The sequence below is a fragment of the Blastopirellula marina DSM 3645 genome (assembly GCF_000153105.1).
In the GTDB taxonomy this organism is placed as follows: domain Bacteria; phylum Planctomycetota; class Planctomycetia; order Pirellulales; family Pirellulaceae; genus Blastopirellula; species Blastopirellula marina.
In genome coordinates this window covers 2,266,791-2,382,133 of sequence record NZ_CH672376.1, presented here as the reverse complement: position 1 = coordinate 2,382,133, position 115,343 = coordinate 2,266,791, and the positions used below count along the sequence as shown (strand labels likewise).

Below are 115,343 nucleotides of genomic sequence, written 5' to 3'. Positions count from 1 at the left end.
TGACCGACCCGTTGGCCGCGACCATTCTGACTTCGGAAGAAGTCGATGCGATCGTCACCTTTGACGTCGACGGCAAAGAACTGAAAGGCAAGATTGAAGATCACCACCACCACTAAGACAGCGTGATCCGCAGCAAAAACAAAAACGGCCCCCTCGCGGGCCGTTTTCTTTTTGCCGTCGCTTGGCCAGCATGCATGAGTCGCAATTCACCCGACAATTCGACCGAAAACCCGTTTCAATCGCCGGCCGCTGCGCCCGCCGATTATGCGGTTCGCGGCCCCGGCGTCTGTCCGTACTGCGGAGCAGCCGATTTTGTTCGCCCTTACTTCACGCACTGGGGCGGCTACATCGGTCCCTGGCTGTTAACGCATGCGGTCTGTCGGCGTTGTGATCGCGGCTTCAACGTCCGCCGCGGAACGAGCAATCTGATCAATATCATTCTCTACCAAATCGCCAGCATCCTGCTGGTCGGCTTAGCGACGGCCGCGGCGGCCTGGTACTTTCTCCCAGGCTGGAGAAACTGGCTATAGCCCCCAATCTCGGTCGCTAGCAAACCCTTCCCCTGCTAGCATGCAGTCAAACTGATCTAGCGTTTTCTGCGCTTTCGTTCTACAAGTTAGCGCTACAAAACATCGCTCCCTTTTGGGGGCTGTAGCTACTTTGATCTTTGGTTTGATGTGACAAACGCTCCCGAAACGCCGAATCAATCGGATCCAACCACGCGCTGGTTTTGGATCTTCGCCGTGGGGCACTTGCTCCTCTGGACCGCCGTTCCCTTTTTCACGCAGGCGAACGGCCCGCTCGACAATGTCGAAATGCTCAATTGGGGACATGAGTGGCAGTGGGGTTATCCCAAGCATCCTCCGTTGCCGGCTTGGGCGGCCGAAGCGGCGACGTACCTTCCCGGCGGGCCGGTCTGGTCGACTTATTTGCTGAGCCAAGTCTGCATTGTCGGCTGCTTCTGGGCGGCGTGGAGATTGGGACGCGAGACCCTTTCGCCGAGCTTGGCGATCGCGGCGGTCGTCGTTCTGGAAGGAAGCGTCTACTACAACTGCACGACGCCGGAGTTTAACAACAACATCATGGCCAAGGTTTGCTGGGCCATGTTTATCCTCTTTGCGTACTATGGAATCGCCCGAAATCGCATCGTCGATTGGGGCGCCGCCGGCGTTTTTCTCGCGGCGGCGATTCTATCCAAGTATGACGCAGCGCTCCTGTTAGCGGCGATGCTGCTGTTTTCGTTCCTGCATCCGCGAGCCCGCGCTTGCTGGCGAACTCCTGGGCCCTATGTTCTGACCGGCGTATCGCTGCTCCTCGCGGCGCCGCATCTGTGGTGGTTGGTGACCAACGATTTCACGACGCTGCGCTACATCACTTCGCGATCCTCGAAGTCTCCTACTTGGCTATCGCATTTGGAGCATCCATTCGAATTTCTGGGAGCCCAACTTGGCGCTATCGCCGTTACCTTGATTCTGGCGACGATTTTGCTTGGTTGGCGATGGCGAATTAAATCCGTCGATTCGGCGACGCAATTTACGCGCACGTATCTCGCTTGCATGGTGCTTGGCCCGCTCGGACTGGCGCTCGCTTACTCGTTGATTACCGGAGCGCACCTGCGCAGCATGTGGGGCGCGTCGATGTTCACGTTTCTCGGCGTGCTGTTATTCGCTTGGCTCGAGGTTCGCTCTGATCCTGCTTTGATTCGCCGGACGATTTACGCATCGGCGATCGCCGGATTCATCTTCGCCGCTGGCTTAGGCATGCGAAACCTAGTCGGCGACGGCTTGGTCACCGCCCCTTTGCGCGTCGACTATCCCGGTGAGCAGCTCGCGTCCCAGGTCGAAGAAATTTGGAATGATCGCAGTGAGCAGCCGCTCGAAAACCTGGGAGGCGATTGGTGGCTCGCCGCGAATATCAACGTCTATCATCCTGCTCGTCCCTCGATTTCGGCCGAACAAGATCACGATCTGCCGGCCTGGACCGAACAAGACGCTTGGCGAACCGAAGGGGGGATCATCGTCTGGGAAACCGCGACCGCCGATGAAGACTACGAGACGCAAATCAAAGCAATTTATCCCCATGCCGAGATCTTGCAGCCGCTGGAATTCGCTTGGACCAAGAATCAACAGCGACCGCCGCTGCGAGTCGGTATGGCCGTCGTTCAACCGCTAACGCCGATTCGCACCGCCGAATTGCCGACGCCTGCTCAACACGAACACTAGACCTCCCTCGGGAGCCGCTACGCGTGCCGAAATCCCTGTTTGTCATCCCGTGCTACAACGAAGCGGATCGCATCGATCTCGCGGCGTTCGACGCATTCGCCGCCGCCAACCAAGAGATTCACTTTCTGTTGGTGAACGACGGCAGCACCGATGCGACCAGCGAAATCTTGCACCAGTTCGCCAAGCGGCGGCCCCAACAGTTCGCCGCCGTCGACCTGCCGCGAAACCAGGGGAAAGCCGAAGCGGTGCGAATCGGGATGTTGCAGGCCATCGACCAGGGCGCCGAATTCATCGGTTTTCTCGACGCCGACCTGGCGACGCCGCTCAAGGAATGCGGTCGCCTGCAAACGGCGCTGACAGAGAATCCGCACATTCAAATGGCGATCGGCGTACGCTTGCCGTTAGCCGGTCACGTGATTCAGCGCAAACCGTTTCGACGGTTGATTGGTCGCGGCTTCGCGAGGGTCGCTTCGGCGCTGCTCGGCATGTCAATCACCGACACGCAATGCGGCGCGAAATTGATCCGCAACAGCCGACTGGCGCGGTTTCTGTTCGCGACCCCGTTTCTGTCACGCTGGATCTTTGATGTTGAGGTCTTTGCTCGTCTGCGAATCGCGAGTGATTCGACCACCGCGCGCCAGGCGATCTACGAATTGCCGCTTGAGTCATGGCGAGAAATACCCGGCTCTAAATTAAAGCCGCGCCACTTTCTGTTGGCGATCGGCGATCTGGCGCTGATCTATCGCGAATATTTCCTGTCGTCGCGCTGGAAACTTCGCTTTCAACAACCAAGCGAAGCCGAGCAGCCCGTTGCCGACGATCTCTTCGCGATCCCGAAAACATCGCCCACGTCGCAACTTACCGGCCCTTCGCGCCAAGAAGATCAAGCCGCCGCTTAACGCGACTTGATCTTGGGCCAGATTGGTCTTCGCCTAGCGACCGCCCGAAGCGATCCAGGCTTTCGCGATCTCGGCCGGAGGCTTTCCGTAAGCGCCGGCGAAGGCTTGATCGAACGGCATCTCCTTTCGCAGCGCCATCATCAGCGCGTCAAACTGAGCGCTCCGTCCCATCAGCGTTTTCAGAAACGCAAAGCTGACGGCGCCATTTTTGTCCGGCGCCAAACGCATGTAAACAAAGTCGTCCGCTTTTTTCATCGCTCCCACCGCCGACGGCAGTTCGTTGGTCCAAGCGACGACGCGAGGATCTTTGCCGGCGACCCGGGAAGCGACAACGCGCCCGACGCCGTCCGAGAACCAATCAGGCGTATTGAGACTAGCGACATAGTTGCTGGCGATGACCTGCGCGAACATCGCATCCAGGTCGTACGCGTCGTTCACCGGCAACTGCACCACGCCGTAGGCGTCGGTCACGTCGTACCAATAATGTCCCTGCCAAGTGGGAGGAACGTCCCGACGCTCCACCATCTTGCTGAATTCGTTGTAGTCGTATTTTGCTTTGACCAGAAACAGCGTGACGCGACCTTTGACCAACGGCGTGTCGGCGGGAGCCTTCAACATGCGGCGGACGTCGTCAGCCGCTTTCTCGGCCTGATCGGCGAACTCGTCATTCGCTTCCTGCCCCAAAGTCCCCATGACGTAGACGTCTTTGCGATCGGAAGTCGTCATCGCGACGCCGGGCAGCCCAAGCTGCTTTTTCGCCAGGCTGGTCGCTTCGCGAGCTTTTGCAAGTTCGTCATGCGTCGCATTCTTGGCGAACGAATAGGCCGCGACGCGCTGCATCGACGAGTCCGGTGCGTCCCCGTCAAACTTGGCGCCTTCCGCGATCCAAGTTTCAAAGTTCTTGATCTGCTGATCGGTGAGCGGAGGACCATTGCGCGGCATGCGATCTGGCGCCGGCGCTTTGAAGAGTTGAATCATCAAGCTTTCGTTCGGCTTGCCAGGCGTGACCGGAGCGCCGCTGTCGCCGCCGCGCAGCAGCCTTTGAAAGCTGGCCAGACTAAAGTTGCCGGGAGGGTTGCGCTGATCGTGACAGCTGACGCAACGCGCGACTAACACCGGCGCGATATCGCGGCCAAAGCTAACCTTCTCGTTGCCGCTGGCGCTAGACACTTCCAATCGCGTCATCGGCGTCGGAGCGGCGCCGGGAGCGAGCGTCGACAAATTCGCTTTCGGATCGGCGCCGTCAAACTTGGCGCCCTCTTTGATCCAGACCTTCAATGCGGCAAGTTCATTGGGGGCCACCTTTTGGCCGCCGCGGGGCATGTCGCCCGATTCAATCACTTCGACCAGGCGGCCTCCATCCTGTCCGGGGAAGATCACGACCCCTTCGGCCGGTCCTTTGATTAAGACGTCATAGCTGGAAGAGCTAAATCCGCCGCGGGCCTGATTCACGTGACAATTGCCGCACCGCGCGACCAGGATCGGCGCGATATGTTTGGTAAAGCTGAGATTCGCCGCCGGAAACATCGTCGGCAACGCACTGGGCGTAGGCGCCGGAGCCCCCGGTGCAGGCGTCATCATCGTCGGCTCGGCGACCGCCGCGTTGCGCATTCGCGGTAGCGTCACTCCTTCCAACTCGAGAAACGCATGAGCTGGCGCGAGCGAGCCGAAGAGTTGATCGACCGATTCTTGCAGTTCCGGATCGACGCCTTCGAGTCGCTGCAAACGCTCGATGATCAGCTTGACCGTCTGCGTTGATTCAGCAACTTTGCCCTGCTTGAGATAGTTCGAAGCCTTGCGGACCTCGACTTTCAGATCGCGAACTTCGCCCCGCTGCTCATCGGTCGGCGCCGCATCGGCCCCCCCAGCGGGAAGCAGCAACGTCAACAGGGCGGCACAGGCCGCGAATCTCGCCAACAGGTGAAAGGCTCTCATCTTGGCCCCTTATGCAGCAGTCTTGACTAGTCGAATGGATAGGACGCCTCGCTATGGGAGCGGACTTCTCCGAAGCGAACCTAGGCTCCTGTTGTACTCAGAAATCGCCCACTTTGTACCTAGATATTACGGTATAGGCGATCGCAATTCGCAAAAACCGGCCGCATCAGCTCGAATGATGGCGTCGTACAACCTTTTTCGCCGCTTGCGCCGCGAGCGATTCGCGACGCGTCGGTCGATAGCCATACTCGATGGCGAACCACTCTGCGTAACGCTCACGGTCGACATAGCTGGTATTGCGGTTGTCGAGCAGGTGCCCCAGTTCGTGAATCAGGACGTTGTTCAGGTAGAAATCGCGAATTGCGTCCTTCGTCCAATTCAGCCGCCATTCCGATTCGCCCTCTTCTTCCCAGGTTGCGCCGTACATCTTGGCTTCCACCACCTGAGCAGGGCGGGGCGGGGTGAAGAAATACTCGACCAGCGCCTCATCCATCGGATACAAATAGAGCGCCGATCCCCACTGCATGCCGTAGCAAGGGAAGCTTAACTTCTTACGAGTCAAGCGACTTAGCTGAACGACTTCTAGCGGTTGAATCATCCACGCCGGCAGTTGAGCGAGTCGCTCACGAATATCTTGTTCGGTCACGACGTGCACGAAACCTTCGCCGGGATCTTGCGTCACGACGCGATATCCAGCGCCGGTATCGCCTTGCGGCTCGTGCCAATCTTCCGGCGGAGAGAAGAATCCCGTCTCGTTGGAACGCCCCACTTCGCCGCGTCCGCGCTTACCAAGTTGACCGACGGTACGAAAGTCGCGCGGGATCGCGACACGCTTCGCCTTCGCTCGAATCATCTTGTGGTTGGATCGCGCCATGCGTCTGACTTTTCAATCTAAAAACGTCCGCAGAGAACTCGACGAACGAAAATGGGTTCGCGTGGCGTGCTCGATCTTGGATGGATCGCGGCGACGCCGACTTGGTCGTTAGCGTCCCTGCGGTTCGACTCACCTATGGTACGTGGACAGCGACCACGATTTCAAGCAATATGCGCAAGTCACTGCCACACAACACCTTGCATCGAACAGGACAGCAAGAATCGCCGGCCCGAAGAATGCGAATCGTCCGAAGACGAGTCGCCAAAACCACCCACAAGAGCTATGCAACGCCCTTCTCGGGGAGGCAGCTCGGCACGCAGGGAGCTTCAAGACTGGAGGCCTCGAAACCAGATTTGCGCGTCTCTTGCGGCTTCGTCTCGTCTTGGCTCTTTTTCGCCACCATCACAAGCAGTACGCCGATCAGTAAGAACAAGAGCCCGATCGCAATCCAAATAAATGCCGGGATGCCTGCAAAGTTGAAGCTGACGCCCCCTTTGCTTTGACCGGTATGACGGGTTTTCTTTTTCTCCCGTTCCGCTTCTTTCTGCTGCATGCGAAGCTGCAGCGCTTCGCGAGAAATCAAAGTTCGACTACCGGTGTTATCGCCGGCGGAAGTCAATGGATCCGTAAAGGCAATATCCAACACGCCACTAGCGCCGGGATCGGACATCGACGAAATCAAATCGTCGTCCAAAGGGCGAGCGACCGGCAAGGCCTTACTTCTACCGGCGCCGGAAAGTCCTGCATCGGTCTCAATCCGCTGCCCACGAACCGTCTCTGAGTTCAAAATTCCGGAGTTGCTCTCACCCCCGTCCTCTAACAATTCAGCGACCCGCGGCATCGAAGGAGGCGTAATAACGCTCGATTTTCCTTCTTCTCTCCGAACCTGGCGAAGCTCCATTTCTTCGGCGACGGCGGTCAACTCTTCTTCGCCGCCGGCGCTGCGCTGTTGAAGCCAGTTGCGAAGGACTTCGCCCACTTCTTTGGCTGACTGATACCGCTGCTCCGGCTTTTTCATCATCAGCTTTTCGCAGATCTTCGCCAGCGAAGCAGGACAATTCGGCCGCACCTTCCGAATTTTTTCGGGTGCGATCGTTTGATGCTTCGCGATCCGCTGGGCCAGACTGCCTTCGGGGAACGGAGGGTGCCCGGCCAGCAGGAAATAGAGCGAACAGCCAAGACTATAAAGATCGGCGCGTCCGTCCACTTTGTGGCTGTTAACCGCTTGCTCAGGAGACAGGTAGTCCGCCGTTCCCAGCACGCTCTCTTGATTGGCCAGCGTTAGCGAGGTCGCATCATCGCGCGTGAAGCGGGCCAACCCCATGTCGAGCACTTTGACCACGCCGCTGGTGTCAAGCAGCAAGTTCGCCGGTTTAATATCACGATGGATCAGCCCCCTCTGATGGGCGTGCTCTAGCGCTTCAGCCGCTTGGGCGACATATTCCGCCGCCGTTTCGATTTCGAGCGGGCCCTTTTCTCGGACCAAAATCTGCAAATCGCAGCCTGGAACATACTCCATCACGATGTAATGGGTGTCCCCTTCGTTGTCGACATCGAAGGCGCGCACGATGTTCGGATGGTCCAGTTGAGCGGCCGCTTGAGCTTCTAAATGGAAGCGTCCGAGGTAGGAAGAGTCCTTCACCCGGTTGCGCGGCAGCACTTTGATCGCGACCTTCCGCTGCATCACGGTATGTTCGCCCAGGTAGACGCTGCTCATGCCGCCGGTCCCTAAATGACCGAGCAGCTTATATTTGGAAAGGAAAAATCCCTTGTATTTGCCCTGCAGGATCTTTTCGCGATGCCAAGTGGTGATGTAGTTCTTGGCGACAAAGAAATCGGCGACTTTCTCGACATCTTCCGGCAGCGCACCACCGTTCTCGGCGCGCAATTCGGCCACGGCGCTTTCAAATTGCGTAGGGTGAATCAGCTGCGATCGCCCAGCAAGTTCAATAAATCTTTCGGAAGTGACGTTACTCATTGAGAGCCCAAATTAACCGTGACCGGACGCTGCTTGTACTAGCAGAACGCCTGTTGCTTGCCGTACGCAGTATAAATAAATGCGTTTCGGCTTAACATGAGCAAAATCGGTTGGTTGTTTGCCTATCCGCAGTTTCGTGTTCAAATTGGGGAGTAAAAGAAGGTTAACCTTCGCAACTTATCGAAATCTTAACACACCTTCACTCTGTGAAGCGAATCATGACTTCTCACCACACTCGATTGTATACACGTCCTGGTTGTCATTTGTGCGAAGACGCCGAACAAATTTTGATCCGACATGGCATCGCTCCCGAGCTGGTCAACATTGATGACTCTCCAGAACTCACCCAAAAGTACGGGTGCTGTATCCCCGTTGTCGAAATCGACGGCAAGGTCCGGTTTCGCGGACGAGTCCACGAAATGCTGCTTCGTCGACTACTAGCGGCGGTCGAAGCGTAAGCGATGGAAGTTCTCGGAATGTTCGCCAAGCACTGGCGCACCGGCGAAGTAAAAACCCGCCTTGGCGCTACAATCGGATTGCCTGCCGCAGCCGCGGTGCATTATCAGTTTGTGCGCACGGCGGTAACACGATTTCAATCGCTTGGCGACCGCCGCGTTCTCGCCTATGCCCCCGCTGACGCAGAACAATCGTTTGCGGCCATGGTCGGCGACGCTTGGCGGTTGCAGTCGCAGTCGTCCGGTTCGTTGGGAAACCGAATCTCCCACTTTTTTACGACCGCGATCACCGACGGAGCGACAAAGGCCCTGTTAATCGGGTCCGATAGTCCCAATCTGCCGACCGGTTACCTGCAGCATGCGTTCCGCCAACTGGAAGAATGTGACGTGGTGCTGACCCCCGCCGAAGATGGCGGATATTGCGCCATCGGGTTGAATTCTCCCTGTGCGGAGCTGTTTACCGATATCTCTTGGAGCACCTCCGACGTCCTCTCTCAGACATTGGCTCGCTGTCACGCGCTGGGTCTGCGACCTCTGCAGACGCCAACTTGGTACGATGTCGATACCTGGGATGACTTGCAACGCCTGCAAGCCGATTTGGCGCATGACGACGCCGATCGCGATTTGCGACAACTGCGCTCCGAACTTTCTACGATACTCGCCGATTGTCCACCGCTGTGAATTCCGACTCTCCCCGTACCCACGCGACCTCTCTCAGCGCCGATTGCCTGATCATCGGGGGAGGAGTCATCGGACTCTCGCTCGCCTACGAACTGGCGACGCACGGTATGTCGGTGACGTTGCTCGAAAAAGCTGCGGTCGGCAAAGCCGCATCTTGGGCAGGCGCCGGATTATTGCCTCCGGCGACGGTGGGCCAAGCGGTCGAACCGCAAGAGCAGCTACGAGCTCTCAGTCATCAACTGCACGCCGAGTGGTCGATCCGTCTGCGGGAGGAGACCGGCGTCGACAACCAGCTTGAACGATGCGGAGGCTACTATATTGCGCGAAAAGCTGGAGAAGCGGCCGCGCTGGCGACCACGATGAGCCAATGGACCGAAGAAGGGATCGCCGTCGAGCGAATTTCCTCGGACGAACTACATCGCCGCTTGCCGCTGTTAGCGTCTGATGTCCTAGCGCGCGGCGCCTATCATGTTCCGGACGAAGCGATCCTGCGAAACCCCCGGCACCTGCAAGCGCTTCATCAGGCATGTCGGCAGCGCGGGGTCGTGTTCCAAGAGACGACCGCAGCGATCGAGTTTCAGCTCGAGCAAGATCGCGTCGCTGCGTTGGTCACCGATCATGGCCTCCTATCCGCCGATCAGTACTGCATCGCCGCTGGAGCATGGTCGCAACGCTTAACCGATTCGCTATTGGCGAAGGTCGGATTTTCGCACGCGGCGAAAACGCCCGAGATCGAGCCGATCCGCGGACAGATGTTGCTGCTCAACGGAAGCGCCCGGTTTTTACCGACGCCGATCAACGAAGGTCCCCGCTATTTGGTTCCGCGGCGGGATGGGCTGGTTCTGGTCGGGTCGACGGTCGAAGCCGCTGGATTCGATTGCTCTACGACCGAGGAGATCGCCCGCGACCTACGCGACTTCGCCTGCGCGTTGGTTCCGCGATTACAAGACGCCGTGGTCCAGCAAACCTGGGCGGGTCTGCGGCCGGCGAGTATTGATGGGATACCTTATATAGGCGCAATGCCGGGAGTCGCAAACGCCTATGTCGCCGCAGGCCATTATCGCAGCGGCTTGCATCTATCCCCGGCGACCGCCGTGCTGCTAGGTCGCCTGATTCGCGGCGTCGATGTCGATTTTGATTTGTCGCCGTTTCGCGTGGATCGCAGCTGATTCGCTCAGCGCGTCGCCACCGGGGCGCGGCGAACTCTTTTGGTCTCGCGCACGATGGTCTGCGCCGCGTCTTGCAAGTCAAACTGCTTGTCGACATTTCCCTCTTGAAATGCGACGCGGTTCATTCCGTAAATGTCGGAACTCGCTTCATTTTGCCCCAAGACGTACCCGCCGGCTGCCCGAATCGCTTTGCATCCGTCCGATCCGTCCCGTCCCATACCGGTCATAACCAACCCCAGACAAGCGTCGCCAAAGGCTTTGGCCGCCGAGCGCATCATGACATCGACCGACGGGCGATGCCCACTGACCGGGTCGCCATCGAAGACCTCTAGTCGCATTTGGTCGCGAGTTTGGCGGCGAATCTCAAGATGTTTCCCCCCCGGAGCGATATAAGCGCACCCCGGCGTCAGCGTATCTCCCGTCGCCGCTTCTTTCACTTCCACTTGTGAAATCGAATTCAGCCGTTTCGCGAACGCTTTGGTGAATTGCTCCGGCATGTGCTGAACGATGACGATCGGCGGTAATCCGGCCGGCAATGATTCAAATAAGGAAGTCAGCGCTGGAGGTCCGCCGGTCGAAATTCCGATGGCGATACCGCGATACGAACATTCGATCGGCGCGACTGGTTTATTTCGCGCCGGCGAACTGGCCGACTTGGCAGGTACGCTGGCGGCGCTGCGACGTTGTCTCCGGGTTTCGGCACGCGTGCGGCGAATTTCCAACACCTTGGCGAAATCAGTGCCAGCCACGGTGCGAATCTTTCGAACCAGGTCGTCCCGCATGACCGATTCAGCCTGGGCCAAACCTGTCGGTTTGGCGATGTAGTCAAACGCGCCCCGTTCCAGCGCATCGAGCGTAATGTCTCCACCCAACTGGGTCATGGCGCTGACCATGATTACCGGAATCGGTTTCAAAGCTAACAGACGATCCAACGTTTCAAGGCCGTCCATTCCCGGCATCTGCACATCTAAGGTAATGATATCCGGCTGAAGTTGCTTCATCATCTCCAGGGCCTGATAACCGTCTTTGGCCACGCCGCAAACTTCAATCCCCACCGCATCCGCCAATTGATCGGCGATTAGCGTTCGCATGAGCGCCGAATCATCTACGATCAAAACGCGTGAAATTTTTGTTGCCATTTTTCGCTCGATTCAATGCGTTCCACCAGTCGCGTCGTGCGCGAACATTCTGGCGAACCTGCCCCATTTCCGAGAGTTAACAATAAAAAATAGGCCGAAAAATTCGTCACTCTACCGGTATTCACCGCAGTTGCAGATATCCGCAAAAAACAAGCCGACATTCCCGCTGGAATTTGTGTCTCCACCGGCAGGATGTTCCCAATAATCCCCCTAACCAGTACGCTGGGGGCATCGCGTTACTTATTCCGATCACCCTGTTCCGATTGCTGCCTGCATGTCTGTCGATGCTCCGGCGAAAATAACGATCCTTGGCGCAGGACCGATTGGTCTCGAAGCCGCCCTCTACGCTCGTTTTCTCGGCTACGATGTCGCAATTTATGAGCAAGGGCGCCCAGCCGAATCGATTCGCCGCTGGGGAAGCGTACGGATGTTCAGCCCGTTCGGCATGAACAGTTCGCCGTTGGGCCGCAGCGCCTTATCGGCCCAGTCGGCGGACGATCTGAAATTGCCTGCCGAAGACGAACTGTTGACCGGCCAGGATTATGTCGATCGCTATTTGCAGCCGTTGGCCGAATCGGACCTGTTGGCCGACTCTCTCCATTGCGGCTGGACCGCGATCGCGGCCGGTCGCGCGGGACTCTCGAAGTCGGACATGGTCGACGAAGAATCGCGACGTGAAGCCGACTTTGTGGTGGTGCTGCGCGATCAAGATGGACGCGAACAACTCGATCGCAGCGATGTGCTGATCGACTGCACAGGACTGTTTGGTCAACCCGGCTGGATCGGCAGCGGCGGAGTGCCGGCGCTCGGCGAATCTTCGGCTCGTGCGCATATTGAGTTCGGCCTCCCCGATATCCTGGGGGGCGAACGGGACAAGTACGCCGGCCAACAGACGTTGGTCATCGGTTCTGGCTATTCGGCGGCAACCAACATCTGCGCACTGGAACAACTGGCGCGAGAAGCGCTGAACACGCAGACAACTTGGATTACTCGGAAAGAAAATCGCGCCGATACGACCGGTCCGCTGCAACGATTTGCCGATGATCCGCTGTCGGCCCGCGATCAACTAGCGGTGCGAGCGAACGAATTTGCCGCTAATAGCGAGCCCCACGTCGCTCATTGGCCCGCTTCGACCGTCTCCGCGATCCACTACGACGCGCACAGCGATCGCTTTCAAGTCACGTTGGCAGGAAATCACCAAGGGACGCATGAGTTTGATCGGGTGATCGCCAACGTCGGCTTTCTCCCCAACGTCGAACTGACCCGCTCGCTGCAGATGCATTATTGCTATGCGACCGAAGGTCCGCTGAAACTGGCCGCCAAGCTGCTCGAAAACAGCTCGGGCGACTGCCTCGCCCAGCCGACCGGCGACGCCGAACTGCTAATCAACCCCGAGCCCGATTTTTATCTGCTTGGTGCAAAAAGTTACGGACGCAACTCACAGTTTCTGCTAAAAAACGGCCTCGATCAGATTCGTCAGCTATTCACCATCATTGGGGATCGCGAGAATCTGGATCTCTATCGCCAGTTTTTACCCGCCAATCAAAAATAGAGATCGCGTGCCTGCAGGCGTCCTTCCGCAAGTTGTTCCGTCTCACCTCGACGCGCTCTGGTTTCAAGTCACCGGGCTGCGCTGCAATTTAGCGTGCCATCACTGCTTTGTCAGTTGCCATCCGAAGAACAATACGTTCGGGTTTCTCTCGCTGGCCGATGTGGAGAGCCGTTTGGAAGAAGCGGCCGCCCTGGGCGTAAAAGAGTTCTACTTCACCGGCGGCGAACCTTTTCTCCATCCCCAAATCGTACCGATCCTGATCGCGGCGCTCGCGTATGGCCCCGTCACCGTGCTGACCAACGGCACGGTGCTAAAAGCAGACTGGCTACAACAACTCCGCGACGCAGAAGAGCAGGGGATCTACTCGCTGGAATTTCGCGTATCGATCGACGGCTTCTCTCCGGAGACCAATGATCCCATCCGCGGCGAGGGAACGTTCGTCCGCGCGATGCGCGGCGTCCAACTGCTGGTGGAACATCACTTTTTGCCGATCATCACCGCGGTTCGCACTTGGAGTGACGCCGACGAACCGCACATCGTCGCCGAATTCATGCAGGCGTTAAAGGAAATCGGCTACGCCCGACCGCGAATCAAACTGTTGCCTACGCTGCAGATTGGCGCCGAAGAATCGCGATCGTGCGGCTACGCTGACCATGATCGGATCACGCCCGAAATGTGGGCGGGGTTCGATGCGACTCAACTAGTTTGCGAACACAGTCGCGTCGTCTCGGATCGCGGCGTCCACGTTTGCCCTATCTTGATCGAGTCTCCCGATTCGCTGTTGGGACAAACGCTCGCGCAGTCGCTCGCGCCATTTGAGGTTTCACACGGCGCCTGTTTCACTTGCTATCAATTTGGTTCGATCTGCGCCAATCCATCCTCGGCGTCCGGAAAAGATCGCTAACGCCATGACGACGCGCATCGCCTGCTTTGGCGGAATCTACAACAATTATCTCGCGCTGGAAGCCGCGATCGCCGACGCTCAGCGACGCGGCGTGGACCAAATGTTTTGCCTGGGAGATCTGGGCGCATTCGGCCCCCATCCCGATCGCGTTTTTCCTCTCCTCCATCAGCACGACATCCAAGTCGTACGCGGAAATTACGACGATTCGATCGGCCGCGGACTCAACGATTGTCAGTGCGGGTACGCCGATCCGCGTGATAACTACTTCGCCCAGATCAGCTACGACTACACGTTGCAAAACACTGCTAGCGACAACCGCGCGTACTTGCGCACTTTGCCTGCCGAGATCCGGTTGGAGATCGAGGGACGCCGTCTTTTGCTGTGCCATGGCAGCCCGCGAAGAACCAACGAGTTCTTATGGAAATCGACAACTTCGACTTCGTTTTTGAATTGGCTCGCTGATCAACATCAGGCCGATCTGATCTTGGCGACGCATACCGGAATTCATTGGGGACGCGAGTTATCGAACCGCCGAGCGTTTGTGAACGTAGGAGTTTTGGGGCGCCCTGCCAACGATGGTCGCAAGGAAGTCTGGTACACGATTATTTCCATCGATCTGCATTCCGGCATAAGCTGGCAGTTTGTGCCGCTTGAGTATGATTTTCGCCGTTTAAGCAGCGAGATGACGGCCCAGCAGCTCCCGCCTGAGTTTATCGAGACGATCCAAACCGGGTGGTGGACCACCTGCTTGGAAATCCTTCCGGCGAAAGAACGCCGCAAAGGCCGTTACTAAATTTTCAGGCGGAAGGATCGAATGCCGCGCGGGAACCGAAAAACCGGCTCCCCACGCCGCCCGTTGGCGTTATATTAAAGACATTGTTCATACAATCCAATGCATTTGGGAACGCTACGCTATGTCGATCCGAATCTTCGCCTGTCTGCTGTTACTGCTGGCAAGTCTGCCCGCTGTCGCCGCCGAACCGGAAAAATCGACAGAGTCGAACCCAGCTGTCGTCGCGACCGCGACGGCTAAATCTGCAGAAACCGATCGCACCATTCGCCGAGCGATTCGCCAGCTGGATAGCGATACGTTCGCCGAACGTCGCGAAGCGGCCGAGCAATTGCGTGACGCAGGTCCCGCGGCGATTGCGTCGCTGGAAGAAGCCTGTCGCGACGGCGCCGGCGAACGGGTCGCGCAGTCGATCGAGATTCTCCAATCTTTCGCCGCGAGCGAAGACCGCGAAGTGAGCGCCGCCGCGCTCCACGCGTTAAAAAATATCGCCGACGGAGAAAACGCGACCGCCGCCAAGCTGGCTGCGACAGCAGTTCATTCGATCCGTACGACTCCAGGGATGCGACCGGCGCCGGAAGCAGGCGGGGATCGTATCGCCGGATTTAATCCCTTTGACAACGCGATGCTGCAAGGAATGCGAGGACGCGAACGGAACTTCAGCATGTCGACCGTCCGCAACAACGGACGCGAACAGATCAAGATCACCGACGGCGAGCGTCGCGTCGAAATTGACAAAGATCCGAGTGGACCGCTCCGCGTTGAGTGGAGAGAAGGAAACGACGCGCCGCAAGTCGCCGAAGCGGACGATCTGGACCAGTTGCGCAAGGATCATCCCCAAGCGGCCGAAATCTATGACCAGTACCAAGCTCAGATCGCCGGCGCGCAAGGCATGCTGGGCGAACGATTTTTCGCTCCGCTGCGTCTGGACGGACTCCCGATTCCGCAGCCGATGCGTCAGATGGACGAACAATGGGCGCGGATGCGGGCCGAACATCAGCAGATGATGGAAGAGATGCGTGCGCAACACCAACAGCGAATGCGAAACATGCGTCAGATCGCTCCCGCACGTCCCGCTAATCCGCCGACGCAACTGCGCCGGCTTCAAGAAGACGCTCGGCAATTGCAGCAGCGAATTCAAGCCGGCGACGTTGATGACGCGACGATCGAAGAGATTTCGCGTCTGCAAGAGCTGCTGAAAGAACTGCAGCGCCAAGCGAACCAATAGTCGAACGTCGGGCGGCATTGGACGACTAGGGCAGGATTGAATGGTCGCCTTCCACGGCGTCATTCGCATCCGATATCAATAGCATCTGCATCCCGCGCCGCTCTGGCAAGATGCGCACCGAGGAGGGCCACGGAATGGACCGTGATAATTGGACGGCGATGACTTCGGCCGTCGCATGATCGCCAGGCGCTATCACTAGGATCGTCTGCGGTTTCTCTAACAGGTCTAGTTGCCATCGCTGGAGAACTCCCATGTTTGAATATGTGAGCGGGATGACCTGCTGAAAGCGATGCTTCGGCTGATAAATAGCGTTGATCGGCAAGCGGCTGTAGTCGGCCAGTGTCCCTTCGTTTTGCGTCAAACCATCCGACTCGATCAAGCGCGACGCGATCAGCAACGTCGTCTCTGGCGAAAGCTGCAGTTGGTTTACTGCCGCGACGGCGCCGCGCCAATCTTGCTGGCGTTGCAGAGACCAGTGCTCTGGCAAATGGAAGTAGAAGATCGAAATCGCTAGCGCCGCGGCTATGACCGCTCGAGCGCCGATCTGATCGATCCGCCCTACATTCAATCCGCACCAGGCGAACAATGTCGCCTGACTTCCCATCAGATAACGTCGCAAAAACAACGGCGTAATGTGCCAGTGAGTCAGCGACCAGGCGATGATGACCGGCGCCATTGTCGCGAAGATCGACCAGACAAAAATCGCCGTCGTGGCGCTGCGGCGCGTGCGGGATTCGCGATTCGGAAACAGTTGATTCAGTCCCCAGCCGATCCCCCAGGGCAACAGCCCGAAAGGAATAATCGGCAAGAGCTCGATGATCCTGAAGGGCGAATCGCTATGAATAAAGGCCGCCCAACTATGACGTCGTCCATAGACCAGCGCCAGTTGTGGAATCAGCGGTAACAGCGCCAGCGCCAATCCGCCGAACATCAGCAACATCCGCTTAACGGCGGCGTGTCCCCAAGCGGCCAGGATCACCGGCGGCAGACAAGCGGCGACAAACAGCCCCGCGGTGATATGCAGATGAATGGTCACTGCAGCCAGCAACGTCCAGACGCAAGCGTCGCGCAGAGTAAAGTCGCCCCACAAGCGAATTGTCGTCGCCAAGAGCGCCACGCAACCAAGTTGAACCGCCGCATAGGGTCGCACTTCGGTCGCGTAGAAGATCATATCTCGATCGAGTGCGATTAGCAGAGCTGCGACGCAACCGGCCAAGCCTGATCCGCTCCAGCGACGCACCAAAATAGCGACGCCGATTAAAGTGGCGCAGCCGCAGAGAACCGACGGCATTCGCAGCGACCACTCACTGACGCCAAAGATTGCGGTGAACCCTTTTAACGCCCAAAAATAAAGGGGGCCATTGTTGCCCTGCAGGCCGCGATCAGCGACTTCGCTCCAGTCTCCGGCGATCGTCCAGGCCGAATGCAGCTCGTCGAGCCAGAGACTTTCGGACAGCGGCATCATGCGCAGGCAGAAGCCGAGCAGCGCAATTAGCAAGAGCGCCCGCCAAAACAGGCGAGCGGACAGCGGGAAGTCGAACGGTGGCGGCGAGTCATTCACTCGCTAGATTGTAATCGCCGACAGATTCTAGGCGACTCCACCTTGTGCTAGTCGGTCGAAACGGCGACCAGTTCTTCGTGAACCGCTTCGATTTGCTCAGCGGAGATGACCGACTGTTCTTCGGCGAACGCAATCAACAGCGCCAAATCGCACAGTCGATTGATGCGCCGCGGAGCGCCGTTGGTGATCTGGTGCAAACGCTCCAGCGCCTCTGGCACAAAGATCTCACGGCGTGCGCCAGCCGTTGTCAGCCGATGCAGCACGTAGGAAGCGGTTTCGTCCGCCGTCAACGCTTTGACCATGCATTTGACCGCCAGGCGCGTTTCAAAAGCAGGCGCCCGTTTGAGCGCCGGCAAGATCTCGGTCTGGCCGACCAGCAGCAACGTCATGTCGAGCATCCCGTCCGTTTCGAGATTCGTCAACAAACGCAATGTCTCGAGCGCATTGAAATCGGCGACCAAGTGCGCCTCGTCGATCACCAGGACGGCATGTTTGCCGGCTCGCGTATTTTCGCTAAGTCCTCGCCGGATCGCTTGTACGCTGTCGGCAATGGTTGAAGTGGCCGATTGCTCGACGCCCACCAACTCGCGCACGATGTAGGCCAATAGCTGATCGGCCGGCATGTACGGAAACACCACATGCACCTTGGGCGTAAACTGCTCCGGTAGTTGTTCCAGCAGCAGTTGGGCCAACAACGTCTTGCCCAGGCCTTCGCCGCCGGTCAACAGCGCCGCTCCGCGGCGGTTCTCGACCGCATACCGCAACTTCAGCAGCGTTCCCTGCGCCGACTCGGCCGGGTAATAGAACGCTGGGATCGCCGTATTTTCAAACGGGCGAGCCTGCAGATTCCAATAGTCTTCGTACATTCGGTTTAACTAACTGACGAAGTTTTCGGTGACGCCTAAAATGGATACGCCGGCGCTGCCTAAGCGCCTTACAACTTCCGCGACCTGCGAGTCATCCGAGATTCGCAGATCACGCACAATCATCGCCGCATCGACTTGATTCAGCTTGGTGGGAACTTCATGAATTTGGCCGATATCGACCAGGATCATGTCGTAGCTTCCCTTCATGCTGTGCAGCATTTGATCCAACTTCTCCGGCGATCCCTTCGCTTTGCTGGGGGCCAGCGTCAGATCGTCGGCGACCGAATGGATCGCGGCGTCTTCCACCGTCGGACCACCGGCGGCGATCGCTTCCCAACCATGTTCGACGCGCACGCCAAGTCGAGTCGCGAGCTCCGGATTGTTGTCGCTCGCGTCCACAATCGCCGTTTTGACGCCGCTGTCAGACAAGAGCTTCGCCAGACACAACGTGAGGGTCGTACAACCTTCGCCAGAAGCGAAACTGTAAACCGCAATCACTTTTTTTCCTTTCGCGCCGACTTCCGTCAACCGATCGCGCACTTCGACGAAACCTTCTACTCCCCGCTCTAGCAACATCTCAATCGTCGCCGGCCAAGCGAATCGGGGCGCTTCCCACTGCGGGCGAAACAGCGCCGGCGCCGTACTGCTCTTGGCCAACATGCTTTCCCATTCCAATCGATCGTTCGTCTTGCCGGACGGCGGAGCGATGGTTTTGGCAGGCGGCTTTTCGGTTTTCGGCGATTCGGCCGGCGGCGTTCGCCGTGCTTGACTAGGCGCCGCGGGTTTTTCGATCTCATCCAACGGGGCCGGCTGAGCCGTTTGCCGTTCGGACCGGACGCGTTGCAAAATGCGATCCACTGCGGCGGCCACCGCCGCCGTGTTTTGCGCCGACGCAGCAAACGCTGAAGTGTCGGTCACTTCCGCCGGCGGATTCGCTGGCTCGTAATACTGCTCAGCGTCATCCAGATCACTCTCGTTGATCGGCGAGCCAGGCAAATCGATTCGCAAGCCCTTCTTTTTCCAGTCGTATAGCTGTTCGATCGTCGGTCCGCCCGGAAAGACCGGTACGCCGCGCGTGTACTCGGCGGCCGGATCATCCAACTCGGGCGATTCCGGTCCATAAGCACGAATGAAGGCTCGATCTACGGAACTCATTAGCGAAACCTCGAAGATTCAGTCGGTTCTAAATTTCCGTTCAGTCGGGCTTGCGCCGGACGGTTTGCGGCCGGATCACCCGGCGCATAATACATTTCTTTGCCGCTCGGCGCTGCTCCGCCAAACGGGTCGAACGACGCCTGCTGTTGCTGGCCATAACGACTGCCGGAAGCGGCAGGCGCTGGAGCAATCGGCTCCGGCGTTCCCAGTTGGGCGGTGGCCGGCGGCGCGTCTTGCGACATCGCGCCCTCGAAACGGGGATTTTCTCTAGGCAAGTTGGCCTCGGAAGCAGCGCCGCGAGGTTCGTCTTTCCACCACGGCGCGTCGGCATCGCTTCTAGCCCCAGCCGATAGCGTAGCGCCATAGCGGGTCTGTGTGGGATTGCCGCGAGCGGGATTGCCGCCGTCGGTCGTATCGTAGCCGGCTCCCGCCGAATACGATCCGCGATTGACTTCTTCACGGGGGCGATTCGCGATGTACTCGGCGTCCCCTGGGCTGCTTCCACCTAGCAGGTCGGTCGCACTGATGCCGTGCGAATGTTGGCTGGAAGTTTGGGGATTGGTCGGTCGACCGCTCACTTGCGGAGCGCGATAGGCTGAGGCGTCTTCACCGGCTGGCGTTGCAAAAGGAGCAAATGCTTCGCTCGACTCGCTGCGACCGGTGCTTTGGAGCGGCGGTGCGATATCCATCGCCGTAGCGGCCGATGGTTCCCGCTTTTCGAGCTGCAAATGATCGCCATGCGAGTGTTGATCGAGACCATGTCCGCTATTGGTCGGTCCAAAGCCGGGGGCGTCCCCCAACTCGCCGAGTTGGATATCGGTCTCAAACGGCGGCGCTTCGTCGGCATCGGCGGCCGGATGGGGATTTTTGTTTCGTTGTCCGGACGAAATCTGAATCGTTCCCCAGACCAACACCGCGGCGATCATCGCGAAAAAGAGTCGAGTTCGCCAAACGGGGGCTTTCGCCGCTTTCATTCGCTCGCGGCGCCCTTCGGCTCCATCGTAAAGCGGCTTGCGCTGCACCGGAGAGCCTTTTTCGGGCTGCATCGTCACCGTGGACGGAGCCTCGGCCGGGCGCTGGGGCGCGGTTCGACGCGAAGCATGCGGAGCTCGCGGCGAATGCGCGGCGTCAACGCGATAGGCGCGTTTCGGCGGGTCGACCGCCGGAGCGTCCTCAATTAGCGGTTGTTCGTCAATCTCGGTCGCGACGGCCCACGAAGCGGCTGCCGGCTTCGGCGCTGCCGCCAAGTCAGGCATACGCAACAAAACCCTGGGCAAAGCGGAAACAAGTCTCGTCGCCGGCTCCGCGGTCTTGGGGGTTGCTGTTTTTGTCATCGTCTTGGCTTCCTTGCCTATTTTCTCAATCTCGGCGCCTTCATGGCGTAGTTCTGGTCCGTCATCTCTTCGGATCGGGTACCGAGTCTGCAGATCTTGAGCGTTAGATAAGAAAAATTGACTTTGCCGACTAGGCGAAGTTTTGCGGAAACTGCTTTTCAGATGAACCTTGTCGCATAAATGGCAATCTGGGATACTTAGAGGGCTAGAAATCTTCCATTGCTGACAGCATTGCTCTGACCAAGTCCGTACGGCAGCCGCCGGCGGCTAAAAAAGACCCAAGAATGGCGATCGCGACCCCGAACGACAGCAAGCATCTCGTTATCCAGGAACTCGACAAGCGGATTCTCATCCTTGACGGAGCGATGGGAACGATGGTCCAGAAATACAAACTGGACGAGAACGCGGTGCGCGGTCCGAAGTTTGACGGTTTCCACAAAGACCTGAAAAACTTTACCGACATTCTCTGTCTGACGCGTCCCGAGATCGTCGAGCAGATCCATCGCGAGTTTCTGGAAGCTGGCGCGGATATCCTCGAAACGAATACCTTTGGCGCGACGCCGGTCGCGATGGAAGAATTTGATCTTGCGCACTTGGCGACCGATGTGAATGTCGCCGCGATCCAGCTAGCACGCAAAGTGGTTGACGAGTTCAACGAGCGGACTCCGCACAAGCCGCGCTTCGTCGCCGGGTCGATCGGACCGACCAGCCGGACCGCGTCGATGTCTCCCAAGGTCGAAGACCCCGGCTTCCGCAACGTCACTTTTCAGCAGTTGGTCGACTCGTACCTGGTGCAGATCGCCGCGATGGTCGAAGCCGGCGCCGATCTCCTGTTTCCCGAGACCACCTTCGACACGCTCAATCTCAAAGCGTGCCTGTTCGCGATCGAGAAATACTTCCGCGACAACAACGTCGTGCTGCCGGTGATGGCCTCGGTGACGATCACCGACGAAAGCGGCCGCACGCTCAGCGGGCAAACGGTCGAAGCGTTTTGGAACTCCGTCGCGCACTTTCCGTTGCTCAGCGTCGGCGTCAACTGCGCCTTGGGCGCCGACAAAATGCGACCCTACGTCCAAGAGCTCGCATCCATTTCGCCCGCCTATATTAGCTGTCACCCGAACGCCGGCTTGCCGAACGAGTTCGGCGAGTATGACGAAACGCCGGAACAAATGGCGGCGACCCTGACCACTTTCGCCGACAGCGGCTGGCTCAACATCGTCGGCGGTTGCTGCGGCACGTCGCCGGCCCACATCAAAGCGATCGCCGAAGCGGTCGAGCACAAAGCGCCCCGTATCCGCGCCACGCCCCCGGACTTCACACGTCTCTCCGGGCAACAGTCGCTGACGATTCTGCCGACCTCCAACTTCACGATGATCGGCGAACGCACCAATGTGACCGGCTCGCGCCGCTTCGCTCGCTTGGTCCGCGAAGAATTGTACGAAGAAGCGATCGCCGTCGCGCTAGAGCAAGTCAACAACGGCGCGAACGTCATTGACATCAACATGGACGACGCTTTGCTGGATGGTGAAGCGGCGATGGCTCGCTATTTGAATCTGATCGCCGCCGAGCCCGACATCTGCAAAGCGCCGATCATGATCGACAGCTCAAAATGGTCGGTGATCGAGGCCGGTCTCCGCTGCGTGCAAGGGAAACCGATCGTCAACTCGATCAGCTTGAAAGAAGGGGAAGCCGATTTTCTGGCCAAGGCGCGCCTCGTGCGCAGCTATGGCGCCGCCGTCGTCGTCATGGCCTTTGATGAAACCGGTCAGGCCGTCGAAAAGGATCCCAAAGTTCAGATCTGCAAGCGAGCTTACGATCTGCTGGTCAACGAGGTCGGCTTTCCGCCAAGCGACATCATCTTTGACCCGAACATTTTGACGGTCGCCACCGGCATTGAAGAACACAACAATTACGCGATCAACTTCATCGAAGCTTGTCGCGAAATCAAACAGGTCTGCCCCGGCGCCAAGATCTCTGGCGGCGTCAGCAACGTGTCGTTCTCGTTCCGCGGCAACGACTTTATTCGCGAAGCGATTCACGCCGTCTTCCTGTTCCATGCGATCAAAGCGGGCCTGGACATGGGGATCGTTAACGCTGGCCAGTTGGCGGTCTACGACGATGTCGCGCCGGAACTTCGCGAGTTGATCGAAGATGTTCTCTTCAATCGTCGCGACGACTCGACCGAACGTCTGGTCGATTACGCCGAGACGGTCAAAGATCGCAAAGCCGGCGGCTCCGCCGTGACCGAAGATTTGTCGTGGCGCGAAGGTTCGGTCCAAGAGCGTCTCTCGCACGCATTGGTCAAAGGGATCGACAAGTTCGTCGTCGAAGATACGCAAGAGGCTCGTCAACATTACGATCGCTGTCTGCGAATCATCGAAGGCCCGCTGATGGACGGGATGAACATCGTCGGCGACCTGTTTGGCGCCGGCAAAATGTTTTTACCGCAAGTGGTCAAAAGTGCCCGCGTGATGAAAAAAGCGGTCGCCTATCTGCTGCCGATCATGGAAGAAGAGAAGGTCGCGTTGGGCGAAGTTGCGCAAGATGTGCGCGGCACCATATTGATGGCGACCGTCAAAGGAGACGTCCACGATATCGGCAAAAACATCGTCGGCGTAGTTCTGGGTTGTAACAACTACTCGGTGATCGACCTCGGCGTGATGGTCTCATGCGACAAAATTTTGGCCGCCGCGAAAAAGCATGGCGTCGACGCGATCGGCCTCTCGGGGCTGATCACGCCCAGCTTAGACGAGATGGTCCACGTCGCTAAAGAGATGGAAGCGGCTGGGTTCACCATTCCGTTGCTGATCGGCGGCGCGACGACCAGCGCCAAACATACCGCAGTGAAAATTGCGCCCGCCTACAGCGGCACGACGGTCCATGTGCTCGACGCGTCACGCAGCGTCGGCGTTGTCGATCGACTGCTGAGCGACGAGATGCGAGAAGAGTTTTTGGTGAAGAACAAGAAGCTGCAGGACGACTTGGTCGCTTCATACAAAAAACGGCAAGAGGTGAAACTTGTCTCGATGGAACATGCTCGCCGCAACAAGTTTGCGACCGACTGGAGCACCGTCGATATCCGCACTCCCAGCTTCCTCGGCGTGCGCACGTTGCCGAAAGTTTCGTTGACCGAGCTGCGCGAATATATTGACTGGACTCCCTTTTTTATGTCCTGGGAGCTGAAAGGGAAGTACCCGAAGATTTTTGAAGATTCGTTTGTCGGTGAAGAAGCGAAGAAGCTGTTTAATGACGCCAACGCGTTGCTCGACAAAATCATCGCCGAAGAACTGCTTACCGCTAACGGCGTTTACGCGTTTTGGCCGGCCAATAGCGACGGCGATGACATCGTGCTGTACAGCGACGAGTCGCGACAAACCGAAATCGGCCGCATGCATACGTTGCGGCAACAATGGGAACGCAAGGGTCAGAAAGACTTCCGCGCGCTTGCCGACTACATCGCGCCGATCGACTCGGGCCGAAAAGACTATCTCGGCGGCTTCGCCGTGACGACGGGGATCGGTTGCCAAGAGCTCGCGACCAAGTTTGACGCCGATTTCGATGACTACAATTCGATCATGACCAAGGCGCTCGCCGATCGTCTGGCCGAAGCGTTCGCCGAATGGCTCCACGCTCGGGCACGGCTCGACTGGGGCTTTGGCGCCGACGAGAATCTCTCGAAAGAAGAGCTGATCGCGGAGAAGTATCGAGGCATTCGCCCGGCCGCCGGCTATCCGGCTCAACCTGACCATACCGAAAAGCGCCAGTTGTTCGACTTGCTGAAAGCGGAAGATAACGCCGGCATTGAGCTGACCGAGAGTCTGGCGATGTTCCCCGCGGCGAGCGTCTCCGGACTCTACTTCGGGCATCCCCAGTCCCGCTATTTCGCCGTCGATCGCATGACGCACGAACAAGTGGCCGACTATGCGAAACGAAAAGGCTGCACGCTGGCCGAGATGGAGCGTTGGCTCGCACCGAACTTGGGATATGATCCCGACGAGAAGTAAACGTTGTCTTTGTCGCTCGCAGCAAAAGCGAGCGGAAAATCGTTTCGAAATAACGCAACTTCGACAGCGAGCGATCGTCTACGTTGATCCAGCTGCCGGCGGAGCGTTATCGCCGGACTGTCGCGGCGACAGCACCAAGAACTTGCTCTCGTTGTGGTCGGCGACGTCAAATGCCGCCGACTTGCCGATCAGGTCGAAGTGCCGCACAAAGCCGTGCGCCGGAATGACCAGGTTGTTGTCGGCGATCTTGGTGGCGATCGCGTCTTCGGCGGCGCCGCGGACGAACTTTACCAAGATGCGTCCACTCGGTGGATCGTACCCTAAAACCACGCGATCGAGCCGGGCCTTACGATTCTTGATGTTGTTCATCGGAATGACCAAGTCGCCGTTCACCTTGCGAATGTAGGCCGGGATCCGGACCTTCGCTTCGTTCAACGGAGAGTACATCCGGAAAGCGTTTTCGACTTGCCCTTCCTGCACGTCGGCCAGATGCTGTATCAAGTCCGACGTGCTCAACACGCCGCGCAACTCTTGCCGCAATCCCACCACCGGCAAACAGCCGATCTTGTTGGTCGCCAGCACTAGCGCCGCTTTGGCCAAGGGGACTTCCGGTGAGATCGTCACCGGTCTTTCGCGCGTGATCAGATGTTGAATCTCGCGCGCCAGTTCATCCGGCTCTTCCGGCTTCATCATCGATCGAACCACGTCGCGTTGTGACACGACCCCCATCACGCGCTTCTTATCATCGACAATGATGATGCGTCGAAGGTTGTGGCGCGCCATCAGCTCGGCGACGATCTTCACATGCGTACCCACCGTGGCGGTATGCACTTTGACCGTCATCACATCACGGACAGAGCCGCTCAATTTTTCAGAAATTGTATCGAGTGATGGCATGGGCGAACGGCGAGATACTTTCCCGGAAAAGTGTTTTGTCTCTGCCAAACAACTTCTCTGGCATCACGAAACTATAGCACGCAAATTTCGCAAGTCGTTCCCCAGAAACGGCTACGTCAATTTTGCGGGGAACCTGCACTTCCGAGGGTCGCAGCGACAATCCCGGCGGGATGCTTCGCGCCCATCCAGTACAGAAACAGGCCGATTGTAACGATGGCGACGATCCTGACGAGCGGTCGGCCGTTACTCGTTTCTCAGGCGTTCGATTTGCCCAGTCCGTCAGCCGATGTGCCGATCGAATTCAATGCAGCTTCGATAAGAACGTCAGACGGTTGATATTCGTGAATTTCGACATACTGAGAAACCATCGTTGGTGCTGCAAACACCTGGCCGGCCTGATCCTTGACTCGGATCTGACCATTACCGACGTACGGCGACCTTAGACCGCACAATTCGCAGCCATGAAAACCGCGGTGCTTGAGAATCGGCATTTCGCATAGCTGTCGCAATGCATCGCGAAACTCCGAGGAAATTGGCCCCGCTGGGAATGGTTTTCCTTCACCGAGCCAGCCGATATTGAGCACGTCAGGCTCGATCCCGTGGTGGAAGAGGTTAAGTCGGTGAAGTGCGTCATTGTTACGCTCCCCGATTTGGGAATGATCGTCGCTTACTCTTCCACTTGGTAGATATGTTGCAGCGTGATATTGGGCGCTATCGCCGCAAACGCGGCCGCACCGTCGTCCGTCACTTTCGTCCGGGTGACAATTAACGTCTCTAGCGATTTTGATTTCGCCAGTTCCAAGATGCCGGCGTCGGTGACCGAAGTTGATCCCAGATGCAGCCATTTCAAGTTTGGCATGGCGGCCAGCAGCGCCAAATTAGCGTCGGTCAGATCATTCGCATCCAGATTCAACCGCTCTAGCGTCGTCAGTTTCGCCAAATCAGGAAGGGACGCGTCGGTGACCTTGGTTTTCCACAGATTCAGATCGGTTAACTTCGGCAACTTGGCGATCTCGGCGGCGCCGGCGTCATCGACTTTCGTCTCACTGACGTCAAGATCCTCCAGCGAACCGATCTTCGCCAATTCCGCCATGCCGCTGCCGGTTACATCGGAACCGCGGAGACGCAATTTCGCTAAAGCCGGAAACTTGGTCAAAACCGCAAGTTCTTCATCGACCGTCGGCGTGTTGAATAGATACAGCTCTTTCAGATCGTGAGCATTCTGCAAATGCTCGAGCCCGCCGGCAGACGCGTCGGTATCATCCAAACCTAGCACCTTCAGCTTGGTCAGCGGCGCGAGCTGCGCCAAATCGGCGTCCCGAATCGGTTGCCCACGAAAAAGGAGCCGTTCCAGCTCGGTCAATTGGCCAAGCGATTGCAGCGCTTCGCCGGTGATCGAGACCCCCCGCATATCCAACGACTGGAGTTTCGTCAGCGGAGCCAATTCGCTCGCCGATTCATCGGTCATCCCGACATCCTGCAACGACAACTTGCGGAGCGTGACCGCTTCTCCCAAACCGCGAAAGTCGACGTCGGTCGCAACCACGCGACTCAGATCCATCCCAATCGGCGCTTTGCTACTGGAACGCGAGATCTTCGCTCCCAACCTTCCCAATCGTTCCACGGCAGGCGGATCGAGCGGAAAGGTTTCCTTCTTCGCATCCGGAATATCTTGCGGCATACAGCCGATCGCCGAGATCAGCAGAACGCTCCAAAGCGACAAACGGCAGGGACGAGGCATCAATCTATGTCCAGAGGAAGGAAAGGGAAAAACTTACATTCTAACAAACGCAGAAGATCTACTGAAACGCGCCTTGATCGAAATGTGAGAAAAACATCATCACAATCTGAAAACCTACTATTGCAGTCGCCAATTCAATCGATTCCATACGACTGTTTCCTCAGCTCGTAACGGCGAGAAGCTGCCTGCCGGGCAAGCATTTTGCGTAACTCAAGGGCCCAGAGAGGGAGCCTAACGGCTTATAGTAAGACTTCTCCCGGCATCAAGATGAGTCAATATGTTGACAAAACTTGGCCAGGAAGTTGTGAGGCAGAAAGGGAGAATCGCGTCCAAAGCGACAACTCACATCGGTATCGCAATAGACTTCGTGACCAGCGGTCCGAAAACTAAGCCGCCGCGTCATTGCCGATTTCCGTCAGCGGCGAGGCCGTTTTCGTTGCTTGGGTGAAGACTCACGCAGGAATTATTACGGAACGAGCCAATCCTGATACTTCACCAGTTCCACCTTGACCTCTTCGGCGAAGCGTGACAAATCGCCGATCGTCATGTCAAAGCAGTTGAGCGCGGCCATCGAGATCCGGTTGTACTTGGCGCCCAGCGAAGTGATGCCGACTTCGTTCATCGCCATGTTGCCCATTTCGACCGCTTTGATCATCTGCGAGTGTTGGCCCCGATAGACGCCGGCCATGTGATGGTAACGGATCGTATCGACCACCAGTTCCGGAAACTTCCAGTGTCGTGCGATTCTCTCGCCGAACTGAGTATGATCAAAACCGAAGTACTGCTGCTCCCAGCGTACTTGCACTTGCTGCGACGACATTGCGCCGAGCATCATTACAAATCGCGTATTCAGAAATTGATCGAGAATTACGATCCCCAGATCGTGCAGCAGACCGGCGATGAACGCATCTTCGGGATCGCCGATGTGATGTTTTTTGGCGAACATCCGAGCCGCAATCCCGACGGCGACCATATGCTCCCAAAGTCCCGATCGGCTGTAGGCGCCGACCTTGTCTCCCCCCAAAAACAGCTCGCTGACGCTCGCCGTGATCGCCAAGTTGCGTACCTGCTTCATCCCCAGGTACGCGATCGCTTGCTGCAGATTGGTAACTTGGTTGCGGAGGCCGAATGCGGAGGAATTGACGAGCTTCAAAATGCGCGAGGACAACGCGACGTCACATTCGATGATGGCCGTCAGCTCCGAGGCGCTCGATTCTTCGGCGCTGGCAACCTCCATCGCCTGGATGGCAATTTGCGGAAGTGACGAGACCTCATCGATCCGTTGGATCAAAATGTCCAGCGCTTCTTCATTCAATACTTTGAGCGTCGCCACCGACATGTTGGCTCACTCTCCTTTACCCCGATAAGTCACGATCCTCTCTTGCGCGCAGGCAATTCGCCGTAAACGCGCAAGCGACATAGTTCAAAGATATGTCGTATTTCGGACTTCGCGCCAGCTTTCCCGCGGCATCTGCTGCTAGCTTCTGGCGATTGTATCGGTCGTAGCGGCTACTCGGCGCTCTCTTCTGATTTCCTAGGCCGAAACCCCCGCGATATACCCGCTTGACCAGGCCCACTGGAAGTTGAAGCCGCCGATCCGTCCATCGACATCGCAGATTTCGCCGCACAAAAATAGGCCTGGGCAAAGACGCGACTCCATCGTCTTCAATTGGATCTGATCCAACGGCACGCCGCCGGCCGTCGCTTCGGACACGGCGAAGCCCCGGTTTCCGACGATCGGCGTTTCCATCGCCGTCGTCAGCCGGACAAGTCGTTGGCGCGCCGCGCGATCCAACTGATCGCCTGTTCGTTCAAAGTCGATTTCCGCCAGCTCTAGTAACAGATCAGCCAGGCGCCCAGGCAGCTTTTCTCGTAAGAATTTTCTCACCACCGCCGCGCCCAGCGATTGCAATTGGGCGTCCAGTTCTTCGCTTTTCTCTTCCGGAATCCAGTTGGCTCGCAACTGCGCGGCGGCGTCATCTTCCAGCGCGTTCAGATAATGCCGACTGATGTCCAACACCACCGGGCCTGAGAGCCCGCGATGCGTAAACAACAGATCGCCGGATGCGGCGGTCAAACGCTTGCCGGTGCCGCTATGGACCGAAAGTTCCGCCGGCAGACTAACGCCGGACAGCTCTTTCGGGCGCCAATCGTCGGCGGCGACCAAAGGCACCAGCGCCGGAAAGATGCGGGGAGTCAGCGTATGCCCGAGGCGCTTGGCCAGTTCCCAGCCAAATCCGTCCGAGCCCGTCTTCGGCACGCTTTTGCCGCCAGTCGCAAGAATCACATGCGGCGAGACAATCTCTCCCCATTCGCCGCTGACGGCCAGCGCCTCATCTTCTAGCCGCGCAAGTCGCGTGACGCGGCGCTTGGTTAGGATCGATACGCCGAGCCGCCGAGCTTCGTTGATCAGCGCATCCAAGACCGTTTGCGCACGATCCGTGGTCGGGAACAGCTTGCCGGTCTCTTCTCGTTTGAGTCGCACGCCGAGTTCGGCGAACAACGCAACCGTCGCGTCGGCCGGAAATCGAGCCAGCACCTTTTTGATCGCATTGCGACTGCCGCCGCAAAAGTCGTCGGCCGCTACCTGGTAATGCGTCACATTGCAGCGACCGCCGCCGGCGATCAAGATTTTCGCTCCCAATCGGGCCGCGCCATCCAGCACCACGATTCGGCGATCCGCATTGGTGCGCGCCGCCCAGATCGCCGCCATTAGTCCGGCGGCGCCGCCGCCGATGATTGTCAGTTCCGCTTTATCCACAGGTCTCTATCACACGATTGCAAAACATGAAGTTTACATGAACCGAGCATCAACAAATCATCCCAAAGCGGAATTCGTCACTAAAATGGCGCCTCGGGTCGGTGCAACTCCCGCGTCGACCTTTATCCGAATTCCCTCTTCCAGACGCAGCCATGGACTCGAAACCACCCGGACAATCCACGCTGTTTGGTATCGGCGACGAAGACGATCTTCTCGGCCAGCAGCGTAGCGTCGAAGTTTCGCACTATCGCCCGACGCTGCGGCCGCCGATGGCCAAGTTGATTGTTTACGATGATGGGGCTGAAACCGGCGATATTTTCCGCATTCGCAAGTCCTCGTTCATCATCGGACGAACCGAAGGGGACCTTATCATCCCGCACGATAGCCAAATTTCTAGCCGGCATCTAGAAATTCAAAGACGCGAACGCCCCGGCGGTTTTGACTGGGTGCTGCGTGATCTAGGCTCGACCAACGGCACTTTTGTCCGTGCGACGCAGATCATTGTCAAACCGAATCAGGTGATGATGATCGGCGGCAAACGATTCGGGCAAATCCCGCCGCGAGCAGGCGGCAACATCGGCGCAACGCTAGAAGGGGAAAAAGAACTGCTCGACGTGGCCCAGGAAGGGCTGGATGAGCTCGTTCCGTGTCTACAGGAAATCAACTACGACGGCGCCGGAAAACGTCATAAGCTGACGAAAAAAGAACATTGGATCGGCAGCGATCCGGTGCAATGCTCGATTTTGGTCAATGATCCGACCGTCAGCCCGCAGCATGCCCGCATTTATCAAGACAAACAGGGGCGCTGGATCATTGACGACGCCAAATCGTTGAACGGCATTTGGCTGCGGATTAAAGAGCTGAATATCGGCCGCGGCGGCTATTTTCACTGCGGCGAACAACGGTTTTCGCTGACCGTCGCCTAGCGATAGCGATTGCGTTCGCTTCACCATTTCTTCACGCAAGTCGATTATTCTAGGCGACGCAGTTGTCTCTATTTCTTACGGCGCTGCGGTCCCTTTATCGCGTTGACTTTCGTGAATGACTTATGTGGTTGAAATGTCCCTATTGCCGATCGTCGATGGAAGTGACGAATATCGCGCCGGGACACTATCGCCCACGCTGCCGTAACTGCAAAGAACTCTTCTATATCGGCGTCCCCTCCGCCGACGCGGTCGAGGATATCGTCGTCAAAACGTTGCAAGAGATCCGCCAAGAGATGCGGGCCTCGCTTGGCATCCCCAGCAAAAGCCGTCAATCAAGTCACGCGACGGCGGTTGACGCCTCGGCGACGTTGCCGGTAGCAACCCGTTTGGAAGAAGACAAGGAAAACCTGCCCACCCTCGCGACCCATGGCCATGCGTCGTCCAGCAACGGCGAAGCGCTGCAAACGTTCACCAGCGATGAATACTCGCTTCCCGGCGTCGACGATCCGCAGGACGATGCAGACGAGGAAGACGAGCCGCTACTGAGTCGCCCTAGTTTCGACCAGGTGGATGCGGCGGAAAACTCAGTTCCAACGCCGGCAGAGCCGCAGACTTTTTCTGAGACGGCGCCCCAACGTCCGACGGCGCATGACGGAGCGATGGCCACGTTGGCGACCGCCGCCGTGTTGCCCGAAGAGGAAGATGCCCCTCCATCGGCGCCCGCTGACGAAACGATGCCCGAGTCGCTAGACGGCTATCGGCTGATCCGCATTCTTGGCAAAGGGGCGATGGGCGCCGTCTATCTGGCGCGACAAAGGTCGCTTGATCGCGAGGTCGCCGTCAAAACCATTCAGGCCAAGTGGGCCGCCAATCCGGTTTTCATCTCACGCTTCACGCGCGAAGCGTACGCCGCCGCACAGCTCACCCATCACAACATCGTCCAGATCTATGACATGGGCGAAGACGAAGGAGTCCACTTTTTCAGCATGGAGCTGGTCAACGGCCAATCGCTGGGCGCTCTGCTCAAAGAGACCGGCAAACTCGATCGCGACGTCGCCGTCGGATATATCCTGCAAGCGGCCCGCGGACTGCATTTCGCCCATCAACGCGGCATCATTCATCGCGACGTGAAGCCAGACAACTTGATGGTCAACACCCAAGGCGTGGTGAAAGTCGCGGACCTTGGCCTGGTCAAACTTCCTGACGTCGACGAGCAATCCTCTTCAGGCGTCGACCAAGAACTTTTAAAACGCCGCAGCGCCAGCTCGACCATCGTCAACATGTCGATGGGAACGCCGGCCTACATGCCGCCCGAGCAAGCTCGCGACGCATCCAGCGTCGACCATCGGGCCGACATTTATTCTCTGGGCTGCACCTTCTATGCGCTGCTGACCGGTCGACCGCCGTTTGAAGGCGCCACCGCGATGGAGGTGATCTCCAAACACCTCGAACAGCCGATCGTTCGCCCGGACGCGGTGGCCAAGCATGTGCCCAAACAGTTGGCCGACGTCACGATGCGGATGGTCGCCAAAGATCCCGATCAACGCGCTGCAAGCCTGACCGAAGTGATCCAGAAGCTGGAAGAGTATCTCGGCATGGGGCCGACCGGGACCTTCTCGCCCGGCAAACAGCATGTCGACATGCTCGAAGCAGGGGTCGCCCAGTTCAACTCGGCGACCGCTGGCCCATTGCGTAAATCTTGCTTTTTGGCGGCGGCCGGAATCGTGGTCGCCGTGATGATCGGCAGCGTCATTTTCGGCATGGGCAGCGCGTTCATCGCGGCACTAGCGATGGCCGGCGCGACGCCGATCGCCTATCTCGTGATCTCCGGCGTTCTGGGTGGCGACTTCCTGTATCGCAAGCTGCGTGAGTTTCTCTTCTCGTCGTCGCTGATCGATTGGCTCAAGTATCTCGGCGGCGCGATGCTGACCTTGCTGCTGTTGGCCGCCACCGGCACGATCGTCGCCGCGATCGGCGGCGTGATCCTCGCGATCGCCGCCGCGGCCGCCTATTACTTCGCCGTCGACCGCACTTTGCACCACCAGCGGCGGACGGCGATGGAGAAACTTGAACAACTGCTCAAGTCGCTCCGTCTTCGCGGCCTCGACGAAACCGAAGTCCGCTCGTTCCTGGTCAAATATGCCGGCGCCGATTGGGAAGAAGTGTTTGAAGAACTCTTCGGCTATCAGGCGAAGATCCATGCGCGCGACTTTTTAAGGCGCAGCGGCGGATCCGAAAAGAATCGAACCTTCGCCGCGTGGCGCGACCCGCTCGTGCGTTATTGCGATCGTCGTATTTCAGCCGCCAAAGAAACGCGCGAGCGACGACTTTTGGTCAGCATCGAAGCGAAACGCTTGCAGGCCGATGGCGCGACCGCCGAAGAAGCCGAAGCCGCCGCCGCGCTCGCCGCCCAGGCGATCATCGACGACGCGATCCATCAGCGCGAAACGGCGTTCGATCCCGACCAAGCCGACTCGCTCGATCCCCGCCAAGCGGCCGCCCAGCGCCGCAGCCGCATGCAGCAGTTGTTAAGCGAAGCCCGCACCGCTCGGCCCAACTCACCGATCTCGGTGAAAAATCTGCTGGCGACGCCGTTGTCTTTCGCAACCGGAGCGCCGCTGCGAATCGTCGTCGGCGCCGCGCTGCTAACCGGCTGCGTGATGTGGCTGCATCAGAATCAGCTCCTCAGCGGCGATCTGGCCACCGCGGCGCTCGATACCGAGCGAACCTACCAACCGCTCGACGTGCCGCTGGTTACCGTCGCGATCGCCGAGTATGTCTCCACCTTCTCCGCCGGAGTCGCCGGCCTGATCCTGGTCGGCTCCGCCTTCTTCGGCGGCTGGCGACTCAGCTTGTTCACCTGGCCGGCCGCGCTGATGGTCCTCTACGGCGCCGGCCTCGGCATCCCTGACGTCAGCGAAAAGCTGCACGCAGGCTTCCTCGCCGGCGTCGTCGGCGTCACCCTCTTCGCCATCGGCATGATCCTTCTCGGCGATGATGTCGAAGATTAGTTCATGGGCGCCACGGCTGTGTGAGCCGTGGCGTCTCTTGCTTCAGGCCGCGGCGCCCGCGTACTTTGTTCGCGGCGATGATGGTGCATCAAGATTTCGTTTGACTGCGTTAGACCACTGCAAGAGACTGATGGATACGACCGGAAGCGGACGTTCACAATCGCACCAAAAGCGGAGTCGCCCCATGGCCAATGATCGGAGTTATGCTTCCATATCTACAGCCATTGCTGGGGTGATCGTTTCGGTCATCTATCTCTCGAACATCACGATGGGCATCTTTGAGATTCCCGACAATCTCCCCTTCGTCGGCAATCTGGACGAAGTCTTTTTCTCCGGCGTGCTGTTCGCTTCGTTGGCCCATCTGGGGATAAACTTGCCGGTTGGTCAGCGTCCTGTTTTTGTCGATGCAAAAGCAAAGGACGGCGATCCGCCCCAACCACCGAAAGACTAATTTCCATTGGTTCGACCACGATGGATTCCGAGCCTTGATAACTTCCCAGACAGCATCGAATCTTGATTGACGGTATAGAAGCTAGGACTATTTCATCTCCAGTATCTGAAAGGCGTTCGCATGGCGACCAAAGCGGTAATCAACGTCGATTTGGCAGATGTATTTGCGGCTCCGAATCGAAAAGGATTCCTCCATACGATGGCATGGGGCGATCATGTCGACGTCGAAGAGGTTTCGAGCGTCCATGTCAAAATCAAGACGGTAAAGTTTGAGACTCATTCAGACGGCAGCATCTTGCCCGTCAAAACGGAAGCATTTATCACTCCTACCAAGTCGTCCAAACTGAAACCGGCCGATCTGATTATTCCCAGCAAACAGAATCGTGTCTTGAAGGTAAATTTCGTCGATGTGCAGCAAGGAGATGGGGCTGTGATTGAATCGCCGGACGGCAAGATCATTCTCATTGATGGCGGCGACAATCAACTCTTCGCGCGATACTTGGCTGCACGGTTTCGCAGCAGCACGGCCGCCAAGGCGAAGAAGATTGACTGCATTCTAGTGACGCATGGGGACGCGGATCATTACAAGGGCCTCGTCGAAATCCACGAATCGGAAACGCACAAAGAACCCAAGAAGCGACTATTTATTGCCCCCGAACGCGTTTACCACAATGGCCTCGTTAAACGTCCAAGCACCAAGAACGGAAAGAAAACGCCTGACAAAGAGTTACTCGGCCCGACGAAGAAAGTCGGAGACGAAACGATACTGACGGGACTCGTAGACGATTTGCTTTCTGTGCCTGACACTGAAATGAATCAGCCGTTTAAGGCATGGAAGGATGCACTGACCAATTGGAATGGACGAAGTCCCATTGAGTTTCGTCATCTCTCTTTTGGCGACGATGACGCATTTGACTTTTTCAAGGCGCAGGATCTTGAAATACAAGTGTTGGGCCCTTTGTTAACCACCAAGGGATCGACAACCGGGCTGAAGTTTCTCGGAAAGCCTCCCAAAGGTCCGCGGATCGGGCACGAGTCGCTCAGTCTCGACGAGAGTGACTTCAATGGACTGGATGCAAGCCACACGATCAATGGTCATTCGATCGTATTTCGATTGCGATACGGCGGATTCAGCTATTTATTTACCGGCGATTTGAACGATGAGGCGAGTCGCATACTCGCCCAACGTCACCAGCAAGGTGAGATCAATCTGCGTTCCGAGGTATTCAAAGTGCCGCATCATGGATCCGCCGATTTTTCAGGTGCATTTTTTCAAATGGTGTCGCCAATCGTGAGCGTCGTTTCGAGTGGCGATGAATCGGCAAGGAAAGAGTACATCCATCCCCGTGCAACGTTGATGGGCAGTCTCGGCAAGTACTCACGGGTTGCCGAGCCCCTTGTCTTCGTTACCGAACTGGTTGCATTCTTTCAAGTCGAGGGTTGGTCCCAACTCACCGATCCGGCCAAGGCGACAAAGCGTGGCGACTTCTTTGGATTCAGCAGAGCGGCATTCGGAATCGTGAAGACACGAACAGATGGCGAAAGGTTTCTCGTTTACACCGATAGCGGGAAAGCCAACATGAAAGAAGCCTATGCCTACACGCTGGACGCCAATGGTATGCCTATTCCTTCCAGCGTAATTCGCGCCTAGTCACGCGATCCTTGCTTGTGAAACAATTCAAAGACTCAAAAGGGCGTCTAATTCCTCATTTTGTCCGCTGACAAACTGCCCCCGCTTCGACCGCCTTGGGAATGAGCTTGAATGCTTCCTTTGGTGGTCGATCGTCTGAGCGATTGGCCGAACATGCAGCTCTACAAGCAACGAGCGGTGGAGCCCGTACGCGAGTAACATTGATCGAGAATGGCGGACTTTATTTCGCTTGCTCCACTCACTTTACCCAATTATTTTGCACGTTGTCGGTTACTCCTTCGCTTTCGAAAAACCCCCTTTGACCAGTTCCTCATATCCCGGCTTCAGCGCTCGCACTTTGTAACCCTGCTTCTCCAGCAATTTCGCCGCGGTCGCCGCGCGTGATCCGAAAGCACAGTGCGTGTAGATAATCTTGTCTTTGGGCAAAGTTGGGATCGCTTTTCCTGCGGCTTGCTCGATGTCTTCCTGCAACTGACTTAATGGAAAGAGCCGCGCGCCTGCGATGTGCCCTCGGTCCCACTCCGCTTTTTCGCGCACGTCGATTAGCACTCCCTTTTCGGCGGCGATCGCTTTCTGGACATCGGCCAGGGATTCTTCCGGCTGATCGGCGGCAAACGTCGGACCGGCGATCGCCAATAGCGCCAGGATCGTAAAACAGGTCGTCGGTAAAGTTCGCATCGGGGTTCCTGTGGAAAGCGGGGACCGAAGTTGGCGGTTTTGATGTTTTCAGAATAACACAGACAAGAATCGGTTAACGTTAGAGATCCGACATCCGCCGAAACCGATGCGCCCGCCGGCGTCGCCGGCCCTTGTCGAGGCCGACCAGAGGCGAAAAGAAGACGATGCCGAGATCCAACAAGCGGTCGAGGAAGCAGGCTACTTCACCGTCTTCCATCCCAACGAAGCCGGCGGAGTCTAGATCGTGCTGGTCTCCGGCCGCACCAAGGGCCGCCTACACGGCAACAGCTTCCGCATCTCCCGCCGAGCTGGCCAATGGTATCTGATCACCTGGGCGCCAACCGTCTACCTTCTGCCGCTTGACGCCGCTTTGACAGAGATTTGCCTGGAATGCCTGAAAGCCGATCGGAATCCGATTTCGGAAGTACCAGCAGCCCTCGTAGATCGCTATCAATTACAGGAACTGCCCATTGAACAATACGATGAGCTGTAAGTACGCACGCCGCCCACAGACACTGGCGGAAAGAGGCCCGTGTCACGCAGATGAGGATGAAGTTTGCCACGGACGTCCCGCCTGCCGGGCGATTCAGAACGAGACTCCCCTGGCGCGGCGTTTTGAGAAGCTACTTCTTCACCTCGAAATCGATTCCTGTGGCTTCTTCGTTCGGTAATTCGACCGAAGTGGAATAGTTCGAGAACAACATCTGCCCCAGGGGAAGTTCCGAGTTGGGTTTTGCGTTGCCGTCGAAACCGTGGATTTGCACCTTGTAAGCTCCCCCTTGATGGACGCTTCGATTTTCGCGGGTCGTTTTGTAGGCGCCATCCACAATATCAAACATGACCCCGGGGCCAGAGTTGCCTTTCTGCGAATCGGGTCGCAAAAGCAGCGTCCCTCGCGGCACAGGCTTTCCCTGATAAGTGACATTGCCGGAAATCGGATAGCCGTCGGGTTGTTGCTGACAGCCGGTCATGGCCAAAGCAGCCAGGACGAGCAGGACGGGGGCGAGTGAAATCGTGCGAACCATTTTGGGGCTAATTCCCTTCCAAAGGGATGATCATGTTGAAAACAAATGTGAATAAGCAAACGGAGCCGCGTGCACCGATGCGGCTTAGCAGCGCAGAGGAGAACGCTTCACTCCCTCTCTGTTGACGGCTGAAAATGGGCCCGTTTCACGTGTTACTCGGGTGGTCTAGATTTTCAAATCGGGATCGGCGAAGTCGACAAGAGCCTGCGAAGTGCAGGTTTGAATCTGAAGGAAACGTTTCGATGACTTCAGACCCAAACTAACAGTATCTTGTGACCAGCGGCCAACTCCAAGCATGCCAAACGCGTGGGCAAAGTTATCGCTAGTTATTCAACGAGAAGACTTCTCCCCCATTCATGCTGGCGGTGGAAAGATAGGTGTCAAAGTCGACCGTTTCAGGCACAAAGCGAACCGAGGCGTCTCCCAGCGTAAAGAGACAACCTCCTGGATGATTGCTGCCGAAGCTCATGTCGTTAAAGATGCTGACTTGGTCCGAGTTGATCGGGAACGCCACATTCTTGCAGGGGATCATCCAGCCATCGCTGGTATCTCTGCCGCCCCGGGTCCACTCGCGGTATTTGGTTTGCTTGCCGTTACGGTCGGACCAAGACATTTCTCCTAGGAAGAGCGTATTGCTGGTCCCGTCGACCACATCACGAAGTCGACGGACTTCCCCGATAAACCACATGCCGGCTTTCGAGAATCCGCCAAAGCTCGGATTCTCGGAGGCTTGTTCCGGGTAGGTCGAACTGGCGGTTCCGGGGATATCCCCCGTCGGTCCCATCACCCCGTAATAGTGCGCCGTGTAAAAATCGGTATTGTCATCGGCACGTTCTTCGGTGCCGCTGGGGCAAAAATAGGCGTCGACCTTCACTTCCCGCAGCGCCGCATTCGGCGACGAACCGTACGATTTCGTCGTGTCGAATTGTTCGTACAGGTTTTGTTGTTCGATAAAAGGAAGAATCGGGACATGCCAGCTCACGAAGGAAGATCCAGAGCGGCAACCGTAAGGAAACGCGCCGAACGTATCGTGATAGTTGTGCAGCGCGAGTCCCAGTTGCTTCATTTGGTTGGTGCATGAACTTCGCCGGGCCGCTTCTCGTGCTTGTTGGACAGCTGGCAAAAGCAGAGCAATCAGCACTCCGATAATCGCGATCACGACAAGCAGTTCCACAAGCGTAAAACCGGAATTAGGCCGAATCGAGGAACGAGAAAGCATGGCCATGAGACCTTTCAGCAGAAGGGGGTTTAGGGTTGAAAAGCGTTTGCCTTCAAGGAGATGAGATAAGGATTAACTCGCAAGGAAAATAGGGATGGATCGGACAGATGATTCACCGATTCCAGGCCGGGGACTCTTTTCCCGAAATAACAGGGATGACGACAGATAGAACGGCTGCAGGTTCCTCGAAAGAATGGGCCGAGGACACTCTTCACTATTCAAGCAGCGATCCGAAAGTTGTACCAGGAAAAGGTAATAGATTCTAAAATTTTTCGCACAGGGAGGTAACTTGGCGTGAACGTCAAGAAAGTAGGTGGAAAATTTTCTCGGCAGGGTGGCCACGGCGAATTCCATCCTCATCGGTGTGACATTGGCCTTTTTCAGCCAGTCTCTTCTCTTTCCACCACAGCTGACCAAGGATGCTTGGCGATCGATCTTGGGGTGGTCCGCCGGGCCGAAGAAATTGGACGGATGGTTGCGCCAGCCGCCGTCGGAATCTCGCTCAAAATTGTCTCTGGACAAGGCGCACGGTTTTGGGGTCGATTGTGGGATGAAGATTTGGCAGCGGTCTGGGATCGATGGCGCGGCGGGGACTGCTGCGCGGATGGGTATTTTGGGGCCGATTGGATGACCGATACGCATGGTCTACCCTAGCGGGCAAATGTCGAATAACCCAGATCGCCGGGCTCAAAAAAAAACGCAGTCCGGTCCGGTCCAACCTTGTCCGATCCCATCAGGCCTCCGTTATTTGCAAGCGAGGCCGCATTCCCTCGGCTTGCGCACTCGCGCAACGGTTGGATGGGGTCGATCCGTTGGATAAAAGAAACGCGGCAGTCCGGTCCGGTCCAACCTTGTCCGGTCCCATCAGGTCTCCGTTATTTGCAATTGAGGCCATATTCCCTCGACTTGCGCACTCGGGCAATGGTTGGATGGGGTCGATCCGTTGGATAAAAAAAACGCGGCAGTCCGGTCCAACCTTGTCCGGTCCCAGCAGGTCTCCTTTATTTGCAAGCGAGGCCGCATTCCCTCGACTTGCGCACTCGGGCAATGGTTGGATGGGGTCGATCCGTTGGATAAAAAAAACGCGGCGGTCCGGTCCAACCTTGGGAGAGTGTCGAAATTAGAAAGGCTAGGGGAGAACTCTTTGGCGGGCGGCGGTTTCTTCATTCGGGGTTTGGTAATTCATTCGACATTCGGGTTTCTTCATTCGAAACAGCGGCCGGTTTTCCCTCGCTCGCGCGTCGGGCTACGAAGAGTGGGGGGGGGAATTAGGGCGCACAGTTTTGCGCTCGAAACGGGCGTTAGGGGACGCGCCTTCGCGGCGTTGTTTTTCCTTCTGGACTGCGGTCGGTTATAATTCCAGCTCTCTTGCGGTCGGAAGGATGGAGATCGTCTGCGCTTATGGTTACCGGTATGAAGTTTTGTCTGATTCCCCTGGGATTGTTTTTAATTCTGTGCAGCGGTTCGCTTGCTACGGCAGGGGATCCGGAGAAGGGCTACCGCGTTATTGTCGATAAGCCGCTGATCTCGCCTTATTGGGATCAGGAGACCTTCGACAATACTTGGCGCGTTTGGCCGAAAGAATTGAAGGAGTTGGCCGAGAAAGCTTCGCCCGATCAGCGACGCAAATTGGCTTACGAGCGGTACGGACTCACGCCGCGGCCTGACAATCCTGATAAGCCTCTGCAATATGTCGTCAGCGACGACGGCGACTGGACCCCCAACTGCTTTACCTGTCACGGCGGCGAAGTTGCAGGGCAGGTTATCCCGGGCGCTCCGAATCATCGCTACGCGATGCAGACGCTGGCCGATGATATTCGGATCGCCAAGATGCTGCTGGGCAAACAGCTGCTCACGTCAGATTATGGCTCAGCGTTGGTTCCGCTGGGGGGAACCAACGGGACGACCAACGCCGTAATGTTTGGCGTCATCTTGATGAGCTTTCGCGACGCCGATCTCAACGTCCACCGCGGCGCCGGTTTTCCGCCGACCAAGCATCACGATATGGATGCTCCCCCTTGGTGGAGCTTCTCGGCCAAGGATTACCTCTACTGCGACGCTTTCGCGCCGAAAAGCAGCAAGGGGCTGATGCAGTTTGCGCTGGCCCGCGAGAATGGTCCCGAGAAGTTTCGCCGTTGGCAGGCTGATTTCGACCATGTTTACGCTTATCTGCAATCGCTGGAAGCGCCCAAGTATCCCTACGAAATCGATCGCCCATTAGCAGAGCAGGGGCGCATCGCGTTTGAGAAGACCTGTGCCGAATGTCACGGGAAGTACGAAACCGGCGAGAAGTACCCGTCGGTTGTTATCGATATCGCCGAGATCGGCACCGATCCGGTCCGCTACGAAGCGCTCTCGCCGGCCGCTCGCAAAGTTTACGGCGATAGTTGGTTCAACGATTACAACCGCGGCGTCAAATCAGCGGATGACACTCCCGGCTACATCGCGCCCCATTTGGCTGGCGTTTGGGCGTCGCCGCCGTATCTGCACAACGGCTCGGTCCCCACGCTGTGGCACATGCTGAACCCGACCGAGCGGCCGACCGTTTGGCGGCGCACCAACGGAGACTATGACCAACAGCGCGGCGGTTTGACGGTCGAAGAGTTTTCGACGATGCCGGCCGGCGTGACGCGTCGTGACGAGAAGCGTACCTATTTTGACACGCGCAAGTTTGGCAAAAGCGCCGCGGGTCACGACTATCCCGATCAGTTATCGCCGGAAGAAAAGCGAGCGGTGCTCGAATACCTGAAAACTCTGTAAAATCGGCCGATTCTCCCCGTTCGTCGCTCTTACGCCAGATTGACACCTTCGGGCTTAGGCCGATACGATGGACTGTCAACCGAAGTCGTAACGCTGCATCCGGTTACGACTCAACGAGTTAGGCTTCACATTAGGGCGCTAGGCGCGCCGCAGCAAGGATTGGGTAACGATGACCACGCAATTGCTTCAGGCCCGTGCAGGCAATATCACCCCCGAAATGGAGTTCGTGGCGAAGCGCGAAAATATCAGCGCCGAGCTAGTTCGTGACGAGGTCGCCACCGGGCGTTTGGTGATCCCCGCGAACAAAGTCCACTTGGCTGGTCGGCTCGAGCCGATGGGCATCGGCCTGGCGACGACCTGCAAGATCAACGCGAACATCGGCAATTCGGCGGTCACCAGCGATAGCGAAAGCGAGCTGACGAAGCTGCACACCGCGGTCCACTTTGGCGCCGACACGGTGATGGATTTGTCGACCGGCAAAGATATCGACAGCATCCGCAAGAAGATCATCGACAGCAGCCCGGTCCCGATCGGCACCGTGCCGATCTATCAGATGTTGGAAGAGCTGGGCGGCACGATCGAAGATATGCGTCCGCAGCACTTCCTGGACATGGTCGAACATCAGGCCAAGCAGGGGGTCGATTACATGACCGTCCACTGCGGCATCAAGCTCGAGCATCTCCATCTTTCGACGCATCGCGTGACCGGCATCGTCAGCCGCGGCGGTTCGTTGATCGCCAAATGGATGATGGCTCACCGCAAGCAAAACCCATTGCTGACGCACTTTGACGATCTGTGCGCCATCATGCGAGAGTATGACGTTACCTGGAGTCTGGGAGACGGCATGCGTCCCGGTTCGATCGCCGACGCTTCCGACGAAGCGCAGTTCGCCGAGTTGGACGTGCTGGGCGAATGCACGATGCGAGGCCGCGAGCTCGGCACGCAGGTGATGGTCGAAGGCCCGGGTCACATTCCGCTCGACCAAATCCAAATGAACATGGAACGTCAGCAGGAAATCTGCGACGGCGCTCCGTTCTATGTGCTGGGTCCGTTGGTGACCGACATTGCTCCCGGCTATGACCACATCACCAGCGCCATCGGCGCCGCGATGGCCGGTTGGCACGGCGCTGCGATGCTGTGCTATGTGACGCCGAAAGAGCACTTGGGCTTGCCCGAGAACGAAGACGTCAAGCAAGGGGTGATCGCCTACAAGATCTCGGCCCACGCGGCCGACGTCGCTCGCAAGCGGCCCGGCGCCCAAGATCGTGACGACGCGCTGAGTCGTGCTCGGTTTGGCTTTGACTGGAACGAGCAGTTCCGTCTGTCGCTTGATCCGGAGACCGCCAAAGCGTATCACGATCAGACGCTGCCGCAGGACACCTTCAAGAGCGCTCACTTCTGCAGCATGTGCGGTCCGAAGTATTGCTCGATGAAGATCACCGAAGAAATTCGGGTGATGGCGGCCGAACAAGGGGGCCTGATCCAACTGGCCGAAACCCCCGAATAGTCTGGTCTCGCGACAGTTCCAATCACAAAAAAGCGTTCTTGCCGCAGCGGAACGCTTTTTCCTTGCGCATCTCGCCTATACCCACTTGGCCGGTTTCCCCATAATGCCCGCATGGATAAACCGCTGGAACAAGTAGATCAGCCGACGACAGAGCTGCGAATCGGAGATCCTGCACATCTGCCGCCGCTAACGCGCGACGTCAGCTTTTGGGGAATGACGGTCACGCAGTTCTTTGGCGCGTTCAACGACAACGTCTTCAAACAGCTGCTGCTATTGATGGGGGTCAACCAGGTCGTCAACGGCGAGGGGCAAGACCTGCAAGGGATCGCGATGATCATCTTCTCGCTTCCCTTTTTATTGTTGGCCGGCCCAGCCGGTTACTTGGCCGATAAATACTCGAAGACGACGGTGATCGTGCTGTCGAAAGCGGCCGAAATCGTCGCGATGCTGCTAGGCGTGATCGGCTTCTGGTACTTCGACATGTTCGGCTTCGCCGGGTTGTTTGTCGTCCTCTTTTTGATGGGGGGGCAAAGCACCTTTTTCGGCCCCGCCAAATACGGAATTTTGCCCGAGACGCTGCACGAACATGATCTGCCGAAAGCGAACGGCATCTTCCTGATGACCACGTTTCTAGCGATCATCTTTGGCACCGTCGCGGCCGGCGTGTTGCGCGATCAATTGGGGGGCGCCAGCACGGTTGTCACCGCGTCTGCCGCCGAGGTCGCCGACGCGGTAAGCGTTCAATCGAGCAGCAATCTGTGGGTTGGCTCGGCGATTTGCGTCGTGATCGCCGTCATCGGCACGTTGACGTCACTGCTAGTACGCAAGACGAAGCCGGCCAAACCGTACGCCAAATTGACCATCGGCGCGTGCACCGTTCCGCCGAGTGCAATCCGCCTGTTTCGCGCCCAGCCGGCGATGTTCAAGGCGCTGTTGGCGTCATGCATTTTTTGGCTTTGTGCCGGCGTCGTGCAGCAATCGGTCAACTCGCTAGGCGTCGTGCAGCTTGAGCTTTCCGATACGCAAACCAGCATCATGAACGGACTGATCGGCGTCGGCATCGCCTTGGGCTGCATGATCGCCGGACTGATGTCGAAAAACCGGATCGACTTTCGCATCGTGCAGATCGGCGCTTGGGGGATCAGTGCGTCATTGGCCCTGCTGGCGCTGCCGGGCCCATTTCACGGACACTTGCTTGGCTTTTGGGGAAGTCTGCCGGTCTTGGTCATCTTGGGAGCCTGCACCGGTATGTTCTCGGTGCCGATTCAGGTTTACCTGCAAGCCAAAGCCCCGTTGTCGCAAAAGGGGGAAGTGATCGCCGAGATGAGCCGCGCCAATTGGGTAGCGATCTTGCTCTCCGGCGTGCTGTATGGTCTGTTCGATAAAATCCTGAACGATTTCCATTTACCCCGCTGCTATTTGTTCGCATTTACCGTGCTGATCATGTTGCCGGTTGCGATTTTTTATCATCCTCCCAGCGAAGATTTAGAGTAAACGCTGTCATGCTTGGCGCCCAATTAGATTCGTCCGCTTACGTCGCTCGTCTGCAACAAGAGATCGCCCAAGTCGATCAGGCCGCACTGCAAAACTGGGCTGACCTCATTTACCAGGCCTGGGAAAACGGAAAGTGGGTTTACATCTTCGGCAACGGCGGCTCAGGCACGACCGCCAGCCACATGGCCGAAGATCTGGGCAAGAGCACGCTGCACGAAAAGGACCTGGGAGATGAATCGCTCAAACGCCTGAAAGTGCTGAGTCTGACCGATAACGCCGGCTGGTTGATGGCCGTCGGCAATGACCTGCACTATGACCAAATCTTCCTGCAGCAGCTGATGAACTACGGCGGCGAAGGGGATGTGGTGATCGCCATCAGCGGATCCGGCAACAGCGGTAACGTTCTGAACGCCGTCGACTGGGCGAATCGTCATGGCCTGCAAACGATTGGTCTGACCGGCTATAGCGGCGGAAAACTGAAAGAACTGGCGCAGCACAGTCTGCATGTGCCGACCGATGACATGGGAATGGTCGAGAGCATTCACCTTTGCTTATTCCACTGGGTCTTGAACGACGTCTTCGCCCGCATCAATCACGTCGGACGATACGCCGCCTAGAACCTTAGCGCCCCGAGGAGACGAGGCCCAGCATGTTCCTCGGAATTGAGATCGGCGGAACCAAACTGCAAGTTGCTCTAGGGCAGCCGGGCCAAGACCCCATCGCGCTGGAGCGGATGGACGTGCAGCCTGACCGCGGCGCGATCGGCATTCTGGATCAGATCGAAACCGCCGGCCATCGCTTGCTGCAAAAGAACGCCGCCCAAGCGATCGGCGTCGGCTTCGGCGGTCCGGTCGATCCGCAAACCGGCGTCGTCGCCAAGAGCCATCAGATCGAAGGTTGGGAAAACTTCCCACTTGGCGATTGGTGCCAAAAAACGTTCAACTTGCCGACCTCGCTTTGCAATGACTGCGACGCCGCCGCTTTGGCCGAAGCGGCGCACGGAGCAGGGCAGGGCGCCGGCAGCGTCTTCTATGTCACCGTCGGCACCGGCGTCGGCGGCGGCTTCGTCTATCAAGGCCAACCGTTTGGCGCCGATCGCCCCGCGATCGCTGAGATCGGTCACTTGCGCCCCGGCATTCACGCCGATCGCCCAGAGATCACCGTCGAGTCGATCGCCAGCGGCTGGGGACTGGCCGCAGAAGCTCGGTCGCGACTGATGGGAGACGTCTCCCGTTCGCTCTCGGCGGCTCGTAACCGCAGCCCGATCACTGATCAAACGAGCGACGAGTTTGCCCGCGACCTCTTGCTTCGCTGCGATCACGATCTCGATCTGCTGACCGCCAAGCTCCTCGGCCAGGCCGCCGCCGAAGGGAACGAACTGGCTCGCGATATCTTGGAACATGGAACCCAAGCGCTCGGCTGGGCGATCGCCCAGGTCATCACGCTAATCGCGCCGCAAATCATCGTGGTTGGCGGCGGCGTTTCGTTGATGGGGGATCAACTTTTCTTCACGCCGCTACGCGCTCAAGTGCGGCGGTTTGTATTTCCCCCGCTGGCCGACAGCTATGCGATCGTGCCGGCAGCGCTAGGAGAGTTAGTAGTAGTGCATGGAGCGATCGCGCTGGCGGCGAAATCTTCGTAGCCTGAAGTGACATCAGCCGCACGGCGTTAGCCGCGGTTTTTTGTTTTCGACTTTCCGTCGACAATCAGTTCCTGTCAGAAACCGCGGCTTACGCCGTGCGGCTGATTGTGTGGGGAGAAGAGTGATCTCCCTTCACTCGCGCGTCGCGTTACGAAGACAACTCCCGGATATCCTCCACCAGCGCGGTTACATCTTCCATCGACGTATCCCACGAGCACATGAACCGCGCGCCGCCGTTGCCGATGAACGTGTAGAACTTCCAGCCGCGGTTGCGCAGGCCGGTCGCGACGTTCTCGGGCATTTGCACGAAGCACGCGTTCGCTTCGACCGGAGCGATCAGCGAAACGCCGGCGATCGACTCGACGCCTTTGGCCAGCGTCGCCGCACACGCGTTAGCGTTTTGGGCATGCTTCAGCCAGGCGCCGCTTTCCAGCAAGCCGATCCACGCAGCCGAGAGGAACCGCATTTTTGACGCGAGTTGGCCCGCCTGTTTGCAGCGATATTCAAATTCATGGGCCAAATCTTTGTTGAAGAAGACGACCGCTTCGCCAACCGGCATGCCGATCTTCGTGCCGCCAAAGCAGAGCACGTCGATCCCGAGTCGCCAGGTCAGATCGGCTGGCGATCCGTTCAAACTGGCCAGCGCGTTCGACAGGCGTGATCCGTCCAAATGCAGCCGCAGATCATGTCGCTTGGCCGTATCGCACAGCGTCGCGAGTTCGTCGGTCTGATAGACGGTTCCCATTTCGGTCGCCTGGGTGACGCTCAGGACGCGCGGCTTGGGATAGTGGATGTCTTTGCGACGATTGACGATGTTCTCGACCGCGGCTGGATCAATCTTGCCGTTGGCGCCTTCGGCCAACAGCACTTTGGTGCCGTTGGAGAAAAACTCGGGAGCGCCGCATTCGTCCGTTTCGACGTGAGCCAAAGCGTGGCAAATGACGCTGTGGTAAGAGTTGCACAGCGAGGCCAGCGCCAACGAGTTGGCCGCGGTGCCGTTGAAGACGAAGTAGACTTCGCAGTCGGTCTCGAAGAAATCACGCAACAGATCCGACGCGCGTGCGGTCCAGGGGTCTTCGCCGTAGGCCGTCGCATGTCCAAACCGGGCATGCTCCAGCGCTTCCCAGACTTCGGGAATGACGCCTGCGTAGTTGTCACTGGCAAATTGACGGCGCGGCAATGGATTGGGGGCGTTCAAGCGACCCTCCGACGAAGCTGAAGATGTGAAAGACCAAGTGCGATCGTTCATTATGCCTGATCCTTCGCTCGGCTGCTTGTAGAATCTGCGCGCAAACCGCAGAGCATTTTACTCTCCGCGGCCCTCCGCATGCTTGGCTCGCACTTCGGGCAAAGGATAGTCGACGATTGGCAAATTTACTTGCACCAGTTCCAGCAAGCGTTCATAGCCGCGCGTCGCCAATGCTTCTCGCTCAGCGACAAACGCCGGATCGAGATTCGACTTGGCGAAATCACCGGCGGCGGTCAGCGGTTCAAAGCTGGGATGCACGATGAACTGAGCCAAAACTGGGTTGCAGCGAACGTGTCGTTCCGGCGTCGTGTGCAGCACTTCCGGATCCAGCATCCCGATAACGTAGCGCAGATAGAGATCGCTCTCGGTCAGTTTCTCGACCGGGCGGCCGCAGACTTCACAGTTGTACCCTTCGTCGCACTTCGCCATCTAAAGTCCTAGGACATCCGACATCGTATAGAGCCCGGCCGGTTTGCCGGAAACGAACTGCGCCGCTTTGAGCGCGCCGTTGGCGTAGCAATCTCGGTTGCTCGCGCGGACAGTCAGTTCGATCGTTTCGCCCATGAGGCCAAAGATGATCGTATGCTCGCCGGGGTTGTCGCCGACGCGAATCGCGTGATAGCCGATCTCGTCACGCGGCCGCTCACCGGGACGCCCTTCGCGACCATGCGCTTCTTTGGTTTGCCCCATCTGTGCAGCGACGATCTCGCCAAATTTGAGCGCCGTTCCGCTGGGTGAATCTTCTTTGAAGCGATGATGCCGCTCGACGATTTCGACATCGGCGCCGGCGGGATAATCCTTCAGCGCGGCGGCGGCGATCTCGGTCAGCTTCATCGTCAGGTTGACCGCCAGACTCATGCTGGGCGCCCAGACGATGGCGATCTTTTGTGAAGCTGCCTGCAGCATCGTTTTGTGATCGTCGGTCAATCCGGTCGTCGCCATCACCAGGGCGATCTTATGATCGACGCACAGATTGATCGCGCGCTCGGCGCCAGCCGGAACCGAGAAGTCGATCAGCGCATCGGCTTCAACTTCCAACTTGGACGACAGCGGCAACCCGATCGGCCCCACGCCGGCGAGCGCGCCAGCGTCTTCGCCCAATTTGGGATGGCCTGCATGCTCTAAGGCGGCGACCAGTTGGATGTCGGGGTTTTGATGTCCCAACGCAATCAATCGCTGTCCCATTCGACCAGCAGCGCCGCTGATCACCACGCGCGGTGCGCTCATATGCTTCTAAACTCCGCTGGGGCGGAAAGATATCCGCAGCCCAAATTGATTGCTGGCCAGAATGATTAACCGTATAGCTGAATCGCTTGGACAATCTCGTCCAACTCGTTTTTGACCGCGACCGCGCGATTGGCGTGCGCGGCCCGTTTGACTCCGCGGCTGCCGAGCACTTGGTTGAAGTAGTCTTGATCGGTCGTGTGATAGGCGACCGTCGCGTTGGGATCTTTCAGCAGATGCCCGGTCAGGATGCAGACGACGCGATCGCTGGGAGCGATGACACCCTCTTCGCGGAGCATCTTGGCGCCGGCGACACTGGCGGCGCTGGCCGGCTCGCAGCCCATGCCGCCTGATCCAACCTGACTCTTCGCGTCCATGATCTCTTGATCGCTGACCTGACGGACGACGCCGTCGCAGTCATGCAGCGCTCGCAGACATTTCGTCAGGTTGACGGGCCGATTGATCTCGATCGCACTGGCCAAGGTCGACGCTTTGGCGCCGGTTTCGTCCATGTTGCGGTAGTAACTGTTGATCAAATCTTGATCGAAACGCCCTTCGTTCCAGCGCAGCCCATGCTGATTGTAAAGCTGGTCCAGCGTGTCGGCGCCGGATGCGTTGATCACGGCCAGACGCGGAATGCGCGTGATCAGGCCCAGCTCTTTCAGCTCCGAGAACGCTTTGCCAAACGCGCTGGAGTTGCCCAGGTTTCCGCCGGGTACGACGATCCAATCTGGCGGTTCCCAGCGCAGCGCTTCCAACACGCGGAACATCACCGACTTCTGACCTTCGAGCCGAAAAGGATTGACGCTGTTGACTAGGTAGATGCCCAGGTCTTTGGTCACTTCACGCACGCGGGCCATCGCGTCATCAAAGTCGCCGGCGATCTGCAGCGTGAGCGCCCCATAGTCAAGCGCCTGTGACAGCTTGCCGTATGAGATCTTGCCGGACCCGATAAAGATAACCGCCTTCATCAGTTGCGTGACTGAGCAATACATCGCGAGCGAGGCGCTGGTGTTGCCGGTCGACGCACACGCGGCCCGCTTGGCGCCAACGATTTGAGCGTGCGTAAACGCGGCGGTCATGCCGTTGTCTTTGAAACTGCCGGAAGGGTTCATCCCTTCGTATTGCAGATGGAGCTTGCCCGAGTCGAGCCCGACGTAGCCGCCCACTTTATCGGTTTGCTGCAGCAGCGTTTGCCCTTCGCCCAGCGTCACGATCTGCGCGTCGGTCGCGTAGGGGAAGAGACTTCGAAAACGCCAGACGCCGCTAAAGTTGAGCGGGTTATCGCGGCGCGACCAGTTGGCTTCGATATCTTTCCAACTGCTGGGGGGCTTCACCTGGTCCCAGTCGTACTTGACGTCAAGCAGTTCGCCGCACGCCGGACAGGCGACCAGCACCTGACCGATGTCGTAGGTTTTCCCACAGTCGGGCGAAAGGCATTTTTGATAGGCGGAGGGAGCGTCGGCCACGTGGCTAATTACTTACTATGAAAGGCTTTTTGTGCATAAAACGGAATGCTCAGTCTATTGGAGCATGCGACGCCTATCAAGGCGAGATCCCGCCCACGTTAGAGGCGGAAACGACGAAGTTGGTTCAAAAATTGACGCGGCAAAATCTCCCCCATTAGAATAAGGGGTCTATCATCCACATCGACGGAGTTCCACGGCAATGCCCACGAGCCCTGCGGATCCGAAAAAAAACGGCATGAAGCCGGCGGACGCCGAGCCATTTCGCGTAGTACTGCAAACGTTACGCGCACGCCTACGAGGCGACGTCTCGCAGTTGACCGAGTCGGCGCTCCGCAAAACGCGGAGCGAAGCCTCAGGCGACCTGTCGAGCATGCCGATCCACATGGCGGACATCGGCAGCGACAATTACGAACAAGAGTTTACGCTCAACATGCTGGCGGCTGAGGAGGGGACGCTGCACCTGATTCAAGACGCACTGGCCAGAATTGAGTCCGGCGTGTATGGTGCGTGCGTCGAATGCGGCGGACGGATCAAAAAGCCGCGACTTCACGCGATTCCTTACACCCCGCTTTGCATTGACTGTGCCAACCAGCGAGAACGTGTCTAGCCCGTCACAGCCGGCTTCGCCGGTCGTCACCCGCAGCCGCTACGTCATCTTCTTCACTTTGGCGATCGCCGGGTGCCTGTTGGACCTGTGGACCAAGCATGCGGTATTTCAGGCCGACGCCAATTTTCCGCTCACCGAGCGAGCCGGGGCACATCCGCTGCGCATCTATTGGCTCGTGGAAAACTACGTTGGGTTTGAAACCTCGCTGAACCATGGCGCGTTGTTCGGGCTAGGGCAGGGGGGAACGCCGATTTTCGCGGGCTTTTCTGTCTTAGCGGCGGTCGGAATCATCTATTGGCTCTTCGTTCGCAAAGCGGCGAGCGATCTCTGGCTGACGATCGCCTTGGGGAGCGTCACGGCAGGCATTTTCGGCAACTTATATGATCGACTCGGCATGTACCATGGCTTCGGCCAGTGGGACAAAGGGGCCGTTCGGGATTGGATATTGCTGACGGCCGGGTCGTACAATTATCGTTGGCCCAATTTTAATATCGCCGACAGTTTTTTAGTTTGTGGCGCCGCATTGCTGCTTATTCACGCATTCTTAGCACCTGTGGGGGATAATCCGACGCAATCGCGTAAAGACCACCCGCCCCAACAAGAAGTGTAAGCATAATTAATTGACATTGTGATATTTTATAGTAAATTATCACCTGTCCCGTAGAAGTTCTGGTCAATGCCCTCACATTGGCTACGAAACGGAAGCGGAACAATCGTCAATTACCTCTCATCATGCGCTGGGGAGATTCCACCTCCCTTCAAAGGGGCAATCTCATGAAACTTTCGCGAACGGTCGCTTACGCACTTCAAGCGACACTCCAACTGGCTGAAACCGATTCCTCGAGCCCGGTTCCTTGCAGCAAGCTTGCCGCCAAGGGGGATATGCCGGAACGGTTTTTACTACAGGTCTTGCGCAACCTCGTTACGCATGGAATTTTGCGTAGCACCCGCGGAGTCGACGGCGGATATACCTTGGTACGTCCGGCCGAACAGATTTCATTGTTGGAAATCATTGAAGCGATCGACGGTCCGATGGACTCGCGATTGCCCATCGAGAGCGAAGTTGATTCGTCTTTCCAAGAGAACTTGAAAGAAGCGCTGGCCAACGTGACGACCGCGATGCGGCAACAACTGGCCGACATCAAGATCTCGAAGCTGGTGACAAAGTCCACCAACGGACGTCCCGTGATCGCGCCTCATCCGCACATCACGTCCGCTATGGCGGATACCGGCGTCGTGGTTCGACAAGGGACCTAGTTCTATTGCTGCAACGAGAAAATAGCTAAGTCGCCATTGCCGCGAAAACGCGGCGATGGCGACTCTGGCTTGGCCTTTTATTCGCTGATCAGCTTATCGATCTCGGCGACCACATCGTCTTGCTTCACGCGCCATTGTTCGAGCGTGTCGCGATGGCGAATGGTGACCGTTCCGTCGGTGATCGACTGACCGTCGACGGTGATGCAAAACGGCGTTCCGGCTTCGTCCTGGCGGCGATAGCGACGTCCGACCGCTCCTTTTTCGTCGTAAAAGACGTTGAACTTCTTTTTGAGCGCGCGATAGATGTCTTGCGACATCTCAGGCATTCCGTCTTTCTTGACCAGCGGGAACACGGCCGCTTTGATCGGTGCGATCCGCGGATGCAGCTTCATCACCAACCGCGACTGCAGCTTCCCGTTTTCATCGGGAGCTTCATCCTCGGTGTAGGCTTCGCACAAAAAGGCCAACGTCGCCCGATCGGCGCCGGCGGACGGCTCCACCACATGCGGCGTAAAGCGTTCGTTGGTCAGATCGTCACGGTAGGTGAGATCTTTGCCGCTGCCGCGATGCTTCGGTTTGCCGTTCGCATCCAGTTCCAGCGTCAACGGGTTGCTGTTGGGATCGAGCTTCCCTTCCATGTGGCTGCGGAGATCAAAATCTCCCCGATGCGCGATTCCTTCTAACTCTCCATACTCGCCGGTCGGCAAGAACGGAAAAGCGTACTCAATATCGGCCGTTCCGGTCGAATAGTGACTCAGTTCGTCGCTGTGATGCTCGCGCAGACGCAACTTGTCTCCGGCCAAGCCCATGTCGAGATACCATTGGAAACGGCGATTGCGCCAGTATGTGTACCAATCGGCCGACGAACTGGGATGGCAGAAGAACTCGATTTCCATCTGCTCAAACTCGCGCGAGCGGAACGTAAAGTTTCGCGGCGTGATCTCGTTGCGAAAGCTTTTGCCGACCTGGGCGATTCCAAAGGGAATCCGCACCCGCGAGCTATCGACCACGTTCTTGAAGTTGACGAAGATCCCCTGAGCGGTCTCCGGCCGCAGGTAAGCCGAATTTTCTTCTCCCCCCAACGCGCCAACCGTTGTCTTGAACATCAGGTTGTATTCGCGGGGCTCAGTCAGCGTGCCCAGTTCTTTCGCGTCGGGGCCTAACACTTGAGCGAAGTCGTCGACCGTGGTCAGCGAAACCATCGCACCGTCCCACGCCAGCTGTTCGGCCTGCTTGGTGCGCAGTCCGAAGAACTTCAACGCGTTCCGTTCGATGTCGGTTTCCGGCTGATCCGAATCCGATCCGGCGGTCGCGAAGATCTTTTGTCCCTTCGCTTCGACCCAGCGGCCGACCACCTGATCATGGCGATAGCGTTTTTTCGACTGGCGACAATCGACCATGTAGTCATGGAACAGATCGTAATGTCCCGAGCACTTCCAGACCTGCGGGTGCATGATGATCGTGCAGTCGAGCCCGGTCATCTCGTACGGCTGCGGAGCGCCCGGCATGGTCGAGATATCGTCGTGCCCGCTGACCATGTCGCGCCACCAGGCCTCTTTGACGTTCCGCTTCAGCTCGACCCCCAAGGGGCCGTAGTCCCAGAAGCCGTTGATTCCTCCATAGATTTCGGAGGATTGAAAGAGAAATCCGCGTCGCTTGCAAAGCGACACTAGCTTTTCCATTTCCATGGCTACGGCTCGTCTAACAGATGAAGGGGTGTTTCGACTATCCAGTCGGCCCCAAAAGTTGGGGACGAAAAGGTCCTAGTTTAGCTTGCCATCGGGAGTTACGTCTACCGGAGACGTATTTCCCAGGTCGCCGCGTCTAGCTCGGGAACCAGGTCAAACTTGTCGAGGGTTGCGGCGATCTGGATATCGTTTTCCAGGCCGATCGCCAAGACGTTGCGGCCGCCGCGGCTCTTTTGCAATCGTTCGACCAGCGGCACCGCGACCAGATTCTCCTGCGCGGTTCGCCAAGCGTCGGCGGCGATCTGAGCGGCGTCGTTGACTTCCCACCGGCCGGTCGCGGTCATCAGGTCAACGATGGCGCCGGCGAGCAAGACATCTTCGCGCGTCACCTCTCCGGCGGTTCCGGCGCAAACCAGATGGACGTTTTCGGCGTCAGAAAGTTCGCGGCAGACGGCCGAAAGATTAACAAAAGCGCCGATCAAGATGCGGCTGGCCCGCTGACAGCGCTGCATCGCTTTGGTGCCGTTGGTGGTCGTAAAGATGACCGGATGGCCGGCGACAACGTCGCGAGAATACTCGGTGGGCGAATTGCCGAGATCAAATCCATCAATCCGAACGCCGCCGCGTTCGCCGCCCAGTAAAGCGCCGTCGATCAGCGACGCCTTCTCTTTGGCGTCTTCGATCGAGATGCAGGGGGAGACATGATCAGCGCCGGCGGCCAACATATGCACGATGGTGGTCGTCGCTCGCAACACATCGATCACGACGGCGGTCGATCCAGCGAGCGTTTCTTCCGAGGCGAGTTCCGGCAGCAGATGTACGTAAATCGTCGGCGACATGAGATTCCTCTTGATAAGATGGTCGCCATGATAATGCGTTAGAGCGCACGAAGGAATGCGCCACCGATCGTCAATTTCCGGAAGTTACGAGGTTTTTCGGTCTACATCGTAGCTGGGGAGCCCCTGTTAGCTCCGCTATCAGGGGCGACAACGTCGATTGGAAGCATCACGCCGCGTTTGCTTGATATCGGCGATCATTTGGCCGTTTGACATCGCGATCGCTCCTTGTGCCGCAGTCGGGCTTGGATGCTTGCTTTTAGCTGCGCCAAACCTATTAGCGGAGCTGTCGGGGGTAACGGACGTGTCGCAAGACGCCGTGTTACGGAAACGCTCGGCTTGCGGTAAATTAGGTGGTTTCACTGCTTTGATTCGCCCGCCCAGGGAAAACGCTACGCATGGTCGTCGACAAATCGGAAACGCGCGTCCGGCGAATGTTCGCCGAAATTGCCGGAAAATACGATCGGATGAATCATCTGCTGTCGATGAACGTCGACCGCTATTGGCGCTGGCGAACCGTACAAATTGTCCCCCCCCAAGGCGATGCGCCCATCCTGGACGTCTGCACCGGCACCGGCGATCTGGCGATAGCCTACTTTCGCGCGGCGAAGGGGAAAGTCCGAATCGAAGCGACCGACTTCTGCCCAGAAATGCTGGAAGTGGGGGAAGAGAAGAAAAACCGCGCCAACATCGGCGAGATGATCCGTTTCCAGGAAGCCGACACGCAAGCGCTGCCCTTTAAGGATGACACGTTTCAAATCGTCTCGGTCGCGTTTGGTCTCCGCAATGTGACCAATACCGATCTGGGGCTGAGCGAAATGACCCGCGTCTGTCGACCAGGCGGCAAGATCGCCGTGCTCGAGTTTTCGATTCCGACCTGGCAGCCGTTCAAAGCGTTTTACCTTTGGTACTTCCGCAACATCCTGCCGATGTTGGGTCGGCTGTTCGCCAAGAATCGCGAAGACGCCTACAAGTACTTGCCCGATAGCGTCGGCGAGTTTCCCTATGGCGAAGCGCTGGCCGAGCGGATGCGGGCCGTCGGGCTTCACAACGTCTTCTACAAGTCGCTGACGTTTGGCATCGCGACGCTCTACGTGGGGACCAAATGAGCCATGTCCCTCCGATTGTGCTGGGGATTACCGGCGCCAGCGGCGCGGTTTACGCTCGGCGTTTGCTGAACGTGTTGATTCACGCCGGCTATGACGTCGATCTGTCGATCAGCGTCTCGGGACGCGCCGTTTGGCTGCAAGAGTTGAACGTCGCACTCGATCTGAAGAAGTTCGAGCCGAGCGATATCCTGGACGAGCAGGCGCGGCCTGACGACCGACGCTTGACCGCGACGGTCCAAAGAAATCAGCCGCAGCGCAGCGGCAATTTGCGATACTTCCACTACAGCGACTTCATGGCGCCGATCGCCAGCGGATCGGCCAAATCGCACGGCATGGTGATCTGTCCTTGTTCCGGCGGAACGCTCAGCGGCGTCGTGCACGGCGCCAGCGATAACCTGATCCAACGCGCCGCCGATGTCCATTTAAAAGAACGCCGCCGACTGATCCTGGTCCCGCGTGAAACGCCGTTGTCGCTGATTTATCTCGACAACATGCGCAAGGCCGCTGAAGCCGGCGCCATCGTCTTGCCGGCCATGCCGGGCTGGTATCACGGCGTCGATTCGCTCGACGATTTGATCGACTTTATCGTAGCGCGAATTTTGGATCAGCTCGATATTCCGCACGCGATGATGCGACGATGGGGGAGCGATGATTCAGCGAATTAGCGACATCCTGGCGATGATCCGCTTCAGCCACACCGTTTTTGCAATGCCGTTTGCGCTGTTGGCGGCGGTGATGGCCTGGACTGCTCCCGCGCCGCCCGGAGTTGACATTCGCTTCTCATGGCGCGAACTGCTGGGAATTGTGCTGTGCATGGTCTTTGCTCGCAGCGCGGCGATGGCCCTCAACCGACTCGCCGATCGCCAGATCGACGCCGAGAACCCCCGCACGCAATCGCGGCATATTCCGGCCGGAGTATTGTCGGTCGGCGAAGTGACGTTGTTTACGATCGCCTGTTCGATCGGCTTTGTCGCGTCGACGCTGCTGTTTTGGCCCAATTGGCTGCCGCTGGCGTTGTCGATTCCGGTGCTCCTCTTTTTATTCGGCTACAGCTATACGAAACGCTGGACCGCGCTGGCTCACTTTTGGCTGGGCGCGTCCTTGATGTTAGCGCCGATCGCCGCGTGGATCGCGATCCGCGGCGCGGCGATCTTGGTCGATCCATTGGATCTGCTGCCGGCCGTCACGCTGGGCGCCGCGGTGCTGCTATGGGTCGCCGGGTTCGACATTATCTATGCCTGTCAGGACGCCCAGTTTGATCGAGCGGCCAAGCTGCACAGCGTTCCGTCGACCTTTGGCGTCGCTGGCGCATTGCGAATTGCAGCCGTGTGTCACGCGCTGATGATCGGGGCGCTAACGCTGTTACCGGTCGTCTATCCGTCGCTGGGGCTGATCTATTGGCTGGGAGTCGCGGCGGTCGCGAGCTTGCTGATTTACGAACATGCGATCGTCCGCCCTGACGATCTGTCGCGGGTGAATCTCGCCTTCTTTCATGTGAACACGATTGTCGGCGTCGGGCTATTTGTGGTGACGACGATTGATCTGCTGCTTTGGTAGAATAGCGGCATGACGAAACGCCTAAACTATCTGCTGGTGCAGATCCGTAATGCCGATGATCCCATGCGTAGTCAAGAGATTTCTTGTTTTGCGAACGCGTTAGCATGCGACGCTGCGCAGATCGAGCCGTTTGACCTGCTCGCCGGATCTCCTAGCGAGCGACATCTGGCGAAAATCAACATGGTGATGATCGGCGGCAGCGGGCATTACTCGGTCGCGACCGACGCCGATTGGCTGCAGCGGGCAATGGCCGGACTACGGCGGTTGGTGGAACTGGAAGTCCCGCTGTTTGGTTCCTGCTGGGGATTTCAGGCGCTCGCCAAAGCCTTGGGAGGCCAGGTGACCCACGATTTGGAGCATGCAGAGCTCGGCACGCACGAGCTCTTTCTGACCGACGCCGGACGAGCCGATCCGATCTTCTCGGCGCTCGGCGCGCGTTTTCCGGCCTACATGGGACACGAAGATCGCGTGATCGAGTTGCCCCCCGGCGTACAGTTGCTTGCATCCAGTGATCTCGTCCCGCAGCAAGCGTTTCGCGTCACCGGCAAACCCATCTACTGCACGCAGTTTCACCCCGAACTGACGGTCGAGACTTTGCTGGAACGCGTACGGGCCTACCCCGAGTACTGCGAAAAGATCGCTGGCGTCCCGTATGAAGAATTTGAAGCGACTTGCGTTGCTGCGCCGGAGAGTGAAGGGTTGCTGAGAGCGTTTCGGCGCGAGTATCTGGGCATGTAGCCCCCCTCGAGTAGCCTGATCTGCAACTGCTCACACAAGCCCTACACAAACATTCTCTTGGCCAGCCAATTGTGAATCTATGGTGAATTTCCGTCCATCTCCGGGTGCGGCGGGAAGGCGAACAGCCACATTTCGCATACATTCAATTGCACCTTGTTGCTAATGTTTTTGGACACAATTTCCAGTTGTCTTGCGTTTGCCCCGCTTGGCGAACGGCAGAGATGATGGTCGGAGCCATGATGCTTTTTTCGCTGACGAAGCGCACGATGACGCGCCCCATTCTCTGTGCATTGTTCGTCGTACTTGCGCTGGTTGGCTGTAAACCGGCTCCTGGCGGCGCCTCCATTGACGGCATGGTCACGTTAGACGGCCAGCCGGTCGCCAATGGCTTGATTCACTTTGAGCCCGCTGGAGAGTCTGGTGTGAACGCATCGCGGCGAATCGCCGATGGTCACTACAATTTTCCTCCCAAAGCGATGATGCAGCCGGGCCTTTACAAGGTTTCCATTCAATCGATCCCGCCTGAATCGGGCTTGGATCCCGACGCGATCATGAACGGGGCCCCAGTGCCTGCTTTCAAAGATCCGATTCCCGCCAAGTACCGCACCAATAGTGATCTAGTCGCCGAAGTCTCGGCCGAAGGTCCGAATACGTTCAATTTCGAACTGAAGACAGGCCGCTAACAAGCGGAACCGAAGTCAGCCGACTGCTTTTTCCTTTTTTATGCTTATTGAGGTTTGCCGATGAAGTCGAAACGGATGGGATTTACCCTAGTGGAACTGTTGGTTGTGATCGCGATCATCGGCGCCTTGATCGCACTTTTGCTGCCGGCAGTTCAGCAAGCCCGCGAAGCGGCGCGTCGTTCTTCTTGCCAAAACCAGTTAAAGCAAATGGGATTGGCGTTTCACAATTACCACGATACCTTTCTGACGCTGCCCGCCGCGTATCTCAAGTCAGCCGCGACCGGCAATAGCGGCAACACCTCTGGGTTGATCTGGCTAAAGTCGCTGTTGCCATTCCTAGAGCAGGGCAATTTCCACGACCAATGGAATTATAAAAAGGGGTACAACAGCAACCCCGACAATATCACCCTGGTCAGCCAGGTGATCCCCAGTTTTCTTTGCCCCAGTGATGAACCGTCCATGACCTACCATGAGGTTCCCAACTACAACTACGCCTGCAACTTGGGCACGACCGACCTGGCGCGAACCACCCCCTATAACGGCGTCGACTACCTGCAAGCGCCGTTTGAACATGCGGGACGAAATTTCCGCTTCGCCGCGATTACGGACGGCCTTTCTCACACCATCCTTGTGGGTGAAGTCCGGCAAGCGCAAATCACCGGCGATTATCGTGGCCTGATTTGGCTCGGCGAGCATGTCGGCTTTACCACGCACTACGGGCCCAACACCTTGTCGCCAGACTTGCTGGTTTCGAGCTATTGCAAGAATGACGAGATGGAACCAATCGGTTTGCCTTGTGCCGGCGCATCGAGCACTCGTCTCTTTTCCGCTCGCAGCCAACATCCCGGCGGCGTCCAAGTCGTGAATGCGGATGGATCGGTCCATTTCATTCCGGAAACGATCGACCTCAATACTTGGCGCGGTATGTCGGGTATCAACGACGGACAAGTACTCGGAAGCTACTAAAACGCCGTCTCCAATCTTCGCCCAATTTCTTAGGCCCGTCTGCAATCTTTAGGCGGGCCTATTCGATTTACAACTCCCCAAAATCCCTGCGTCCCCCATTATTGGCGGCAATCAATCTTGCCAGCCCGCATGTTACAATCGATAGTTTGCTTGCCGGCTTCCTGCCCCTAATCGATCACTGGATCTGAATTCTTGAGACTCTCCTTCGCTTCGCTCGCCTTGGTTTTTCTGTTGCTGCTGACGACCCAGACCGTCTTCACACGAGCCGACGACAAGCCAGCTTCGCCACTTAGCCAGGCCCACGCCCACAACGACTATTTGCATGATCGCCCGCTGTACGACGCCCTCGATCATGGATTTAACAGTGTTGAAGCGGACGTATTCCTGGTGGGTGACAAATTGCTGGTAGGTCACACGCTGGGAGAAACGACGCCCGATCGGACGCTGGCAGCCCTCTACTTGGATCCGTTACGCCAACGGGTCCGTAGCGGCGGCGGTCAGGTTCAGCCCGGCGGGGGACCATTTCGATTGTTTATTGACATCAAAAGCAGCGCCGAGCCGACCTACGCGGCGCTGACGACACTGCTGGCCAGCTATTCCGACATGCTTTCGCAGGTACAGGATGACAAGTTCCAGACTTGCGCTATCAACGTCGTGATTTCTGGAAATCGTCCTCAAGCGACCATGGCGGCCGAGAAAAAACGTTTCGCAGGGATCGACGGTCGGCTCAGCGATTTGAACAGCGACGTAGCCAGCCATTTGATTCCGGTGATTAGTGACAATTGGAAATCGCATTTCCAGTGGCGCGGAGCAGGGGAGATCCCCGCCGAGGAAAAGCAAAAGCTGCGTCAATGGGTCCGACAAGCTCATGCCGATGGACGACAAATCCGCTTTTGGGGAACCCCAGATACGCCCCCGATGTGGCGAGTTTTGCAAGACAGCGGCGTCGACATGATCAATACGGACGATCTGCCGGGGTTGGAGAAATTCTTGCGCGACAATCGCAGTAATCACTAATCGTCGTTGCAGAGGCAGGAAATCGCATAACACCCGTGGCTGGCGTGCCGTATGAAGAGTTTGAAGCGACGTGCGTTGCTGCGCCGGAGAGTGAAGGGTTGCTGATGGCGTTTCAGCGGGAATATCTGGGAGTGTAAGAAGGCAAAAAAGGCCCGCTATTTGACGCCCAACTCGTGTAGTATCGTCGCTGGAGCCTTTGTGGTGATATCCGGAATTACGTGCGCCCGGCTTATCGGCGGATGTTCGCCCAACGCGTGATATGGCTGCAGTGCAGGTACATTCACGACAAATCGCTCAGTCGGAATATCGATGTCGAAATCCGCCTTCTCGATCCAATAGCAGTCGCAATACCACCCACGTCCTCCGCGGTAAAAACGCATGGTGAGTGAGGGAATCTGATGTGGGCGCGGCAGGCTTTGCGACCGCATTTGCAGATGGATCGCGAAGGCATAAACGTGCTCGGCAGAAGGAGCGTAATACGAGTTAGGAAAGTACTTTGCGTGGGCCAGAATGGCGTCCCGCTTACGATCAACCAAGAAAATATTGTCGCTTCCTGATCTGCCCTCGATCGTATCCGTAAAAATCTCCAACTCACCATGCGGTTTAAAATTTCCGCTGCCTTGCAAGAGCCCCTCTTCCCGCGAGAAAATATTCCGACAAGTCAGACCCGTCTCGGGCAAACTGGAAAGATAGGAGAAATGCTGGTAGACAACTCGATCCCCGCGGCGATCGATTCTGACGCATGACTTTGGTCCCACGGTAACTTTCCACCACAAATTGCCATCGGGAGTCTCTTTCGTGAACTGGAGCAAGGAACCGCTAAAGTCCAACTCGACCTCCTTCCACGCTGGTACGCGCCGAATCGACTCGATCTTGATTCCCGGCGGAGGAGGCGGGAGCGTTGGCTCCACTCTCTCTAGTCCGGCTCGTTTCAAAAACTTCCACGATGTCACCGAATTTACATCCAGCGGACCATCGTTCAGTTTGTCTCGCAGCGCCAGCACGTCATCGAACGTTTTCACGTTGACGTTATCGATCCGTATCCCCGAGGCCGCCTGCAATTCAATATGCCCTGACGTCGGGACGTATAGCAGCGAGAGATTCTCACCGTGCGACACGGCGGATAATGACGTCAGCACGAGTAGCGCTGTTATGTGCAGAAATGGGATCCGAATCTTGGCGCTAGTACACATCCGAAACCTCGCTGTTTGCGGTCGAAATGATCGGACGCTTTGCAAGAAGCGTATCCTGACTTGTTTAAACTAACAGAGCAGGGCGGACTACGTCGATGAAAATGAGGTCCAACGACTGCCGATGCCGTTCGCATGGAAGCCTATTTATGCTGCTTGTTCAGTTCCTCAGTCACCATCTTCAGCGTTTTGTGGGTGATGTCCAAAATTGGGGCGTTCACCCAGCGGGGATACTTTTCTCCTTCGGCATGGTAACGCTCCTTGGCGGGCACATTCAGCACAAATCGTTCTGGAGGAAAGGTCACAGCGAAGTCCGCTTTCTCCAGCCAATAGACATTGCAATGCCAGGTGCGGTCGGCGCCAACGCCGCGTCCCCCATAAAAATGCAAAGTGACTGCCGGAACCTGATGCGGTTGGGGCGACTCTTGCGACTGCATCTGCATGTGCAGCGTAAAGGAATGGATGAGGTCGTTATGTTTCCAACGTGACGCTCGGACCAAAACCGCGTCTTGCTCACGATCAACGAGCAGCAGTTCATCTCGGCCTCGGTATTCGAACATCGTGGTGAACAACTCGAAATTTCCGATCGGGCGGACCGAATATTTGTTGCGAAACAAAAATGCTTCACGCGAAAGAAGTCGCTCACAATTGAAGTGCCGCCAAGAATGCGTTCGTACATAGTTAAAGTGCCGATAGGTCCAACGGCCGTTGAGTTGCTCCAGTTCGACGCATGACCCGGGCCCCACCGTCACCTCCGAGCGATACGGCAAGTCGCCGGGATCGTCGACGGAAAAGCCTTGGCGCGAACCGTCGAAATCGATCACGACATCCTGCCATTCCGAACTGAGAATCATTTGGTCAGCAGGCACGTTTCGCATCGGGGGCGGCAATTCACGTTCGACTTTCTTCAATCCGGCGCGCTCGAGAAACTTCCATGATGTCACCGAAGCTTCGTCGAAAGGACGATCGTTCAGCTTTTCGCGCAAGGCGAGAACATCTTCAAGTGTTCTTACATCGGCGTTCGTAAGCTTTACAGAGATGCTTGCTTTCATCTCGATATGCCCCGACTGCGGCAGGAACATCTCCTTCAGATGCTCTGCCCGCACCGCCGCAGGGATCAAAGCGATGCTGGCGAAAATCAGCGCAAACCAGGCAATTTTCAGAGTCCCACGCATCCTGCACCTTATTTTGAAAGCGGGAATCGGGCGAGCGCCGCATGGGTTCAGACTACCGCATCCAAGATTGCGGCGTCAAAACATTTGTCCTTGTGTTTCAGAAAAGGGAGGAGAGTCAGAAAAAAAGCCCGGCCAACTTGGCCGGGCTTTCTGTTCGTTGTCATTCAGAAGCAGCGGTTACTTCGCTTCTTCGGTTCCGCCGGCGGCGACCGGTTCGGCTTCTTTTTCGCTTAAAGCGCCTTTGAAGTCGAGTCGGGTCATCTTGCCTTCGTCGTTCTCGACGGCGTCGACGATGATCTGATCCATCCCTTGGAACTCGCCTTTGAGCAGTTCTTCGGACAACGGATCTTCGATCGAGTTTTCGATCGTGCGACGCAGCGGTCGGGCGCCAAAGTCGTTGCCTTTGTCGCTCTGGTTGCTGCGTTTGATGATCAGCTCTTTGGCCTTGTCGGTCAGGATGAGGTCGTAACCTCGTTCGGCCAGACGTTCGCGAACTTTGCTCAATTCCAGGTCGATGACCAGCTTCAGATCTTCCCGTGTCAGGTGATGGAAGATGATCGTCTTGTCGACGCGGTTGATGAACTCAGGACGGAAGACCTTGCCGATCTCTTCCTCGACGCGAAGCTTCATGCTGTCGTACTCGGCGCCTTCTTCCGAAGCTTGGAAGCCGAAAGCCGATTCATTCTTGATCGCGCCGGCGCCAGCGTTGGTGGTCATGATCAAGATGACGTTGCGGAAGTCGACGTTGCGACCGAAGCTGTCGGTCAAACGGCCTTCTTCCATCACTTGCAGCAGCATGTTGAAGACGTCTGGGTGAGCCTTCTCGATTTCATCGAGCAACACCACGGCGTACGGACGACGACGAATCTTCTCGGTCAGCTGACCGCCTTCTTCGTAGCCGACGTATCCGGGAGGAGCACCGATCAAACGGCTGACGTTGTGCTTCTCCATGTACTCGCTCATGTCAATTTGAATGAGCGCGTCCGCGTCGCCGAACATGAATTCGGCCAGCGCCTTGGCGAGCAACGTCTTACCAACGCCGGTCGGACCTGCGAAGACAAAGCAGCCGGTCGGACGCTTCGGATCTTTCAAACCGCTGCGACTGCGGCGAACCGCCTTCGACACCGCTTTGATCGCGTCGTGCTGGCTGATGACCTTGCGATGGAGTTCGTCTTCCATCTGCATCAGGCGCATCGTGTCTTCGGTCGTCATCCGGGTCAGCGGGATGCCGGTCATTTTCGAGACGACTTCGGCGATGACTTCTTCATCGACGACGCCATCTTTTTGACGCGACTTCTCTTGCCATTCCTTGATGATCGAATCTTTTTTCTTCTTCAGCTTGTCGGCCTGATCACGCAGAGCCGCAGCCTTCTCGAAGTCTTGATCGGCGACCGCTTGTTCTTTTTTGCGGTTCAGCGTTTCGACTTCTTCGTCAATTTCTTTCAGATCCGGCGGTCGGGTCATCACGCGAAGCCGCACGCGAGCGCCGGCTTCGTCGATCACGTCGATCGCCTTGTCGGGCAGGCAGCGTCCAGTGATGTAGCGATCCGAGTATTCGGCCGCGGCCACGACCGCGTCATCGGTGATTTGCACGTTATGGTGCTCTTCGTACCGATCTCGCAGACCTTTGAGGATCTCAACCGTTTCGTCCTTCGAGGCCGGATCGACCTGAATCTCTTGGAAGCGGCGAGCCAGGGCGCTGTCTTTTTCGATGTACTTGCGGTACTCGTCGAGCGTCGTAGCGCCGATGCATTGAATTTCGCCGCGCGCCAAAGCCGGCTTCAGCACGTTCGCCGCGTCGATGGCGCCTTCAGCGCCGCCGGCTCCGACCAACGTATGCAATTCGTCGATGAACAAGATGGTGTTCTTGGCGCGACGAACTTCGTTCATGACCGCTTTGATGCGTTCTTCAAACTGACCGCGGTACTTGGTGCCGGCGACCATCATCGCCAGGTCCAACACGACGATCCGCTTTTCGGCCAGCAGTTCCGGAATATCGCCGTCGATCACGCGCTGTGCGAAACCTTCGACGATCGCCGTTTTACCGACACCGGCTTCACCCAGCAAAACCGGATTGTTCTTGGTGCGGCGGCAGAGAACCTGGATGGCGCGTTCGATTTCTCGCTCGCGGCCGATGACCGGATCGAGCTTGCCTTGCTTGGCGAGTTCGGTCAGATCGCGACCAAAGCTGTCGAGCGCCGGCGTTTTCGATTTGCTGCCTTTGGCGGCAGCCGGGTCCGAGCTGCTCTCGGGTTGACCGCGGCCTTCGCGTCCGCCGTCACCTTCCATGCCGTGACCCAGCAGGTTGAGGACTTCTTCGCGAACGTCTTCAAGCTTCAGACCAAGGTTCATTAGAACCTGGGCGGCGACCCCTTCTTGCTCTCGCAAGAGGCCCAGCAGGATATGCTCGGTGCCGACGTAGTTGTGGTTCAGATTGCGAGCCTCTTCCATCGAGTACTCGATCACTTTTTTGGCCCGCGGGGTCTGGGGAAGTTTCCCCATCGTGACCATGTCGGGTCCGCTTTGGACGAGTTTCTCGACTTCGAGTCGAATTTTGCGGAGATCGACTTCCAACGTCTTGAGTACGTTGGCGGCGACTCCGCTGCCTTCTTTGATCAGCCCAAGCAAGATATGCTCGGTGCCGATGTACTCGTGGTTGAACCGCTGCGCTTCCTGGTTCGCCAGCTGCATCACCTTCCGAGCGCGATCGGTAAATCTTTCGTACATGGAGTTCAACCTCGCGATGAGTAATAGCGGGTAGTCTGCTTCTTTTTATTCTATCGCACTGGGCAAATTGGACTATGCCGCCTCGGTTGACGGCGCCGCTTTGCGGTGCTCACTTTCCACTGCTGCTTCTGGTTTGGATGCTTGCGGCGACTCATTCGGTTCGTCGCGATCACCCAGCTCGTCACTGTCATCAAGTCCATCGTCGTCAGCCATCCGATCGGCCAACAAGCGACGTTCTCTCTGAATCTCGGACCACCAGCGTCCGGCCGCATCCAGCTTGATTAACTTGGCGATCGCATCGAGCGCCGCGTCATATTGCTGCGTGTGCCGATACAAGGTCGCCAGCATCAGACGCGCTTCTGCGTCACGCGGATCTCGCGTGAGCAAACGAAGCAAAGTTGCTTCGGCCTGATGCCACTGTCCTTGTAAGTATTCGTTTTGGGCCGCGTGAAACAAGGCCTCGACCGACTCGTCGAGCGGTTGAAAACCGCCGCGGGCAACACGATAGATGCTCCATCCGGTCGAAGTCGCCCATACGGCGGTGACCACGTACCAAATGCTGTGATGTATCGTTTCGCCCACGAGCTCTGGCCAAACGCCGTGCAGAATCAACGCTGTATTTAATAACAGCGCGAAACCGCCGGCCCACACGAGCCCTTGCCAGCGACCATAAACCCACGACTGCGTAAGTCCGGGCCACAGGCAATATATCCATGGCGAATTTAGCATCCCTACCTCTCCAGAAGCGATCAATCTCCGAAGGGAGTGATCGGTTGGAATCGCCGAGGAATTCTAACTCGCAAATAAGGCGCAAGCAAGGCAAGTAAAGAAACGCCATGAACTTACGTACTTTAGGCGAGCCACATCGGTATCGCTTGTCATGACGATGTGACGAATGCTTCTAGCCTGCTGACGCGCTCACATCTCAGCAACCCTTGGCTCTGGCGCTGGTTACGCGAAAAAATAGCCCTGCTGATCCGATTGACAAGAGTCTCTACAATCGTGATAGCTAATACCCCAGGAAAAACCGATGCCAGACGAACAACAACCACCCAACGCACAATCGACCATCGCCGCCTGGCGTGCGATCGACGCTGCCGCAAATCGAGCGGCCGAAGGATTGCGGGTTGTCGAAGATTTCGTCCGCTTCGGTCTCGATGATCGTCACTTAACGACGCTCGTCAAAAATATGCGGCACGACCTAGCGTCCGCGCTACAGCAATTTTCGTCCGAAACGCTGCACAGCGCAAGAGATACGCAAGCCGATGTCGGCGTGACCCTCTCCACGAACGGCGAGCAGTCTCGCACCAATCTTACCCAGATTGCCACATCCAATCTCAAACGAGCTCAACAGTCACTACGGACGCTGGAGGAGTTCAGCAAGCTGGTGCATCCAGCCGTTTCTGCTTACTTCGAGCAACTCCGCTATCGCAGTTACACGCTCGAAAAGGGGCTCACCACGACGCAGGCAAACAGCGAGCGGCTGGCCGGCGCCCGACTGTATGTCCTGATCGACGGCTGTCAAAATGCGGAAAAATTTTCCCAAATAGTCGCTGAGTTAATCGCCGGCGGAGTCGATATCGTGCAGCTGCGCGATAAGTCGCTCGACGATCGAACTTTACTGGAACGAGCACGACAGTTACGTGAAATCACGGCCGCAACGTCCACTTTCGCCATCGTGAACGATCGCTGCGACATCGCCGCATTAGCCGATGCCGACGGCGTTCATGTCGGGCAAGAGGAACTCTCGGTGAAGGAGGCCCGCGCGATTCTCGGCGTCGGCAAACTGATCGGCGTCTCGACCCACAGCATCGATCAGGCTCGCCGCGCGGTTCTGGACGGCGCTGATTACATCGGAGTTGGCCCGACGTTCCCGTCGCAAACCAAATCGTTTGATCAGTTCCCGGGGCTTGATCTGGTTCGCCAGGTTGCCGGAGAGATCCGCCTGCCGGCGTTTGCGATTGGGGGGATTACGCTCGAGAATATCGGGCAGGTGGTCGAAGCGGGACTGTCGCGCGTCGCGGTAAGCGGCGCGATTGCTGGGGCGAATGATCCACGCGAAGCTGCAGAAGCAATGCGACAAAGTTTGCGCGGCGCTAATTAAGCGGCACAAAAAAACGTGCCGTCCTGGTCAGGACGGCACGTCTCTAAGCTTCAATTCTTCACATTCCGCCTACGGCAGCGCAATCGACTTCAGCGTCCAGCCGTTGTCGGCGTCTTGCATGACGACGACGGCGTTCGCGTCGTTCAGCTTGGCCAGTTGGACCACGCCTTCCCAATCGGCGATCGCTTCAAACGATTGGCCGGCGGTTCCGCCTCCTTTGACGGGCTCGGTCAAACCTTCTTCGCGTTCCAGATCTTCGGTGCTGATCTTCATCACGCCGCGCGCCGTGTTGGCCGAGAGCAGATAAGTTTTGCCCCCTTTTTCGTAGACGATCATGTCGATCGGCTGATTGTGGTTGCCCAGCTCGGCGACGGTCGTTCCTTTTACTTTTTCCTGGCTCTGCAGTTGCTTGACCGGGAATTTCACCAGCGGAGTGCAGGTGAAGCCTGCCAACACGTGAGGTTCGCCGCCGATGTTAAACGGCACGAACGTCCGGATCGCGGCGTAATCTTCGTCACGACCATGCGCGGCGTGGAAGATCTCGATCCGCGACAGTTGATCGCCGGTGGTGAAGGGGAAGGGAACGCTGCGAACCGCCGAAGCGCCTTCGCCTGCGGCCAGACCGGTAACGATGACCTGACCGTCGGCATAGGCCAAGTCGGTAATCGACTCGTTACGCAGGTTGCGACGACGACGACCTTCGCCGCTTAACTCGTCGGCCGGAGCGTCCGATAACTCCACTTGGGCGAACGCGACGTCCTTTAGTTTCAAAGGCGTGATGTTTTGCTCCGCGTCAATCTTCACCAGCGCCGGCTTGTCGCCGGAGGTGACCGACAGATAAAGCACGCCAGTTTCGGGGTTAACCGTCAGATCCGTGATTTTCAGATTAGCCGGACTTCCGCCGATCGCTTTGGCCAGCTTTTCGCGCAGCGAGGTGATCTCAAACTTTGCTTTATCAGGTGCGCCAGGCTTCTCACCCGTAGCGATGGCGAACACGGCGGCCGACTTCGGATCGCCCACCAGCAACACGCCGTCCGGAGCAAACGCGAGCGGACCGGCCGATTTTATTTCAGGCGTTCCTTTTTTCAGGCCGTACATTTCTGCATCAGCAGCATGTAAACCAGCTACCATCATCAAGCTGAGCACTATGGCTCCGAGCGTTTTCCGCATGTCGAGATCCTTGTTCGAGGCTGTGGGGGAATTCAAAAATGCCGTCCGCGCATGAATTTGATTATCCGCAATTTGCCCCCTGCTTCAAGGAATTCTGGAAATCGCGACAATGAAAGCCCCGAATTCACCTGGGAGATCCTGCATGAAGGGCGATACGCATCGAGTTGTGATTATCGGTGGCGGCTTCGGCGGCCTCTTTGCGGCGCGAAGTCTAAAGTCATCCCCGGTTCACGTCAAACTCGTGGACCGGCGTAACTTCCACCTGTTTCAGCCGCTCCTTTATCAAGTCGCGACCGGCGGGCTCTCTCCCGCGAACATCGCGACTCCGCTGCGGCGGATCTTGGTTCGTCAGCGCAACACCGAAGTCGTGATGGCCGATGTCGCCGACTTTGACCCCGCCAACCGCAAAGTGATTTTGCATGACGGCGAAGTCGAATATGACTCGCTCATTGTCGCCGCCGGCGCCGAAACCGGATACTTCGGCAACTGCGAATGGGCCAAGACGGCGCCGGGTCTCAAATCGATCGAAGACGCGACCGAAATCCGGCGCAAGATTCTCTCCGCCTTCGAACTAGCGGAACGGACGACCGACAAGACCGAGCAAACCGAACTCATGACGTTCGTGATTGTCGGCGGCGGTCCTACCGGCGTCGAGCTTGCCGGCGCGTTGGCCGAAATTTCGCGGCAAACCATGAAGAACGATTTTCGAAATATTAATCCCGCCGATGCGCGCATCATCTTGGTCGACGCCGGCGAACGCGTGCTCTCTCCGTTTCCGCCAGAGCTTTCTGAAAATGCGCGGATGTCGCTTACTAAACTCGGCGTCGAAGTAAACAACCACCATCGGGTCAAATTGGTCGAGGAAGGCTCGGTGACCGTCACGCACGAAGACCAGGAAACGACCATTCGCGCCAAAACAATCATTTGGGCGGCCGGCGTGCAGGCTTCTCCCTTGGGACGCAAGTTAGCCGAACGGACCGGCGCCAAGACCGATCGCGGCGGCCGCGTGATTGTCGAGCCCGATTGCACGCTGGCTGATTATCCCGAAATCTTCGTCATCGGCGACATGGCCTGCTATCCGCATCAGGGAGAACACCCACTCCCCGGCGTCGCCCCCGTTGCGATGCAACAAGGCAAATACGCCGCGAAAACGATCGTCGATCGCATCCAGAATAAGCCGACCCAACCCTTCCGCTACAGCGATCCCGGCAGTCTGGCGACCATCGGCCGCTCGAAGGCCGTCGCCGTCCTGGGCAAATGGAAATTCACCGGCTTCATCGCGTGGGTTCTCTGGCTGGTCGTCCACTTGATGCAATTGATCCAGTTCGAGAATCGCCTGCTGGTGCTGATGCAATGGAGTTGGGCTTACTCCACTTTCAATCACTCGGCCCGGCTGATCACCGGCGAAGATTATCGCCGCGAAGAGCTGGATGATATTCTGGGGTCATGATTCGCCAATCGGGTCAAATCATGACTGACGAAGGACAAATATCTCGTGAAGCAGGAGCCGGAAACGGAAACGACCTGCTGCTTCCTCCTTGGACATTTGTTCTGAGCGATGAATCACCCATAGGGGGCCAACGGAAACCCCGGAACTCTTGACCAATCGGCTTTAACCCTTCAGTGAGACGCGCGCCGTAGAAGCGGCTATCGAGTTCTTCGACGCAGTCCAATCGCACGAAATAGACTTCGGCGCCCCCGCCTTACGAATACTCTCTTCACAGAGCGAGCTAGTGACGACGCGGTTTGCCGCAGGGCGTTCCGCCAGCTGTCGGATCGCCAATCAAACCACGGCTTGCCGCCGCTGGTGCTTTCGGCCACTTCCTTACGCGTGCGGGCGATCGCCTCTGGTCCGCAACCTCGCTTGACGCCCGTGCCATACGAATGGGGGCGAATTATCGATTTCATCAATATTAACGGTTCTCCTGATTATCCCGGATCGCGAAACACGATAGTCCATTAGCGATCCAACGGCGGCGGGGAACGAGATTCTTGTGCCGCAGCTTCGTCGCAATGGCGCTTCCGATCTTTTTCATCGGGGGACGCACGACCATTTTTGGTGGGAAATGACGCAAACATTCTTTGGGGCTTCCATGCGCACCTTCAACTCGGCTTTGCTCCTCTCAGCATTTAGCATGCTACTGGTCCTCGCCATCTCGCTTCCTGCGTCAGGCCAATCCGAAATGGAAATGGGCGAGCCGTCGTTAGTGCCTCGCAGCGCTCGCTATTTTGGGCTCGGCTTTAACTACAACTCGATGAACTTTGGCAATCAAGATGTCATTGCCGTAGGAACATCGGATGTAATCGAGAGCGGAGTCACCATCGCGACCGGCACGGCGGACGGTCCAGATGATGCGACCGGCGGCACTCCCATTTTCATGGATACGCAACTTAATTTGTCCCCTTCCATCGAATTGGGTTACTTTCAGCACTTCGACCAGAGTGAGCACCAGTTATGGGGATTTAAATTCACCAATGACTACCTCGGGACGAGTTCTGAATCTCGGTTGGCTCGTCTTCCCCAAGTTGGAACGTTCACTTACGCTTCTGATCCGGCAAATCCAGTTCCTTTCACAGGCAACGCGATCGCGACCTCGCTCAAGAGCCAGATCATCGATCAGATTGCCTTTCGTCCTTATGTGGGGCATTCGTTTGGCACTGGATTTGTTTTCGTTGGCGCCGGTCCTACTTTGTCGAATGTAAGAACCGAAATCGTGGACCTGGTCGGTTTCGCCGATATCAATGGAACGCGCAGTAATATCTCTGGTGCGCCGCAAGACTTTTCCGATTCAGGCTGGGTGTGGGGCGGATCCGCGGAAGTCGGCGTTACGCACTTTTTTTGCCGGTCTTGGTTCCTGGAGTGCAGCTATGTCTTTGGCGTCACAGGCAACAAGACGTTTAACTTCAACAGCACCTTCTCCAGTCCCGATCCGAGCGATCCCAACCAGATTAAGGCCGGAACCCTCGTCGGCAGCTCCACCTGGCAAACGATTTCGCAATCGATCGGCGTTCGGCTCTGCAGAACCTTCTAGCGGTCACCCCCACTGCGATAAACGGCGTCCACAATCATTGCCACGCAGGGTTGACAATGGTTCACAGACGATCCGAAGGAATGGTGAAGCCTACTCGATCACCACATCAAACAGCGGCGCCAATTGCAACCAACCGGCGGCGTCGATCTGCAGTTTGCGGAGATCGTCGGGCGCCGCGCCGATGTCGGTTAGTTCGCAGCGAGTGAACTTTGCTTCTGTCAGCCGAGCGCCGTAGAAGCGGCTGCGGCGCATGCGGCTGTCAATCCAATCGACATTGTCAAACTGCACGAGATCGAACTCGGCGTCACTCAGTTCGCAGTCTTCGAACCGACAGTTCTTTAGCCGAGCTCCGCGCCACGTGCAAAACGAGAGATTGCATTTGGTCAGTACAACGTTGCGCCAGATCGATTCGCTGAAATCGACGCCAACGAGCTTGGCGCCGATCAACTCGACTTGCTGGAAATCGCTCCCCGGCATCCGCGCGTTGGAAAAATCGCAGGTCGACGCCTTCACGTCACGCAGCGAGATCTCTGGCAACTGGGCTTGAGGCCAGCTGATCTGATCGAGCCGCGACTCGGCAATCGAAAGGCGATCCAACATCGCCGGCTCGCGCTCTCCTCGAACCCAGAGTCGGTCATAAACTTGATCGTCTTGGATCTTCTCGACAGAGCAGGGGACCAGTTGCTCGTCGTCCGGCAAGTCAGGCGAGAGTAGCCCATAGCCAGATGTCTTTTTGCGGATCGCCACCGCTATTCGTCTTCGTCATTGGAGGAGAACGTGCCGATCAGCTCTCCTTTGACAACGGTGAACGACAGATTCTTCTCGTCCAGGCTGACGGCCGGCAGCAGTTCTTCGTCGATTTTGTGCAGCAATTTTTCCGCCGATTCAGCGAGCTGGGCGTCCAGCAAGATCAGCGAGCCGATCACGCTGCCGCTCGTCAAGAAGTGAAGATCGAACATGCCGACTTCGGCGCCGTCGGCTCCCAGCAACACAAAACGCTCCGAGCTGTCGGTTCGCACCATGCGAACAAATTGAATATCCACGTTCGTCACCTAATCGTTGATTTGCGTTTGTACGTTCGTTTTTTCTTTTTCGCGGGCTTGCTGAAATCGATGAGCGACATCAACGTCTTGCCCGATTTTTGATAACGGATTCCGGTTCCGGGAATCCCGGCCGACACATATTTTCGGCCGCTGGCGTTCATGCCGCCGCGGAAGCCGGGGATGCCGAACGAAAACCCGACGCCGCTCTTGCTGAAATTAATCCGCAGCGGCCCCAGCGAGATCGATTTGCGATAGGACCAACCCACAACAGATCTCCGCGCGACGTGACGACGCCAAATGTTTTACCGTCGTTTCCGTTTCCCCGCTAGCATTACTCCGGCGCCAATTCCCAAACTAGAAGCGAGAACGGCGAAAATCAGGACCCAGAGTGCGATCGAATTGACCTCCGCCGTCGTGGCGCCCTCAATCGTGCGGGGTCGATTCACGATGAACAGCGGGCTGATTTGCCGACGATTAGGGTCGTCCGTCGACATAAATGGAGTCCGATAGGCCCAGTCCTTGTAAAAGATTCCGTCGGCCGTCACTTGCAGATGCAAGTCGTCGCTCACGCTGCCGCCTGGGGGCAACTCACGCGAACAAAGGACGACCGGGTACGAGTGACGAAACTCTTTGCGGGTCGACGTGTCGGCATGCGCCTGAGAGATAATCGGCGTCTCTAGCGGGACAAAGAGATTGATCTCGTAGTAATATTCAAGTCCGCGGCGGCGAGCCGTTTCTTCATCGACCACAATTTTGGTGATGCGCCGCACCGTACCAGAAACACGCACCGCCGCGCCGCGATAACTGCCGGGATCGGTCAGCAGTTGCGGCAGCGCAACCGGAGTCGCAACCTTGGCAAGTTGCTCGGGAGATATCGACGAGATCGCCGCCATACTTTGATAGAACGATTCGTTTTCGAGCCCAGTGAACGCCGCGCGATCACGAACGGTGTCGAACTGGCCGATATCGACTCCTTGCGCGGCCAGCAGGATTTGCCCGGCGTTGACGCCCAACGACGCGTTGACATGGTCGGGGTGCCAAGAAACGCGCTCGGTCACCGCCGCGATCATCATCTCCGCCGCAGCCGCCGGCGTCGTTCGTTTAAGAAAGTAGGCGGCGGCGCTGATCGGCTCATCGATAGCGTCTGCCGGTTGGTCGACCAGCGGCTTGAATCGCTCTGGGATTGTGAGCGACAACAACGTCACTCGTTGGACGCCGCTCGATTCGCTGTCGGTTGGAATCACTTCGAGCGCATAAAAATCTGCGAGTTCATACACGGCGCCCAATTCGGGCAAGATCGGGCGACTCTCGATTTTGACGACTCGCCCCACCAACAAAAAGCAATCGAGACGCGACTGGTCCGGCTGATCGACAAAGGCGCCCCAATCTGGCCTGAGTTGCAGCCAAGCTTCGATCTGCTTCGGCTTGGGACGACGGATCCGCGAGAGCAAACGAATCAACGGCTCTTGCTCTTCTTCGTTGATCGCCTGGTCGTCGTCGAACATCTTGTAGTAGCTTTCGTCGAACCCGATTCCGGCCATAAATCCCTGTGGAGTCGACAAATCAAGCTCGCTCACTTCCGGCACGTCGGCGCGACTGCTGGGCGCCGACGCAAACGTCGCGAGCATCAGAAAGAGGGCCAATTTTCGCGCAGAGCTATTCATGTTTTGCTTCGTCACTTTCTGACTCACCGCTCGGTTTTTCCAACTCGGCGGCGACGATGCGCAGTTGATCACGCACCGAGACGCCGGTATCCAGTTCGCCGGCTTCCGCTCTAAATTTCTCGGCCTGACGCTCGCGAATTTTTTGCTCCGCCGCCGAGTCCGCGTCGTTGCTCTTGCGGAAAATCAACGTCGCGATCACCAACGCGGCGATGATCGACGCCGTGACGCCGAGCGCAAGTTGCCAGTTGGACAAGGTCCGAACCGGCGGGGGAGGGGACCAGGCGACGCTTTTCGAGAGCAGCAGCGGCGCGGTAAAAATGCCCCCTTTCGCCGGGTAAATCCAACGCTTGAAGAAAATACCGACCACCGTCGCGCGCTCGTTGACATCTAGTCCCGTCGGAAACTTATCGGGCAACTCGAGCGAATAGATGACCGTCGGATTGGCGTCCGCCCCTGAGAAGAGCCAGATTTGCCAAAGGTGATCGACGCCCATCTCTTCGACCGACGCGTCGACCCGCACGACACGTTTGATCACGCCGGAGATCGCGACCAGCTTGCCGCGATACTCGTCGGGCTGGCGAAACAACTGGGCGAACTGCACCGGTTCGGCCTGGGCCGGAGTTAACAATTCGCTGGGAGTCTTCCGCAGCGCGAAGAAAATCTCGCGCCAAGGGGCGAACTCGGCCTGACGGAACACCGTGTCGTCTCGAATCAGCGCAAGCTGCTCTTCCCCAATCGCCGGCTTGTTGGGGTCGAGCTTTCCGCCGTCACGATTCATCGTAAACGGCGTCGGGGGCACCACGCGAAACGCCCCATCGACCGGCTGATCCTCGACCGCTTTCCGCGGAACACGCGTGTCGATCTGTTCGGCTTCGACCGGATCGATCTCCGCCGTCAGTTGACCTTCGCCGCCAAACAGTCGCCGCCAGGTCTCGGGCTGGGCCGCTTGGTAAATCAACGCGCAGGTCAGCGTCAACGCTCCTGACAGCAAAAGCAGACGGACTTGCTCTCGTCGCGCGAAATAGTTACGGGGAGGGCGTCTTTTCGAGGGATCCGAGGCGTTCATACTCTTTATCTTATCGTCCTCCGCTGGGGGGATCGCGACTTTGCTGGAAAATCAGCGGTGAAAAATAACCGTTATGTTATGATAATGGTTTCCATTTCGCGCCACTGGCCCGTCGGAGATTTCCGCGTTGCCCTTATCTTCTGAGCAGTTTGAGCGACTCATTCACGAGCATAGCCCGGCGCTCTATCGCGTCGCGTTTCGGATGCTCGGTGATCGCCATTTGGCCGAAGATGTGCTGCAAGAGGCTTTTCGCTCAGTCTGGACAGGCCGCGCGAAACTCGATCCCGAGCGGAGCGAACGTGCCTGGCTCGCGGCGATCTTGCGCCGCCGGATCATCGATCGCTGGCGGAAAAAGAGTGACGTCAAGTGCGTCGGCGACTCGGAAACGCTCGATCGAGCCTCGTTTGACGCCGATCCGTTTGGGAATGAACTTAGCGCCGAAATGCAGTTGGCGCTCGATCGTCTGCCGGTCGAATTGAAAGAAACCCTGCTGCTGGTCGTTGTGGGTGAGCTAACCCACCGGGAAGCGGCTGAAACGCTAGGAGTGCCGCTCGGAACGGTATTATCACGCGTGAATCGAGCCCGCGGGCGGCTGCGGGAATATCTTTCGGCACGTCAACCGAAGTGACAGATAGCCTGACTTCCTGTTTGACGTGGAGCACTCCCCCCTAGTGGATACCCCCGATCCACAATTTGATGATTTAGACGACGTCCTTCGCCGTATGCCGACGCCGACTGGGCTTGCTGCGCGACTACAAGCCGCGTCGCAGGCTCCCTTGAGCGAAACCGAAATCGACGTGGCGCTGGGTGATGTGACTATTCCGCCCGGCCTTGCAGAGCGAATTTTGCACGGTTCGCGCAACGAGCGTCTCGCTCGTAAAGATCGTCAAGAGACCGCTAGGTCGCCTTGGAGACGCACCCTCGTCCGCGGCATAGCCTGGGGAACCGCCGCATGCTTATTGCTGACGGTTACGCTGTTGCGATGGCAATCCGGGACAATTCCGACGGCCAATCCTACGCAACCGTTTCCCGCGGCACCTGCCGCTGCGAACGATTCAGCAGGGCTTTTGAGTTGGCTTGGTCCAGAACCGGCCGACGGCGAGCATCTTGATCTGCCGCAAGGGGAATCACCCGACTCGTCTTCTGTCCGGTCCGAGACCGTCGCTTGGAACGCGTCATTGCAACCGCGGCCGGCGCCGTTGGATCCGCAACTGGCTCACTTGGCCTCTGACCTACCGACCGATTTGATGGCCGACGCGTTTTTAATGCGTTGGAAACCGCTAGGGGCGCGCCCGTTGATTGACGCTTTGCCGCGAGAGATTCTTCGCGCGCCTGCTACCGATCAACAGGCCGAGTACTTCTCGCTGGTTCCTGGCTTTGATCGCCAGTTCTTGCTTCGTGAAGAAGAGCAGCCGTTTATTTCGCTTCCCAATCCCCAATTGAACTCCATCACGCCGCCGCTGGTCACCGCCGGCAGTTGGCGCGAAGCCGCGAGCCAGATGAGCGGCGAATCGGGAGTACCGCAGCCGATTCGCTTGGAAGAGTTGGGAGCGTTGGGCGCCGCATTGTTTATTGAAACAGGCCGCCAAGAGATCGCACTTCGTACGGCCGCTGGTCCCGCCGTCTTCGCCAATTCCAGCGTGCAGATGCTGCAAGTCGGCATGGTCGCCGGCAGCGCCGACATCGTGGATCGCCCGCCGACTCATTTGACGATCGCCATCGATTTAACTTCCGACATGCAGCGCAGCGGGCGCTGGATCAGCGTTCGCCAGGCGTTGGGCAATTTGATCGATCGGATGTCTCCGTACGATACCGTCTCGCTGGTTTGCATTGATGAATTCAGTCACACGTTGGTAGAAGACGCGACATCCACCGATTCGCTCGCTTGGCGAGAAACGTTGCAGCAATTGGAACCGAACGACAGCGATTGCCTGGCGGAAGGAATTCGATTTTCTTCGGCCGTCGCGCTGCGAACCTCCTCGTTTGGCGACATTCGCCGCCCCTTGATCGTCATCTCGGACCGCTTGGATCGCTTGGGCGACGCCGACCGCCGTGAGTTGCAGCCGCTGATCGACGACGCCAACTCAGAGCGGGTCGACTATCACTGGTTCGCGATTGAAGCCCATGATCGCTACGAAGCGATCTCGCAATTTTGGCGCGATCATGGCTCGGTCTTTACCGGTGACCACGAGCGATCGATTCTTCGCGCCTTAGAAAGCGTCGTCTACGGCAAGTCGACCCGTCTGGCCGAAGACATCCGCCTGACCGTCCATTGGAATCCCAAGAGCGTTGCGTCGTACCGGCTGGTTGGTTGCCATGTGGAGGCCGCGGCGCTGGGCGCCGGCAAGGCTCCGCTGCAACTGCACGGCGACGAAGCGGCCGCGACGTTGTTTGAACTGGTTCTGACGCCGGATGGCCCCAACGAAGTTGCCCGGATCGAAGCGACCTGGCGCGACCCTGCGACCAGCAAAGTCAAAAAAGAGATCCAGGTCGTCAGCCGCTTACAATTTGCCCCGTCGTGGGAAGCGTCTCCCCTTTCGCTGCAAGCTGCGCAACTAGCGGTTCAAGCGGGCGGGTTGATTCGCGAATCGTATTTTGTGCGTCAGCGGGGAGGAGATGCGGCGGAGTTGTCCGCACTGCTCGGCCGCGCCAATCGTCAACTCGCTGGTCATCCTGAGTTTGCTTATCTGGAACAACTGGTAAGAGCGACGGAAAGACGGCGAACAAACGGATTTTAGATGACAGATGCAGTTGAATGATCGACTGCAGACGTATAAGTTAAAAATAGCCGCCAAATCAGCCCTTTTGCGGCACAGTTTTGGCCAACACCCAACGCTTTTCGCTTTTCACTGGTAAGTTAGACTAGCCTCGCGATCGAGTCGTTTCCTCCTCTTCACTCGTATCGCTGCGCATTTCGCGACCAGCAAGGATTCTATCAATGCCTCTGTGGGTTCAACGTTTCAGCTTAACGTTCGCGCTAGCGATCTTCCTTTCGGCTCCCTTAGGCGCCGAAGAGCCGCGTGAAGCCTTTTTGGACGGACTGATCCAGCGGGGATATTTCGATCCGGCGATGTGGTATATCGAGCGATTAGAACAATCGCCCACCACGCCGACCGAGATGAAGGCGACGCTTCCCTATCGTAAAGCGACCGCCCAGCTAGAAGTTTCGCGTGCGCAACGCAATCCCGCGACGCGCAAGGACCTGCTGGATCAGGCCGACGCCAACTTTGCGGCGTTCGTGAAGGCGCAGCCTAACCACGACAAAATGATCGACGCTCGGATGCAACGGGGCGCAATCATGCTAGAGCGTGCGAAGCTGGAAGAATTGCTCGCCGATCGCGAGAAAGAGGAAGCGGCGAAAAAGCCGTTTTTGGCCGAAGCGAACAAGCAATACGATTCGGCCCGCAAGGTCTATCAAGACGCGATTAAACAGATCCGCGACGCGCTCGGCGCGATTCCCAAAACGTTGGATCCGAAAAACGACGCCGCCAAAATCGAACTTCGCAACGAGCTTCGCAGCGCCTACGTTCGCGCTCACTTGCTAGCGGCGACTTCGCTGTACGAAAAAGCGAAAGTCACGACCGATGCGAAAAATCAGAAAGAGGTCCTGACCACTGCGGCGAAGGAGTTTGACGAAGTCTTCGGCAAGTATCGTCAATTTCTTTCCGGCCTTTATGCACGGCTTTATCAAGCCGAGTGCGAATTGGCGCTGGGCGACGCCAAGAAAGCAGTGACGACGATTCAGAACGACCTAATGATCCTCGGCGATCAGCCGGCCGACATTCGCCTGCTCAAGCTCAAGTCGGTCAAATTGCTGACCAAATGCTGGCTGCAAGATCCGCCGAAGTACGAACAAATCGTCAAAGTGACCGGCGAATGGTACGACGCCCAGCAATTGCGTATCAGTGAAGATCGCGATCCGGAATGGATCGAACTGAAGCTGATGCTGGCCCAAGCCTATCAAGGGGTCGCGCCCAAGCTGGAAAACAAAGGGGACAAAGCCGAAGCGCTGAAACGCGCCGTCAAGCTGGCCGTCGAAGCCGGAAAATATCCGAATCCTTATCAAAAGGATGCGCTCGCGCTGCGAACCGAACTGCAAGGCGCTGACGCCGCATTAGCCGCCGATGACAAGCCGCCGGAGACCTTCCAGGAAGCGAACGAAGCAGGCCGCGCTGCGATGCAAGAGATTCAGGCCCAAAACTTTGTTCTCACGAAGCTGAAAGAGCAGTTCGCCGCGGCCAAAAAGCCGGCGGAGAAAGAAGACCTGAAAGAGCAGATCAAAACCGCCGAAACAGGCCTGGCCAAGTCGCGCGACGCGGCCAACCGCTATTTCAAGATGGCCTTAGGCAAAGCGGACGTCGATGTGCCGAGCGATGAGTTGAACGTGATTCGCTACAACCTGGCGTTTCTCGATTTCCAGAAAAAGGACTACTACCGCACCATGGTGCAATCGTCCTTTGTCGCTCGCCGTTATCCGACCAGCGCCAGCGCCAAAGCCTGCGCCAAATTGGCGCTTGCGTCCGCCCTGCTGATCTATCAGGATTCGCCGAGCGAAAAGAAAGATTTTGAAGTCGTCCAGGTTCAGAAGATCGTCAACTTCATCGCCGATCAATGGGCCGGAGAACCTGAATCGAACGACGCTTTGGCGACGCTGGTCGGCTTTGAAGTCACGCAGGGGCAAGTCGCCGCTGCCGAAAAAACATTGGCCAAGATCCCCGCCGACGCGCCCGCTCGCTCGGAAGCCGAACTAAAACTCGGGCAAACGATCTGGGCGAATTACCTGCGCGGCATGAACGCACGACGCCAAGCGACGGCCGATGGAGACGCCAGCGCGGCGCCGTCCGAAGCGGACCTCAACACGCTGAAAGAGAAGTCGCAAAAGATCCTGGCCGACGGAGTGGCGAAATTCGCCGGCAAATCCGCCGACTATAGCTATGTGATCGCCGCTTTGTCGCTGGCCCAGATTTACACCGACATCGGCGAGCCGGAAAAAGCGTTTCCGTTGCTGGAGAAAAAAGAGATCGGCCTACTGAAATTGGTCGAAGCGAACTCGGATGCGGTCTCGCGTCCCGGCTTGTCCGAATTGGTTTACAAAGCGGCTGTGCGAGCCTATATCTCGGCGCTGCCGAACGTCAAAAGCCAAGCCGATACCGACGCGCTGATGGCCAAAGCGCAAGAGGCCATGTCGCAACTGAAGTCGCTCGTCGGCGATGATGCGGCAGGCCAGAAGCGTCTGATCGCGGTTTACATCTCGCTCGCCCGCGATCTGCAAACGCAGCTTGAGAACGCCGAGCCGGCGCAGAAAAAGGCGCTCTCCAGCGGATTCGAGGCCTTCCTTAATCGCGTCGCCGAATCCTCCAACGACCCGTTGGTCTTGAACTGGGTCGGCGAAACGTTCTATGGGCTGGGCGCGAGCATGAAAGAAGACCCGTCCGCAGCGGCGGACGCCAACGAGTTCTTCACCAAAGCGATCGCCATCTACCAGCGGGTTTTAAAAGAAGGCGCCTCGGCCAACCCGCAACTTCTACTGCAAGTCAAAGTTCGTCTGGCCGCTGCGCGAGCCGGCTTGGGCGAGTTTGAACCGGCGCTGGAGACCTACGTCGACGTGCTTCGCGAAAATCCCATGATGGTCAACGTGCAGGTCGATGCGGCGAAAATGCTGTACGACTGGGGGATCGCGACCGATGAAGCACGCAAGTTTGGCGAAGCGATCCAGGGGGTCGAGCCGAACGACAAAAAGCAGAACATCATCTGGGGTTGGGGGCGAATTCAATTCATCCTGACCAAATACGCTGCGAAGGACGCCAATCAACCGACCTATCGCGAAGTCTTCTTCGAGGCCCGCTACAACATGGCGTTGGCTCGTTATCAGTTCGCAACGCGACAAACGACCGATGACGCGAAGCAAAAGTTCACCGCGATGGCCGAGAAAGATATCCTCTCGACCGAATTCGCCTATCCCGACATGGGAGGCGACGCCTGGCGTCCACGGTTTGACGCTCTGTTGAAGAAAATCCAAGCCGCTTTGAGAAAACCGGCGGTCGGCCTCCAAAAGCAAGATTCCGCCGATTCCTAAAATACCCTCGTCACCAATTCCCACTCATTACGAGCCGAATTCCAGCTCAAAAATATCTGGAGCGACAAGATGCGAATTACCCGTCGATTCCTTTCCCTCACGCTGATCGCAGCGTTGACCAGCGTCGTCGCCGCCGATCAGATTCGTACCGAATCGGGCGGACAATCAGGCTCGATCGTCAACAGTACGAAAGACGCGCTGATCCTGAACAAGTCAGGCTCGCCGGTCGAAATCCCGGTCGAAGACATCGTGACCGTTTCGTTTGACGACGAATCGTTCCCGCTGAAACAAGCTCGTCAAGAAGCGGCCAACGGCCAATTGCAAGACGCGCTCGATCGCTTGGCCAAGTTAGAGCCGTCCGGTCCTGATCTGGTGAAGCAAGAGAGCGAATACCTAAAGGCCTATTGCACCGCTCGCTTGGCGCTCGCCGGCTCGGCCGATCAGAAAGTGGCGACCGAGCTGCTGTTCAAGTTCGCGCAGAGCGCCCCCAACAGCTGGCACTTTTATGAAGCGGCCGAACTGCTTGGCGATCTGGCGGTCGCCCAACAGCAGTACGACCGTGCGACGCTATACTACAGCAGCATCGCCAACGCCAAGTCGGCCGACTATCGCGCTCGCGCTCGCGTGTTGGCCGCTCGGGCTTTGATCGCTCAGGACAAGTTTGCCGAAGCGAGCAAGATGTATGACGAAGTTCTCGCGCTGAAGGCTCCTTCGTCCGGCGTCGCGCGCCAGAAGGATTTCGCCACCGTCGGCAAAGCGATTTGCCTGGCTGAGTTGGGCAAACCAGCCGACGGCGTGAAAATGATCGAACCGGTCCTCGAGCGGGCCAACCCCAAAGATATCGACCTTTTCTCGGCAGCCTACAACGCGCTTGGCCGCTGCCACCAAAAAGCGGGACAACCCAAAGACGCGCTGTTGGCTTACCTGCACACGGACATTCTGTTTTACGGCAATCCAGAGATGCACGCCGAAGCGCTCTACTACTTGAGCAAGCTTTGGAAAGAGGTCAACGATCCAGACAAAGGAGTGGCCGCTTACGATCTGCTTCGTTCGCGCTACGCCGGCAGCCGCTGGGCCAACATGAACTAGGTCGGGAATAAATCTCTACTTGCCGCACGAAAACAACGTATCCACCCTCATTGGGCCCTGATTGTCCGTCAGGCTCCAGTGATTAGACTGAGAATTTCCCCTTCGGGGCTTTTCACAACAATGAATGACACTCATCGCCAGTCCCCACTTTCGGCTGGCCGCTTTCTTTTCGCCCACACATCCCACACAATCGATCTAACTCGAACGGAGCGTCCGATGGTCGCAGGGTCGTCCCTCATTTCTCGCTGGCTATTTCCTGTGATTGCGGCGTTGGCCGTTATTTGCGTCACGGCCGGTCCGATGCAGTCTACTTCCTGGGCCCAAGACGAAGCAGCGGAACCCGCCGCCGAGCCAGCCGCAGCAGCAGCAGCAGCGCCTGCTGCTGATGGTGCGCCGGCCACCGATGATACCGCCGAAGCCCCCAAGAAGCTGGACGCGCTGACGTGGACCATGACCGCGCTCAGCTACTACTTCTTCATCTTCCTGTTGATCTCGGTGATCTTCGTCGCCCTGTTTGTGATGAACATGCTGAATGCCCGCCGCGACAACGTCGTGCCGTTGCACCTGGTCGAAAGCTTTGAAGCCTGTCTCGAAGAGAACAAGGTGCAAGACGCCTACGACTTGGCCAAAGAGGACGACACGTTCCTGGGCAAAGTGTTGTCGGCCGGCCTTGAGAAAGTCTCGCTCGGCTACGACAAGGCGCTCGAAGCGATGCAGGAAGTGGGCGAAGAAGAAAACATGAAACTCGATCATCGCCTTAGCTATTTGGCGCTGATTGGTTCGCTCAGCCCGATGATCGGCCTGTTTGGTACGGTCGACGGGATGATTCGCGCGTTTAGCGTGATCGCGCTCGGCGGTTCAACGCCGAACCCGGCTCAATTGGCCGAAGGTATTTCGACCGCACTCATGACGACGCTGGTCGGTCTGGCGATCGCGATTCCGGCGATTGCTTCGTACAGCATTCTTCGCAATCGTGTCGATCGTCTGGCGCTGGAAGTCGGCATCACCAGCGAAGGCCTGATGAGCCGCTTCCAAACGGTTGGTCGTAAGTAAGCCCTGCTGAAATCGACCCCCTTTTAAGCGGAGACATTGCATGCGAATCAAAAAGTCACGTCGTGAGTTGGCCGAAGGGGATATGACCCCGATGATCGACATGACGTTTCAGTTGATCGCCTTTTTTATGGTGCTGATCAATTTCAGTCAGGCCGAACAAGACGACAAGGTGAGACTGCCCGACAGCGAACTGGCCCGACCGCCAGATGCGCCGTTGGTCGACGCACTGACCTTGCATGTTCGTCAGAGCGGCCTCACTGTGATTTCCAATGATGAGCATGACATGGAGCAACTGCGGAAGCGGATGATCCTAGAAAAGCAATACACGGACGATCCGAAGAAGGTGACAATCATCATCCGCGGAGACAAGGCGGTGCCGACCGGCAAAGTCCAGGAGGTAATCCGGCTTTGCCAAGACGTCGGCTTTGAACTATTTGCCCTAAGAGCCAAAGAACGGTTGAACCGCTAGGAAGTCGCCCACCTATGAAGTTACGAAATTCGGCCCGCCACGAGGGGGGCAACAAAATCGAATTGCAGATGACGCCGATGATCGACATCGTGTTTCAGCTGCTCGTCTTCTTCGTCATGACGTTCAAAGTCGCGGCGATGGAAGGGGATTTCGATATCAAGATGCCGGCCGCCGCGCAAGGTTCGCCCAGCTTTGACAACTTGCCGCTGAAGCTCACGTTGCGCGCCACGCCAACTGGCAAGCTGGACGAAGTCCGTCTCGGCGAACGAACCTTCAGCGGCTTGTCCTATCAGGACAAGTTCAGAAAGCTGCAGGACCAAATCGTCACGCAAATCGGCACCGACACCGGTCCCGGTTCGGCGCGAGAAACCGCCGAGATCGAAATCGACGCCGACTATAACTTGCAGTACGAGTTCGTCATCGAAGCGATGACCGCCGTCACCGGCCGCGTCGATAAAGAGGGGAACATCCAACGCTTGATCGAAAAGGTCAAGTTTTCACCCTCCTCAGGCGGCGGCTAACCGAAGCTGAGCAAGCGTTTTCGCGCCATTGCTGTTACGGCGTCTTTGCCGAAAGAGCAATGGCGCCAAAGTCCAAAATCTTGCGCAGTTCAAGCTCGCGGATGATACTGGGCGTGGACCTTCTTCAACCGCGACTGGTCGACATGCGTGTAGATCTGCGTCGTCGCGATGCTCGCATGGCCCATCATCTCTTGCACATGCCGCAGGTCGGCGCCGCCGGCAAGCAAGTGGGTCGCAAAACTGTGTCGCAGCGAGTGGGGACTGACATCGGGATCGATCCCAGCTCTCGCGGCGTACTTCTTCACCAACTCCCAGATTGCGATGCGTGATAATCGCTTTCCGCTGCGCGACAAAAACAGAAACGCCGCGTCGCGCAGATTCTTTTTCGATAGTCGCGGCCGTTCTTCGTCGAGATAGGTCTTAACAACGCGCGCCGACTTTTGGGCCAGCGGCGCGATCCGCTGTTTGGATCCCTTGCCTTCGCACTTGACGTAGCCTTCGTCTAAATGGACGTCATCCATTCGCAAGCCGCTTACTTCTGAGGCGCGGCAACCGGTCGCGTACAGCACTTCTAACAACGCTCGATCGCGACGCCAGTAAGGGTCTTCGCTCCAAGGCGCCGTCAGCAGATCATCAATCTTGTGCGGGGCGATCACCGACGGAATGCGGCGCCAAATTTTTTGACTGCCGAGCAATTCGACCAAGTTGTCTTGCAAGATCCCTTCCAACTGGAGATAGCGGAAGAAGATCTTGAGCGACACGACCGCGCGGGCAATGGAAGCCGGGGCCAACTCTTCCTTGTAAAGCCAAGCGACATAGTCCGAAAGTTCCCCAACCCGCAGCGTACGAATCTCGCGGGCTCCGAGCCATCTTTCGAAGCGGACCAAATCGCGGCGGTAGGCGGCCACCGTATTTGCGGCTAAATGGCACTCGCTCTGCAGATAGTCGGTAAAGGCCGCCGACATGCGGGCCGCGACGTTACCGCGCGATTGCGACGGGGGGCGAACTAATTTTCGTCGTAATCTGGCCATGCGCGCCGATTTTCTCGCGGTATGTTTGAGTGCGTCATTATCCAATATCGGCGGCAAACAGGGCTAGATTGAAACTACCCCGATTTCGTCGGTCTGAAAAACGTAACTTCAAGCTACGGTTATCCTTACCGGTCGTATTGATCCTAGCGGCGATTTCGTCCAAAATCTGGGCGCAATGGATCGCACGCTTGAAAATGGAACCCCGCCCATGGGAAGGCCCCCATCATGAACGTCTTGGTTTCAGGAGGCGCCGGCTATGTCGGCTCGCACACCGCTCGTCTGTTGAGTCGGCAGGGACATGACGTTTGGATTTACGACAATCTCTCGCAAGGACATCGCGGCGCGGTCCCGGCTGATCGACTGATTGTGGGAGATCTGCACGAAGGGGAACGCCTGACCGGGCTGATGCGCGAGCTCAAGATCGAAGCAGTGATGCATTTCGCCGCGAGCGCATTGGTGGGAGAATCAGTCACCGATCCGGCCAAATACTATCGCAACAACATCGTTGCGACCCTCTCGCTGCTGGACGCGATGCGAGCAGCCGACGTGCGGCGCATCGTCTTCTCGAGCACCTGCGCCACCTATGGCGAACCCGATCAAATGCCGATTACCGAATCGACAAAGCAGTCGCCGGTCAATCCGTACGGCTTTACGAAGCTTTGTATTGAGCATGCGCTGGCCGATTACAGCCATGCGTATGGTTTTGGCTATGCAGCGCTGCGGTACTTCAACGCTTCGGGCGCTTCGCCGGACGGCGACATCGGTGAAGACCACGATCCCGAGTCCCACCTAATACCGATCGTGCTGCAAGTCGCTCTGGGGCAGCGCGAAGCAATTTCAATTTTTGGCGATGATTACCCCACGCCGGACGGGACCTGCGTTCGCGACTATATTCATGTGGACGACTTGGCCTCGGCCCATTTAACTGCGATGCAAAAGCTGGAGCCCGGCGTGGCGCTCCGCTTGAACCTGGGAACCGGCGAAGGAGTCAGCGTTCGCCAAGTGATTCAGGCGTGTCGTGACGTCACCGGCCGAGAGATCCCTGAGAAAATCGCTCCCCGTCGACCTGGCGATCCTCCGGAACTGGTCGCTGACGCATCGCTGGCGGCCGAGCAACTGGGCTGGCGCGCCAAATACCTGGATATTCGAGAAACCGTGAAAACCGCTTGGAATTGGCACGTCGCCCATCCGAACGGTTACGCCGACTAGCGGAAACTATCGCTTCCCATCATGCAGCAGATCGTTTTCGAAAAACCGTACAAGTTTATCCCTCCCCATCGCGGCTCCTGGTGGCCGTCGCTGATCCAGCGGTTTGACCTCTACGGACTCTACCTGCGCAAGGTCGAAGGAGTAGAGAGCTATGAGCTGAGAAATCAGCATCTGCTCCGCGAGTCGATCGACGCCGGTCACGGCGTGATGATGGCCCCCAATCATTGCCGCACCTCCGATCCATTGACGCTTGGCTACTTGGCCAAAGATGTTGGTTTTCATCTCTACGCGATGGCGAGCTGGCACTTGTTCAATCAAGGCTGGTTCACCGCGTGGGCGATCCGCATGATGGGAGGATTTAGCATTTATCGCGAAGGGATCGACCGCCAGGCGATCAATACGGCGATTGACGCATTGGCGAACGCCGAACGCCCGCTGCTGCTATTTCCGGAGGGGTCGACCACGCGGACCAACGACCGCGTGCATGCGTTACTGGACGGAGTTTCGTTTATCGCGCGCACGGCGGCCAAAAAGCGGGCCAAAGCATGCGGCGGCAAAGTGGTGATTCATCCGATCGGCATCAAATATTTGTTCCGCGGCGATCTAAGCCGCGCCGTCGATCCGGTTCTGACCGAGATCGAACATCGCCTGACCTGGCGACCGCAAACGCATCTCCCCTTGTTTGATCGGATCGCCAAAGTCGGCAGCGCCCTGCTGGCGTTAAAAGAGATTGATCACTTCCAGCAAATTCGGACCGGCAGCACGCGGCAGCGACTTGATGATTTGATCAATCGTCTGCTGGGGCCGTTGGAAGCGGAATGGATCGGTCATACTGAACTAACGGCCGTCGTTCCGCGGGTCAAAGCGCTGCGCATGAAGATCATGCCGGCGATGGTGAAAGAAAAATTGCCCACCGAGGAACGCAATCGCCGCTGGAATCAGTTGGCCGACATCTATCTTGCGCAACAACTTTCCTGCTATTTGCCGGACTATCTGGCCGATTATCCCTCGGTCGATCGCATGCTGGAAACGGTCGAGCGATACGAGGAAGACCTGACCGACAAAGTCCGCAGGCATGGCAAACTGCATGTCGTAATTGACGTCGATCCAGCGATCGAAGTTTCGCCAGAACGAGATCGCACGGCCAGCGTCGACCCGCTGATGGAAACGTTGCGCGATCGCTTGGCGGCGAAACTAGCGAAGCTGGCCCTCGAATCGCCGCTCTATAGCGTCTAGCGGTTCCATTGGCGCGTTTCTCGGGCGACCTGAATTGAGACGTTCTCAAGCATTTCTCCGGTTTCTGCAGAGGCCCTAAAAACTCTTGAAGGGGGGTCGGCATCCGCTAAAATGGCGGGCATGAACGACGAAGCATTCTCCATTTCCACCACGCTTGGCGACCTGCTCCACGGAGAACGTGGGGACATCTTTGTGCAATTGGTCTCGCGCGAAGAAGCGGTGACTCGCAGCGGGCGTCTTTACATCCGCGTCGAGTTTCGGGATGATCGCCGCCGCGCTACGGTGATGCTTTGGGAAGATTCCCCCTGGCTCGAAACTTGTCGTCTCGACTGGAAGATCGGTGAGCACTTCAAGATTCGCGCGATCTATACCGAATCGGCGCATGGTCGCCAGTTGCGGTTGCAGAAGATTCGCCCAGTCACCGACGACGACCGTTCGCAAGGCTTTGACCCGATTCGCTGCCAACCCCGTTCGGTGGAAGATCCCGCCGATCTTTACGAAACGGCGCTGGCGATCTGCCGACATGAGATCAAAGACGATTTGATCCGTGAGCTGGTGACCACGATCTATTCGCAAAATTTCGAGGCGCTGCTCATTGCGCCGGCCGGCATGGTTCATCATCATCGCTACCAGGGAGGACTGCTCGAACATTCTGTCAGCGTCGCTCAGACCGTGCTGGAACTGATCCTGCAATATCGACACCAGTACGCAGTGCTGCGCGACTCGCTCACTTGCGACCTGGCGATCGCCGGCGCCCTGACGCATGACCTGGGGAAACTAATCGAGATCGATCTTGACGGCGGAGGCGTCGCCGCTACGCCGGATGGTCAGATTTTGGGGCATGTTCTGCTGGGACGCGATCTGGTTCGCGACACTGGCCGCACGCTGGGGATCGCCGCCGAGCAGCTCCGCCGCTTAGAACTGATCTTTCTGACGCATCAGGACTACTACGCCGATGGCGACTACCGCCGCCCCATTTCGCTAGAAGCGTTGCTGGTTCAACAGGCCGATCGCATCGATTCGGAGCTGCAACGGTTTACCGCAGCGCTGGAGACGCCGATTCAAGGACCAATAATTTCAGCCGACAACCCGTTTCGTCGAGCCATCTTACGCGGCGAAGAAGTCCCCGCCGCAGATGCGAACCCCATGTCGTTGCCGAAATGATCGGAACAATCGGATCGCCATTCGCCAGAAGGTCCGCCGCCGGTAGACTTCCGACATTTTACTAACGTAGGCTTCCATGAGGGTGGTCTGACCAATCGTCGATCGCATCGACTACGAATTTCTGGGGCTGTAGCGTGTTGTTTCTATTTTTAAGTGGGATGATGTTCGCCAATCTGCTTGTCGGATTTGGGCTTGCGTTCTACCTGCGCCAACTTGCCGAGGAAAATCGGGCCATCATGGCTCTTGATTCCCAGCAAGAGGTCTCCGAGATCGACGCGCATCGCGAACTCTCGTGCGCGACCGCGAATGCGGACCCCACAGCCACAGTCCGTGCTCGCGCGATTGCTTCGATCGACGCGATACCGCCTGAATATATTGGAATGCTGCAAGGAGAGTCGATTGTCGCAAATAGCCTGGTCGAAGCGTCGGCCGAAGTGCTGCGGTTGGAGGTTGGTCGATATCGCGATGCGCTGATCGAAATCGACAATCAGTTGCGCGGCATGGCCGAGTCTCCCGACTCGGGACTAATGGAAGTGCTGACGGTCGAACTAGAAGATCTCAATCGTGAATGGCTGAACAAACAGGCCGAAGCGGCGAATACGCTCGATAGCAACGGCGATTCGTTGGGCGAGTATTCCGATATCGGCAGCTTGCTGGGTACGGTGCTGATGGAACAAGCGGCCCAGATCGAAACCACGATCAGTAATATCGAACACTTGGATCTTTCGACCGAACCTGCCGATGGACGACGTCGCTTGATGCAAGAGATCAGCCGCCTGATCGATCTCGCCCACGATCTCCGTGACAAGATGCAAGAGACGCTGCTGACCATCTTGCGAGCCGAGCGACGCTTGGCCGAAGTCGACCGCAAGATGCAGTTCGACGGCCTCACGAAACTACACAATCGCAACGGCCTGGAAGTCGTCTTCTACGAATGGTGGCGAGCCGACATCCGCCGCGAGCGGATCGTCAGCGTCGCATTGCTCGACATTGACAACCTGCGCAAAATCAACGAGCGCTTGGGCGCCGAAGCCGGCGATCGTCTACTGGCCGAATTTGGGAGATTGCTGGGCGAACTCATTCGCAAGGATCGCGGCTTCGACATCGTTTGCCGCGCCACAGGGCAACAGTTCATCATCTTCTTCGGCGATACCGGTCCCCGCAATGCGACCAGCAGCGTCGAACGTATTCGCCAAACGCTGGAATCGACCATCTTCAACTTGGATGGTGAGGAAGTCGCGATGATGGTGAGCATCGGCGTCGCCGAGGTGGGCGCCGACGACACGACGACCAAGGTGATCAAGCGTCTGGAAAAAGCGACGCGCGTCGCGAAGAAAAATGGACGCAACTGCACGGTGATTGATGAAGGCAACGGTCCGACGCCGATCACGGCGCCCGAATACAAAGTCGTCGGCCGGACGGTTAAAGTCGAGGAACGCTAAGTCGCTTTGCGCCGGGCGATCAACACGCGCGGCAGTTTCGCCAAATCTTTTTCGACGGTCGGCGCCTCAAATTGATCGCTGGCCGTCACAATCGCCACCGCGGCTTCGGCCACTACCGGGCCAAATTCGATCAACAGCCATCCGCCCGGCTTGAGGTGCGACGGCGCCTGACGCACTAATTCTCGAATCGCGTCCAGCCCATCTTCGCCGCTAAAGAGCGCGACATGCGGCTCATACTGCAGCACATCCTTGGGAAGCGACGGCTTCTCGACCAGCCCGATGTAAGGCGGATTACTGACGATCAGATCGAAAACGGCGTTCTCGGGCAGCGCAGTCAACAGATCGCTTTTGACAAACTTGATTTGCTCCGCGACGCCGTGCTCTTCGGCGTTCTGCTGGGCGACTTGCAGTGCTGCGGCGCTGATATCAATCGCCGTCACCTGCAGCTTGGGTAAGTCTTTCGCTAGCGTGATGGCGATACAGCCGCTGCCGGCGCCGACGTCGCAAATGCGTGCGGTTTCGGTCTTGGCCGTCTCGCGCAAACGATCGAGCGCGGCGATGACCAGATGCTCTGTCTCGGGACGCGGGATCAATACGTCCGGCGTGACGCGAAAGTCGCGAGAGTAAAATTCTCTCCGGCCCAGGAGATAGGCGACCGGCATTCCGGCGGCGCGTTGTTTGACCAACTGGCGGAACTTTCCGCGCGGCTCTTCGGCGACGACTTCGTCAAAGCGCGTGTAGAGTTCAATTCGCTTGCAACCGAGGGCCTGGGCCAACAAAAGTTCGGCGTCCAGACGCGGCGAGTCGGCCTGTTGTTGCTGCAGATAGTCAGTGGTCCACTTCAAGAGGCGCCCTACCGTCCATGGCTCTTCCGCCGACATAGCATCTCCTGCGGCTGCGCCTCTGCGGCGTCATTGGATCGATTATTCTTCGAGGTCGCCCATGTCGCCGCGCAACTGCTGGCGATCGTAGTCGACCAAACCATCGATCACCGGCTGAATGGCGCCGGCGATGATTTGATCCAGCTTATAGAGCGTCAGATTGATACGGTGATCGGTGACGCGATTTTCTGGGAAGTTGTAGGTCCGAATGCGTTGGCTGCGATCGCCCGATCCGACCAGCGATTTGCGATGATCGCTCCGTTGCTTCTCTTCTTCGGCACGCTTGACTTCGTACAGCTTGGTCTTCAGCAAGCGAAGCGCTTTGGCCAGATTTTTGTGCTGACTTCGCTCTTCGCAGCATTGCACGATCACGCCGTCTTTATGAATCAAACGAACGGCCGACGCCGTCTTGTTCACGTGCTGACCACCGGGACCGCTGGAAGCCGCGTAACGTTCGACTTCGTAGTCTTCCGGGTTCAGCTCAAACTCGACATCTTCCGGTTCCGGCATCACTGCGACGGTCGCGGCGGACGTATGAACTCGGCCCTTGGCCTCGGTTTCGGGAACGCGCTGCACGCGGTGACCGCCGCTCTCGTACTGCAGCTCGCGATAGACTCCTTCCCCTTCGACGCTGATGATGACTTCTTTGAAGCCGCCCAACTCGGTCGGGTTGGCTTCCATCACTTCGTACTTCCACTTTTTCGTTTCGGCGTAGCGCTTGTACATTTCGTACAAGTCGCGAGCGAACAGAGCCGCTTCATCGCCACCGGCGCCGCCCCGGATTTCCAAGACAATTCGCGTACGATTAGCGTCGTCGCCGCCGATCGTCATATCGAGCAGCTCTTGCCACAGCTTTTCGCGCTTCGCTTTCAGCGTCACGATGTCGGCTGCCGCCAACTCGCACATCTCTTCGTCGTCGCTTTCCAGCAGCTCTTTCGCTTCGCCCATCTCATCGATCGTATTTTTGAAAGTACGATACTTGGTCGCCAACTTGGCCAGAGAGCCATGCTCGCGCGCAATCGTCGCCATCTGATGCGAATTTCCCATGACATCGGGATCGCTCATCTGCTTTTCGAGAAACTCGAAGCGGGACAGCTTTTCCTCCAACATCTCACGCATGGGAGAACCCTCTGGTCACTATGGCGAATAAGAAAAATAGAAGTCAGTCAACGAAGAACGCGAGCCTTCCGTGGATAGAAAGCTCGCGCTGGGCGAAGATCGTTGATGCCGTCGCTACTTCTTTTTCTTCTTCGGCTTCTCGAGGCTCGCGTAACCGCTCTTGGCGATCTTGTTCTTGAACTTCTCGATGCGTCCGCCTGAGTCGACGAATTTCAGCTTGCCTGTGTAGAACGGGTGGCAGGCGCTGCAAACGTCTACGACGATTTCTTTGCGCGTGCTGCGGGTGGTGAAGCTGTTACCACAACCGCATTTCACGGCCGCTTCCTCGTAGCGGGGGTGAATCTTTTCTTTCATGACGGCATCTTCCTGAGTGGTTGGTCGCGAGACGGAACTACCCTGTCTCGTTCACGTTCGATCGATAATCCATCAATGATATCGGCCTGCAAGCAGGGGGACAAGGGGAAGCATGACTCGGTTATGACGAATCGGGCGTCAAATCGCCCGCCGCAGCCAATTGCCGCTGTAAATGCCGATCGGCGACCCAAGTATCGATGAATAGCTGACTTACGTGATAGGCGATCAACGGAAGAATCGCCAGCGGCTGCGTCGGATAGAACAAATTCGCCAGCCATAAACCGACCATCAATGTCTTCTGACTCCCCGAAATCCCGACCGCAATCTGATCCGCCGGCCGCATGCCCAGCCATTGGGCCGATCCATAGCCGACGACCAGCGCGGTCGCATGCACGCCGATAACGACTCCCAGCGTCAACGCGAGCATCCCGACCGGAGGCGCCGCTTCCTGCAAGGTTCGCAGGCTCATTCCGGCCCCGATGCAGCCGAGAAAGACCATCGACAAAATGCCGAACTGGGCGGCGATGCTCATCGTCGTCCGATTGGCGGTCGCCCAGCGACCGATGGACCACGGAATACGGCACAATTGGCCCACCATCATCGGCGCGACGACTAGAATCAACAGCTTGCTGACCATGGCCCCCAAATCCAGGGAAACCGAGTCCCCGGTCGTCAACTTCAACCACATCGGCGTCACGACGAAGCATAGCAGGTTGGTCACGATCGTCACGACGAGCGCCGCTACGTCATTTCCGCCAGCTTTGCGGGTCCAAACCGCCGCCGACGCCAGCGTACACGGGATCGCGGCGGCGATATTGACGCCGATTCGCAGGTCGCCGCTCACTAGCAGCGAAGCTCCCCAAGCCAGCAGCGGCAGCAGGCCAAAGTTCATCAGCGTCCCCAGCGCCGCCGGCCCGGGCCGCTTGGCCGCATTGTGCAGATCGCCAAATTCGAGCGGAAACGCCATCAAAAACAGAACGGTGACGACGATCGCATTTTGCAGAAACGGAATCTTAGTCACCGGCTCCAGCGTCGGCGAAAATCCAAAGCCAACACTGATTACAACCGCTAACAGCAGGAGAAACCAATAGCGGCCGACGAAACGAATCACGAAGCAAATCCCCTGTTTAAGGATGACGCCCTATTGTGAGCGGCGATCGGCCCAACAACAAGCAATCTATCTTCAAGCTACGTCAACAGTTAGAATTGACCCACTGGGCGTCGCTCGCTTGAGTCGACAGGCGCGGCAATTGCCGCTAGTCCCTGGCGATCGCCAGATATTAGCGGCCGAGATCATTCGTAAGTCACTATAGAAGAACATGTTACGCTACAGCACCGCAGGCGAATCCCACGGCAAGACGCTTCTCGCGCTGGTCGATGGGTTTCCCGCTGGCGTCGAGATTGAAACCGACGCGATCGACGCCGATTTGAAGCTTCGCCAAGGGGGCTATGGTCGCGGCGGTCGTCAGCGAATCGAAACCGACAAAGTGGAAGTCCTGACCGGCATCTGGAAAGGGCTCTCGCTCGGCAGTCCGATCGCGCTGCAAGTGGTCAACAAGGACTACAAGCTCGAACGGCTCGAAGATCTACCGCGACCGCGACCTGGTCACGGAGATTTAACGGGTGCGATCAAGTATCTCGGCCCGGTTCGCGGCATTCTCGAACGTGCTAGCGCCCGGGAGACTGCGGTTCGCGTCGCGGCCGGCGGACTGGCCAAGCTGCTGCTTAAGCAGTTCGGCATTACCGCGTTTGGCTATGTCGCCGAACTGGGCGGCGTGCAAATCACCCCGCAAGCTGGCGATCTAGAGAAGCTGCGAAAATTACGCAGCGACAGTATCGTCTATTCGCTCAATCCCGACCAAGACGCCGAGATCAAACAGCTGATCGACGCGACCGGCAAAAGCGGCGATACGCTAGGCGGCATTGTGGAAGTTCGGGTAGACGGAGTACCATTCGGCCTCGGCACCCATTCCCAATGGGACCGAAAGTTGGACGGGAGACTCGCTCAAGCCGTGATGGCGGTTCAGGCGATTAAAGGAGTAGAGATCGGATTGGGGTTTGAAGCGGCTCGCCGCCCAGGATCCCAAGTGCACGATCCGATTCACTTTGATCCCGAGCATCGCGATCAGCCGCACCTTGGTTTTGTGCGACCGACCAACAACGCTGGCGGTTTGGAAGCGGGAATGACCAACGGGCAACCGGTCATCATTCGCGCCGCCAAAAAACCGATCAGCACGTTGGCCAAGCCGCTTGACTCGATCAACTTAGACACAAAAGAAAAGCAGGGCGCTTCGTACGAACGAAGCGACGTCTGCGCCGTTTCGGCCGCTGCGATCATTGTCGAAAATGTCGTTGCGTTTGAAATCGCGACGGCCCTGGTCGAAAAGTTTGGCGGCGATAGCCTGCAAGAGATGAAAGCGCGGCACGAACTGTTTATGCAGATGGCCCGCGAAAGATAGCGTCGATTTACAACTTCATCGCGCGATACGAACAAGGAAGTTCTGTTGCACGAGGCGACCCACCGATTCCTCTGCCGCATCGCCTTTTTGGCGATCTGCATCTTGCCGACGTTCGCCACGTTTGGCTGGATCGGCTACCGCCGCAGTTCTTGGGCGCATACCGCGATCGAGCGCCGTCTCTCGGACGAACTCGGCCTGAAAGCGACTTTCTCCAAAGCCTACAATCCGCGCCCCGGCAAATACGTCCTGCAAGACTTGAAGCTGCATGTCGTTCAGCAGCCGGCGATCACCCTACCGCTGATCGAAGCAGAAGAGCAGGGGGGCGTTTGGCGAATCCGGGCCCCCCAATGCGATCTCTCTTGGACGCATCGTCGTCGACTGTGGGAAACGCTGTGCGAGCGTCTCGCGATCGCCGGCGATCAGCCGATCGCGGTTCAGATCGGCACGATTCATATTGACGATCCGGCGATCCCCAACCTGATGCAATTTGCATCGCACACCAAAATGGATCCCACCGGCCTGCGCCGTTCAGCGGCTCAGTTTTTGCTCGACGGAATCAGCGCCACCGAGCCGGTGACGGTCAAGTTGGCGGCTCCAGTACGCGGCGATATGGAGATTGCGTTCGATGGTCGCGACGCTCAGATTCCTAGCGGCCTGCTAACCGCGATCTTTCCGGCGGCCGGTATTCTGGGAGACGAGGCCACATTTGAGCAGGTTTACTTTCAAAGCACCGGCGGCGTCCGGGGGCCGATCACGATCAAGGGAATCGCCAACGATATTTCGCTCTCGAGCCTGATCACGACGCGCTCCGACCATACGCTCACCGGCAAAGCGAATCTGCACTTGATGAACGCGATGCTGGTCGACGGCAAGCTGCAATCGGCCCAAGGATGGCTCTTAGGAAAACATGGAACGGTTAGCATTTCGCTGGTGCAGGACGCTTCGTACCACTTAGGCGTGCGACCGCGGACCGACCTTTCGACCGATCGCAACTTCCTGACAGGCTTCGCCGAGTTGGGAATCGAGTTCAAACTAAGTGCGGGCCTGCTCACGCTGCATGGTTGCTGCCAGAAGGCGCAAGGCCCCGGCGCAATTCTCGCCGACACGCAGCGTGCCTTGGTGATGGAACCATCGGCAGAGGATTCGCTAATTCCCGCTGCTGGCCTGATCGCGGCGCTCGACGCGCATCAACGCGTCACGGTGCCGGCCACGGCCGAAGCCGCAAAGCTGCTGGAATGGCTCGTCATTCCCGCCGTCGCCGAAGAACCCGTGCACGAAGAGTTTCGCCGCTAGACTGGCCGATGCTCTTGCTCTTCCTCTCTGTTCTTCATGCCCTCGTGCGGTTTCGTCGGTTCCGCTGACTCGGCGCTGACGATTTCTTCGTCGTCGATCAGACGTGAGACGTCTTCGGTTTTGGGGGAGCCCGGCTTGATGACGTTGGTCACTTGGAAGCGGACCGCAGCGACGCCGAGATACAGCAAGTTCATCGCGACAAACCCCAGCACGTAGCCTTGTCCACCTTCACCGAAACCGTAGGAGTGAAGCCCAACGGCTTGTCCGCCCGAGAACATCGGCAAGAGGAAGTTGACCCCGTACCACGAGAAGACGATCATGGTGAACCCAAGAATCGTGCCGACGACCAAGCCAAAGTTATTGAACCAACCGGCGAAGCGACCATGCAAAATCGCCAGGTAAACCAGCAGCGAAATGAGAGCCCAAACTTCTTTCGGATCCCAGCCCCAGAAACGTCCCCAAGAGACGTCGGCCCACAAGCCGCCGAGGATGGTGCCGGTCGCCAGCAGCATGACTGCGACCTGAATCGAGCGGTAACAATACCCAGCCAACACGGCGCATTGCTCCGGCGGACGATAACCAAGTTCGGCATGCGCGTCGTGAGCGGGTCGAAATCCCTCTGGAGCGCCAACCGGCGTCACCGGTGCGCGATACGTGCCAAACATATAGAAGAAGAGTGCGATCACGCCGAGCGCCCAAGAGAGCATGCCGGCGCCATAACTAGCGACGATCGTCAGCACGTGCACAGTCAACCACATGTTGGACCGCAACACCGGCTGCAGCGGCGAGAAGTTCTCGTCGAGCACCGGCGCGAACGAAGCGACGCAAAAGAAGAAGGTCGCGGCGCCGGAAGCGGCCAGGCCGAAATAGGAACGCTCCAGCACGGCCGGCAAGTTGGTCACGATGCTGTTGTTCACGAACCAGTCACGCAGGACGTAGTAGACGGCGAAAACTCCGCTCAGCAGCAGGCGCGGAACAAAGTAAACCGTGATGACTAGCGTCAACACTTTGACCAGCCAGATCGCCGCGTCTTTGCCCAAGTTCGAGGAGAGCGAAAACGCCGCGAGCGGATTGAGGTCAGAAATAATCGGACGATTGCCGTCGCTATACAAAGCGAACGCCAGCATCCAGACGACGAAAGCCATCAGCGGCAAACGCACGATCGTGGCGAAGATGCCCAGCATATTCCAAGTCGACGCCGATTGCGTTTCTAAATGTCGCGGCGTCAGCGGCGTCGCTTCCGGCGTGCCGGGAACCGCCGATGCTCGCCAAGCTTCGAGCCGGCCGCGATCAAAGATCGGCAGCATCAAAAAGGCGGCGCCCATGACGGCGACGACCCACGGCACAAAAACGACGGTCTCGTACATGTTGGTCACCGGCGCCCAGCCGCTGATCAAAATCCGCATGTAGAACGCATACGAGGACCAAACGATCGCCGTCAGCAGCAGCGCCGTTCCCATCCAGAACATCACCTTGCGAATCACGCCGAACGAGAGCGAATAGCAGAACGTCGCCCCCAGACAGATAATCCAGGCGATGCGGAAAGGGTCGAGCGCGTTGTAGCGAACTTCGGCTTCGATGCGCGGACTGCCGGCCGGCGGGTACGCGGTGTAGCTGAGGATATGTTCGTCTTGTTGATCGTCGGCGACCAGCTCGCGCCGTTCGGCGTCGGTTTGCTCACCAATCGATCGCAGCGCTGCGGCGAAGTCGCTTTGCGTCTGCTCAGTTGACGCGCCGTCGACATATGCTTGGGTCAATGCTTTCCAAGACTTGCGAACGGCGGCGACTTTGTTTTGCGGATACCCCTTCAGCAGATCGCCTGAGCTGTACAAGATGGTCGACAAACCGAGCCAGGGCTGAGCCATGTTTTCGGTGCCGCGATCTTTTTTCAGCGCTTCGGCGTTGAGTGCGGGAACGACGTAGAGCGTACCGCTAAGACTGCGGTCGAACTTTTTGACCAGATCCGACCCTTCGTACAGCCCCAACTGCATCTCGAGCCCTAGTCGATCCAATTCGCTCGTTTTCACCAGCATCTCTTGGAACATCGGCTTGATCGTCTCGTATTGCGAGCGGCTAAGCGTCTGCTGCGTATTGGCGCGATCCCGTTCCACACGCAACAGCTCGGCAAGTTCGTGGGCGGCGGCGCGAAATTCGGCGACCAGCGGCTCCGCTTCTTCCAAGGTCGGCGGTTCGTCGGCGGTCAGCGGCTCTGGCTCTTCGTTTTCTAGAAATTCATGTGCGTCGACCTGAGCGTTGACCAATAGCGAAAAGAGGGCGCGATACGACGACAACAACCGATTGGCGGCCAGCGCCATCGGCGACTCGCCGCCGAGCTGCATCAAAATCTGATACTGGCTTTCCAACGTCTGATTTTTGACATTGGGCTCTTGCGACATGATCTTGGCGGCGGCCATCACGCTATAGAACAGGCGATCTCGTCCGCCTGGCATCGGCAACGCTTCGTTCAAGTTGATGTCCAAACGCGGATCAAACGTCACGTCGCGATAAAGCGCGTACTTGGTCAGCACTTCGTTCCAAACGCGTTCTTCCGACGCGGTCATCTCAAACTTTTCGCCGCTGGTCATCGCGGCTTTACGACGCGCGTCGACTTCGAGCAAAAACTTGCGGAGCGGAACCGAATGCGTGATCTCGTAAGGCGAGACAAAGCGAAGCCGTTGCCCCGTCGGACCTTCGATCGGCAAACCGAGCGAGTTGCGCACGTCTTCATGTTCGGCGACGATAAACGGAATTCGTTCCCACTTCTGCGGTTCGGCCAACCAGCTCAAAATCAATTCCGAAGGCTGAAACTTCCGCACTTCGCCGTCGGGCAAGATCGAGAGCGCATCACTATATTCGGGCTTCGCTAATTCGTCCGGCGCGTAGTAGTCGACCAGGTTCACCTTCACCGACGTTTTGTCGTGCGAAGTGATCTCTTTGACCACCAAGTTGGCGAACGTATCCAACGGCTTCACGCGGCCGTTGTGATAAACGGGAAGTTGCTTCCAAACCGCCGAATCAAATTTCTCGCCGGCCCCGGCGGGGACAATCCACGCGGCGACCAACGCCAGGGAAACAGCGGAAAACAAAGGGCGAATCGACTTCATGGCATGTTCCTAAACCTTACCGACCATGTCGGTAAGCTTGGTCTCTGCTGCATTTGAACGGCGGGAGTCAACGGGCGACTCCTCGCGTTTGCGCGGCTTGAAAAAGTAGGCCCGCATGTAAAACATCGTGGCGATTCCTAGAATCACCAGCAAACAACCCCAGTAGCGAAGCGCCGAACCGGGATCGTGGTTGACCGTAAAGACCGACGCGTAGATCTCTTCATCGTCGCTGTGCGTCGGAGCAAACTTGGCGTATTCCGGCGTGCCGGGCTTGAACGGGCCTTGGAAACTTTCCTGGAAGACGTGCAAGTCGCGGTTGTAGGTCGGATCGCGGAACGCGTCAGGCGCGTTCATCGTGATCCAGACATTTTCTTTGATCACCGCGTTTTGCGTCCACATTAGTCTGCCGTCGACAAACGCGGCGCCGCGCGGAGCGCTAACCATCGTCGTCGCCACGTCGTGGTCTTGCTTCTCACCGCCGGCCAACGCAATACGACGTACGCGGGTCAAAATTTCACGCGGCTTCGAGCGGTCAAAAGTCGGATCACTGAGATGCTTACGCGAGAGAGGATCGCTGGGGTTCGGCTCGATGTCGGTCCAATACAGGAATCCGTCCCCCAATGCCAGCGAATTGGGCATTCCCTTGTCCGCCGAGCCCAAAAACGGGGGCGAGCCAAACAGTTTGCCTTCGCTCGATGCGCCGCGGATGACGTTCTTCGCTTTGTCGGTCCAGTAAACGTCGCCGGTCCCTGCGTCAACGGTCACATCGGTCGCGCGACCATCGGGAATCGCGATCCAATCTGGCGTCAGCTCGGTCCCATCGCGATGCACGCGGCCGACAAAGCCCGACGCGTCGTTGGTGAAATAGATCCAATCTCGCTCGCTATCGACGGCGATGCCGCTGGGACGACCGGCGAACGTGATCACGCTTGCAGGGGACGATCCATCGACGTTGGCGCTGCGAATATAGCCTTCGTCCCCCGACCGGCCCTTGCGCCAATCGGTCCAATAGATTTTGCCGCCGTCGGCGTCGCAAACCAATTGCTGCGGATTGGCCAAACCAAACGGGACGATCTTTTTCGCTTGTTCCCAATCACCGCTGTCCAATGCGGCGATCGGCATGCTCCAGATCACAGCCGGCGATGCGTCGTCGATCCAAAAGATCTGACCGGCGCCGCTGGTGATATCGCTGGGCGAGTTGCTGTCGATCGTCAACGGAAACTCGACTCGTTTCGTCGTTTCGCTCGCCGGGTCCCAGACCATCATCCAGCGATCGCGAACGCGGTCGAGATAGTGCACATCGCTGGAATAGTGGGACGGCTGGGCCGTGCCGGGATCCAAGCGACGCTCGAACTGCTCAAGGAAGACGCGAAAGCCGATGTCGAATGACTGAATCGGCATCGCCAACGTCAGCGTCGTATCGCCGACCTTCATCACATGACGCGTACTATCGTCGACATGTCCTGAGTTCGGATCGCCGAAGTGCGCCTGAATCCAGAACTCGTCCGTCTTGTCCCCCTTGGTCAAACGAACCAGCGCCGCCGGCGAAGGCATTTGCATTTTGGGATCAAAGGGGTCGCGCACCGCGGTCGCGGAGGGCGTGTCGGCAGAGATGTAGTTTTCGACATACATCTTCAGCTGCGCGATCGGCATCTTGAACGCATCGACGGCGTTCGTCTTGTCGCCGTCAATCGGCAGGTCACGCGCGACGACCACTTCTTTTCGATTCCAGTAGCGATAGTACAAGCGTTTCGTTTCGCCATCTTCGTCGATGCCTTGGATCACATCGATTCGCGATCCGCCGGGGCTTCCTCCTTGCAGCAGTTCGGCCGAAGTTTTTTCGCCATGATTAAACCAATACGAGCCGTAAACTTCGGCGTCGAAGGCCTGAGCGTTGAAGTTGGGCATGTCGGCCAGCAGGATCAACTCGTCCACCGGCTTTCCATCCTGGGTCAACTCGATGCGCACGGCCGGGTTCTGCGGCACGTCGTTCTCTTCGCCGTCTCCCCACACGATGCCGCCGCCTGGCTTTCGACTCGGAACCGCCGACGGCATGTAGGAAGTGAGTTGATACGAGAGCGCCGTTCCTGCGAGCGGCTGCGGTTCTTTGTCGAGCTCAGCAGCGACATCGATCTCTAGTCGTTTGCCGGCGGCGAAGAGGACGACTTGTCCCTGCTCGCCGATCTCTCCCTGGGGACCACCTTCTAAGAAGGCGACCGTCGCGGCGCGATTGGGGGCCATCGCCATGGTGAACGCTCCGGCGCCCATCGGCTGACGATCGCCCACCCCATATTTGTATTGCGTGTCTCCCTCGACCATGTGGACCCCCAGCTGAATCGGGACCCACTGCATGTCGTCGGCGACCAGTCGGCCATCGGCCGACTGTTTCTTCCCGGCGGGCATGCTCAGCCGCATTTCGACGGCCGGCACGCCATCTTCCCAATGGCTGTTGCCGTAGTAGTCCAATACTTCCAAGCGAATGTCGCCGTCCGAGTAGAGGACATTTCCGGCGCTATGTCTTCCCGCTAGATAAAAGAGCGGCGAGAAGAGATTCGCGATTTCGGGTCGCGCGACTTGAATTTTGCTGAAGCCTTCCTGGTAGTCGGCCCAACTAAACGGCCCCGGCTTGAACGGAATATCGACTTCCGTAATCTCCGGCGGATCGAGCGGCGAACCGGTCTGACGATCCACTCGCAGCGCGAACCGGTAATGATCAGGCTCAAACGCACGGATGTCGGAGATGTTATTTTCCCAAACGCTCACCTGCGAGTCGATTCGCCACACGCGACTGACGACACCGCTAAACAACAGCGTCAGCAGGCCAATGTGCGTGATGACGAACCCGGTTTGATGCCGCTTCCAGGGAAAGCGAATCGACGCGGCGCAGAAGATGTTGACCGCTAGAAGCATGTAAAGCAGCGAGAACCACCACGATTGGTAGACGTAAAACTGCACGACGTTGGTATTAAACGCCGCTTCCACCGCCGTCGCGATGCCCAACGTCAGCGCCATCCCAAATAACAGGCAGACCGCCAATTTGAGCGATGCGGCGATTTCGTACAGACGCAATACTCCCCAGACAAAGGAAGATTGATCCGAGGAGGCAAGTTTGGGTCGAGCCATGCGTTTGGACTGGCCAGCGTGGGGATAAGTTGGCAATTACAGGGCGTCAAGCGGCGGGACCAAGCGACAACAACGTCAGCGCTCGGCTGTCAAAACGCCAAATTCAGATACAGCGCCAAGAGACGAACTCGCCCTCAGCACGCGGACGTTACATCCGCAACTAGTAGATTATAGCGCGACCAGGGGGAAAAGATACCGCCGCCGCCGCACTCCCGCCGGATTAAGGTGATCGGTTGTAACGATTGCACCAAACAGCAGTTACGAAAAAAGCCGCGAGGCGTCTCGCGGCTTTTGACGGTTGGTTTGCGGTGATCTCGCTCTGGGCGCCGAAGCTAGACCCCCATCAAGCTGATAATGCCGTCCATGATCGAACTGTTGATTGCGTAGGGTTCGTCAAACGACCACATGTTGCGAATCAGGTCGGTCACCATGAGTCCCGCGACCAATACCAAAGCGGCGGTCGCGGCCAGACTAATGAGATTGAGCACGCTATAGGGAGCTTCAACCGGCGCCGCCGCGGCAGGCGCACCCGCCGGAGAGGTGACATCCATGGTCCCCATCTCGTCAACGACTTCGAGTCCGTCGTCAGCAGCCCCAAAATCTCCGTCGTCGATACCGGCGCCAAACAGAGCCGACTCGGAACCGATCGAATCAGAATCGAGCGCGATCACTTGCGAGCCGCTATCGTCGTCGTCCAGTTCCCCTTCGACCGGAGTCAGCAGGAAGTCGTCATCGCCGCTGCTCTTGCCGGCGGAAATGCCCGACGCAATATCTTGGTCGACTTCGACCCCGGAGTCGCCCGCCAAGTCAAACGCGTCGACCTTCGAGCCTGAAAGGTCCAGCGGCTCCATGCCGATGTCGATACCGCTGTCGGCCGGATCGACCAGGCTGACTCCGCTATCGCCGGCGTCAAGCGTCAATTCGCCGCTATCGAGATCATCGATGGCCGAGATCGCGCTTTCGCCCAGATCCAGGTCATCCTCGCCGAGCGCCAGACTAACCCCCGAACCGGTACCTTCGGGATCGCGTTTTTCGGTTCCAATCCCGACGTCATCGTCTTTGCCGATTGGGGAGAGCAACAGCTCATCATCATCGTCGTCATCGGCGTCGACCGGAGCATTGAGGGACGAGCTGCCGAGCACGTCCGAACCTTCCAGATCGAGATTCAAATTGCTGTTGGTGTCGGACGCAGGGTCGATGGCGCTGGAGCCCTCAAAACCAAGCTCGATATCGCTATCGGCCAGTTTCAAGTCACTGCCGCCTGACGAGAGTTCGTCGCCGATCACGACCCCAGATTCGCCGCTGCGACCTTCGTCCTGAATCAGGAGCGAGTCGATTTCGCCGGACGATCCGTCATCGCCGCCGAGCGACAATTCAAATTCGCTGTCATCATCCGAATCGCTGGGCGATTCGATTAGATCTTCACCGCTATCCCCGAGCTCGGAAGCTTGACCGCCGCCGGCAAGGTCGGTTTTGACCCGCTCAATTTCGGTTTCTTTGAATTTCCAGCTCGCCCCATCGCGATAGCCGTGGATCTCGTTGCGTGATCGCATTTCGACCAACTGCTCTTCCGAGATACCCAAGATTTCAGCCGCTTCGCTGAGGGGGATTAATTTGGCCATGCCAGGCTCCGGTGAATCAAATCGTAAAAGCCCGGCCGCCGAAGCAAATGCTTAGGGTCTGCCGAGCGATGCTTTTATTTCGCTAGGACTCGGATTGGTGCTGTTGTGCGCTTCCAGCAACAGATCCCAGTGTAGATTGCGAACGCTCTTGAGAGAAATCTTTCCGGTCGTTCCATCTACGTGATAGACGCCCATAACTCTCGTTTGCGGATCAATCAGAACGACCTGCTGCATTCCCAACGCCGTATTGGTCGAATGGGAAATCAGCGAACCGCTTGGCGCCGCCGCGTACGGTGCTTGTGCCTGCGCTGGAGAAGGAGGAGTTTCCAACCAAGCGACTGCAATGACGAGGCTAACGACAAGGGCAAAGCCCAATACCGCATTACGCATAAACCACCTACTCTTCGTGGATTGCGGAATCGGACCTCTATCTATTCTAGAAGCCCGTTTCCTTGATGCAACTCTTTTCGTCCCCAAATGTTAGCGGCGAATCGCTTCCCCCACGGCCAGGACGCACGGGAAGGGCGAACACGGAGCGTTCGCGATAGCCCTAAGCCTAAAGAAACAAAAGACTTATGCTAGCAGCCGCCGCTTCCAGCCGATTCGCTCGCACTGAGACCTGCGTATCGTAGCGGTAGCCCGGAAATGCTGGCAATGTCAATCACGCACGATACCCCCAAGAAGATAGGGCAACCAAAGAGGGCCAAGAAATAAAAGAAGTTCGGTGGAGTCAAGTGGACCCCAACCGAACTTTCATTCCCCCCCGGGATTTATTTAGGCAACGCGTCTGCCAAAGATTGATGCAACCTTGGTTGGCATAGCGGTTTGCGTCGAATGTTGTCATTTGCGACAAAGGAAGTTATCGGCAACCAGTCGCGGGGACATTCACGTTCTTTTCGATAAAACCGGCAAATGTTGCTGAATTGGCTCTCCTCATTTGCTAGCGGGCGAAACGGACTTCGCATTGACGCCGCATCTTGGGTTTCCTACTGATTGCGCCAACAAAACCTCAAATCCAAGCTGCGGTTGTTCCGATTATGAGGATTGTGCGGACTTGTCTCCCCGCTCCGCTCGATCGCACCGCGTAGGAAGGATACGAACCGGTGACTGCACGAAATACCTCCAAGTTCTGGTACAACATCAGTGGAAAACTAGGGTGGCCAGTCGCCCTCGGTTTGGCCGCGACGATCGGCTTCTTCGCGCTGATCAATCAAGGCGTGATCAGCAATCCGCTGATCGTGCGCTATTTTGCCGGGCACCCGGTCGAATACATCGAAACGGCGATGTTCTTTGTCGGCTTAGCGGCGATCCTGTTGAAATTGCAGGATGTCGCACGCGAATTGACCAACGTCAGCAAAATCGAACTCCCTGCGCCGCCGCGCGAAGGCCAGTTGATTGACGACGCCGCCGGGCTGCTCGATCAATTGGAAGAGTACCCGCAACGTCTACAGCGACATTCGCTCTGGCGGCGATTGTTTCAAGGAATTGAACATGTGCACGTCAACGGCAGCGCCGCCGGCTTGCAGGAAGAACTGAAATACTTCGCCGATCAAGAAGCGGAACGCGCCTATCAAAGCTTTTCGCTGGTGCGGATCGTCATTTGGGCGACTCCGATGCTCGGCTTTTTGGGTACCGTTATCGGTATTACGCTCGCGCTCGGCAATCTATCTCCCGAGGCGCTGGTGAACGAACCGAAAGCGGCGATGGAAAGCCTGCTCGCCGGATTGAGCGTCGCGTTTGATACGACCGCGTTGGCGTTGTCGTTGTCGATCTTTCTGATGTTCGCGCAGTTTATCGCCGACCGCATCGAAAACGAACTGTTGACCGTCGTCGACTCAGCCGCTTCGGCCCAGTTGAGCGGACGTTTCCAACAAGCGGGCGGAAAAAGCGACCCCAGCGTCGCTGCGATCCAGCGCATGGCCGAACGCGTGATGCAAGCGACTGAGCAATTAGTCGAACGTCAAACGCAACTTTGGCGCAACACGATCGACGGCGCTCATCACCACTGGGAAGAAATCGTCGGCTCTAGCAAGCAGCAGTTAGAAGATTCGCTCTCTGCGGCTCTTTCTGGTTCACTGGAACGCCATGCGGCGGCGCTGGCCGGCGCCGAAAAAGAGGTGATTCGCGAGATGCGCGTCGATTGGAAGCAGTTCCAGACGGCGCTCGATAACAACGCGAGTCTGATGCGGGATCAACAGGCTCAACTGACCCAACAAGGGGAAGTAATGTTGAAAGCGGTCGAAGCGGTCGGAGAAATCTCGTCGCTCGAACAAACGCTCAGCCGCAACCTCGACTCGTTGGCGGGCGCTGGTCACTTTGAAGAGACCGTATTGAGCCTCGCCGCGACGATTCACCTGCTGAACAATCGCATCGGCGATAGCGGCGGTCGTCGATTTGAACTGGAGAAGAAACCCTCGCAAGGTCATGCGGCATGAGCCGAGCCCAAGCGCGTCGTCAAGGCGTCGAAATCTCACTCTTCCCGTTCCTAGCGGTCCTGATCTGTACGGTCGGCGCACTGATTGTGCTGCTGGTCGTCCTCGTGCAGCAGGCTCGTGCTTCGGTCGACGCTGCGCCGGTCACGACTGAAACAACGCCGGTCGCTGCGCCGGAAGTCCCTGCTTTTCCGCTGGCCGAACTGGAAGAGTTGCGAAAGCTGCGCGCCGAGCAACGCCAACAGTTAGAAGACGAGCGCTTGCAGCTGAGCGGCATCGAAGATCACATTCGCCGTCTGGCGACGCAAATCCGCGGCCTGGACGAACAAGTGAAGCTGCTCGAAGAAAAGCGGAACGCCACGAAGTCGGATCAAGCCGACATCGATCAGCAACTGGCCGAAGTTCGCCAGCAGCTGGCCGACGCCAAAGACAAGCTGACCGAAGAGCAAGCGAAGGCGGCGAAGAAAAAACCTTCTTACGCGCTGATTCCCTACGACGGACCTAACGGCACGCGCCGTCAACCGATTTATATCGAATGCACCGGCGATCGCGTCATTCTGCAGCCGGAAGGGATCGAACTGTATGGCGCCGATTTTCGTCCTCCGTTGGGCGCCGGCAATCCGTTGGATGCGGCGCTGCGTGCGATTCGCGAATATCGCTTGAAACAAAACCCCAGCGCGCCCGATCCTTATCCGCTGCTGGTCGTGCGCCCCAATGGGGCCGAATCTTACGCTGCGGCTCGCGACGCCATGTTGTCGTGGGATTCAGAATTTGGCTACGAATTGATCGACGACGAGCTGGAACTGCAATTTCCCGAAGCGGATCCCTTCCTCGCGCAAACGTTGATGCAAACGGTCGAAGTCGCTAGGCGGCGCAAAGTGGCCGTCATGCGAGCGGCGCCGCGTGAGTATGGTCGCGTTGAAGAAACCGGTTTGCTGACCGCAACTAGTCGCGGTGGATTCGTTCCTAGCGGCGGCGGCAACGGCGGCGGCCGTGGGGAAGAGGGCTCCCCGTTCGGCAAGAATGCGTTTCTCGAACAAGGCGCGCCGATCGGCGGCCAACCAGGCGCCAGCTCGACGATGACCGGCGGTTCGGCTGGCGGCCCCGAATCGTACGCTCGTTCCTCCACCGACGGCGGAAAACCGTTTGATCGCGGCGCCGGCGGTGGTTCGCAGCAATTTGATCGCACCTCGAGCGGCGGACAAGGCACAATGGCCGCTTCGCTGCCAGGCGGATATCAAACGCAAGCTCAACGCAACGCGCAGGGCCCGCAATTGTCAGGCGCCGACGGCACAGACGCGATGTCAGTGCCGGCCGGTTCGACCGACGGCAAGCGGGGCAATCCCAACGGAGACAGCACCATTTCTGGCGGATATGGAGCGCAACAACAAGGTCCATCGCCAGGCGGCCAACAAGGGGGCAGCTCTAGCAACAGCGGCGGAGCGCAGATGGCGCCGCAATCGTTGGCCAACACGCGCGGTCGTAACTGGGCGTTGCCGGGACAATCGGCCCGTGCAACCGGCATCACGCGTCCCATTCATGTGGTTGTCGCCGCCGATCGAATTGTGATCGTGCCCGAAAAAGGGAGCAGCAAGCAGCCGCAGGTGGTGCTATTGCAATCGGACGTTCGCGGCGGAATTGACGAGTTCGTCTCGCAAGTCTGGTCCCGCATCGAAGATTGGGGAATCGCCGGCCGCGGCATTTATTGGAAGCCGACGCTCAAGGTCGATGTCCAACCTGGCGCCCAACAACGTTTTGAAGAATTGGCGGCTCTGCTGAACGGCAGCGGCCTGGAGGTAGAGCGCAACTAATGAGACGCCTTGTTCGATCTCGCGATTCGGCCGAACCTTCGCTCGACTCCTTCCTGGACGTGGTGACCAATCTGGTCGGCATTTTGATCATTTTGATCATGGTCGTCAGTATTACGGCGCACGAAGCGATCACCGACGCCAAAGCATCGCCGGCGGCAACCCCCTCGGTCGCACCGCCGATCGCGCAGCAAGATTCCGGTTCTCTGGAAGAAGCGATGGCGCTGCAAGCCGAACTCGCTCAGATCACGCATCAGCGCACCGCCGTTCGTCAAGAGCTGCAACAGAAGTTCCACGATCGCAATCAGATGCAGTTCGTCCTCACGGCCTCCAATACGGCCATCGACAAGAAACGGGAAGAACTGGGCGCCGTGCAACAGCAAGACTTTGATCGCAATCGCGAGCTGCTGGACGAGAAAGCCAAGCTAAACGAAGTTTACACGACGCTCGAAAGCATCGAGAACTTCCAGCCCGAGTCGGTCGTCCTCAAACACTATCCGACGCCGATGGCCAAAACGGTTTTCGGGCGAGAAGAACACTTTCGCTTGTTGAACGGACGGATCGCCTTCGTCCCGTTAAATACGCTGGTCGACGAATTGAAAGAGGATGCGCAGCGGAGCGCATCGCAACTGCGCGAGACAAGCTCGCTGACCCGAACCGTGGGGCCGATCAACGGTTTTTATTGTCGCTATGTGCTGCGTCGCTCTGCCTATTCGGTCGACACCAAGATGGGCGCCGCTCGACGTGATGTTGTCGAGCTTGATCACTTTGTGCTGGTCCCAGTGTCCGAGAATATGGGAGAAGCGTTTGCCGATGCGCTCCGATCTAACTCCGACTTCATGCAACGACTCGCCGGTTGCGACGCCCAGCGGACGACGATTACGCTGTGGGCCTATCCCGATAGCTTTGAAGAGTTCCGCCAATTGAAATTGATGCTAGTCGAACGGGGTTTCGCCACCGCGGGACGCCCCTTGCCGGCCGATCATCCGATCGGCGGCTCTCCCGAAGGCTCACGTTCTTCGGCAGAATAAACGCCGCTCGCCTGTTAGCGACCATCCATCCCTTAACCGGGAATTTATGGCGATCGAATTGACGATCGATGCGACGACGTATAACGTTATTCAAGTCCAATTGAGTCGCACCTATCGGGATTCTTCGCCATGGATCAGCCAGCGCACGATATTTTCTCGCATGCCGTCGCCCGGCTCGACAAAGCGTTTTTGCATGCCGACATCGACCAGGAAGCGGTTCAGCGGCTCAAGCATCCCAAGCAGGTATTGGAAGTCACGATTCCGGTCCGCATGGATGACGGCTCGCTGCGAATCTTTACCGGCTATCGCGTTCGGCATGACGCAACCCGCGGGCCGACCAAAGGAGGCATTCGCTTTCACCCGAATGTCGACCTGGCCGAAGTCAAAGCGCTCGCCTTTTGGATGACGTTCAAGTGCGCAGTCGCCAATCTTCCCTTTGGCGGAGGGAAGGGGGGAGTGATCGTCGATCCGAAAGAGCTGTCGCGGCTCGAACTAGAGCGACTGTCGCGCGGCTATATCGAACGGATCGCCGATTTTATCGGCCCCGAAGTCGATGTTCCGGCCCCGGACGTCTATACCAATGCGATGATCATGGGTTGGATGATGGACGAATACTCCAAGATTCGGCGCCAGCACACGCCGGCGGTGATCACCGGCAAACCCATTCCGCTGGGCGGAAGTCTCGGTCGTGACGACGCAACCGGACGCGGCGCGTACCACTGCATCAAAGAGCTAGAAGCCAAACGCGGCTGGAAGCCGGAAGAACAGAGAGTCGCGGTGCAGGGATTTGGCAACGCCGGCCAAGCGGTCGCCCGATTGCTGCACGCCGACGGATACAACGTCGTCGCCGTCAGCGACTCTCGGGGAGGAATCTACAAAGAGTCTGGTTTTGACATCCCCAGCCTGGCTCATGTGAAAAACGAATCGCGTCATCTCAAAGCGGTTTACTGCGAAGGCTCCCTTTGCGAATCGATCGCCGCCGATGTGATCACCAACGCCCAACTGCTGGAGTTGGAAGTCGATATTCTCATTCCTGCCGCGCTCGAAAACCAAATCACCGGCGAAAATGCGCCGCGTGTCAAAGCCGACGTGATCGTAGAAGCCGCAAACGGTCCCCTCACCGGCGAAGCGGACGACATCCTCAACGACAAAGGAACGCTCGTCGTCCCTGATATCTTGGCCAACGCCGGCGGCGTGACGGTCAGTTATTTTGAGTGGACGCAAAATCGCGCCGGCTATTACTGGCCGCTTGAGCTAGTCCAGCAGCGTCTACACGAAACGATGGCCCGCGAGTTTAACACCGTCTATAACCTGGCCAACCATAAAGAAATCGACATGCGCACCGCCGCCTACGTGGTCGGTCTCAATCGCATCGGCGAAGCGATCGCGTCACAAGGCACGGCCCGGTATTTTACGGCCCAAGAGGATTGATGGAGAACAACGTATGTCGAAGGAAGAACGGCTAATAAGGCAAGAATTGCCGGGCGTACCTAAGCCCCAGCCAGAGACGGTCAAAAAAGAGCGTTCCGATGGTGTCATCCCGCTGACGCGGAAGAGACGGAAAGAGTAACGGTGGTCGAACTTTCAATTCTGGAACTGGGGCGCGTTCGTCAAAGATCGGATCGCCGCACAGCGCTCGATGAGGCGCGGATGCTGGCCCAACATGCCGAGAAGTGGGGCTACAAACGTTTCTGGGTGGCTGAGCATCACAACATGCCCACGGTCACCACGGCTGCGACCTCGCTTGTGATCGCTCATATCGCGGCTGGCACGCAGACAATCCGCGTGGGCGCCGGCGGCATTATGCTGCCCAACCATGCGCCGTATGTGATTGCCGAACAGTTCGGCACGCTGGAGACGCTGTTTCCCGGCCGCATCGATCTTGGACTAGGCCGCGCACCGGGAACCGATCAGCTCACGCTGCGAGCACTCCGGCGCACCCCCGCGAGCGCCGAGAATTTCCCCGACGACGTGCAGGAACTGCAAGCCTTTCTGGCCCCCGTCGCGCCGGGCCAGCAGATCGAAGCGGTGCCCGGTTCCGGCACGCAGGTCCCTCTCTGGATTCTCGGCTCCAGCTTGTTCGGTGCGCAGCTCGCTGCCGAGCTGGGATTGCCCTATGGGTTTGCTTCGCACTTCGCACCTCAGTCGCTCGACCCGGCGCTGCAAATCTATCGCGAGCGGTTCAAGCCCTCCGCGCAACAGGCGAAACCTTATGTGCTAGTCGGCGTAAATATCATCGCCGCGGCCAGCGATGCCGAGGCGCGTCGCCTGGCGACATCCCAGCAGATGTCGTTCGTCGGCATGTTTCGCGGAGCACGCGATCTCCTACAGCCGCCTATCGACGACATCGAGACCTATTGGACTCCCCAGGAGAAATCACAGGTCTCTCAGATGCTAGAGTGCAGCATCGTGGGGAGCCCCGAGACGGTTCGCCAAGGGATGACAGCATTGACCGAGCGAACCGGCGCGGATGAGTTGATGGTCGTTTCCGACATCTTTGATCCTCAAAAACGACGACGATCCTTCGAGTTGATCGCCGAGACGGCGAGCCAGGACATTTGCGCGCAGCAATAAAGCTCCCTAGATCAGGCCCCCACCGTGGTCCGATCCGCTTTCGGGTGATTCGGATTTCGACAGTCGTCATTTCTTCTTCGGCAGCGCGTCCCCAATCGACGCTAGCAAATTCACTGCGGCAGCTATTGCGTTAATCTTGAGCATTTCCTACCATCCCGGCCCGGAAACATCGGTTTTTCAGCGCGGCGGCGAAGGTTGGGTAATGAAACTTCGAAGTACGAACCACAGATTTGCGTACGGATTCCTCTTGGTGCTTGCGACCAACATGGGTTGCGTGCCGGGGTTTTACACGCATAGCTCTGGCGAAACTTCTCTCTCTGGCGTCATGTCAGAGAACGCCGGTTCGCGGCGTAAGCGGCACGTCCTGGACGAAGAAGAAATGGTCGCATCCGCTTCGCGCGATCAAGATTTCTCGCCGCAGCAGGAAGAATTGTCCCCCGATTTCTTGGCTCGCGTGCAAGCGCTGACCTTGCCTGAATCCGAAAAAGCGGCGATTCGTCGCCAGTTCAACGGCAGTTCGCCGGAAGAACTCGAACGCGTGCTCGGCATCCTCGAATCGCAATTCGCCCCGGTCGAAAAGCTAGTGGAAACGCCGGCTAGCCAGCCGCAGCTAGCGACCAAGACGGCCGCTCCTCCCGCTGCGGCGATCCCCCAAAAAGCCTCGTCCGATCAGTTGACCAGCTTGCTCGAGCAGATGAAACAACGCGTCGGTCAAGCTCACGGCGATCTGCCGGAGCGATTGCCAAGCGCAGAAGGCGCCGCCGCCAAGCTGCCGACCGCCGAACAAATCGCTCAATACGCCAGAACGGGAAATCCCAACTTTACGCAGTACGAATTCACGCGCCGCGATCAACCGGCGAAATCGACGCCGACGGCTCCTGCCTTTCCGGTGCAGCAAGTGACCTATGCCGAATCGATCCCGAACGCCCAGGAAGCGGCGCTCAACGGCTTGGCGCATCCCGACCAAATGGCGGATCAGCGTAACGGAATTAGTCACGTCCCGCCGACCATGATCCCCCCCACGGCGAACCAGGCGAAGGCCGATACCGCTGCATCCTCCTCGGCGACGCCGGCGCCTCTTTCGGCGGACGAGCAACTGGTGATGGAAGCGATCTGGAACCGCGGACACGTCTCGCTCGAAGACATCTACAACCAACTGAACAAGCACGCGATGCCGGTCGCTTCGACCGACTCGGCCGACGGCGGTCGCTCCAGCGACAAAGTTTCGGCGCCGCCGGCGATGACGCTGGATGAGTTGCAATCGATTATCTTTGACCTGGAAGACGCCGGCTGGTTGGCGCATCGTCGCGACGACAAGCGGGTCCTCTATTGGTCCGAACGGGATCAGCCGACTGGCGGTTCGCAAGATTGGGAAACCGTTCTGCGACAAGCGATCACCGCGATGGAGCAATCGCTTCGCAACACGCAACTTTCGGACGCTGAGCGACAAAAGAAAGAAATCCATCTGCGGATGCTCTACCTGATCGCCGAGCGAAAAGGGGAAGCGATGCGCAAGATTGAAACGTTGCCGGCGGCGGAACAAGAGTTCTGGTCGAATCTCCTGTTCGCGGCCAGCGACTTCGCCCATAGCAGCGAAATCCCGGTCGATCGCCGCAGTTTGCTGGCGCTGCGCTCGCTGCAGCACGCGACGGCGAACCTCAGCGAGCTGAGTCCGCTTGATTTGCGCAACGTCGCCTTCGTCCGCAACGTCAAAGGCTTTGGCGACTTCACGCCGTTTGAGAAAACCTCGTTCACCGCCGGCGAAGAACTGCTCGTCTATTTAGAAATCGAAAATCTCTCCAGCAAAGAAGTCGACGGACAGTTCGAGTCGACCTGGGGAGCCAGCTACGAAATCTTCAACGACACCGGGCGCCGCGTGGACGCACGCTCCTTTCCCGAATACAAAGATCGCTGCGCCAATCGGCGTCGCGACCTGTCGTTCACCTACCGACTTTATCTGCCCGAAAACATTCCACCGGGCCGTTATCGCCTAGAGCTTTCGGTGCGTGACAAAGAGATCGACAAGTTCGGCCAAGCGTCGCTCGACTTCGAGATCAAGCCGCAGTAGGAACCGACCATGCCGAAACGCGCGTACGACGTCTTGGTTCTCGGCGCCGGCGGAGTCGGCTCGGCCGCATTGTATCAATTGGCTAAACGCGGCATTCACGCCGCCG

98 protein-coding genes (2 of these 98 cut by a window edge) are annotated in these 115,343 nt (G+C 57.7%); 57 read left to right on the top strand and 41 right to left on the bottom strand.

The genetic code is table 11. The annotated features are described in order from the left end of the window. The 4 genes from DSM3645_RS28140 to DSM3645_RS11595 all read left to right on the top strand — a co-directional run. Positions 1-116, top strand: partial view of a hypothetical protein gene (locus DSM3645_RS28140; protein ID WP_002652360.1) — the 3' end only. Its footprint begins 430 nt before the window's first position; 116 of the gene's 546 nt are visible here — the last part of the coding sequence; its start codon lies off the left edge, out of view; the stop codon is at positions 114-116. Between the two features lie 78 nt (positions 117-194). Continuing rightward, entirely contained in the window at positions 195-530 is a 336-nt protein-coding gene (locus DSM3645_RS11605) for a hypothetical protein (RefSeq protein ID WP_002652359.1), read from the top strand. A gap of 147 nt (positions 531-677) precedes the next feature. Then, the gene (locus tag DSM3645_RS11600) at positions 678-2,222 is read left to right on the top strand and encodes a glycosyltransferase family 39 protein (RefSeq protein WP_002652358.1); all 1,545 of its coding nucleotides are present in this window, start codon (positions 678-680) and stop codon (positions 2,220-2,222) included. A gap of 23 nt (positions 2,223-2,245) precedes the next feature. Further along, positions 2,246-3,121, top strand: coding sequence for a dolichyl-phosphate beta-glucosyltransferase (locus DSM3645_RS11595; protein WP_002652357.1), 876 nt, complete (start codon positions 2,246-2,248; stop codon positions 3,119-3,121). A gap of 33 nt (positions 3,122-3,154) precedes the next feature. Here DSM3645_RS11595 and DSM3645_RS11590 read toward each other — a convergent pair whose 3' ends face one another. From DSM3645_RS11590 to DSM3645_RS28135, 3 genes are all read right to left on the bottom strand, one after another. Further along, positions 3,155-5,056 (bottom strand): c-type cytochrome domain-containing protein, encoded by a 1,902-nt coding sequence (locus DSM3645_RS11590; RefSeq protein ID WP_081444800.1) that lies wholly within the window; start codon positions 5,054-5,056, stop codon positions 3,155-3,157. Between the two features lie 166 nt (positions 5,057-5,222). Further along, positions 5,223-5,930: a hypothetical protein gene (locus tag DSM3645_RS11585; RefSeq protein ID WP_002652355.1), complete on the bottom strand. Its 708-nt coding sequence runs from the start codon at positions 5,928-5,930 to the stop codon at positions 5,223-5,225. Between the two features lie 280 nt (positions 5,931-6,210). Continuing rightward, positions 6,211-7,908, bottom strand: coding sequence for a serine/threonine protein kinase (locus DSM3645_RS28135; RefSeq protein WP_002652354.1), 1,698 nt, complete (start codon positions 7,906-7,908; stop codon positions 6,211-6,213). A 218-nt stretch (positions 7,909-8,126) separates the two neighbouring features. Between DSM3645_RS28135 and DSM3645_RS11575 the strand changes: the two genes are divergently transcribed. Genes DSM3645_RS11575 through thiO form a run of 3 tightly spaced genes read left to right on the top strand, consistent with a single transcriptional unit; the run spans position 8,127 to position 10,213 of the window. Continuing rightward, entirely contained in the window at positions 8,127-8,366 is a 240-nt protein-coding gene (locus tag DSM3645_RS11575) for a glutaredoxin family protein (protein ID WP_040351790.1), read from the top strand. 18 nt (positions 8,367-8,384) lie between these two features. Further along, positions 8,385-9,044 (top strand): TIGR04282 family arsenosugar biosynthesis glycosyltransferase, encoded by a 660-nt coding sequence (locus DSM3645_RS28130; RefSeq protein WP_237564802.1) that lies wholly within the window; start codon positions 8,385-8,387, stop codon positions 9,042-9,044. After that, positions 9,041-10,213 carry a glycine oxidase ThiO gene (gene thiO / locus DSM3645_RS11565; protein WP_002652351.1) on the top strand — a complete coding sequence of 391 codons (1,173 nt, stop codon included), beginning with the start codon at positions 9,041-9,043 and terminating at the stop codon, positions 10,211-10,213. The genes DSM3645_RS28130 and thiO overlap by 4 nt, the downstream gene beginning before the upstream one ends. A 5-nt stretch (positions 10,214-10,218) precedes the next feature. Here the strand turns inward: thiO and DSM3645_RS11560 are convergent, their stop codons facing one another. Next, positions 10,219-11,352, bottom strand: a complete 1,134-nt coding sequence (locus DSM3645_RS11560) for a protein-glutamate methylesterase/protein-glutamine glutaminase (protein ID WP_040351789.1) — start codon at positions 11,350-11,352, stop codon at positions 10,219-10,221. A 274-nt stretch (positions 11,353-11,626) separates the two neighbouring features. Between DSM3645_RS11560 and DSM3645_RS11555 the strand changes: the two genes are divergently transcribed. The 4 genes from DSM3645_RS11555 (at position 11,627) to DSM3645_RS11540 (ending at position 15,826) form a co-directional block, all read left to right on the top strand. Then, entirely contained in the window at positions 11,627-12,904 is a 1,278-nt protein-coding gene (locus DSM3645_RS11555; protein WP_002652348.1) for a hypothetical protein, read from the top strand. A 7-nt stretch (positions 12,905-12,911) separates the two neighbouring features. Next, complete coding sequence (locus tag DSM3645_RS11550; protein WP_002652347.1) at positions 12,912-13,808, top strand: radical SAM protein; 897 nt, start codon at positions 12,912-12,914, stop codon at positions 13,806-13,808. Positions 13,809-13,812: 4 nt separating this feature from the next. Then, complete coding sequence (locus tag DSM3645_RS11545) at positions 13,813-14,601, top strand: metallophosphoesterase family protein (protein ID WP_002652346.1); 789 nt, start codon at positions 13,813-13,815, stop codon at positions 14,599-14,601. A gap of 121 nt (positions 14,602-14,722) precedes the next feature. Next, the gene (locus DSM3645_RS11540; RefSeq protein WP_002652345.1) at positions 14,723-15,826 is read left to right on the top strand and encodes a hypothetical protein; all 1,104 of its coding nucleotides are present in this window, start codon (positions 14,723-14,725) and stop codon (positions 15,824-15,826) included. Positions 15,827-15,851: 25 nt separating this feature from the next. On the opposite strand, the gene DSM3645_RS11535 is transcribed toward DSM3645_RS11540, so the two are convergent. The 4 genes from DSM3645_RS11535 to DSM3645_RS11520 all read right to left on the bottom strand — a co-directional run bounded on the left by DSM3645_RS11535 (position 15,852) and on the right by DSM3645_RS11520 (position 20,742). Next, positions 15,852-17,324, bottom strand: a complete 1,473-nt coding sequence (locus DSM3645_RS11535) for a glycosyltransferase family 39 protein (RefSeq protein ID WP_237564801.1) — start codon at positions 17,322-17,324, stop codon at positions 15,852-15,854. A 110-nt stretch (positions 17,325-17,434) separates the two neighbouring features. After that, positions 17,435-18,253 (bottom strand): ExeA family protein, encoded by an 819-nt coding sequence (locus DSM3645_RS11530; RefSeq protein ID WP_002652343.1) that lies wholly within the window; start codon positions 18,251-18,253, stop codon positions 17,435-17,437. A 9-nt stretch (positions 18,254-18,262) separates the two neighbouring features. Beyond that, on the bottom strand, positions 18,263-19,408 hold the full coding sequence (locus DSM3645_RS11525; protein WP_002652342.1) for a tyrosine-protein kinase family protein: 1,146 nt from the start codon (positions 19,406-19,408) through the stop codon (positions 18,263-18,265). Further along, positions 19,408-20,742, bottom strand: coding sequence for a hypothetical protein (locus DSM3645_RS11520; protein WP_131282460.1), 1,335 nt, complete (start codon positions 20,740-20,742; stop codon positions 19,408-19,410). The genes DSM3645_RS11525 and DSM3645_RS11520 overlap by 1 nt, the downstream gene beginning before the upstream one ends. A gap of 284 nt (positions 20,743-21,026) precedes the next feature. Here DSM3645_RS11520 and metH point away from each other — a divergent pair, with 284 nt between their 5' ends. After that, on the top strand, positions 21,027-24,746 hold the full coding sequence (gene metH / locus DSM3645_RS11515; RefSeq protein ID WP_002652340.1) for a methionine synthase: 3,720 nt from the start codon (positions 21,027-21,029) through the stop codon (positions 24,744-24,746). 78 nt (positions 24,747-24,824) lie between these two features. Here metH and DSM3645_RS11510 read toward each other — a convergent pair whose 3' ends face one another. The 5 genes from DSM3645_RS11510 to DSM3645_RS11490 form a co-directional block, all read right to left on the bottom strand. After that, a complete protein-coding gene (locus DSM3645_RS11510; protein ID WP_002652339.1) occupies positions 24,825-25,643 on the bottom strand; it encodes a CBS domain-containing protein in 819 nt (272 codons plus the stop codon). Between the two features lie 254 nt (positions 25,644-25,897). Then, on the bottom strand, positions 25,898-26,227 hold the full coding sequence (locus tag DSM3645_RS11505; protein WP_040351787.1) for a DUF7919 family protein: 330 nt from the start codon (positions 26,225-26,227) through the stop codon (positions 25,898-25,900). An 83-nt stretch (positions 26,228-26,310) separates the two neighbouring features. Next, positions 26,311-27,384 (bottom strand): leucine-rich repeat domain-containing protein, encoded by a 1,074-nt coding sequence (locus DSM3645_RS11500; RefSeq protein ID WP_050769352.1) that lies wholly within the window; start codon positions 27,382-27,384, stop codon positions 26,311-26,313. Positions 27,385-27,850: 466 nt separating this feature from the next. Then, complete coding sequence (locus tag DSM3645_RS11495; RefSeq protein WP_002652335.1) at positions 27,851-28,723, bottom strand: HDOD domain-containing protein; 873 nt, start codon at positions 28,721-28,723, stop codon at positions 27,851-27,853. Positions 28,724-28,918: 195 nt separating this feature from the next. After that, complete coding sequence (locus DSM3645_RS11490; protein ID WP_002652334.1) at positions 28,919-30,145, bottom strand: BaiN/RdsA family NAD(P)/FAD-dependent oxidoreductase; 1,227 nt, start codon at positions 30,143-30,145, stop codon at positions 28,919-28,921. A 152-nt stretch (positions 30,146-30,297) separates the two neighbouring features. Here DSM3645_RS11490 and DSM3645_RS11485 point away from each other — a divergent pair, with 152 nt between their 5' ends. The 4 genes from DSM3645_RS11485 to DSM3645_RS11470 all read left to right on the top strand — a co-directional run bounded on the left by DSM3645_RS11485 (position 30,298) and on the right by DSM3645_RS11470 (position 36,183). Beyond that, positions 30,298-31,071: an FHA domain-containing protein gene (locus DSM3645_RS11485; protein ID WP_002652333.1), complete on the top strand. Its 774-nt coding sequence runs from the start codon at positions 30,298-30,300 to the stop codon at positions 31,069-31,071. A gap of 122 nt (positions 31,072-31,193) precedes the next feature. Next, positions 31,194-34,082 carry a serine/threonine-protein kinase gene (locus tag DSM3645_RS28125; protein ID WP_081444798.1) on the top strand — a complete coding sequence of 963 codons (2,889 nt, stop codon included), beginning with the start codon at positions 31,194-31,196 and terminating at the stop codon, positions 34,080-34,082. Positions 34,083-34,266: 184 nt separating this feature from the next. Beyond that, positions 34,267-34,533 (top strand): hypothetical protein, encoded by a 267-nt coding sequence (locus DSM3645_RS11475; protein WP_202594932.1) that lies wholly within the window; start codon positions 34,267-34,269, stop codon positions 34,531-34,533. 120 nt (positions 34,534-34,653) lie between these two features. Further along, positions 34,654-36,183, top strand: a complete 1,530-nt coding sequence (locus DSM3645_RS11470) for a ComEC/Rec2 family competence protein (RefSeq protein WP_002652330.1) — start codon at positions 34,654-34,656, stop codon at positions 36,181-36,183. A gap of 270 nt (positions 36,184-36,453) precedes the next feature. Here DSM3645_RS11470 and DSM3645_RS11465 read toward each other — a convergent pair whose 3' ends face one another. Beyond that, a complete protein-coding gene (locus DSM3645_RS11465; RefSeq protein WP_002652328.1) occupies positions 36,454-36,861 on the bottom strand; it encodes a rhodanese-like domain-containing protein in 408 nt (135 codons plus the stop codon). A 106-nt stretch (positions 36,862-36,967) separates the two neighbouring features. On the opposite strand from DSM3645_RS11465, the gene DSM3645_RS31635 reads away from it, so the two are divergent. Beyond that, on the top strand, positions 36,968-37,102 hold the full coding sequence (locus tag DSM3645_RS31635) for a hypothetical protein (RefSeq protein WP_002652327.1): 135 nt from the start codon (positions 36,968-36,970) through the stop codon (positions 37,100-37,102). A 3-nt stretch (positions 37,103-37,105) separates the two neighbouring features. Further along, positions 37,106-37,354: a hypothetical protein gene (locus DSM3645_RS11460; RefSeq protein WP_002652326.1), complete on the top strand. Its 249-nt coding sequence runs from the start codon at positions 37,106-37,108 to the stop codon at positions 37,352-37,354. 130 nt (positions 37,355-37,484) lie between these two features. Here the strand turns inward: DSM3645_RS11460 and DSM3645_RS11455 are convergent, their stop codons facing one another. Both DSM3645_RS11455 and DSM3645_RS11450 read right to left on the bottom strand, forming a co-directional pair. Continuing rightward, entirely contained in the window at positions 37,485-37,886 is a 402-nt protein-coding gene (locus DSM3645_RS11455; RefSeq protein WP_002652325.1) for a hypothetical protein, read from the bottom strand. Between the two features lie 322 nt (positions 37,887-38,208). Then, entirely contained in the window at positions 38,209-39,111 is a 903-nt protein-coding gene (locus tag DSM3645_RS11450; RefSeq protein WP_040351786.1) for a DUF1559 domain-containing protein, read from the bottom strand. A gap of 307 nt (positions 39,112-39,418) precedes the next feature. Here DSM3645_RS11450 and DSM3645_RS11445 point away from each other — a divergent pair, with 307 nt between their 5' ends. The 6 genes from DSM3645_RS11445 to DSM3645_RS11415 all read left to right on the top strand — a co-directional run bounded on the left by DSM3645_RS11445 (position 39,419) and on the right by DSM3645_RS11415 (position 46,508). Continuing rightward, positions 39,419-39,736, top strand: coding sequence for a hypothetical protein (locus DSM3645_RS11445; protein WP_040351785.1), 318 nt, complete (start codon positions 39,419-39,421; stop codon positions 39,734-39,736). 782 nt (positions 39,737-40,518) lie between these two features. Next, on the top strand, positions 40,519-41,865 hold the full coding sequence (locus tag DSM3645_RS11435; protein WP_002652321.1) for a c-type cytochrome: 1,347 nt from the start codon (positions 40,519-40,521) through the stop codon (positions 41,863-41,865). Between the two features lie 169 nt (positions 41,866-42,034). Then, positions 42,035-43,372 carry a phosphomethylpyrimidine synthase ThiC gene (gene thiC, locus DSM3645_RS11430; protein WP_002652320.1) on the top strand — a complete coding sequence of 446 codons (1,338 nt, stop codon included), beginning with the start codon at positions 42,035-42,037 and terminating at the stop codon, positions 43,370-43,372. Between the two features lie 111 nt (positions 43,373-43,483). Then, positions 43,484-44,866: an MFS transporter gene (locus DSM3645_RS11425; protein WP_002652319.1), complete on the top strand. Its 1,383-nt coding sequence runs from the start codon at positions 43,484-43,486 to the stop codon at positions 44,864-44,866. An 8-nt stretch (positions 44,867-44,874) separates the two neighbouring features. Continuing rightward, a complete protein-coding gene (locus DSM3645_RS11420) occupies positions 44,875-45,483 on the top strand; it encodes a D-sedoheptulose-7-phosphate isomerase (protein ID WP_002652318.1) in 609 nt (202 codons plus the stop codon). Between the two features lie 32 nt (positions 45,484-45,515). Then, positions 45,516-46,508, top strand: coding sequence for an ROK family protein (locus DSM3645_RS11415; protein ID WP_002652317.1), 993 nt, complete (start codon positions 45,516-45,518; stop codon positions 46,506-46,508). Between the two features lie 148 nt (positions 46,509-46,656). Here DSM3645_RS11415 and DSM3645_RS11410 read toward each other — a convergent pair whose 3' ends face one another. The 4 genes from DSM3645_RS11410 to thrC form a co-directional block, all read right to left on the bottom strand. Further along, entirely contained in the window at positions 46,657-47,757 is a 1,101-nt protein-coding gene (locus tag DSM3645_RS11410) for a threonine aldolase family protein (RefSeq protein WP_081444797.1), read from the bottom strand. Between the two features lie 57 nt (positions 47,758-47,814). Beyond that, the gene (locus tag DSM3645_RS11405) at positions 47,815-48,186 is read right to left on the bottom strand and encodes a hypothetical protein (RefSeq protein ID WP_002652315.1); all 372 of its coding nucleotides are present in this window, start codon (positions 48,184-48,186) and stop codon (positions 47,815-47,817) included. Beyond that, positions 48,187-48,984 carry a 4-hydroxy-tetrahydrodipicolinate reductase gene (gene dapB, locus DSM3645_RS11400; RefSeq protein ID WP_002652314.1) on the bottom strand — a complete coding sequence of 266 codons (798 nt, stop codon included), beginning with the start codon at positions 48,982-48,984 and terminating at the stop codon, positions 48,187-48,189. A gap of 65 nt (positions 48,985-49,049) precedes the next feature. Further along, entirely contained in the window at positions 49,050-50,450 is a 1,401-nt protein-coding gene (gene thrC / locus DSM3645_RS11395; RefSeq protein WP_002652313.1) for a threonine synthase, read from the bottom strand. A gap of 199 nt (positions 50,451-50,649) precedes the next feature. Here thrC and DSM3645_RS11390 point away from each other — a divergent pair, with 199 nt between their 5' ends. The 3 genes from DSM3645_RS11390 (at position 50,650) to DSM3645_RS11380 (ending at position 52,314) form a co-directional block, all read left to right on the top strand. After that, on the top strand, positions 50,650-51,057 hold the full coding sequence (locus DSM3645_RS11390; protein ID WP_002652312.1) for a TraR/DksA family transcriptional regulator: 408 nt from the start codon (positions 50,650-50,652) through the stop codon (positions 51,055-51,057). Then, positions 51,050-51,667, top strand: a complete 618-nt coding sequence (locus DSM3645_RS11385; protein WP_002652311.1) for a signal peptidase II — start codon at positions 51,050-51,052, stop codon at positions 51,665-51,667. Before DSM3645_RS11390 ends, DSM3645_RS11385 begins: the two co-directional genes overlap by 8 nt. 164 nt (positions 51,668-51,831) lie before the next feature. Next, complete coding sequence (locus tag DSM3645_RS11380) at positions 51,832-52,314, top strand: RrF2 family transcriptional regulator (protein WP_002652310.1); 483 nt, start codon at positions 51,832-51,834, stop codon at positions 52,312-52,314. A 77-nt stretch (positions 52,315-52,391) separates the two neighbouring features. On the opposite strand, the gene DSM3645_RS11375 is transcribed toward DSM3645_RS11380, so the two are convergent. Then, complete coding sequence (locus DSM3645_RS11375; RefSeq protein ID WP_040352438.1) at positions 52,392-53,996, bottom strand: glycine--tRNA ligase; 1,605 nt, start codon at positions 53,994-53,996, stop codon at positions 52,392-52,394. A gap of 110 nt (positions 53,997-54,106) precedes the next feature. After that, positions 54,107-54,841: a 2-phosphosulfolactate phosphatase gene (locus tag DSM3645_RS11370; RefSeq protein ID WP_002652308.1), complete on the bottom strand. Its 735-nt coding sequence runs from the start codon at positions 54,839-54,841 to the stop codon at positions 54,107-54,109. A gap of 395 nt (positions 54,842-55,236) precedes the next feature. On the opposite strand from DSM3645_RS11370, the gene ubiE reads away from it, so the two are divergent. The 7 genes from ubiE (at position 55,237) to DSM3645_RS11335 (ending at position 60,908) form a co-directional block, all read left to right on the top strand. Continuing rightward, a complete protein-coding gene (gene ubiE, locus DSM3645_RS11365) occupies positions 55,237-55,947 on the top strand; it encodes a bifunctional demethylmenaquinone methyltransferase/2-methoxy-6-polyprenyl-1,4-benzoquinol methylase UbiE (RefSeq protein ID WP_002652307.1) in 711 nt (236 codons plus the stop codon). Next, positions 55,944-56,612 (top strand): UbiX family flavin prenyltransferase, encoded by a 669-nt coding sequence (locus tag DSM3645_RS11360; protein WP_002652306.1) that lies wholly within the window; start codon positions 55,944-55,946, stop codon positions 56,610-56,612. Before ubiE ends, DSM3645_RS11360 begins: the two co-directional genes overlap by 4 nt. Next, a complete protein-coding gene (locus DSM3645_RS11355) occupies positions 56,596-57,504 on the top strand; it encodes a UbiA-like polyprenyltransferase (protein ID WP_002652305.1) in 909 nt (302 codons plus the stop codon). Before DSM3645_RS11360 ends, DSM3645_RS11355 begins: the two co-directional genes overlap by 17 nt. Positions 57,505-57,513: 9 nt before the next feature. Further along, positions 57,514-58,242: a type 1 glutamine amidotransferase gene (locus tag DSM3645_RS11350; RefSeq protein WP_002652304.1), complete on the top strand. Its 729-nt coding sequence runs from the start codon at positions 57,514-57,516 to the stop codon at positions 58,240-58,242. Positions 58,243-58,508: 266 nt separating this feature from the next. Next, positions 58,509-58,925, top strand: a complete 417-nt coding sequence (locus DSM3645_RS28120) for a hypothetical protein (RefSeq protein WP_131282457.1) — start codon at positions 58,509-58,511, stop codon at positions 58,923-58,925. A 60-nt stretch (positions 58,926-58,985) separates the two neighbouring features. Further along, complete coding sequence (locus tag DSM3645_RS11340) at positions 58,986-59,891, top strand: DUF1559 domain-containing protein (protein ID WP_002652302.1); 906 nt, start codon at positions 58,986-58,988, stop codon at positions 59,889-59,891. 192 nt (positions 59,892-60,083) lie between these two features. Further along, positions 60,084-60,908 (top strand): phosphatidylinositol-specific phospholipase C/glycerophosphodiester phosphodiesterase family protein, encoded by an 825-nt coding sequence (locus DSM3645_RS11335; protein WP_116344396.1) that lies wholly within the window; start codon positions 60,084-60,086, stop codon positions 60,906-60,908. Positions 60,909-61,063: 155 nt separating this feature from the next. Here DSM3645_RS11335 and DSM3645_RS11330 read toward each other — a convergent pair whose 3' ends face one another. The 4 genes from DSM3645_RS11330 to DSM3645_RS11315 all read right to left on the bottom strand — a co-directional run bounded on the left by DSM3645_RS11330 (position 61,064) and on the right by DSM3645_RS11315 (position 66,729). After that, positions 61,064-62,047 carry a hypothetical protein gene (locus tag DSM3645_RS11330; protein WP_131282454.1) on the bottom strand — a complete coding sequence of 328 codons (984 nt, stop codon included), beginning with the start codon at positions 62,045-62,047 and terminating at the stop codon, positions 61,064-61,066. Between the two features lie 194 nt (positions 62,048-62,241). Then, on the bottom strand, positions 62,242-63,273 hold the full coding sequence (locus DSM3645_RS11325) for a hypothetical protein (protein ID WP_002652299.1): 1,032 nt from the start codon (positions 63,271-63,273) through the stop codon (positions 62,242-62,244). 177 nt (positions 63,274-63,450) lie between these two features. After that, positions 63,451-66,000, bottom strand: a complete 2,550-nt coding sequence (locus tag DSM3645_RS11320) for an ATP-dependent Clp protease ATP-binding subunit (RefSeq protein WP_002652298.1) — start codon at positions 65,998-66,000, stop codon at positions 63,451-63,453. A gap of 72 nt (positions 66,001-66,072) precedes the next feature. Continuing rightward, positions 66,073-66,729 carry a tetratricopeptide repeat protein gene (locus DSM3645_RS11315; protein WP_116344395.1) on the bottom strand — a complete coding sequence of 219 codons (657 nt, stop codon included), beginning with the start codon at positions 66,727-66,729 and terminating at the stop codon, positions 66,073-66,075. 301 nt (positions 66,730-67,030) lie between these two features. Here DSM3645_RS11315 and DSM3645_RS11310 point away from each other — a divergent pair, with 301 nt between their 5' ends. Next, complete coding sequence (locus DSM3645_RS11310) at positions 67,031-68,104, top strand: thiamine phosphate synthase (protein WP_002652296.1); 1,074 nt, start codon at positions 67,031-67,033, stop codon at positions 68,102-68,104. A 69-nt stretch (positions 68,105-68,173) separates the two neighbouring features. On the opposite strand, the gene DSM3645_RS11305 is transcribed toward DSM3645_RS11310, so the two are convergent. Further along, positions 68,174-69,274 carry a hypothetical protein gene (locus DSM3645_RS11305; RefSeq protein ID WP_002652295.1) on the bottom strand — a complete coding sequence of 367 codons (1,101 nt, stop codon included), beginning with the start codon at positions 69,272-69,274 and terminating at the stop codon, positions 68,174-68,176. Between the two features lie 142 nt (positions 69,275-69,416). Here DSM3645_RS11305 and DSM3645_RS11300 point away from each other — a divergent pair, with 142 nt between their 5' ends. Next, complete coding sequence (locus tag DSM3645_RS11300) at positions 69,417-70,724, top strand: NAD(P)/FAD-dependent oxidoreductase (RefSeq protein WP_002652294.1); 1,308 nt, start codon at positions 69,417-69,419, stop codon at positions 70,722-70,724. 685 nt (positions 70,725-71,409) lie between these two features. Beyond that, positions 71,410-72,306, top strand: coding sequence for a hypothetical protein (locus tag DSM3645_RS11295; protein ID WP_131282451.1), 897 nt, complete (start codon positions 71,410-71,412; stop codon positions 72,304-72,306). Positions 72,307-72,396: 90 nt separating this feature from the next. Here the strand turns inward: DSM3645_RS11295 and DSM3645_RS11290 are convergent, their stop codons facing one another. The 5 genes from DSM3645_RS11290 to DSM3645_RS11270 all read right to left on the bottom strand — a co-directional run bounded on the left by DSM3645_RS11290 (position 72,397) and on the right by DSM3645_RS11270 (position 76,079). Beyond that, positions 72,397-73,053, bottom strand: a complete 657-nt coding sequence (locus DSM3645_RS11290; RefSeq protein WP_002652291.1) for a pentapeptide repeat-containing protein — start codon at positions 73,051-73,053, stop codon at positions 72,397-72,399. A gap of 138 nt (positions 73,054-73,191) precedes the next feature. After that, positions 73,192-73,416, bottom strand: coding sequence for an autoinducer binding domain-containing protein (locus DSM3645_RS31800; RefSeq protein ID WP_116344480.1), 225 nt, complete (start codon positions 73,414-73,416; stop codon positions 73,192-73,194). After that, positions 73,355-73,615, bottom strand: coding sequence for a DUF4236 domain-containing protein (locus tag DSM3645_RS11280; protein WP_002652289.1), 261 nt, complete (start codon positions 73,613-73,615; stop codon positions 73,355-73,357). The genes DSM3645_RS31800 and DSM3645_RS11280 overlap by 62 nt, the downstream gene beginning before the upstream one ends. Positions 73,616-73,651: 36 nt before the next feature. After that, positions 73,652-75,013: a hypothetical protein gene (locus tag DSM3645_RS11275; RefSeq protein ID WP_040351780.1), complete on the bottom strand. Its 1,362-nt coding sequence runs from the start codon at positions 75,011-75,013 to the stop codon at positions 73,652-73,654. Continuing rightward, complete coding sequence (locus DSM3645_RS11270; RefSeq protein WP_002652287.1) at positions 75,006-76,079, bottom strand: hypothetical protein; 1,074 nt, start codon at positions 76,077-76,079, stop codon at positions 75,006-75,008. Before DSM3645_RS11270 ends, DSM3645_RS11275 begins: the two co-directional genes overlap by 8 nt. A 127-nt stretch (positions 76,080-76,206) precedes the next feature. On the opposite strand from DSM3645_RS11270, the gene DSM3645_RS11265 reads away from it, so the two are divergent. The 7 genes from DSM3645_RS11265 to DSM3645_RS11235 all read left to right on the top strand — a co-directional run bounded on the left by DSM3645_RS11265 (position 76,207) and on the right by DSM3645_RS11235 (position 85,287). Continuing rightward, a complete protein-coding gene (locus DSM3645_RS11265) occupies positions 76,207-76,707 on the top strand; it encodes an RNA polymerase sigma factor (protein ID WP_002652286.1) in 501 nt (166 codons plus the stop codon). 94 nt (positions 76,708-76,801) lie between these two features. Beyond that, positions 76,802-78,817: a hypothetical protein gene (locus tag DSM3645_RS11260; RefSeq protein ID WP_002652285.1), complete on the top strand. Its 2,016-nt coding sequence runs from the start codon at positions 76,802-76,804 to the stop codon at positions 78,815-78,817. A 200-nt stretch (positions 78,818-79,017) separates the two neighbouring features. Continuing rightward, positions 79,018-82,155 (top strand): hypothetical protein, encoded by a 3,138-nt coding sequence (locus DSM3645_RS11255; RefSeq protein WP_002652284.1) that lies wholly within the window; start codon positions 79,018-79,020, stop codon positions 82,153-82,155. A 69-nt stretch (positions 82,156-82,224) separates the two neighbouring features. Next, a complete protein-coding gene (locus DSM3645_RS11250; RefSeq protein WP_002652283.1) occupies positions 82,225-83,244 on the top strand; it encodes a hypothetical protein in 1,020 nt (339 codons plus the stop codon). Between the two features lie 216 nt (positions 83,245-83,460). Next, on the top strand, positions 83,461-84,297 hold the full coding sequence (locus DSM3645_RS11245; RefSeq protein WP_002652282.1) for a MotA/TolQ/ExbB proton channel family protein: 837 nt from the start codon (positions 83,461-83,463) through the stop codon (positions 84,295-84,297). A 40-nt stretch (positions 84,298-84,337) separates the two neighbouring features. After that, positions 84,338-84,766, top strand: a complete 429-nt coding sequence (locus tag DSM3645_RS11240; protein ID WP_002652281.1) for an ExbD/TolR family protein — start codon at positions 84,338-84,340, stop codon at positions 84,764-84,766. 14 nt (positions 84,767-84,780) lie between these two features. Further along, positions 84,781-85,287 (top strand): ExbD/TolR family protein, encoded by a 507-nt coding sequence (locus DSM3645_RS11235; protein WP_002652280.1) that lies wholly within the window; start codon positions 84,781-84,783, stop codon positions 85,285-85,287. An 89-nt stretch (positions 85,288-85,376) separates the two neighbouring features. Here the strand turns inward: DSM3645_RS11235 and xerD are convergent, their stop codons facing one another. Next, positions 85,377-86,318 carry a site-specific tyrosine recombinase XerD gene (xerD, locus tag DSM3645_RS11230; RefSeq protein WP_040351778.1) on the bottom strand — a complete coding sequence of 314 codons (942 nt, stop codon included), beginning with the start codon at positions 86,316-86,318 and terminating at the stop codon, positions 85,377-85,379. Positions 86,319-86,543: 225 nt separating this feature from the next. Between xerD and galE the strand changes: the two genes are divergently transcribed. The 4 genes from galE (at position 86,544) to DSM3645_RS11210 (ending at position 91,369) form a co-directional block, all read left to right on the top strand. Continuing rightward, the gene (gene galE, locus DSM3645_RS11225; protein WP_002652278.1) at positions 86,544-87,527 is read left to right on the top strand and encodes a UDP-glucose 4-epimerase GalE; all 984 of its coding nucleotides are present in this window, start codon (positions 86,544-86,546) and stop codon (positions 87,525-87,527) included. Positions 87,528-87,548: 21 nt separating this feature from the next. Beyond that, positions 87,549-88,763 (top strand): lysophospholipid acyltransferase family protein, encoded by a 1,215-nt coding sequence (locus tag DSM3645_RS11220; RefSeq protein WP_002652277.1) that lies wholly within the window; start codon positions 87,549-87,551, stop codon positions 88,761-88,763. A gap of 120 nt (positions 88,764-88,883) precedes the next feature. Beyond that, positions 88,884-89,927, top strand: coding sequence for an HD domain-containing protein (locus tag DSM3645_RS11215; RefSeq protein ID WP_161603326.1), 1,044 nt, complete (start codon positions 88,884-88,886; stop codon positions 89,925-89,927). 137 nt (positions 89,928-90,064) lie between these two features. Continuing rightward, positions 90,065-91,369 (top strand): GGDEF domain-containing protein, encoded by a 1,305-nt coding sequence (locus DSM3645_RS11210; protein ID WP_237564798.1) that lies wholly within the window; start codon positions 90,065-90,067, stop codon positions 91,367-91,369. Here the strand turns inward: DSM3645_RS11210 and prmC are convergent. From prmC to DSM3645_RS11190, 4 genes are all read right to left on the bottom strand, one after another. Continuing rightward, complete coding sequence (gene prmC / locus DSM3645_RS11205) at positions 91,366-92,250, bottom strand: peptide chain release factor N(5)-glutamine methyltransferase (RefSeq protein WP_002652274.1); 885 nt, start codon at positions 92,248-92,250, stop codon at positions 91,366-91,368. The two genes, DSM3645_RS11210 and prmC, sit on opposite strands and share 4 nt — an antisense overlap. A gap of 42 nt (positions 92,251-92,292) precedes the next feature. Then, complete coding sequence (gene prfA, locus DSM3645_RS11200; protein ID WP_002652273.1) at positions 92,293-93,369, bottom strand: peptide chain release factor 1; 1,077 nt, start codon at positions 93,367-93,369, stop codon at positions 92,293-92,295. A 114-nt stretch (positions 93,370-93,483) separates the two neighbouring features. Continuing rightward, positions 93,484-93,723, bottom strand: a complete 240-nt coding sequence (rpmE, locus tag DSM3645_RS11195; RefSeq protein ID WP_002652272.1) for a 50S ribosomal protein L31 — start codon at positions 93,721-93,723, stop codon at positions 93,484-93,486. 121 nt (positions 93,724-93,844) lie between these two features. Next, positions 93,845-94,834 carry a bile acid:sodium symporter family protein gene (locus tag DSM3645_RS11190; RefSeq protein WP_002652271.1) on the bottom strand — a complete coding sequence of 330 codons (990 nt, stop codon included), beginning with the start codon at positions 94,832-94,834 and terminating at the stop codon, positions 93,845-93,847. A 208-nt stretch (positions 94,835-95,042) separates the two neighbouring features. On the opposite strand from DSM3645_RS11190, the gene aroC reads away from it, so the two are divergent. Next, positions 95,043-96,182, top strand: a complete 1,140-nt coding sequence (gene aroC, locus DSM3645_RS11185; protein WP_002652270.1) for a chorismate synthase — start codon at positions 95,043-95,045, stop codon at positions 96,180-96,182. Positions 96,183-96,227: 45 nt separating this feature from the next. Next, entirely contained in the window at positions 96,228-97,475 is a 1,248-nt protein-coding gene (locus DSM3645_RS11180; RefSeq protein ID WP_002652269.1) for a hypothetical protein, read from the top strand. Here the strand turns inward: DSM3645_RS11180 and DSM3645_RS30890 are convergent. From DSM3645_RS30890 to DSM3645_RS11160, 4 genes are all read right to left on the bottom strand, one after another. After that, positions 97,472-100,579 carry a cytochrome c biogenesis protein gene (locus DSM3645_RS30890; protein WP_002652268.1) on the bottom strand — a complete coding sequence of 1,036 codons (3,108 nt, stop codon included), beginning with the start codon at positions 100,577-100,579 and terminating at the stop codon, positions 97,472-97,474. The genes DSM3645_RS11180 and DSM3645_RS30890 overlap by 4 nt on opposite strands. A 9-nt stretch (positions 100,580-100,588) precedes the next feature. Further along, on the bottom strand, positions 100,589-103,702 hold the full coding sequence (locus DSM3645_RS11170; RefSeq protein WP_116344394.1) for a hypothetical protein: 3,114 nt from the start codon (positions 103,700-103,702) through the stop codon (positions 100,589-100,591). Between the two features lie 332 nt (positions 103,703-104,034). Continuing rightward, positions 104,035-105,324, bottom strand: a complete 1,290-nt coding sequence (locus DSM3645_RS11165; protein ID WP_002652266.1) for a helix-turn-helix domain-containing protein — start codon at positions 105,322-105,324, stop codon at positions 104,035-104,037. 51 nt (positions 105,325-105,375) lie between these two features. After that, positions 105,376-105,714 carry a hypothetical protein gene (locus tag DSM3645_RS11160; RefSeq protein WP_002652265.1) on the bottom strand — a complete coding sequence of 113 codons (339 nt, stop codon included), beginning with the start codon at positions 105,712-105,714 and terminating at the stop codon, positions 105,376-105,378. 713 nt (positions 105,715-106,427) lie between these two features. Here DSM3645_RS11160 and DSM3645_RS11155 point away from each other — a divergent pair. The 7 genes from DSM3645_RS11155 to solA all read left to right on the top strand — a co-directional run. Further along, on the top strand, positions 106,428-107,759 hold the full coding sequence (locus tag DSM3645_RS11155) for a MotA/TolQ/ExbB proton channel family protein (protein WP_131282448.1): 1,332 nt from the start codon (positions 106,428-106,430) through the stop codon (positions 107,757-107,759). Further along, complete coding sequence (locus DSM3645_RS11150; RefSeq protein WP_002652263.1) at positions 107,756-109,567, top strand: hypothetical protein; 1,812 nt, start codon at positions 107,756-107,758, stop codon at positions 109,565-109,567. The genes DSM3645_RS11155 and DSM3645_RS11150 overlap by 4 nt, the downstream gene beginning before the upstream one ends. Further along, positions 109,567-110,595, top strand: coding sequence for a hypothetical protein (locus DSM3645_RS11145; RefSeq protein WP_002652262.1), 1,029 nt, complete (start codon positions 109,567-109,569; stop codon positions 110,593-110,595). Before DSM3645_RS11150 ends, DSM3645_RS11145 begins: the two co-directional genes overlap by 1 nt. Positions 110,596-110,724: 129 nt before the next feature. Further along, positions 110,725-112,026: a Glu/Leu/Phe/Val family dehydrogenase gene (locus DSM3645_RS11140; RefSeq protein WP_002652261.1), complete on the top strand. Its 1,302-nt coding sequence runs from the start codon at positions 110,725-110,727 to the stop codon at positions 112,024-112,026. A gap of 141 nt (positions 112,027-112,167) precedes the next feature. Next, entirely contained in the window at positions 112,168-113,169 is a 1,002-nt protein-coding gene (locus DSM3645_RS11135) for an LLM class flavin-dependent oxidoreductase (RefSeq protein WP_002652260.1), read from the top strand. A 250-nt stretch (positions 113,170-113,419) separates the two neighbouring features. Beyond that, a complete protein-coding gene (locus tag DSM3645_RS11130) occupies positions 113,420-115,237 on the top strand; it encodes a hypothetical protein (RefSeq protein ID WP_131282445.1) in 1,818 nt (605 codons plus the stop codon). A gap of 9 nt (positions 115,238-115,246) precedes the next feature. Next, positions 115,247-115,343, top strand: partial view of an N-methyl-L-tryptophan oxidase gene (gene solA, locus DSM3645_RS11125; RefSeq protein WP_002652257.1) — the start only. It continues 1,043 nt past the right edge of the window; only the first 97 of its 1,140 coding nucleotides appear in the window; the start codon lies at positions 115,247-115,249; its stop codon lies beyond the right edge, outside the window.

Coding starts and splice junctions, on each gene's coding strand:
- dapB (WP_002652314.1), bottom strand. CDS start 48,984: ATGAGCGCACCGCGCGTGGTGATCAGCGGCGCTGCTGGTCGAATGGGA.
- DSM3645_RS11340 (WP_002652302.1), top strand. CDS start 58,986: ATGAAGTCGAAACGGATGGGATTTACCCTAGTGGAACTGTTGGTTGTG.
- DSM3645_RS11325 (WP_002652299.1), bottom strand. CDS start 63,273: ATGCGTGGGACTCTGAAAATTGCCTGGTTTGCGCTGATTTTCGCCAGC.
- xerD (WP_040351778.1), bottom strand. CDS start 86,318: ATGGCCAGATTACGACGAAAATTAGTTCGCCCCCCGTCGCAATCGCGC.
- DSM3645_RS11270 (WP_002652287.1), bottom strand. CDS start 76,079: ATGAACGCCTCGGATCCCTCGAAAAGACGCCCTCCCCGTAACTATTTC.
- DSM3645_RS11520 (WP_131282460.1), bottom strand. CDS start 20,742: ATGACAAAAACAGCAACCCCCAAGACCGCGGAGCCGGCGACGAGACTT.
- DSM3645_RS11150 (WP_002652263.1), top strand. CDS start 107,756: ATGAGCCGAGCCCAAGCGCGTCGTCAAGGCGTCGAAATCTCACTCTTC.
- DSM3645_RS11475 (WP_202594932.1), top strand. CDS start 34,267: ATGGCCAATGATCGGAGTTATGCTTCCATATCTACAGCCATTGCTGGG.
- DSM3645_RS11455 (WP_002652325.1), bottom strand. CDS start 37,886: ATGGTTCGCACGATTTCACTCGCCCCCGTCCTGCTCGTCCTGGCTGCT.
- DSM3645_RS11300 (WP_002652294.1), top strand. CDS start 69,417: ATGAAGGGCGATACGCATCGAGTTGTGATTATCGGTGGCGGCTTCGGC.
- DSM3645_RS11415 (WP_002652317.1), top strand. CDS start 45,516: ATGTTCCTCGGAATTGAGATCGGCGGAACCAAACTGCAAGTTGCTCTA.
- DSM3645_RS11360 (WP_002652306.1), top strand. CDS start 55,944: ATGAGCCATGTCCCTCCGATTGTGCTGGGGATTACCGGCGCCAGCGGC.
- DSM3645_RS11295 (WP_131282451.1), top strand. CDS start 71,410: ATGCTACTGGTCCTCGCCATCTCGCTTCCTGCGTCAGGCCAATCCGAA.
- DSM3645_RS28135 (WP_002652354.1), bottom strand. CDS start 7,908: ATGAGTAACGTCACTTCCGAAAGATTTATTGAACTTGCTGGGCGATCG.
- DSM3645_RS11260 (WP_002652285.1), top strand. CDS start 76,802: ATGCCGACGCCGACTGGGCTTGCTGCGCGACTACAAGCCGCGTCGCAG.
- ubiE (WP_002652307.1), top strand. CDS start 55,237: ATGGTCGTCGACAAATCGGAAACGCGCGTCCGGCGAATGTTCGCCGAA.
- DSM3645_RS11495 (WP_002652335.1), bottom strand. CDS start 28,723: ATGTCGGTGGCGACGCTCAAAGTATTGAATGAAGAAGCGCTGGACATT.
- DSM3645_RS11170 (WP_116344394.1), bottom strand. CDS start 103,702: ATGGCTCGACCCAAACTTGCCTCCTCGGATCAATCTTCCTTTGTCTGG.
- thiC (WP_002652320.1), top strand. CDS start 42,035: ATGACCACGCAATTGCTTCAGGCCCGTGCAGGCAATATCACCCCCGAA.
- DSM3645_RS11215 (WP_161603326.1), top strand. CDS start 88,884: ATGAACGACGAAGCATTCTCCATTTCCACCACGCTTGGCGACCTGCTC.
- DSM3645_RS11510 (WP_002652339.1), bottom strand. CDS start 25,643: ATGCCATCACTCGATACAATTTCTGAAAAATTGAGCGGCTCTGTCCGT.
- DSM3645_RS11575 (WP_040351790.1), top strand. CDS start 8,127: ATGACTTCTCACCACACTCGATTGTATACACGTCCTGGTTGTCATTTG.
- DSM3645_RS11390 (WP_002652312.1), top strand. CDS start 50,650: ATGCCCACGAGCCCTGCGGATCCGAAAAAAAACGGCATGAAGCCGGCG.
- DSM3645_RS11250 (WP_002652283.1), top strand. CDS start 82,225: ATGCGAATTACCCGTCGATTCCTTTCCCTCACGCTGATCGCAGCGTTG.
- galE (WP_002652278.1), top strand. CDS start 86,544: ATGAACGTCTTGGTTTCAGGAGGCGCCGGCTATGTCGGCTCGCACACC.
- rpmE (WP_002652272.1), bottom strand. CDS start 93,723: ATGAAAGAAAAGATTCACCCCCGCTACGAGGAAGCGGCCGTGAAATGC.
- prmC (WP_002652274.1), bottom strand. CDS start 92,250: ATGTCGGCGGAAGAGCCATGGACGGTAGGGCGCCTCTTGAAGTGGACC.
- DSM3645_RS11145 (WP_002652262.1), top strand. CDS start 109,567: ATGAGACGCCTTGTTCGATCTCGCGATTCGGCCGAACCTTCGCTCGAC.
- DSM3645_RS11410 (WP_081444797.1), bottom strand. CDS start 47,757: ATGAACGATCGCACTTGGTCTTTCACATCTTCAGCTTCGTCGGAGGGT.
- DSM3645_RS11405 (WP_002652315.1), bottom strand. CDS start 48,186: ATGGCGAAGTGCGACGAAGGGTACAACTGTGAAGTCTGCGGCCGCCCG.
- DSM3645_RS11470 (WP_002652330.1), top strand. CDS start 34,654: ATGGCGACCAAAGCGGTAATCAACGTCGATTTGGCAGATGTATTTGCG.
- DSM3645_RS11165 (WP_002652266.1), bottom strand. CDS start 105,324: ATGGCCAAATTAATCCCCCTCAGCGAAGCGGCTGAAATCTTGGGTATC.
- DSM3645_RS28125 (WP_081444798.1), top strand. CDS start 31,194: ATGTGGTTGAAATGTCCCTATTGCCGATCGTCGATGGAAGTGACGAAT.
- DSM3645_RS11485 (WP_002652333.1), top strand. CDS start 30,298: ATGGACTCGAAACCACCCGGACAATCCACGCTGTTTGGTATCGGCGAC.
- DSM3645_RS11530 (WP_002652343.1), bottom strand. CDS start 18,253: ATGTACGAAGACTATTGGAATCTGCAGGCTCGCCCGTTTGAAAATACG.
- DSM3645_RS11355 (WP_002652305.1), top strand. CDS start 56,596: ATGATTCAGCGAATTAGCGACATCCTGGCGATGATCCGCTTCAGCCAC.
- DSM3645_RS11435 (WP_002652321.1), top strand. CDS start 40,519: ATGAAGTTTTGTCTGATTCCCCTGGGATTGTTTTTAATTCTGTGCAGC.
- DSM3645_RS11320 (WP_002652298.1), bottom strand. CDS start 66,000: ATGTACGAAAGATTTACCGATCGCGCTCGGAAGGTGATGCAGCTGGCG.
- DSM3645_RS11540 (WP_002652345.1), top strand. CDS start 14,723: ATGTCGATCCGAATCTTCGCCTGTCTGCTGTTACTGCTGGCAAGTCTG.
- DSM3645_RS11275 (WP_040351780.1), bottom strand. CDS start 75,013: ATGAATAGCTCTGCGCGAAAATTGGCCCTCTTTCTGATGCTCGCGACG.
- DSM3645_RS11525 (WP_002652342.1), bottom strand. CDS start 19,408: ATGAGTTCCGTAGATCGAGCCTTCATTCGTGCTTATGGACCGGAATCG.
- DSM3645_RS11305 (WP_002652295.1), bottom strand. CDS start 69,274: ATGCGGAAAACGCTCGGAGCCATAGTGCTCAGCTTGATGATGGTAGCT.
- aroC (WP_002652270.1), top strand. CDS start 95,043: ATGTTACGCTACAGCACCGCAGGCGAATCCCACGGCAAGACGCTTCTC.
- DSM3645_RS11605 (WP_002652359.1), top strand. CDS start 195: ATGAGTCGCAATTCACCCGACAATTCGACCGAAAACCCGTTTCAATCG.
- DSM3645_RS11420 (WP_002652318.1), top strand. CDS start 44,875: ATGCTTGGCGCCCAATTAGATTCGTCCGCTTACGTCGCTCGTCTGCAA.
- metH (WP_002652340.1), top strand. CDS start 21,027: ATGGCGATCGCGACCCCGAACGACAGCAAGCATCTCGTTATCCAGGAA.
- prfA (WP_002652273.1), bottom strand. CDS start 93,369: ATGCGTGAGATGTTGGAGGAAAAGCTGTCCCGCTTCGAGTTTCTCGAA.
- DSM3645_RS11375 (WP_040352438.1), bottom strand. CDS start 53,996: ATGGAAAAGCTAGTGTCGCTTTGCAAGCGACGCGGATTTCTCTTTCAA.
- DSM3645_RS11590 (WP_081444800.1), bottom strand. CDS start 5,056: ATGAGAGCCTTTCACCTGTTGGCGAGATTCGCGGCCTGTGCCGCCCTG.
- DSM3645_RS30890 (WP_002652268.1), bottom strand. CDS start 100,579: ATGAAGTCGATTCGCCCTTTGTTTTCCGCTGTTTCCCTGGCGTTGGTC.
- DSM3645_RS11235 (WP_002652280.1), top strand. CDS start 84,781: ATGAAGTTACGAAATTCGGCCCGCCACGAGGGGGGCAACAAAATCGAA.
- DSM3645_RS11560 (WP_040351789.1), bottom strand. CDS start 11,352: ATGGCAACAAAAATTTCACGCGTTTTGATCGTAGATGATTCGGCGCTC.
- DSM3645_RS11160 (WP_002652265.1), bottom strand. CDS start 105,714: ATGCGTAATGCGGTATTGGGCTTTGCCCTTGTCGTTAGCCTCGTCATT.
- DSM3645_RS11220 (WP_002652277.1), top strand. CDS start 87,549: ATGCAGCAGATCGTTTTCGAAAAACCGTACAAGTTTATCCCTCCCCAT.
- DSM3645_RS31635 (WP_002652327.1), top strand. CDS start 36,968: ATGCGCCCGCCGGCGTCGCCGGCCCTTGTCGAGGCCGACCAGAGGCGA.
- DSM3645_RS28130 (WP_237564802.1), top strand. CDS start 8,385: ATGTTCGCCAAGCACTGGCGCACCGGCGAAGTAAAAACCCGCCTTGGC.
- DSM3645_RS11555 (WP_002652348.1), top strand. CDS start 11,627: ATGTCTGTCGATGCTCCGGCGAAAATAACGATCCTTGGCGCAGGACCG.
- DSM3645_RS11425 (WP_002652319.1), top strand. CDS start 43,484: ATGGATAAACCGCTGGAACAAGTAGATCAGCCGACGACAGAGCTGCGA.
- DSM3645_RS11370 (WP_002652308.1), bottom strand. CDS start 54,841: ATGTCGCCGACGATTTACGTACATCTGCTGCCGGAACTCGCCTCGGAA.
- DSM3645_RS11545 (WP_002652346.1), top strand. CDS start 13,813: ATGACGACGCGCATCGCCTGCTTTGGCGGAATCTACAACAATTATCTC.
- DSM3645_RS11585 (WP_002652355.1), bottom strand. CDS start 5,930: ATGGCGCGATCCAACCACAAGATGATTCGAGCGAAGGCGAAGCGTGTC.
- DSM3645_RS11310 (WP_002652296.1), top strand. CDS start 67,031: ATGCCAGACGAACAACAACCACCCAACGCACAATCGACCATCGCCGCC.
- DSM3645_RS11465 (WP_002652328.1), bottom strand. CDS start 36,861: ATGCGAACTTTACCGACGACCTGTTTTACGATCCTGGCGCTATTGGCG.
- DSM3645_RS11140 (WP_002652261.1), top strand. CDS start 110,725: ATGGATCAGCCAGCGCACGATATTTTCTCGCATGCCGTCGCCCGGCTC.
- DSM3645_RS11255 (WP_002652284.1), top strand. CDS start 79,018: ATGCCTCTGTGGGTTCAACGTTTCAGCTTAACGTTCGCGCTAGCGATC.
- DSM3645_RS11245 (WP_002652282.1), top strand. CDS start 83,461: ATGGTCGCAGGGTCGTCCCTCATTTCTCGCTGGCTATTTCCTGTGATT.
- DSM3645_RS11240 (WP_002652281.1), top strand. CDS start 84,338: ATGCGAATCAAAAAGTCACGTCGTGAGTTGGCCGAAGGGGATATGACC.
- DSM3645_RS11380 (WP_002652310.1), top strand. CDS start 51,832: ATGAAACTTTCGCGAACGGTCGCTTACGCACTTCAAGCGACACTCCAA.
- DSM3645_RS11315 (WP_116344395.1), bottom strand. CDS start 66,729: ATGCTAAATTCGCCATGGATATATTGCCTGTGGCCCGGACTTACGCAG.
- DSM3645_RS11450 (WP_040351786.1), bottom strand. CDS start 39,111: ATGGCCATGCTTTCTCGTTCCTCGATTCGGCCTAATTCCGGTTTTACG.
- DSM3645_RS28120 (WP_131282457.1), top strand. CDS start 58,509: ATGACGCGCCCCATTCTCTGTGCATTGTTCGTCGTACTTGCGCTGGTT.
- DSM3645_RS11500 (WP_050769352.1), bottom strand. CDS start 27,384: ATGCCTCGTCCCTGCCGTTTGTCGCTTTGGAGCGTTCTGCTGATCTCG.
- DSM3645_RS11350 (WP_002652304.1), top strand. CDS start 57,514: ATGACGAAACGCCTAAACTATCTGCTGGTGCAGATCCGTAATGCCGAT.